This is a genomic window from Niveispirillum sp. FG148 (genome assembly GCF_057809655.1).
Genome location: NZ_JBMDKJ010000004.1, coordinates 1 through 111,942 on the forward strand (window position 1 = coordinate 1; position 111,942 = coordinate 111,942).

Sequence of the window (111,942 nt, forward strand, 5' to 3'; positions counted from 1 at the left end):
CACACACAACGCAACCAGATTCTTCACAGCATCGTCACTTTCTTGAAATCAGACGCCGAACCTACCAACCCTGGGGGCGGCCCCCTCTATATATAGATGTCGCGCGCGCCCTCGTCAGTTGGCTGCGCTTGTTGTATAAGGGACGTCCGGTCGGCAGTTCACCCAGGCGTCGCCAGCCCCTGACAGGGCCGCTAAACCTGCCATGCGAGGATCAGGCTCCTCGCTAATCGACCCGTGACACCCTTTCCGGCGTGCCCAGTGTCGGCAAGATGGCGACCCCCGGCAATCCAACCCAGCACGGCGCGCGGAATGGTGATCCCATGTCGAAGCAGTTCCTTTCCTTCCAGGTCGCTGATATCGGCGCCCTGGCCAAATCGCTGAAATCCCAGATCGCCACCCATGACGGACCGGTCGGGCATGTGCAGCTGTTGAACATGCTGGCCCGCGGTGCCGGCTTCCGCAATTTCCAGCATTACCGGGCCCAGGCCACGGCGCTGGAGCGGCTGGAGCAGAATCCGGTGCCGGTGCCCGAGGTCGATCTGGCCCGTATCCGGCGGCTGCTGCGCCATTTCGATGAGCAGGGGCGGCTGATCCGCTGGCCCAACAAGTTCAACGAACAGGCCACCTGCCTGTGGGTGATCTGGTCACGCCTGCCGGCCCGCCAGCATTTTGACGAGCGGGGCATCAGTCAGGCGATCCAGGCCGAGCATCTGTTTGGTGATTTCGCCCTGCTGCGGCGCGAGCTGGTGGAGCAGAAGCTGGTCAGCCGTACATCCGACTGCCGCGATTACCGGCGCATCGAGCGGGAACCACCGCCCGACGCCCGCACCCTGATCCGCTACCTGACCCCGCGACTGACGGCCCGCATCCGCACCACCTGATCCAGCGACCCGTCATCGCCGCCGGCGATGACGGGAAGTTCGGCAGAAGCTGCGCTGACGGTCCCCGCCTTTGGTGCGTCCAGCCGTCACGTCTTTCCTATGCTGACCCATTCAGCCCCAGCCCCTAAGGAAAGGCACCATGGCGAGCGAACATGTGCACAGCTTCATCGACCTTCTGGCCTTTGCCGGGCCGGCCCCGCTGGCGGCGGATTTCATTGGTGGCCGGACCTGGCTGGATACGGACGACGACATCGTCGCGATCGCATCCCTGCGCCTGGTCGCGGGCACAGGCGCAGGGGACGCGCTGCCGGGGGACGAGTTCATCCTGCTGCTGAGTGGTGATCTGACCCTGACCGCCGGGACGGGGGCTGTATCCCTTGCTGGCGGCGACAGTGCCGTTCTGCCCCGAGGGCTCGACTACACCTGGAGAAGCGCCGCCGGGGCCCATCTGATCATCCTGCGCAGCAGCGAGGTGGGTGCAGCCGGGGCCGACCGACCGGTAGCTATTGATCGGCAAGCCGCACTGGAACCGTCGGGCGCTCCGCTGGCCGATTTGCTGATCGGGCCGACCCCGTCCTGCCGCAACCATACCGACTACCGGTCGGGCAGCACGGAATTCGTCTGCGGCACCTGGGATTCCACCCCCTATCACCGCCGCACCATGCCCTATCGCCATGTCGAGCTGATGCAGCTTCTGGCCGGGTCCGTCCATTTTGTCGATGGGGCCGGCCGCGAGGCCACCTTCCGCCAGGGCGACGTGTTCGTGGTCGAGCGTGGAGCCGAATGTTCCTGGGAGAGCCGGGAACATGTGGCCAAGGTCTACGCCATCCATCGGCCGGCGTGAGGATCATCCCCCAACATGCCGACGGCCCCGGCGGACTGCGCCGGGGCCGTCGATAGCGACGGATTACTGGGCCTTGGCTTCGGCCGGCTTGGTGTCGGCCTTCACCTCCGCCTTGGCGTCGGCCTTCACTTCCGGTTTGACCTCAGCCTTGTGATGGGCGGGCTTGTGGGCCTTGGCCTGCTCCTTGACCTCGGCCGTCTTTTCAGCCACCGCCTTTTCCGGGATGGCCGCCTTGGCTTCGACGGCCTTCGCGGCCTCTGTCACCGGCTTGGCGGCGGCAGAAGCGGCGGGCGTGGCCACCGGGGTGGCGGGGGCACCACTGACGGGCGTCGTGGCGGCGGTCGTCGAAGCGGCGACGGCGGGCTTGGCACCGCCATCATTCGCACTTTCGACGGTCCGCGCCTGGGCCCCACCGGCCAGCAGGGCCACGGTCAGACCAGCCATCAGCATCGCCTTGGTACGCATGGAGAAACTCCTTCAGCATCCTTGGTCGTGGTCCGGTCCGGCGACCCATTGTCGCCTCCCGCCGGCCACGTCCTTATGAAGCCTTCGGATGATGGTGGCCGTGGGGCCGATCCCGGGCGGCTTGCGGGAAAATCGGGGACATTTCGGCGTCAATGTCGACGCCATCCCGCCATAATCGCTGGAAGCCAGCGGCAGCAACAACCGCCGGCCTGGTTACGCCGCATGGGCGGCGGGGCCCGTCATTCACCGCGCAGCAATTGGCGGATGGCCTGGGCCAACATCTCGTACGGGTCCTGGCCGCGGGCACGGGCCGCCCCCTTGATCTGATCCTGGAAGCCGCGATCGGCGGCCTGACGGCGCATGCGCTCCACATCCCCCTGCCGGATGCGGCCGTCCAGTTCCCCTTCCGCCGGTGCAACGGAGGGGGGACGGGCGGGCGGCTTTGGCGGGGGCCTGCGGGCGATCACAACATCGCCTCATTCCCCCACATAGGTGGTGCCAACGCCGGTATTGCGGACCTGGGCATTGCCCTCATGGTGGGCGATATGGACATTGCCCGAGCCAGACGCCACGACGCGCGGATCATGGGCCGTCCCGTTGAATTCAAAGGTGCCGGCGCCGGTGACCGTGGCCTGCAACGGTTCGGCTTCACCTTCCCCGATGCTGACACGACCGGCGCCGGGGAAGTCCAGCTTCACCGGACCGTTGACGCGGCCCACATCCACCTCGCCATGGCCCAGGATGGCCATGGTCAGTCCATCATTGACCCGGCCCAGCGAGACATTGGCATGGCCCTTGACCTCGATCGTCGCCCGCTCCGCCCGTTCGACGCTGAGATCACCGGAGCCGGAGACAGAGAATTGCACCGGCCCTTCCACCCGTTCCACCGAGACGCTGCCGGATTCCAGGATATCGACGGACAGTGCTCCCACCCGTTCGGCAGAGACGTCGCCCGTCAGCAGCTGCACCGACAGCTTGCCATCCGAGCGCCCGTCGATCGACAGGTTGCCGGCCAGTCCGGCGATGGTCAGGTCGCCATCGGTGGGCATGGTCAGGTTGATGGATCCGTGGCCCGTATGGGGGTCGCCGCTGCCGCGCAGGGTCAGGACGCCGTCCTTCACCTCTGCCGTCATGGCGTTGCCGCCGCCTTCGACTTCCACCTTCACCTTTTCGGCGCGGCTGGAGCGCTGGATCGTGACGTCGCCGCCGATATTGACCAGCTGCACGCCCCTGCCCGCCTCATAGGTCTGGGTGAAGCTGCCATCGGCGCCATTGCTGATCATGGCGCCCTGGGTGGCACCCGACGCGGCGGCCACCCCCATCTCCGCCATTTTCAAGGCACCTTCGGCGATGGCCGGCACCTCCTTGCCCTCCGCCCGCAGCCGTTCACGGGCCTCTGCCAGTTCCCGCCGCGCCTCCGCCAGACCTTCGCGGGCTTCGCGCAGACCTTGCATGCGGGTGCTGTCGAGATCGACGTCCCGCATGGCGTCGCGAACAGCGCGTTCAATCTCGTCCGGGTCGACATCGACATTGACATGCATGTCGGCGGCGGCCCGCGGCGCCACGGGCGCTTCCGGCGGACGCGGCGGCTTGGGCGGTTTCGGAGGCTTCGGCACATGATCATCGCCGAATTCGACGTGGAAGCCGTGGCCCTTGCCACTGTCTGCGTCATCGCCGGACAAAAGACCCCAGCCCATGACGCCCAGGGCCACAACAATGGCGGCGATACCGCCGGCCGGGATGCCGGGCGTCAGGCGCGGGCGGGAGGAAAGGCTGGTCGGCGGATTGGTGGACAGCGTGCCATCCATGGGTCGGTTCCTGCTTCGCATCGGGTCTTTGGCTCGCCTTCGACTATGCGGCTGTCACCGCCCCCTGTCCGCCGCATTTGCAGGAGGGTTACAAAAATCCAGAACAGGTAACCGATGATAGCGCGGCTGTTACGATTGCTTAACTCTTCATGTGCCAGCCGACGGCATAAAGCCGGGCTGCCAGCGCATAGAGCGCCACGATGAAGGCCAGCAGGAATAAGGCGGACAGGCCCGGCGACTGTGCCGACGTGCCCAGCATCCCGTGCCGGAACCCCTCCATCGCGTGATAAAGCGGGTTCAGCCGCACGATGGCGGCCAGGGGCTCCGGCATGCTGCCCACAGGCGCGAACAGGCCCGACAGAAAGGAAAGCGGGGTGAACAGGAAAGTAAAATAGGCCGAAATATGGTCCCATTTCGTGCTGGCCAACCCGCAGAGCAGACCGCACAGCGACATGAACAGCGACCCGGCTAATGCGAAACCCAGCGCCGTCAGCGGGTCATGCACGGGCAGCGGCCAGAAGGCCAGCGAGGCCAGCCAGACGACCAGGCCAGCACCCATCCCCGCCGCCATGCCGGCCAGCAGATAGGCGGGCACGGTCTCTCGCGCACCGACAGGCGCCATCAGCTGATCGATCACATGGCCTTCGATCTTGCTGTAGAGCAGGGAGAAGCCCGCATTTTCAGCCGAGCGCAGCAGCACCGACAGCATGATCAGGCCCGGCACCAGATAGGTCAGCACCGCATCACCATCGGGCGTGCCGCGCTGCGGTCCCAGCCCAAACAGGAAACAGACGAAATAGATGATGGCCATCAGCGCCGGGGCGAACAGGAAGGCCACGGCCATCTTCTGCATACGCCGCATTTCACGCCGGCACAGCGTGACAAAGGCCAGCCAATGAAAGGCGGGCACCATGCGGCGGATGGCGGGGTTGAAGGCACCGGCCGGCTGCCTGACCTGCTGCATCGACATCGGCATTCCCCTCTCTGGCGGCCGGTCAGGCCTTCAACTTGTATCCGCGGTCGATCATGCGCCAGGCGACAAAGCCCAGCGTCAGGTTGATGCCCAGCATTACCAGGATACCGGTGCCCAGCGTACCGTCCGTCTGCCCGATGAAGCCGTAGCGGAACCCGTCGATGAAATAGAAGAACGGGTTCAGGTGCGCGATGAAGCGGAAGGCCGGCGGCACGCTTTCGATCGAATAGAAGGTGCCCGACAGGAACGACAATGGCGTGACGATGAAGTTCGTCACCACGGCCATATGGTCGAACTTGTCGGCCCAGATGCCGCCGATCAGGCCCAGCAGGGCCAGCAGCGAGGCCGCCATCACCCCGTGGAACAGGATATAGAAGGGATGGGCCACGGTCAGCGGGATGAACAGATGGATGGCCAGCGCCGTGATGACCCCGACCATGGCCCCGCGCACCACCCCGCCCACGATATAGGCCGTGGTCAGTTCCAGGGCCGACAAAGGCGGCATCAGCACATCGACGATATTGCCCTGCACCTTTGCCACCAGCACGGAGGAGGAGGAATTGGCGAAGGCGTTCTGGGCGATGGCCATCATGATCAGGCCGGGCGCCAGGAACAGGAGGAAGGGCACATCGCCCACCATGCGCACCACCCCGCCCAGCGCCAGCGCAAAGACGGCATAGAACAACAGGGTGGTGACCACCGGGGCGGCGACGGTCTGAACCCAGACCTTCAGGAAACGGTGGATTTCCTTGCGGATCAGGGTGGCAAGACCGATCCAGTTGACGGCGCCGACGGGGCGGGGCATGGGGATGCTGGGTTGCGGCATGGGAACGGGGTCACCTTGACATGCGGATCGCGCCCGACGGCGGCGCGGATGATGGCGCCGACACTATACGCAAGCGGCCGACGGCGGCAATCTTGCGCGACACGGAAGAGGGTGCAGTGACGGAGAACACGGGCGCATATGGACAGCGGAAGATAAAGCGGGTGACGCCGGCCTATCTGGACCGGGCGGCGCTGCATTATCTGGAACGTTTCGCCAGTTCATCGGCCCATCTGCGCCGGCTGCTGCTGCGCCGCGTCGACGCGTCGGCCCAGGCTCATGGCACCGACCCGGCAGAGGGGCGGGAATGGGTTGACGCCCTGATCGAACGCTATCTGCGCCAAGGCCTGCTGAATGACACGCTGTATGCGGAGATGAAGGCGACGGGCCTGCAACGGCGTGGCGGGTCGATGCGCACCATCCGGCAGAAGCTTCGGGCCAAGGGGCTGGATGAGGATCAGGTCGACCAGGCTGTGTCCAGTCTGGACGGGGCGGAGGACGGGGTCGCCGATCTGGCCGCCGCCATCCGCTATGCCAAGCGCCGCCGGCTGGGCGGCTTCCGCCCAGACCGCGACGGCACCGGCGCCGAAAGGCTGACCAGGCGCGACAAGGACATCGCCGCCCTGGCCCGGGCCGGCTTCGACCTGGACACGGCACGCCGCGTCATCGAGGCCGAGGATGCGGAAAGCCTGCTGGATCAGGGGTGATTTGAGCCCCGGAACAGGGCCAGCAGGCGGCGGGCGGCCGCACCGGGGGTGACGGAAGATGCAGCCGCCGCGTCCTCCAGTGCGGCCAGTTCGGCGCGCACGGCCGGGTCGGCCTGGAACGCCGTCAGCAGGTTTTCCCGGATCTCGTTCCACATCCAGGCCTTGGCCTGGTCGGCGCGGCGATGGGCGATGGCGCCGTCATCGCCCAGGATGCGGCGGTAATCACCGATGCCGTTCCACACGGCATCGATGCCGATATTGTTCAGCGCCGAGCAGGACAGAACGGGCACCCGCCAATTGGCATTGGCCGGGCGCAGCAGGGCCAGGGCATGGCGATATTCAGCCACGGCCTGCCGCGCCGCGTTCGACAGTTCGCCATCGGCCTTGTTGACGACGATCATGTCGGCCAGTTCGACGATGCCCTTCTTGATGCCCTGCAATTCGTCCCCACCGGCCGGTGGCAGCAGCAGCAGGAACAGGTCGACCATGTCGGCCACGGCGGTTTCCGACTGGCCCACGCCCACGGTTTCGATGATGACCACGTCGAAGCCGGCCGCTTCCACCAGCAGCATGGCCTCGCGCGTGCGCCGCGCCACGCCGCCCAGCGTCGAGCCCGCCGGCGACGGGCGGATGAAGGCGCGGATGTCGCGCGACAGCATCTCCATCCGGGTCTTGTCGCCCAGGATGGAACCGCCCGTGCGCTGGCTGGTCGGGTCGATGGCCAGCACGGCCACCTTGTGCCCCTGCCCGATCACATGCAGGCCGAAGGCTTCAATGAAGGTGGATTTGCCCACGCCGGGCACGCCGGAAATGCCGACGCGCACGCCCTTTCCCGTATGCGGCAGGATGGTGGCCAGCAACTGTTCGGCCCGTTCGCGGTGGTCGGTCCGCGTGCTTTCCACCAGGGTGATGGCCTGAGCCAGCGCACGACGGTCGCCGCCCAGCACGCGGTCGGCCAGATCGGGGATGGACAGGGCGTCGGGCATGGATGGGCCTCCGGACGGCGGGATCGCGGCCAAGATGGCCTCAGGCAAAGGCATAGTCAAATCGCAAGGGGTCGCACACCTGTCCATACACCTTCGGGCATGGCCGATGGCAGAGCTTTCCAGCGGCGGGAACCCGTGCGATTCTGCCAATGTCGCCAGTGGGTTCGCCGCTGGCATCGCTGATAGCCATCCCATGACAGAGATCGCCCAGACCCGCACCGTCCACCATCCGGCCCCTGCTCCTGCGGCGGGACTGTGGCGTTGGCTGCTGCGTCGGTTCCGCCGGCAGACGCGGTTGCTGCCGCTGACCGGGGTTGCGGCCTCCATCAACGGGCAGGTACTGGGCGTGTCATCGGTGAATGCCGCTGGCTTCTGCGCCCTGGGCTATCGCGGACCGCTGCACCCGCAGGACCGGTTCGGTTTCGCCCTGACCCTGGACGGGGTGGATATTGCCGGCGACGCCGTGGTGGCCTGGCGCCGCGACGGCGGCATGGGCATTGCCTTCTACGACCTGTCCGACGCCGAACGCGGACGGCTTTCCGTCTGGCTGGGCACCCACGGGGGGTAAGCGTCACCCCACCGCCTGCCGGCGGTCCCGCGCAATGTCCAGGAACACTTCCTCCAGATTGGCGCGACCATAGCGGGACAGCAGGTCGGCCGGCGTGCCCCGGTCGACAATGCGCCCGCCTTTCATCATCAACACCGCGTCACACAGCCGCTCCACCTCTGCCATATTATGGCTGGCCAGCAGGATGGTGGCGCCGGTGCGGGCCCGGTAGGATTCCAGGAATCCCCGCACCCAGTCGGCTGTGTCCGGATCCAGACTGGCCGTCGGTTCATCCAGCAGCAGCAGCTCCGGGTCGTTCAGCAGCGCCTTGGCCAGGGCCACGCGCGTCTTCTGCCCGGCCGACAGATTGCCGGACGGGCGCGACAGGATGGCGGTCAGGTCCAGTTCCTGAGCCAGCTTTTCGATCCGTTCACGCAACTGGGTCAGGCCGTAGAGATGCCCATAGACCGTCAGGTTCTCCCGCACGGTCAGGCGATGGGGCAGATCGACATAGGGGCTGGAGAAATTCATGCGCGGCAGCACGCGATAGCGTTCCGTCAGCATGTCATGCCCCAGCACCCGCACCTCCCCGTCGGTGGGCAGCAGCAGGCCCAGCAGGATGGAGATGGTGGTGGTCTTGCCCGCCCCGTTACCACCCAGAAGCGCTACCGTGCTGCCTGTCGGCACGTCAAAGCTGATGGCGTCCAGGGCTTTGTGCCCGTCGAACTTCTTCGTCAGCTTGTCGACATGGATGGCAGGGTCCGGGGTACTGGCATCAAGCGGCATGGAAGGTCTGGTGGTCTTCTGGCGGGAGGGAACGTAGATTTGCGTCGGCACCCGTCGCGGTGATGAAAAATTGATCATGGGATAAAGGCATGAGTGAGGCAACCACCAACAATGTCCCCGTCAGCCCCCGGCCCGGCCCGCCGCTGTCCAGCAGCGAGGGCCGGGTCAGTGCCCGCACCCTGATCACCATCCGCTGGATCGCCGTGGTGGGACAGTTCGCGACCCTGACCACGGTCATGGCGCTGTTCGATTTCGACCTGCAGCTGTTACAGGCGCTGGCGGGCGTGGCCGTGTCGGTCATCGTCAATATCCATGCCGCCCGCCGCGTGGCCGCCCACCCTTTCCTGGGGGATCGGGAGGCGGTGCTGTATCTGGCCTATGACATGGTGCAGCTGACGGTGCTGCTTTATATGACGGGCGGCCTGGACAATCCGTTCGCCGTGCTGATGCTGGCGCCGCTGACGGTGGCGGCCAGCACCCTGGGGCGGATAGCCGTCACCCTGCTGACGGTGCTGGCCGTGTCCTGCTTCACGGGGCTGGCACTGGTGGCCCTTCCCCTGCCCTGGCCGGGGGCAGAGCCGGCGGGACTGCCGCCACTCTACCGGTTCGGCATCTGGGCGGCGCTGACCTTGTCCGCTGGCTTCATCGCCGGATATCTCTATCAGGTGGCGGACGGGGCGCGGCGGCTGTCGGCGGCGCTGAATGCCAGCCAGGACGCCCTGGCCCGGGCCCAGCGCGCCTCGGCCGTGGGCGCCCTGGCCGCCGCCGCCGCGCATGAGCTGGGCAGTCCGCTCGGCACCATCGCCGTCGTGGCCAAGGAACTGGCCCGCGATATCGGGCCGGGCAGCCCGCTGGCCGAGGATGTGGCCCTGCTGCAAAGCCAGGTGGGGCGCTGCCGCGATATCCTGGCCGAACTGTCACGCCGGCCCGGCGACCGGGGCGGGGCGGAACCGATCGTGCCCTTGGCCGCCCTGATCGAGACGACGGCATCGCCCTATGTCAGACCCGGTATCGATCTGATCATCGAAACGGTGGGAGAGCCGGAGGACGGCGCCCCGCAGGTGCAGTCCGTGCCGGAGGTGGTGCATGGCCTGGCCAATATCCTTCAGAACGCCATGCAGTTCGCCACCAGCAGCGTCACCGTCACGGCCGACTGGGCGGGTCCCGGCCTGACCCTGACGGTTCACGATGACGGGCCCGGCTATCCAGCCACGGTGGTCCACCGGCTGGGTGAACCCTATGTCAGCGGCCGTACCCCGCTGGCGCGTGAGGCGGCGGGCAATATGGGGCTGGGCCTGTTCATCGCCCAGACCCTGCTGGAACGCTCGGGCGCCCATGTCCGCTACGCGAATGGCAGGGCCGGCGGCGCTGTGGTAGCCATCCACTGGAAACATCCTACATTCACTGTGTAGAAACCTTTGTCGTTCTAAGAAGAACGCCAAATTGCAATACAGGGGTCTCCACCAATGACCGACCAGGCACTGGAAGCGGGCGAACAGACCAAGCTGACCTTCACGGGCGATGCCTCGCGCAGCCTGCTGATCGTCGATGACGACGCCCCGTTCCGAACCCGGCTGGCCCGCGCCATGGAACGACGCGGCTTCGACGTGGTAGCCGTGGACAGCGTCAATCTGGGGATAGAGGTGGCGCACGAAAGCGCGCCGCGCTTCGCCGTCGTCGATCTGCGCCTGGGCGACGGGTCGGGCCTGGATGTGGTCAAGGCCCTGCGCGATGCCCGCACCGATGCCCGCGTCGTCATGCTGACCGGATATGGCAATATCGCCACGGCCGTGGCCGCCGTGAAGTTCGGCGCCGTCGATTACCTGCCCAAGCCCGCCGATGCCGACGCCGTGGAAGCAGCATTGCTGACCGACGGCCCCCTGCCCCCGCCGCCGGAAAGCCCGATGTCGGCCGACCGCGTCCGCTGGGAACACATCCAGCGCGTGTTCGAACAGTGCGACCGCAATGTGTCGGAGACGGCGCGCCGCCTGAAAATGCATCGCCGCACCCTGCAGCGCATCCTGAACAAGCACGCGCCCAAGGCATGATGCCTAGTTGCGGGGGGTGGAACCCATCGCAACTTGATTGGCACGTTGGGCACCCGCGCGCATAAGGTCGACAACGACAGGCATTGATAAAAGCCGGAAAGGACAGCGCGATCCAGGTCGCGGCCGTCCCTTCCGGCTTTTTGTTACTGCAGGCTGAGCGGTTCCATGTCGTGCTGGCGGACCGTGGCAAAGGCCACGTCCTGCCGTTCGACAAAGGTCAGCATGACGCCATCGGCGGCGTGGATGGCATAACCCGGCTTGCCCTCCTGCTCGGCAGGCTTGACATAGGCCAGGTCATTGACGCCAAAAGCCGCGAAATCCTTTGGGCTCAGGCGCCGCAGATACTGGATTGTCGGGTTCATGTCAGCCGGTACTCCAGGAATTGGGGTCCGCGTTCAAAGCGGAACGCAGAAACGATTTCCGTCCCCGCGATTAGGGGACAGAAGCGTTGAAATATGGTTTACGGGCCCGAAAATCCGTCAGACGGTCATTCGCGCTTCTGGGCCAGCATCGGATCGGGTGACACATCGATGGTGCGCGGCCGCGGATCGCCGCCATTGTCGGTGCCGGTGCCGATCTTGATCGTGCGCACCTTTGGCTCCGGGATCGGCCGGCGCAGATCGACATGCAGCAACCCGTTGTCCAGGTTGCAGCCCACGACCTCGATCCCCTCCGCCAGCACAAAGCTGCGCTGGAACTGCCGGGCCGCGATGCCGCGATGCAGGTACAGCCGGTTCTTGTCGTCCGTCTGCTTGCCGCGGATGACCAGCTGGTTGTCTTCCATCTGCACGGCCAGATCGTCGGCCGTAAAGCCGGCCACGGCCAGCGTGATGCGCAACCCGTCTTCCGATGTCTGTTCGATATTATAGGGCGGATAGCCCTCGTTGGCGTTCTTCGCGATGCGGTCGAGCGTGCGTTCGAACTGGTCGAAGCCCAGCAGGAACGGGCTGTTGAACAGCGACAGGCGGGTCGTCACGGCAAGGATCCCCTCTGGATAGAGCGAGTCCGGGGCAAAAGCCCCGTCGGCCCGTGGCGGCCCGTACCGGCACCGCCCCCGTGGCCATGGTTGACCATAGATGGGTATTGCGCGCGGCCGGTCAAGACAAGGGCCAATTGGCGGCCACCCGGCGGCACAGGACCGGCGCACCCCGGAAAACGACATCCCCAGAATCTGTGGATAAGTCTGTGGGTGCAGGTGAGTCGCCCCTTATCCTGGGCGTCTGACTCCGGATTGCCCAAAAAATAGGCTGGTTTTCGACAAGGCTGAAATTGGCTGGACTGGGCATCAGCACCGGGGACAACCCATCCTTTTGAACAGGGTATTAGGCCGCCATTAACCTTTCGTCCCGCTTTAATCTATGTGCCTGGAAAGCCACAATCGTGCTGATTTGGTCATAGTCAGGCACGCAGCCCGTCGGGCGACAAGGGGGACAACAGGCGTGGAAGCCATCAACGAGATGATCTTCCTGGCGGGGCTGCTGCTGTTGCTGTCCATCCTGGCCGGCCGCATTTCCTCACGCCTGGGCGCGCCCTTGCTGCTGGTCTTCTTAGGCCTGGGCATGCTGGCGGGGGAGGACGGGCCCGGACGCATCCATTTCGGTGATTTCAGTCTGGCCTATCTGCTGGGCTCCACCGCGCTTGCCGTCATCCTGTTCGACGGCGGGTTGCGCACCCATGCCGACACCTTCCGCCTGGGCCGGATGCCGGCCCTGAGTCTGGCCACTGTCGGCGTGCTGGTCACGGCCCTGGTCACGGGTGCGCTGGTCTGCCTGGTGCTGGGCGTTGGCTGGATGGAGGGGCTGCTGGTCGGGTCCATCATCGCGTCGACCGACGCGGCGGCCGTGTTCTTCCTGCTCAATCTGCGCGGGCTGGCGCTGCGCGGCCGCGTGTCAGCGACGCTGGAGGTGGAATCCGGCCTGAACGACCCGATGGCCGTGCTGCTGACCTTGCTGGCCGTCACGGCCCTGACCGTGCCCGGCGGGGCGGACCCGCTGCATCTGGTGCTGGAACTGGTTCAGGAACTGATGGGCGGCGTCGCGCTGGGCGTGGCTGCGGGCTATCTGCTGGTCTGGCTGGTCAACCGGCTGGATCTGGCCGATGGGCTGTATCCGATCCTGGCGCTGTCCTTCTCGCTGTTCGTCTTTGGCGGGGCGCAGGCGGCCGGCGCGTCGGGTTTCCTGGCCGTCTATCTGGCCGGCTATATCCTGGGTACAAGGCCGCACAAGGCAGATCGTCTGATCCGCCGCTTCCATGACGGGTTGGCCTGGCTGGCGCAGATCGGGCTGTTCGTCATGCTGGGTCTGCTGGTGACGCCGTCGAAGCTGGAACCCTATGCCCTGTCGGGCATTGTCGTGGCCCTGGGCCTGATGCTGGTGGCGCGGCCGCTGGCGGTTTTCCTCTGTCTGGTGCCTTTCCGTTTCACGCTGGCGGAACTGACCTATATTTCCTGGGTGGGGCTGCGCGGGGCCGTGCCCATCGTGCTGGCCACCATCCCCGTCCTGGCCGGCGTGCCCAATGCCGATGCCTATTTCGCCGTGGCCTTTGTCGTGGTGCTGCTGTCCCTGGCGATCCAGGGTTGGACCGTGGGACCGGCGGCCCGGCTGCTGGGCCTGCTGGCCCCACCGCAGCCGGAAGCACCCAGCCGTGCCGATGTGGACCTGCCCGACGGCGCGGGGCAACTGGCCGTCTTCACCGTTTCCCGCGACAGCGAGGCGGCCCGCCGCGGCCAGGGAAAGCTGATCATCCCCGAGTCGGTGCAGCTTCTGGCCTTGATCCAGAACGGCCGGCCCGTACGGCCGGAGGATGCGCACCGCCTGCAGCCGGGCGACACGGTGCTGGCCATGGGCGACGGTTCCGCCCTGGCCGTCATGGACCGGCTGTTCGGCCGCAAGCTGGAAGCCGACGCCGATGACCGACCCGCCGGCGATTTTCAGATCCAGGGCGACATGCCGGCCCTGGCGGTCGGTGGCATGTATGGATTTGATGCCGGCGACGACCCGGCCTTGACCCTGGCCGGGATGGTCCGCCGCCGTCTGGGCCGCGACCCTGCCCTGGGTGACCGTGTACGCGTGGGGGAAATGGACCTGATCGTAGCCAGCCTGGACGGCACGGAGGCCGGGCTGATCGGGATCGACCTGACCCCGCCCGCCACGGGCTGGGCCGGCATGCGCGAACAGGCCCGCGCCTTTGCCGTTCGTCTGCGCCGCCGCCTGTCACGGCCGCTGCGGCGCTCGCCGGTGGGGGCCGGCGACTGACTGGCCCCTGCCGAGGCGGGTCCAATCGCACCAAGGGCTTGACCTTCGCTCCGATCCAGGCACCCTGCTTTTCATCGGACACGCATAATATATACGGGTAGGTTCCATGCTTTCTCGCCGTCACCTGCTGGCCCTTGGCGGCAGCACCGCCGCCCTGGCCCTGCTGCCCGCGACCGCCTTCGCCGACATTGCCGAAGGCCCCGCCGACAAGGCGCTTTACGCCTTCTTTGATGAGGTTTTCGAACGCGATGTGGCGGCCAGCCCGCTGCGCGCCATGCAGCTGGGCCGCAAGACCCGCTATGACGAGCTGGACGATGTCAGCGAGGCCCGCTACCAGGCCGACCTGGAACAGACCAAGGCCGATCTTGCCCGGCTGAAGCGCGATTTCCCGGCCGACAAACTGTCACCCAATGCCGCCTTCTATGCCAGTCTGTTCCGGGAGCGGGCGGAAGATCGGATCGACGATTTCCGCTGGCGCCGGCATCAATATATCCTGACCCTGGTCAGCGGCCCCCATACCGACCTGCCGGTGCAGCTGATCAATCAGCACAAGGTGGAGAGCAAGGAGGACGCCCTTGCCTATATCGCCCGCCTGAAGCAGTTCAGCCGCTATTTCGCGCAAATGGAGGAGCGGCTGGGTCTGGCGGACAAGGCCGGCATCCTGCCGCCGCGCTATTTCTTCCCCGACCTGATCAATGTCTGCCGCAACCAGATCAAGGGCCGGCCGTTCGATGATGGCACCGACGCCGACGCCCCCCTGTTCGGCGATGTGAAGGCCAAGATCGAAAAGCTGGACCTGCCGGCAGCCGACAAGGCCGCCCTGGTGGAACAGGCCAGGGCCGCCCTGCTGGACGGTGTGGGGCCTGCCTACAAGTCGCTGATCAAGTGGCTGCAGGGTGTGGCCCCCCGCGCCAATCCCGACCATGGCGCTTGGCGCCTGCCCGATGGTCAGGCCTTCTATGCCTCCTGCCTGAAGCGCTGGACGTCGCTGCCGCTGACGGCCGACTATGTCCACAAGACCGGTCTGGCCGAGGTGAAGCGCATCCATGGCGAGATCAAGGAAGTCATGAAGAAGGTCGATTTCCAGGGCAGCCTGACCGACTTCTTCAATTTCACCCGCGACGATGACCGCTTCTATTTCCCCGACAGCGATGAAGGGCGGGAAGCCTATCTGGCCCAGGCCCGCCAGTTTGTTGACGCCATGAAGGCCAAGCTGGATCTGGTCTTCCACCTGAAGCCGAAGGCGCCGATGGAAGTGCGGGCCGTGGAGAAGTTCCGCGAGAAATCCACCTCCAGCGCCTTCTATAACGGTCCCTCGCCCGACGGGAAGCGGCCCGGCATCTATTATGTCAACCTGTCCAACATGCGCGCCCGCCCGCGCTTCGGGCTGGAAACCCTGTCCTATCACGAGGGCATTCCCGGCCATCACATGCAGGTGGCCATCGCCCAGGAACTGGAGGGCGTGCCCAGCTTCCAGAAATTCGGCGGCGGCTATTCCGCCTATGGCGAAGGCTGGGCGCTTTATACGGAGCGGCTGGGCAAGGAGATGGGCTTCTTCCAGGACCCTTACAGCGATTATGGCCGGCTGGTCGCGGAACTGTGGCGGGCTGTGCGGCTGGTCGTGGATAGCGGCATGCATGCCAAGCGCTGGGACCGGCAGCAGGCCATCGACTATTTCGTCAATAACACGCCCATGGACCGTGACGGGGCCGCGCGCGAGATCGACCGCTATATCGGCTGGCCGGGCCAGGCCACCAGCTACAAGATCGGCATGCTGAAGATCCTGGAGCTGCGGGAAGCGGCCAAGAAGCGCATGGGGGCCAAGTTCGACATCCGCCAGTTCCACGATGTCGTGCTGCAGAACGGCCGCCTGCCGCTGACCGTTTTGCAGGAACGGGTTGAGGCTTGGTCCAAGGTTTAAGTCTATGACAGGGGGCTGGATGGCGATATCTGGCCCCGGTGCGTGGATTTAATTGAGTATTGTCTCAATTAGCGTTTATCAGGTTTAGACGAAAACGACCTTTCCCGTCATCCCGGCGTAAGCCGGGACCCAGGGGCCAAAAGCCCGACCTTTCAGCTCCCGTGATCGACGGCGCGCCCGAGGTTTGGTCCAGTGGCTCCTGGGTCCCGGCTTTCGCCGGGATGACGGGAGATGGTGCTTCAAGGTAGGTCTGACGGACTGTCTCCAGCTTGACCCTGTCCGATAACCGCCGGAAGCAGGGGGGCCGGCATGGTAGAAGGGCGGCTGGTTCGTTCAGCCGGAGACGGCACGCCATGCACCTGACCCTTTCCACCCTGTCCACGCCCATCGGCACGGCCCTGATCGTTACGGACGGGGCTGGCACCCTGCGTGCGCTGGATTTCGACGATTACCGGCCGCGCATGGACCGGCTGCTGGCCCGGCACTACGGGGCGGTGACGCTGACCGACGGTCCCCTGCCCGCCCCCATCGCCAAGGCCCTGTCCGCCTATTTCGCCGGCGACCTGACATCCATCGACGCCCTGCCCACCGCCACCAGCGGCACCGATTTCCAGCGGCGCGTCTGGGCGGAACTGCGCCGGCTGCGGCCGGGGCAGACCGTGAGTTATGGCACAATGTCCGCCCGCATCGGCCAGCCCAAGGCCGTGCGCGCCATGGGTCTGGCCAATGGCGCCAACCCCATCGCCATCGTCGTGCCCTGTCACCGCGTCATCGGTGCCGACGGGTCGCTGACCGGCTATGGCGGCGGGCTGCATCGCAAGGAATGGCTGCTGCGCCATGAAGGGGCGCGATAGCAGGATCAAGGCCGGCTGCCCTTGACAGGCGGGGCCCGCTTGGCGCCCATAGGCCGATCATGCCGCGCGATCCGTCCCCCCGTCCCCAAACCCTTCGCCATGTCCGCGATCTGGCCGATCACGGGCTGGTGGATCAGGATACCCTGCCCGATCTGGAACAGGTGGCCGCCCAGTTCGCCGTGGCCGTGACCCCGGCCATGGCCGATCTGATCGACCCGACGGACCCGCACGACCCCGTGGCGCGGCAGTTCATCCCCGACGCACGGGAACTGGACATCAGGGATGAGGAACTGGCCGACCCGATCGGGGATGAGGCCTTTACCCCGGTGAAGGGCATCGTGCATCGCTACAAGGACCGGGTGCTGCTGAAGCCCGTCCATGCCTGCCCCGTCTATTGCCGATTCTGCTTCCGCCGCGAAATGGTGGGGCCGGGATCGGACGCGCTGAATGCCGACGAGCTGGATGCCGCCATCGCCTATATCGCGGGTAATCCGGAGATCTGGGAGGTCATCCTGACCGGCGGCGACCCCATGATCCTGTCGCCCCGGCGCATGGCGGAGATCATCGGCCGGCTGAACGCCATCCCGCATCTGGGTCTGGTGCGCATCCATACCCGCGTGCCCCTGGTCGACCCGGCGCGCGTGGATGCGGCGATGCTGGCCGCCCTGAAGGGCCCGCGCATCGCCACCTGGGTGGTGCTGCATTCCAACCATTGGCGGGAATTCGGGGAAGAAGGCCGGGCCGCCGTGGCGCGTCTGGTCGATGCCGGCATCCCCATGCTGGGCCAGAGCGTGCTGATGCGCGGGGTGAATGACGATGTGGAGACGCTGACGCGGACCTTCCGCACCATGGTCGCCAACCGCATCAAGCCCTATCACCTGAACCATGGCGATCTGGCCAAGGGCACCAGCCATTTCCGCACCAGCGTGGCGGAAGGCCGTGCGCTGATGAAGGCCCTGCGCGGCGACGTGTCGGGCCTGTGCCAGCCCACCTATATCCTGGACATCCCCGGCGGCCACGGCAAGGTACCGCTGACCGACAGCTACCTGACCCCGGTGGCCGAGGGCGAATGGGTGGTGGAAGACCCGCGCGGGGGCAAGCGGCCCTATAAAGGGTAAGGGGTGGCAGGGCGGTGGTCCCGTTGACGGGCACATTCTCGCCACGGTCGATATTTTCAAAACCTGCCTTCCCCGCGTAAGCGGGGATCCAGGGGCCACAAGAACCACACGCAGTGCCTGGTCCCCCTGGACCCCCGCTTTCGCGGGGGAGGCAATGACGTGGCAGAATTGAAGTCGATGCCGACCGTTTGCGCTGACCTCAAAAGCAGGGCCGACCTGGGCTCACCAGCGCCCCTTACCCCACCACGAAATCCAGGCCGATATCGAAATTCTTCACCGAATGGGTCAGCCAGCCCAGGCTGATCAGGGTGACACCCGTCTCGGCGATGGCGCGGATGGTCTCCGGGGTCACGCCGCCGGATGCTTCGGTGACCATGCGGCCGCCGACCATCTCCACGGCGCGGCGCAGGGTGGCCGGGTCCATATTGTCCAGCAGCACGGCATCGACCTTCAGCTCGATCAGTTCGGCCAACTGGTCCAGATTGTCGACCTCCACCTCGATCTTCACCATATGGCCGGCCCGCGCCCGGGCGCGTTCCACGGCGGCGCGCAGGCCGCCGGCGGCGACCAGATGATTGTCCTTGATCAGGACGGCATCATCGAGCGCGAAACGGTGATTTCCACCGCCGCCTACACGCACGGCATATTTCTCCAGCGCGCGCAGGCCGGGTGTGGTCTTGCGGGTGCAGACGATCTGCGCGCCCGTGCCCTCGATCCGGTCGACCAGACGCCGCGTCTCGCTGGCGATGCCGCACAACCGGCCCAGCAGGTTCAGCGCTGTGCGTTCGCCCGACAGGATGGGCCGCGCGGCCCCTTCGACCGTGGCGAGCGTGGTGCCCTTGGCGATACGGTCGCCATCGCGCACATGGCGGGTGATGGTCAGGCCGGGGTCCAGCAGGGTGAAGGCGTGCAGGGCCGCGTCCAGCCCGGCACACACCCCGTCATGGCGGGCGTTGAACAGGGCCTTGGCCGTGGCATCGGCCGGCACGCAGGCATCGGTGGTCAGGTCCCCCGCCATGCCCAGATCCTCGGCCAGGGCCGTGCGGATCAGGGCTTCATACTGGATGGGGTAAAGCGGCAGGGTCATCACATCACCGGCAGGGGGGAACGGGGTGGGGCTACGCGGATGCGCGGAGCCGGACCGGTCAGGGTCACGCGCTGGCGGTGGCGCCAGTCGGGTCGGCTCTCGGGCCAGTCGGACCGTTGATGCGCGCCACGGCTTTCCTGCCGGGCCAGGGCCGCCCGCGCGATCAGCAGCGAGACCAGCAGACGGTTGCGCAATTCCCCTGACAGGCGGATGCCGACGGGGCTGTCGATATCGTCGGCCTGGGCCGTGCCGACGCCCAGCGCCTCCAGCTCGGCAATCGCACAGGACAGGCCGATGCCGTCGCGCAGCAGCCCCACGCTTTCGGCCATGATGTCGGCCGCCTGCAGGGCGACCAGGGCGGCCTGGGCCGTGGGCGTGAACTGGCGGGGAATGTCGGGCAGGGCGATGGGGCCAGCGGGCACGGGCGGTCCGGCCAGGATGGCATCGGCCGCCCGTTCGGCAAAGACCAGCGCTTCCAGCAGGGAATTGCTGGCCAGACGATTGGCGCCATGCACCCCGGTGCAGGCCACCTCACCCGCCGCGTACAGGCCCGGCACGCTGGTGCGGCCATCGGCGTCGGTGACGATGCCGCCCATATGGTAATGCGCGGCCGGGGCCACGGGGATGGGCGTGGTGGCCGGGTCCAGCCGGGCCGTGGCGCAGATGCCGGCCACGGTGGGGAATTTTTCCGCCCCGCCCTGCGCCCAGATCGCGCGCAGGTCCAGATAGACCGGCAGGCCTGCGGCGATACGGGCGCCGATGGCCTTGGCCACCACGTCGCGCGGCGCCAGTTCGGCCAGCGGATGTGCCTTCACCATGAAGCGCCCGCCATGTTCATCCAGCAGATGGGCACCGGCACCGCGCAGCGCCTCCGTCAGCAGCGGCACCTGTCCCGTGCGCCCGACGGCCAAGGCCGTGGGGTGGAACTGCACGAATTCCAGATCGGCCAGATCGGCCCCGGCACGGGCGGCAAGCGCCAGACCATCGCCCGTCGCTTCCGCCGGGTTGGTGGTGTGGCGGTAAAGCTGTCCTACCCCGCCGCAGGCCAGCAGCACGGCCCCGGCCCGGTGGAACACCCAGCCATCGCCGGCATGATGGGCCAGCACGCCCGCAACACCGTGCCGACCCGTGACCAGATCCCAGGCAAAGGCGCCGGTTTCCACCGTCACATGCGCCGCCGCCCGCACCCGCGCCGACAGGTCGGCCATCAGGGTGCGGCCCGTGGCATCACCGCCGGCATGCAGTACGCGGGCGGCCCCATGGGCGGCTTCCCGGCCCAGCGACAGGCGGCCATTGGCTTCGCGGTCAAAGGGCAGGCCGCGATGGATCCAGCGGGTCAGGCGCCGCGCACCTTCCTCCGCTAGCAAGGCGGCCATGGCCGGGTCGGTCAGGCCGGCGCCGGCCGCTACCGTATCGGCGGCATGGTCGGCCGGATCGTCGGCCGGATCGATGGCGGCGGCGACACCGCCCTGGGCCCAGTTGCTGGACCCGCCCGGCAGATCATCGGTCTTGGTCAGCACGGTCACGCGCAGCGGCGCCAGCGACAAAGCCGCCACCAGCCCGGCCATCCCGGACCCGACCACGACCACATCGCTGTGCCGGATTTGCATTTGCTTGCTCCCACAGACGCCGCCCGCCGCCATCCGGCGGCGTGGCAGTTACTTCTTCCCCACGGCCAGCATGCGCTCCACGGCCTGACGGGCGCGGTCGGCGATGGCCGGGTCGACCTGCACCTGCGGCTGCATGCTGCGCAGGCTGTCCAGGATGTTGGACAGGGTGATGCGGCGCATATGCGGGCACAGGTTGCAGGGGCGGACAAATTCCACGGCCGGGTTGGTCGCGGCCAGATTGTCCGCCATGGAACATTCAGTAATCAGCAGCACGCGCTTGGGCTGCTGGCCTTCGACATAATCCTGCATCTTGGCGGTGGAGCCGACGAAATCCGCCTCCGCCAGCACATCGGGCGGGCATTCGGGATGGGCGATGATGGTCAGGTCGCCCTTGAACTGGGTGCGGTAGGCGCGCAACTGTTCGCCGGTAAAGCGTTCATGCACCTCGCAATGGCCCTTCCAGGCGATGACCTTCTTGGTCGTCTGGGTGGCCACCCACTGCGCCAGATATTCATCGGGAATGCACAGCACGCTGTCGCCCGGCAGGGAATTGATGACCTCCACCGCGTTGCCGGACGTGATGCAGATATCGCTTTCCGCCTTCACGGCCGCCGAGGTGTTGACATAGGTCGCAATCGGCACGCCCGGATAGCGTTCGCGCAGCAGGCGCACATCGGCGGCCGTGATGCTGTCAGCCAAGGAGCAGCCGGCGCCCATGTCGGGCATCAGCACCACCTTTTCCGGCGACAGGATCTTGGCCGTTTCCGCCATGAAATGCACGCCGGCCAGGACGATGACGTCGGCATCCGTCTCCGCTGCCTTGCGCGCCAGCAGCAGACTGTCGCCCACAATGTCGGCCACCGTGTGGAAAATCTCCGGCGCCTGATAATTGTGCGCCAGGATGACGGCGTTGCGTTCTTTCTTCAGCCGGTTGATTTCATGCACCAGCGGGGCGTGGAAGGGCCATTCCACGTCCGGGATCACGCCCTTGACCTTGTCATAGATGGGCTTCGTGGCCTCGGCCACTTCGGGGCTGTAGGACAGGTCAAGCGGGGCGGACATCGCATCAACTCCGGCAACCCGCGGGAGCGGGCGGGCAAAGGGGACTTATGCTCGATTTGAGCATTAGTGGTGCTTATGCTCGCGCAGAGTATAAGGGGTGTCAAGTCCCCGTCGCTGGGCCGTCACGCATCCGTCACAGTCCGGATAGAACGGCGACGCATGTGTGCGGCGCAATATCGTTTCGCCGCGGAGAGGCCGAAAACCTGCAACTGTATGAATTATAAGCGTAAAATTTTAACAAATTGCAGAATCGAAAGAAGGTGATGCCAATGACATCGCCGAAAAACATACCAATTTGGTAGTCTATTGACATTGAAACTGAAACATGGAATGACCGGAACCTGTCTTTACTGCAATTGATGCTAAACGGAGATTTCGGTGCGTGATTTTCCTTTCAGCACTGAGAATGATTTCAAGATGGTTCAGTCGCATAGATGCGACGAATTCATACTAGCAATCTCCTTAATAGATGGGAAATTAACCATTGTTGGTGGTAATGGTATCGATATCTATGGAGAATTCGATACTGCGGTTAATTCATTTATTAACGCTCACCAAGATTCTGATTACTATGTATTGGCCACGGCTGATCGCGGTAGCATGATGTTCAGGAATGTGAGAGTTATCTCGAGCAAAACGATATAAACATTTTCCTCATACTCCAAATAAATCTTCACAGTAATGAAGCGAATAGCGAAAATTTTAACTTGATTTGTTTCACATGAAATCTTCAGCTGATACGGCTTACCGCCCCCCCAAGGAACGACTGGTATCTGCAGGGTTCGTGGAACCGCGGCAGCCCGCAGGCAGGTCATGAAGTCCAGGACGTCTCTGTGACCGCCGCTGCCATCCTGTATCGCTCACGCGACTATTGACTGGCTGCCATCAGGCCCCGGAACAGCCCGGTAGCGTTGGTGCCATTCAGGGTGACGGTGCCGTCGGGCGCTATGGTCAGGCGGTATTGATGGGTGGTTCCTTCCGGCCCCGCCTGCACCCTGCCCACCCCCTGCAGAGCATAAAGCCCGATGCCGATGCCGGCGCCGCGCGCGCCCATGGTCTGGTTGACGCCCGTGATCAGGCGGTCGACGCCCCGCAGCGACAGGTCGGCATCGCCGGCCACGCCCTGGTGCGACTGCCGGCTGAAGCGGAAATCACCATTGCCCAGAATGGTGGAGCCGGGATTCCACAGGGACAGGCGCGACAGCTTGACGGCACTGCCGGCCGCCGCCAGCACGGGCGTCCAGCCGTCTGCAGGGCGTGGGGCCGACAGGAGGGACCGGGGCAGCGCCTGGGCCGACAGGGTGATGTCGGCGCGGTTGGGCAGCAGGTCGGGGCTGATCCCTGGACCGGTACGTTCCAGCCCCTGATGCTTCCAGTCCAAGGCCAGTGCCGCCTTTGGCGCCGACAGGCCGGTCAGGATCAGCTTGCCCTTGCCATTGGCAAGCGCCAGCCGGCCGCCATCATCACCGACGTAACGCAACCCGGCAATATCGGCCGCCAGATCGGCCGTGCGCGCAATCCGGTCCAGGGCGGCGCGGTCACCCGTGGCCAGCAATGCGCCCATGCGCCGCATGTCCAGCCCATCGGCCGCGCCATCCAGGCGCAGGCGTTTCAGGGCGATGCGTTCCACCCCCGCCGGGTCCTTCAGCATCAACCCGTCCACGGACAGCGACACCCGCCCCGACCAGACATCGCCAACCTGGGACTTCGGCGCCAGGATCAGTCGTAGGGCCGACAGGACACCCGTCCCGGCCCCCATCACGGGCACGAAGCGGGCATCGCCCAGGTCGATATCGGCCGCCAGCAGGCTGCGCCCGTCGCCGCTGATGCGCAGGGCCAGGGATTGCCGGCCCAGGCTGATATCACCCAGGCGGAAGCCGTTGCCGCCATAAAGCGTCAGCGGCTGCGGCAGCCGCGCCCGCAATTGCCAGGACCCGTCGGGCTGCGGGCTGGCGTCCCCTTCGATCAGCGGCACCTCCACCAGCCAGCCATCGCCGGACGCCAGCCGCAGCTTGGGAATGCGCAGATGATATTGCCCGCCGGCATCCAGCGTGACGGCCACATCGGGCACGCGTTCCACATGCAGGCTGTCGCGGCTGACCGCGGATTCCGCCAGACGCCGGGTCAGCGCCTCCCTCAGCCCGGCGGCCAGATCCGGACTGGCGCCCGCCGGCACGGCCAGGGTCAGCAGCAGGGCGAGAAGGGGGAGAAGCAGGCGTTTCATCATGGCGTCAATCTGGTACGCGCCCATGGCGTTTCTGTGGCCGGCCTTGCAATATCGCGGAGTACCGCCCATGGATAGGGGCATCATGAGCGCGCATCCCCCCCACCCGGCGGGGCTGGCGACGGCCGGTGCCGGCCGGGTGCTGGCTGTCCTGGGCCCGACCAATACCGGCAAGACCTATCTGGCCATGGAACGCATGGCCGCCCATTCCACGGGCATGATCGGTTTTCCCCTGCGCCTGCTGGCGCGGGAGAATTACGACAAGCTGGTGAAGATGAAGGGGGCTGGCGCCGTCGCCCTGGTGACGGGGGAGGAAAAGATCATCCCCCCCGGGGCGCGTTACTGGGTGTGCACCGTGGAAAGCATGCCGCTGGAACGGCAGGTGGGCTTCCTGTGCGTGGACGAGATCCAGCTTTGCGCCGATGACGAGCGCGGGCACATTTTCACCGACCGGCTGCTGCATGCGCGGGGGGCTGAGGAGACGATGTTCCTCGGCTCCGACATGATCCGGCCGCTGATCCTGAAGCTGATCCCCAAGGTGGAGGTGATCAGCCGCCCGCGCTTTTCCAAACTGTCCTATGGCGGGCACAAGAAGCTGACCAAGCTGCCGCCGCGCAGCGCCATCACCGCCTTTTCGGTGACGGAGGTTTATCAGCTGGCCGAAATGGTGCGGCGGAGCCGTGGCGGCACGGCCGTGGTCATGGGCGCCCTGTCGCCACGCACCCGCAACGCCCAGGTCGCCATGTACCAGGCCGGCGATGTGGATTATCTGGTGGCCACGGACGCCATCGGCATGGGCCTGAACATGGATGTGGACCATGTCTGGTTCGCGCGGATGACCAAGTTCGACGGCCAGCGCCCCCGCCGCCTGACAGCCGCAGAGGTGGCCCAGATCGGTGGCCGCGCCGGCCGGCACCAGTCCGACGGTACCTTCGGCACCACCTGGGACTGTTCACCGCTGGACGAAGATATTGTGCGGGCCGTGGAGAACCATGAGTTCCCGCCCCTGCAGCAACTTGTCTGGCGCAACAGCGACCTGGACACCCGCTCTGTCGAGGGGTTGCTGCGCACGCTGGAGGCGCGGCCGCCGTCGCCCCTGCTGATCCGCGCCCGGCCCGCCGATGATGTGGAGGCGCTGAAGGCCCTGTCGGGAGACGCAGAGGTCATGTCCCTGACCCGCCGCCCGCGCGGGGTGAAGATGCTGTGGGAGGTCTGCCAGGTGCCGGACTTCCGCAAGACCCTGACCGATGCCCATACCAAGCTGCTGGGCCAGTTGTACCGGCAATTGATGGCGCCGGGCGGGCGGCTGACCAATGATTTCGTGGCCGCGCAGGTGCAACGGCTGGACAATCTGAACGGCGATATCGACACGCTGGTGTCGCGCATCGCCCATATCCGCACCTGGACCTATATCAGCCACCGCGCCGACTGGGTGACCGATCCCAAGCATTGGCAGGGGCTGACACGCGGGATCGAGGATCGGCTGTCAGACGCCCTGCATGAAAGGCTGACCCAGCGTTTCGTCGATAAACGCTCCGCCGGGCTGGTGAAATCCCTGCGCACAGGCCGCGACCTGATCGGCATGGTGACGGCGGACGGCACCGTCTATGTCGAGGGACACGAGGTCGGGGCCCTGACGGGTCTGGCCTTCGACATGCGCGCCGATGTGGGGGAGGATGATCACCCGACCCTGATGACCGCCGCCCGTCGCGCCCTGAAGGACGAAATCGCCCGCCGCGTGGCGCAGGTGGAAGCGGATGCGGACGGTGCCTTCACCCTGACGCCCGCCGGCTTGATCCAGTGGCAGGGCGTGGATCTGGCCCGGCTGATGCCCGGCGACCGCCTGCTGGCGCCGGGTGTGCGCCTGCTGCGCGATGATCTGCTGGAAGGCGCCCAGCGCGACCGCGTGCGCAACCGCCTGCTGGCCGTCATCCAGGCGCGCATCCGCGCCGATCTGGCCCCATTGGCCCGGCTGGCAGCATCCGACCTGTCCGGCCCGGCGCGTGGCATCACCTTTCAATTGACCGAAGCGGCCGGCATCCTGGCCCGTGCGCCGGTCGATGGCCTGATCGCCGCCCTGGATCGGCCGGCGCAGGCCGCCCTGTCCCGGCTGGGCGTGCGCATCGGGGCGGCGCAGATCTATCTTCCTACGCTGGTGAAGCCGCGGGCAGCCGCCATGCTGGGCCTGCTCTGGTCCGTCCGCCATGGCCTGACCCTGCCCGCCCCGCTGCCCCCGCCGGGCCGTATCTCTATTCCCCTGGCGGCGGACGGACCGGAGGAGGGGCTGTTGCGGGCGGCAGGTTACCTGCCCCTGGGCCCCCGTGCCGTCCGGGTGGACATGGCCGACCGGTTGATGCAGGCCATCGCGGAACGATCAAAGGACGGGCGCCTGACCGACCTGTCGGGCCTGGCCTCCCTGGCCGCGGCGTCGAACGAGGAGATGCCGGGCATCCTGGCCGCCCTCGGCTGGCGCCTGCGCCGCAAGCCGCCCGTGGCGGAAGGCCAGCCCCCCGCCCCCGACATCTGGGTCCGCCGCCGGCCCGACCCGCCACCGGCCCAACCCGCCAGCGCCCCCGTCGTGGTGGATGCCGACAATCCTTTCGCGGCCCTGGCCGGGCTGGCGGAAAGGATGGCCGCCGCGGCCGCCCCCCAAGTGCCGCATCGTCGCCGACGGAGGAAACCGTGACCGACCTGGTTCCCCTGCCCCCGCTGCTGCGCGCAGCAGAAAAAAGGCTGCAGGCTGCCGGGGTGGAAGAAGCGCGGCTGGACCTGCTCTATCTGGCCGAACGCGCCTTTTCCATCCCCGTCGGGCGGTTGCGCCGGCCGGACGGGTTGAACGTTCCCGCCAGCGCCCTGCCGGGTTTCCAGACGCTGGTCGAGCGGCGGATGACGCGCGAACCCGTGCAGCGCATCCTGGGGGACTGGGAATTCTGGGGCCTGACCCTGGCACTGGGTCCGGAAACGCTGATCCCGCGCCCGGACACCGAAACCCTGGTGGAAACCGTGCTGCGCGCCCGGCCCGACCGGACCCGGCCCTGGCGCATTCTTGACCTGGGCACGGGCACAGGCGCCATCCTGCTGGCCCTGCTGTCGGAATATCCCCACGCCTTCGGCATCGGCGTGGACCTGTCGCCCGATGCCGCGGCCGTGGCCCGGGCCAATTCAATCAGCCTGGGGCTGGCCGGCCGGGCGTCGTTCCTGGCCGGTTCCTGGGCAGACGCCCTGTCGGGCGGCTTCGACATCATCGTGTCGAACCCACCCTATATCCCAGACGCCGATATTGCCGGTCTGGCGCCGGAGGTGGCACGGTTCGAACCCTGGCGCGCCCTGGCCGGTGGGACGGACGGGCTGGACCCCTATCGCCATCTGGTGCGGGTGCTGCCGCCGCTGCTGGCACCGGGCGGGCTGATCGGGTTCGAACACGGGGCCGATCAGGGGCCGGCTGTGGCCGACCTGCTGCGCGGGGCTGGTTTCGCCGGGGTCGCAACCGTCCGCGACCTGGGCGGGCGCGACCGGGTGGCATTGGGTCAGAAGCCGGCGGAACCGAAGGTCGATTGACGCGACAATCGGCCTGTCCCTATCCTCCCCGCCTTCCAGAAGGCCGCCCGACCGGGGCGGCACAGGTGAAAGCGAGGGGAAATGTTCAGCCATATCGTTCTTGGTGCCAATGATATCGAGGCATCCAAGGCCTTCTACGATGCGACCCTGGCTGCCCTGGGCATCGCGCCCGGCAATTTCGATCCCAAGGGTCGCATCTTTTATCGCTCCCAGACCGGGATGCTGGGTATCACCAAGCCGATCAATGGTGAACCGGCCACGGGTGCCAATGGCGGCACTGTCGGTTTCGCCGCGGCCTCGCCCGAAATGGTCGACGCCTGGCATGCAGCCGGTATCGCCGCCGGCGGTACGAGCTGCGAAGACCCGCCTGGCGTGCGCAGCATGGGGGAATTGAAGCTCTATCTCGCCTATCTGCGCGATCCCGCCGGCAACAAGCTGTGCGCAATGCACCGCCTGCCGGCCTGATCTGACCGTCTGTTGCCGCAGGTCGCAAGAAAATTGCCGAAGGCAGGCAGGAATTCGGTCGCCGCCTTCGGCAGGCTTGCAAAAAACCCTTGGAATGCAAGGCGACTATCGCTAGGGTCCCCAGCGGACGGCAGCAGCGCGTGGGGCGCCTGCCGGGCAAAGCCCCCGGATCGGGGCGTTTGCGTCCCAGGGCGGGGCGAATTTCGCCGCCCATTGGTCGATGCCGACTGAAAGTCAAATCAGACTGAAAACGGATAGGACGGGACGACAAAGATGTCCGGGGGCTCGGGAAAACCAGGGGCCGAGCATATAGCGAATGAGACAGGGACCCAATCAGCGGCGTGGTCGTGGTCGCGGCGGTAATGGTGGCGGTGGCGGCAACGGTGGCAATGGTGGCGGCAATCGCCGCCAGAATGTGCCTCTGCGTCACCAGAACTATGACAGCAGCGGCCCGGACGTGCGTATCCGCGGCAATGCCTTTCAGGTCTATGAGAAGTATCAGGCGCTGGCGCGTGATGCTCATACGTCCGGTGACCGGGTGGCTGCGGAGAACTACCTGCAGCATGCCGAGCATTATTACCGCATCATCTGTCAGATCAACGAGCAGGAAGGCCGCGCCCGTCAGCCTGTGCCCCGCCACGATGGCGGCGGCTTCGACGGTGACGAGGGTGACGGTGGCGACGACGGTTCGGCCGATATGGCCGAAGCCGAAGGCGACCAGCCCGCGGCCTGACCTTCCGGCGTGATGTCGCCGATGCCGCCCCCGTCTGCGGACAGGGGCGGCTTTTTCTGTTGATTGCAACCAGTTCTGCACACCCGTCCCTGCTTGCCTGTGCGTTGACCATCGCGTCCCATGGCCCTAGTTTTGCGGCCTTGTTTTTCTCCATCAGGTGATGACGCGATGAGCACCGAACAGGATCTGGCGTTTGCAGCGAAGGCTTGGCCGTTTGAGGAGGCGCGCAAACTGGTCGCGCGCCTTGGCGGCAAAGCCCCGCCCAAGGGCTATGTCCTGTTCGAGACGGGTTACGGCCCGTCGGGCCTGCCCCATATCGGCACCTTCGGCGAGGTGGCGCGCACCACCATGGTGCGGCGCGCCTTTGAAAAGCTGATGCCGGGCGTGCCCACGCGCCTGTTCGCCTTTTCCGACGATATGGATGGGCTGCGCAAGGTGCCGGACAATGTGCCGAACCGCGACCTGCTGACCGCCAACCTACAAAAGCCCCTGACCCAGGTGCCCGATCCGTTCGGCAAGTTCGAAAGCTTCGGCCACCATAACAACGCCATGCTGCGCGACTTCCTGGACCGGTTCGGCTTCCAGTATGAATTCCAGTCGGCCACCGACTGGTACAAGTCGGGCCGGTTTGACGCAGCATTGCTGGCCGTGCTGCGCCACTATGACGAGGTCATGGCGGTGATGCTGCCCACGCTGGGGGCCGAACGCCAGGCAACCTACAGCCCGTTCCTGCCCATCAGCCCGACGACCGGTCGCGTACTGCAGGTGCCGATCCTGGAACGCAATGTCGATGCCGGCACCATCGTCTATGAGGACGAGGACGGCAAAAAGGTCGAAACCCCCGTCACCGGCGGTGCGGTCAAGCTGCAATGGAAGCCCGACTGGGCCATGCGCTGGTTCGCCCTGGGTGTCGATTATGAAATGGCCGGCAAGGACCTGATCCCGTCGGTGGAACTGGCCGGCAAGATCGTCAATATCCTGGGCGGCACCCCGCCCGACGGCTTCAATTACGAGCTGTTCCTGGACGAGAAGGGCCAGAAGATCTCCAAGTCGAAGGGCAATGGCCTGACGATGGAGGAATGGCTGCGCTATGCCCCGCCGGAAAGCCTGGCGCTCTATATGTTCAACAAGCCGCGGGCGGCCAAGAAGCTTTATTTCGACGTCATCCCGCGCGCCGTGGACGAGTATCTGACCTTCGTCGAGAAGTTCGACGCCCTGGAACCGGCCCAGAAGCTGGAGAACCCCGTCCACCATATCCACAACGGTGTGGTCCCGAACGAGGTCAAGGGGACGGACGGCCTGTCCTTCGGCCTGCTGCTTAACCTGGCCGGGGCCGCGAATGCGGAGAGTGCCGACGTGATGTGGGGCTTCATCCGCCGCTATGCGCCGGGTGCTTCGCCCGAAACGGCGCCGTTCCTGGACAAGCTGGTGGGCTATGCCGTCACCTACTACCAGGATTTCGTGAAGCCGACGAAACAGTATCGCAGCCCCAGCGAGCAGGAACGCGCCGCCATCACGGAGCTGCGGGCCGAGCTGGACGCGATGGCCACCGACACGCCGGCCGACCAGTTGCAGCATCAGGTGTTCGAGGTGGGCAAGAAGCACGGCTTCACCGAGCTGCGCACCTGGTTCCAGGCATTGTACGAGGTGCTGCTGGGCCAGACCACGGGCCCGCGCATGGGCAGCTTCATCGCCCTTTACGGCGTGAAGGAAACGGTTTCCATGATCGACGCGGCCCTGTCGCGCTGATCATCACCCCAACCTACGGCTGAGGCATGGGATAGAACACGCCGGGCGCGCCCGAAGGTCGTACCGCCTTTGCCGCCAAATGGCCCCAATCCCGTCCAAACCGCGCCCATTGCGGGTGGTGTTTTGTCCCTGTCGCCAGCCGGCCCCCCGCCCCAGGGTCGGCGCGCGATCTTCCTGAAGAGGACGACACCATGACCCGCAGCCGCACCCTGGATACCAACCTTTCCCGCATCGACCGTCAGAAGCTGTCGGCCGCGGGCCTGGTCCTGACCACGGCGCTGCTGCTGGTCATGGCGGGCGTCGCCGCCGGTACAGCCAAGCAGGAACGCCGCCAGACCATCGCCAGCGTGGATATCGGCACGGTGAAGGCCGAGATGCTGGAACGGACGCTGGCCGAAGCCGGACGCTGAGGGATTACCTCCCGCGGGGTGAATCCAGCCGGCAACAGCCGTGGAAAAACAGTCTGCCATCGCAGGTGCGCATTTGACTTCGCACCCGCAAAAGCGTGATTGATCCCAACCCTGGCTGATGCTGGCCTGCTGCACCATGTCTCGCAAATATTGGATCCTTCCCCTGTTGGCGGTGCCGTTTGCGGCGCTGATGGTGTTTGGCCGCGCCCCGGCAGGAACGGAGCCGCCGACGCGGTACCTGCGCATCGCCACCGACGTGTCGGGAGAGACGGGGTTCGATGTAGGCACCGCCCTGGCCGCCATGCTGTCACGGCCGACCGGCATGCCGGCCTGCGCCGACGACCGCGCCTGTGGTGTGCCGGGTCTGGTCGCCCTGGCGCAAAGTGCTCCCGACCGGGCCGACATCGTGCGGAATGTGGCGGGGGGGCGTATCGAAACCGGACTGGTCCCTGCCGACCTGATCTATGCCGCCCGCTGCCAGCCGGTGCCGGGGTCGAAGCCGGCCGACATCACCATCCTGGGTGAAATTTACAACGAGGCGCTGCATGTGCTGGTCCGGCCCGAAACGGACCTGACCAGTATCGGGCAGCTGAAGGGCCGGCGGGTGGCCATCGGCAGCGCCGGCACAGCCGACCGTCAACTGGCCGACCGCATCCTGTCCGCCCACGGCCTGCGTCGGCGCGATGTACGCGCCGCGGAATTGGGGGGCATCGGGGCCATCGCCGCCCTGATGGACGGGCGCATCGATGCGCTGTTCCTGATCACCGCGTCGCCCGACCCGATCATTGCCGAAGCGGTCACGGCAGGTGCCCGGCTGATCCCCGTCACCGGCGATGCCGCGGGGCGGCTGTCGGGTCTGCATCCGTTTGGAACGCCCGGCCATATTGCCGCCGGCACCTATGGCCCGAACCAGGCCGAGGTGGCGACCATGATGCAGCCCGTGGCCTGGATCGCCGGCCCGGCGCTGGACCCGGTCCTGGCCGGCCGGCTGGTCGAGGCCCTGGCCCGCGGCACCAACCGGACCGCCCTGGTCAAGGGCAATCCGGACATGGCGTTGCTGCGCCCTGCATCCTTCCGCATGTCGGCCCCCCTGCACCCGGCCGCCGGTTCGCGCTATGGTATCGATCCTGTCGCCATGGCCTGTCCGGGCCAGAAACCCCGTTGAGGGCCCAAGCCGCATGTTCCTGCCGCAGGAGATCATCCGCCGCAAACGCGACGGCCACCCGCTGTCCCCGCTCGACATCGAACAGTTCATTGCCGGCCTGACCGACGGGTCCGTGTCGGAGGGACAGGCCGCCGCCTTTGCCATGGCCGTGTTCTTCCGTGGCATGGGTACCGGCGAGCGCGTGGCCCTGCTGCGATCGATGACGGGGTCCGGCATTGTCCTGGACTGGTCGCTGGAAATGCTGGGCGGACCCGTGCTGGACAAGCATTCCACGGGCGGCGTGGGCGACAAGGTCAGCCTGCTGCTGGCCCCGATCATTGCCGCCTGCGGCGGGTATGTTCCCATGATCTCCGGACGGGGGCTGGGTCACACCGGCGGTACGCTGGACAAGCTGGCCGCCATCCCGGGCTATGAGACACAGCCCGACCTGCATCGGCTGCGCCACGCCGTGCGCCGTGTCGGCTGTGCCATCGTCGGCGCCACCGACGCCATCGCGCCTGCCGACCGGCGGCTTTATGCCATCCGCGACGTGACGGCGACGGTCGAAAGCGTTGATCTGATCACCGCCTCCATCCTGTCGAAGAAGCTGGCCGCGGGGCTGGACGCGCTGGTCCTGGACGTGAAGTTCGGCTCCGGTGCCTTCATGCCGGAACGCAACCGGGCGCGGCAGCTGGCCCATGTGCTGGTGGACACAGCGCGCGGGGCCGGGCTGCCGGCCCGTGCGCTGCTGACCGACATGGAACAGGTGCTGGGATGCAGCGCCGGCAATGCGCTGGAAATGCGTGAATGCCTGTCCATCCTGTCCGGGGGAAGTCCCGATGGCCGGTTGTGGCAGGTGACAAAGGCATTGGGGGTCGAACTGCTGGTCCTGTCCGGGCTTGCCGGCGACAGCGAAGCGGCTGAGAAACTGATCAACCAGGCCATGGCCACCGGAGCGGCCGCCGACCGGTTCGCCCGCATGGTCGCCGTGCTGGGCGGCCCGCCCGACCTGCTGGAGCGGCCGGACCGGCATCTGGCTCCGGCACCGGTGGCGCTGCCCGTGTATCCGGACCGGACCGGCGTGGTGGCGGCCCAGGACGCGCGCGCCTTGGGTATGGCCGTCGTGGCCCTGGGCGGCGGTCGCACCCGCCCCCAGGACGGGATCGATCCGCGCGTCGGCCTGGATCGGATCGCCGCCATCGGCGCCCCTGTCGGTCCGGATGCGCCGATCTGCCTTGTGCATGCGGCGGACAGGGCTGCGGCGGAAGCGGTGGCGTCCCTGGTCCGGAATGCTTATGTGATTGCCGACAATGCCGCCCCGGCCCCCGACCCGGTGGCCGAGATCATCGGCGGCTGACCAAAAAGCGTTTCGGGGGAGGGTCGTTTGATCAAGATCGTGCGCGCCAAGTTCCACGGCATCCGCGTCACCGGGGCCGACCTGGATTATCACGGGTCCATCACGCTGGACCCGGAGCAATGCGCGCTGGCCGGCATCTATCCGCTGGAATTCGTGGAGATCTGGAACAAGAGCAGCGGTGCGCGCATCTCCACCTACGTCATCTTCGGGGAGCCGGGATCGAAGGCCTGCGTGTTGAACGGTGCGGCCGCCCGTACCTGCCAGAAGGGCGATGAGGTGATCATCGCTGCATCCGCCAGCATCACCCCCGATCAGCTTTACGCCATCAAGCCCAAGGTCCTGACCTTCCACCCCGACAATTCGGTGGACCGGGTCCTGGAATATGACGTGTTCAAGGGACCGGAGCGCGACTTCGATTTCCGCACCCTGGACATCACCGACGGCCGCGACAGCGCCGTTGAGCTGTCAGTGCCCATCCGCACGTAATACGTATTTGCATGGATCAGAACCTACGGCCCTGATCCATGCAGCCCTCACGCGCCGGGCGCCGCCATCCGGCGGCGTGGCTCACGCGCGCATGGGCGCGCGGGCGCTCGTACCGCGCCAACCAGGTTGCGATGAGTTCCACTCACCGCAACCTGGTATAAGAAGCTGGCCCGCGACCTACGGGGCCTGCCTTCACCCCACCGGGGGCGTCACGCCCTTGGGCAGCAGCAGCCAGTAACGGCCGGGGCTTTTCATCAGGCCGGCGCGCTTTTCCGCGTCCGGCCCATGGCCCCAGAACACATCGCCGCGCACCGGCCCGCGGATGGCCCCGCCCGTATCCTGGGCCACCAGCAGGCGGCGGATGCGGGTGCTGGCCTGCAGCGGGTCCTGCGCATCCAGCCACAGGGGTACGCCATAGGCGATGAAGCTGCGATCCACGGCCAGCGACCGGCCCGGCGTCAGGGCCACGCCCTGCCCGCCCAGCGGCCCCTCCCCCTCCAGCTTGCGGAAGAAGACAAAGGACGGGTTCACCTCCATCAGCCCCTTGGCCTGCCCCGGATGGGCGGACAGCCAGGCGCGGATGGACTGCATGGACACTTCTTCCTTGGTCAATTCCCCGCGCGCCACCAGCTCGCGGCCGATGGCGACATAAGGGTGCCCGTTCTGCCCGTCATAGCCGACGCGGAATTCCGATCCGTCGGGCAGGGTGACACGGCCCGACCCCTGGATATGCAGGAAGAAGGCGTCGACCGGATCATCAACATAAAGCAGTTCCAGATTGCGGCCGGCCAGCGCCCCCGCCTCGATGGCCTTGCGGTCGGCATAGGGCTTCAACTGCCCGTCGACGACGCGGCCGGCGATACGCTCGCCCTTCAGGTTCAGGCGGAATTCCCCCAGATCGACCATGACCAGATCGCCCGGCTTGCGGTAGAGCGGGGTCTGGTACTTGCCCTGCCGCTTCAGCGACCCGCGCAGGGCGCTTTCGTAATAACCGGTGAACAACCCCTCCTCAGCGCCATTATCGCCAGCGGCCCAAGGCTGAAACAGGCTTTCCAGGGTGCGGCGTGCGGCGGCATGATCCCCGGCGGGCAGGCGCTGCAGGGCCGCACAGGCCTCTGCCCAGTCACCGATCCGGCCCATCTGGCCATTGGGTCCCAGCGTCCGGTCAGCCGGTTGTTTGACCAGCCTGTCGCAGGATTTCAGCAGGGCCGGCAGGGCGTCCGCCTGCCGGTCTGCCGTCCAGCCGGGCAGATCCTTGAAGGCGACGGGGCGGAGCGTCAGGCGGGCAGCGGGCTTTTCCGCTTCCGGTGCCGCCGGTGGGGCCACGGGCGGCTTGCCCGGCTGCTGGGCGCAGGCGGCCAGCAAGGAAAGGGCGAAGACGGCGGCAATTCGGGCAACGGTGCGGCGCATCGGCAAAACCTGGATCAGGACGTCAATCTGCATCGGGCATGAAAAAGGGCGCCCGGCGGGGGGCGCCCTGGGCACAGGGGCGGCCGCGGGACATCAGCCGCTGCGCGTCTCGCTCAGTTGCCAGTTCGGGTTGCTGGCGCGGGTATTGCGGCTGAAGGTCCAGATATCGGTCACGTCCTCCGGCCGGTGTTCGTCGCCATCCAGGATATTGCCCTGGGCATCGCGCGTCACATGCGTCTGGCGGGTGGTGAAGGTCACCGTGCAATGGGCCGTGCGTCCATCCAGGCGGGCCCCCGTCAGATCGACGCCTTCAAAGCTGTGGATGCGGCTTTCCAGCGTCTCGCCGGCCTGCTGGCGCTCGCGGATGGCAGTGGCAAAACGGTCATAGACATCGTCGGCCAGCAGGGGGCGCAGGGTCGGTGTATCGCCCTCGGCATAGGCCTTCACGATCATCTCGAACGCAGACTTGGCGCCCTGCAGGAAGGTGCGTTCGTTGAAATTGGGATCGGCAGCACGGATCTGGCGCAGGCCATCGACCAGCGACACGGGCGCGTCAGGATCCAGCGGTTCCACATCGACCGGGGCCGGCCCGCGTGGCGGCAGCTGGATGACATTGTCCCCATCCTGTCCGCCATTGCCGGCGGCGGCATTGTCGCGCGGGGCAAACGGGTTGGGGCGCTCGCGCTCCTCCCCATGCCGGCGGCCCAGGACGTTGCGCAGGCGGTAAATGAAAAAGGCTGCGACCATCCCGAAAATCAGGATTTCCAGCCAGACGGAGCCGCCACCCATCGCATCACCCATATCTGCCCTTGCGCCCGGCATGGTGCCGACACCATGTCAGTATCGGTACTCTTAACCGGGAAGGCGATCCTCGCCATCCCGCTGCCGGAGCGCTACATTCATGAAAAGCCTGTCTGTTAGATAGGCTGACAAGACGTAAAGAGCAAGGACGGCCATGCGTTTCCTGGTGCCACTGCTGCTGTTGCCGCTGATCGAGATCGCAGGGTTCGCCTGGGTCGGCTCCCAATTGGGGGCGCTCTACACGGTGCTGCTGGTCGTGCTGTCGTCGGTGATCGGCGTGCTGATCATCCAGCGCGTGGGCCTGGAAAGCGTACGCCGGGCCCAGACCGGGCTGCGCACGGGCGAAACCCAGGCCATGCGGGAGGTCTTCGACGGGCTGTGCCTGGCCTTTGCCGGGGTGCTGTTTCTGGTGCCGGGCTTTTTCAGCGACCTGCTGGCGCTGCTGCTGTTCCTGCCGCCTGTGCGCCGGGCCCTGCTGGCACGGATGACCATCTTCATGTCCGTGGATGGCCATGCCGCCCGGTCCCGGCCCGCACCGGGCGGGACGACCACCATCGTCGACGTGGATTATCAGGATGTCTCGGCACCGGGTGACGCGGATCAGGCGGGCGACCTGCCCCCGCCCGACAGCAAGTGGCGCCCGCCCAACACCTGACCCTCCGTCAGACAGCCCAGCCCGGCCAGCGTGTCGGCCACGGCCCGGTCCAGCGGCGTATGTGGTTCATGGCCCAGAAAGGCGATCAGCCGGTCATTGGGCATGCGCAAGGGTTGTTCCCACAGATAGCGCATGCCCGCCAGTTCGCGCAGCAGCGGCACGAACGGGCTGGCCAGACGCAGCAGCGTCCAGTTCAGGTGCCGGACAGGCAGGTCGGCCCGGCCCAGCGCCCGCCGGATGGCATAGGGCATGGCCGTGCCGTCGGGGTCCCAATGCCCCCCGAAATGGAACCGCGCGAAGGCCGGCAGGTCCGCCTCGCGCTCCAGCAGGGCCAGGATGGTGGCCGCCACATCAGGCAGATAGGCCCATTGGTGGCCCACCCCCGGCCGGCCCGGCTGGGTGATGCCAGTAACCGGCCGGCCAGCCTTGACCAGCCCTTGCGCGAACCAGCTGTTGCCCGCCCCCGGCCCGAAGAAATCCCCCGCCCGCAGGATCAGCACGCGGCCACCATCCTGTTCGGCCAGACGCTGCAGCCTTTGTTCCAGCGCCACCCGGATGCGGCCCTTCTGCGTCACCGGGTTCTGCGGCGCATCTTCGGTCAGGACCGGCCAGACACCGGGCCCGAAATTATAGATGGTGCCGGGCAGGATCAGGCGCGCGCCACTGGCCCGGGCGGCCGCCACCGAACTGTCGATCATGGGCAGCACCAGTTCCGCCCAGCGGCGATAACCCGGCGGATTGACCCCGTGCAGGAGAATATCCGCACCATGGGCCGCCGCCACGACGTCGCCGGCCACCATGGCGTCGCCCGCAATCCAGTCGGCCGCGGGCAGCATTGCCGACGCCTGTGACGGCCGACGATGCAGGGCGCGCACCCGCCAGCCAGCGGCCAGCAGCGCCCGCGCCACCTGTCCCCCAATCCCGCCCGTGGCGCCCAGCACCAGCGCCGTCTTTTGCTGTGACATCGTCTTCTCCGTCGCAAACCTGCGTCAGGAACGACAATGGACGGGACCTGTGATAAACGGAATTGGGGTAATTTCTTTACTATCCATACGGAAATAGATGAACAGGCCGCTTGACCCGGAATGGGATCTCTATCGCAGCTTCCGCGCCGTGATGCAGGCGGGATCGCTGTCGGCGGCGGCGCGCAGCCTGGGCCTGACACAGCCGACGCTGACCCGGCATATCGACACGCTGGAAGCCGGGTTGGGCCTGACCCTGTTCACGCGGTCACAGCGGGGTCTGATCCCGACAGAGGCGGCGCGCGAACTGGCGCCCTATGCCGACAATCTGGCAGCCACGGTGGCGGCGCTGCGCCGCGCCGTGGGGGGCCAAGGCGGGGCCGTGCGAGGTGCCGTGCGCGTGACGGCCAGTGAGGTTGTGGGGGCAGAAATCCTGCCCCCCATTCTGGCAGACCTTCAGGATCGGTTTCCCGACCTGGTCGTGGAACTGGTCCTGTCCAACCGGGTGGACAACCTGTTGCAGCGGGATGCAGACATCGCCGTGCGCATGGTCGAACCGCAGCAGGATTCCTTGCTTGTTCGCCGCATCGGCACCATCGGGCTGGGCCTGTATGCCCATCGCCGCTATGCCGACCGGTACGGGCTGCCCGGCACACAAGAACAGCTGAACGATCACCGGCTGATCGGCTTTGACCAGGAAACGCCATTGGTGCGCGCCGGACGGCAGGCTCTGCCCTTGGTGAACAACTGGCGCTTCCGGCTGAAGACCGACAGCGATCTGGCGACCCTGGCCGCCATCCGCTGCGGCTATGGTATCGGCATCTGTCAGCAGGGCATCGCCGCGCGCGACCCGGACCTGCTGCCCGTGCTGCCGGGCCTTTTGGACGCGCTGCCCTTGCCGACCTGGGTGGTGATGCATGAGGATCAGCGCACCATCCCCCGCTGCCGCGTCGTGTTTGACGCGCTGGTCACCGGTCTTGGGCCCTGGATGATGGCATAGGCCCACCGGGGCTTGGTTTACGGGGGCCTTCCCCGCTATCCTGGCGCCACAACACCCTTTGCCAGGAAGCGGCCATGAGCAGCGAATTCCCCAATCTGCACGTCCTTTCCCATCCGCTGATCCAGCACAAGCTGTCCCTGATGCGGGACAAGACGCGGTCAACCATGGGATTCCGGCAGTTGCTGCGCGAGATCGCGCTGCTGATGGGGTATGAGATCACCCGTGACCTGCCGCTGACGACGGAGCCGATCGAAACGCCGCTCTGCCCCATGGACGCCCCCGTGATCGAGGGCAAGAAGCTGGCCGTGGTGCCCATCCTGCGCGCGGGCCTGGTCATGGCCGAAGGGCTGCTGGAACTGGTGCCGGCAGCCCGCGAAGGCCATATCGGGCTTTACCGCGACCATGACACCAAGCGTCCCGTCGAATATCTGGTGAAATTGCCGGACCCGGCGGGCCGCGTCTTCATCCTGGTCGATCCCATGCTGGCCACGGGCCATTCGGCCGTGCATGCCGTGGATGTGCTGAACCGCCATGGCGTGCCCGACGCACAGATCCGCTTCATGGCCCTGGTCTCCGCCCCGGAAGGGGTGCGCACCTTCCATGCCGCCCATCCCAGCGTGCCCGTCTTCACGGCGGCCCTGGACAGCCATCTGAACGAAAATGCCTATATCGTCCCCGGATTGGGCGATGCTGGCGACCGGCTGTTCGGGACGAAATAAAGGCGGTCCGCCTTCACTGATGTTCGCCTATTGTTCTTGGTGGTGAAGTCCGGCATGCTGCCGCGCATCCTTATCATTGCGAATGCGGGCACCATGCCGACCATTCCCCTGCCCCAGGCCCTGGCCTTCCGTCTGGACCGGCAGCATCTGACCCGCCCCGCCGACCATGCGCTGGTCGCGGTGCGCAGCCTGATCGGCGCGCAGGCACAGGTGCATTCGGCCGCCCTGCTGCAATTGCGGGCGCGGGCGGAGGAAGGGGGGGAGGATGCGGCCATTGACCGGGCGCTTTATGCGGACCGGTCAATGGTGAAGCTGTGGGGCCATCGCGGCACCCTGCATCTGATGGCAGCGGGCGACCTGCCCATGCTGCTGGGCGCACGCCGACAGCGGGTTGATGCCTATCACAGCTGGTACAGCAACGAAGGGCTGAACGCCCTGCAGATCGAAACCCTGGTCCAGGCCGTCATCGCCGCCCTGCAGGACGGGCCGCACAGCCGCATGGACCTGTCGCGCCGGCTGGTGCCGCAACTGGGTGAATGGGCGCGACCCATGCTGGAACATAGCTGGGGCGGCATCATCAAGCTGGCCTGTGCCTTGGGCCATGTCTGCCACGGTCCGGCGGAAAAGGCCGATGGCGAGGGATCGCGGGAGGCGCTGTTTGTCGGGCTGAACCGCTGGCTGGGCCGGGTCGTGACGCCGGAGACGGAGCGGGCGGCCATGGCCGGTCTGCTGCGCCGCTACCTGTCCGTGTTCGGCCCGGCCACCAAGGCGGATTTCCGCAAATTCGTCGGTGGCTATGCCGAACCCATCCATGCCGCCTTCGCCGATCTGGCCCCGGAACTGGTGGAGGTGGATCTGCAGGGCAAGCCCGCCTTCCTGCTGGCCGCCGACCTGCCGGTGCTGCTGGGGACGGAGCCGGTGGCCGGTCAGATCAGCGTGCTGGGCCTGTTCGACCCCTATCTGCTGGCCCATAACGACACGCGCCAATATCTGGACGAGCGGTTCCGCCCCGCCGTCTATCGCACGGCCGGCTGGATCAGCCCCGTCATCCTGCGCCAGGGCCGCGTCGTCGCCACCTGGACACACAAGCGCGTGGCCGGCCCCAAGGGCAAGGGCGCCTGGGATGTGACGGTAACGCCGCTGGAACGCGTCTATAAAAAGGAACTGCCCGCCATCACCCGCGGGTTGCGTCGCCTGTCGGGCGGGCTGCCCGTGACGGTCACAGGGGTTTGAGCACAACAAAAACGCCGCCCGGCGGAACCGGGCGGCGTTGATGTCGGCAGCGATGCCCAGGGACCGTTACAGGCCCTTGGCGATGCTGTTCAGGCGCAGGCGCAGGGCGTTCAGCTTGATGAAGCCTTCCGCGTCCTTCTGGTTATAGACGCTGTCGGCCTCGAACGTCACATAGTCCAGGCGGTACAGGCTGTTGGGGCTCTTGCGGCCGACGACGCGGGCAGCACCCTTGAACAGCTTCAGCCGGACCACGCCATTCACGCGTTCCTGCGTCTTGTCGATCAGGGCCTGCAGCGCCTCGCGCTCCGGGCTGAACCAGAAGCCGTTATAGATCAGCTTGGCATAGCGGGGCATCACCTCGTCCTTGAGGTGCAGCGCCTCGCGGTCCAGCGTGATGCTCTCGATGCCGCGATGGGCGACGGACAGCAGCGTGCCGCCCGGCGTCTCATACACGCCGCGGGACTTCATGCCGACGAAGCGGTTTTCCACCAGATCCAGGCGGCCGATGCCATGCTTGCCTGCCAGACGGTTCAGTTCCGTCAGCAAGGCGGCCGGCGTCAGCTTGACCCCGTTCACGGCGACGGCGTCGCCCTTCTCATACTCGATCTCGACATATTCGGCCTCGTCCGGGGCCTTTTCGGGCGCCACGGAACGGGTGAACATGTCCTCGTCGGGCTCCACCCACGGATCTTCCAGGGCCTTGCCCTCGTAGGAGATGTGCAGCAGGTTGGCATCCGTGCTGTACGGCGCCTCGCCGCGCTTGTCCTTGGCGATGGGGATCTGGTGCTTTTCGGCGAATTCCAGCAGCTGGGTGCGGCTGTTCAGGTCCCATTCGCGCCAGGGCGCAATGACCGTCACGTCCGGCTTCAGCGCGTAATAGCCCAGTTCGAAGCGGACCTGATCATTGCCCTTGCCGGTGGCGCCATGGGCCACGGCGTCGGCGCCAACCTGGTTGGCAATCTCGATCTGGCGCTTGGCGATCAGCGGGCGGGCGATGGAGGTGCCCAGCAGATAGGTGCCTTCATACAGCGTGTTGGCGCGGAACATCGGGAAGACGAAGTCGCGCACGAATTCTTCACGCAGATCGTCGATGAAGATGTTTTCCGGCTTCACGCCCAGCAGTTCGGCCTTCTTGCGGGCGGGTTCCAGCTCCTCGCCCTGGCCCAGGTCGGCGGTGAAGGTCACGACCTCACAGGCATAGGTTTCCTGCAGCCATTTCAGGATCACAGAGGTGTCGAGGCCGCCGGAATAGGCGAGCACGACTTTCTTCACGCCGCTCTTCATGGGAAATATCCGTTGCGGTTACAGGTTGAACCGGGCACGGAAGTTATCGGGGGCGGCACGCGCTGTCCAGACCATGGCGCCCGCTTTTGCCGGGGGGCTGGGCGGCGATGCGGGCAGACCCCATATGACCAGGGATTAACCAAGGGAGTTCAAGGGGATGAGCCGTGGTGGCCGCGTGATGCTGATCTGCCTTCTTCTGCTGCTTCTGGGCGCGGCGGCGGGCGGAATCTGGGCCTGGAACGTCGTCGCCGACGGCGCCCAGGGTTCCGACATCAGCCCCCATGGCTTCATCGCGCTGGGACTGGGCATCCTGGGCTCGCTGCTGGTGGGTGGCGGGCTGATGACCCTGGTATTCATCTCCAGCCGCAGCGGCCATGACCAGGCTGTGCATGAAGAGACGACCCGCCAGATGCCGCCCGACAACGGGCAGTACTGACCATCCGGATAAGCGACAAAAGATCACAAGCCCGTTTATACAGGGGTGAGGCTCCGCCGCGAAGGGAAGGGTTCATGTCGCTGTTGCAGGCTGTCGAAAACCGCAGGCAATCACCCATTTTCGCCTATGGTTTCGCGCTGATCGCCTTTGGTTTTGGCCTGGCCACGCGGCTGCTGGCCGAGATGGCCCTGCCCGCGGGCTTCCCGTTCCTGACCTTTTTTCCGGCCGTCATCCTGTCCACCTTCTTCGGTGGATTGTGGCCGGGCGTCCTGGTGGCCGCCCTGTCCACCGTTTCAGCCTGGTACTTCTTCATTCCACCGGCGGGATTTGCCCTGAACGGGCCAGGTGCGCTGGCGCTTGGCCTGTTTATCATGATCGTCACCATCGATATCGCGCTGATCCATGTGATGAACAGCGCGCTGACCAAGCTGCGGCTGGAACGCGCCCGCGCCGTACGGGCCGAGCAGGCGGCAAGCACCCTGGCAGCCCACCGGGCCGTCCTGTTCACGGAGCTGCAGCACCGGGTGTCGAACAATATCCAGATCGTCTCCGCCCTGCTGGCATTGCAGCGGGCCGAGGTCACGGATGAAAGGGCCCGTTGCGCCCTGGCCGATGCGGCCACCCGTCTGGCCATGATCGGCCGCATCCAACGCCGGCTGTACGATCCCGACAAGGAAGGGGCCGATATTGCCGGCTTTCTGACGGAACTGGTGCAGGATGTGGTGCAGGCCGGTGCGCCAGTCGGCGTCACGGCCGAGGTCATCGCCGATCCCCTGACCCTGCCGCCGGAAAAAATCATCCCGGCCGCCCTGATCCTGGCCGAACTGGTCGCCAACTGCCTGGAACACGCCTTTGCCGGCCGGCCGGCGGGACGGATCCGGGTGCAGGTGCAACGAACATCCGATGGACGGGCGGCACTTACGGTCGAAGATGATGGCGCCGGCCTGCCGCCCGGGTTCGATGCGGCAACGGTTTCCAGCCTGGGGCTGAAACTTGTCCGCCTGCTTTCTCAGCAGTTGGGCGGCAGCTTCATCATGGTGGACACAGGTGCGGGCACCCGGGCGGACCTGATTTTCCCGACCGCTTAACAGTCATGGGGCGCCATACCACTGCCCCCGGGCCTGCAGCACCCCGCGCAGCACGGTGGGCCGGTCGGTGATCAGACCGTCCACACCCATGTCCAGCAGCGCTTCCATCGTCGCGGCGTCGTCCACGGTCCAGACATGCACGGCCAACCCGCGGGCATGCGCCGCGCCGACGAATGCAGGCGTGACCACCCGCAGCCCATGCCAGGTGCAGGGTACCTGCAGGCAGAACGGGGCCGCCGGGGCCGGCATCGGCAAGCCGCGCGCCCCCAGCCAGACCCGCGCCACCTCCGCCGGGCCGGCGGACGAACAAAGGTCGGAGCCGATGTCGCGGCGCAGGCGGGCCAGACGCGATCCGGAAAAGGACCCGACACAGACACGGTCCAAGGCATCGTGCCGACGCAGCGCATCGACCAGCGCCCGTGCCGCCGCGTCCGATTTGGGATCAATGTTGAAGCGCAGATCCGGCCAGCGCTCCAGCACCTCGTCCAGCAGGGGAATGGGTTCACGCCCGCCGACGCGCACCTGGGACAGGGCCGGCCAGGACAGTTCATCCACCCGCCCCGCCCCGTCCGTCAGCCGGTCCAGCAGCGGATCATGGAAGACGATCAGGCGGCCGTCGGCCGTCAGCTGCACATCGGTTTCGATATAGCGATAGCCCAGCCTGACCGCATGGTCGAAGGCGGCGATGCTGTTTTCCGGCGCTTCCAGCCCGCCACCGCGATGGGCAAAGGCGATGGGGCCGGGATGGTCGAGATAGGGATGGGCCCGCCGCCTCATGCCTGGGGCGACTTCCCGTCCAGCCGCGGCCAGCGCGTCAGCGCCACAATCCACAGGCCGACCGTCAGCAGCGGGAAGAACAGGAACACCGCCAGCGGCCAGAGCGGGTTGCGCCCCGTCTTGCCCACGGCGATGCCGGCCATGCAGATGGTCCAGGTGATGGTCAGCACCACCACCAGCATGGACGCCCAGGGCGGCAGGAAGGGCAGCATATCCACCAGATCGCCATAGCGTGGCATGGGTTCAGCCTTCCTTCTTCGTGGTGGCCCGGGCCTTTTCCCGCTTCAGTTTTTCACGCGGATGCAGTTTTTCCGGCTTGGGCGGCAGGGTGGGCCAGGTCTTGAAGGCCAGCAGCGTGGCGAATATGGCCCAGCCGAACAGCGGCAGGATCAGCCACGCAACCCAGGCCACCGGCAGTCCCGCCCGCAGCAGCAGCCGGCGCGCCGGCCACAGGGCCAGAAGGCTGATCAGTGCATGCACCAGAAGGGCGCCCTGCCAACCGCCGATACTGCCGTCACCCAGACCCATGTCGCGACCCGCTTCCAAAACGTTCATGGGGACATAGCATGAAACACGGCCCCGTCAACATCGCTGGTCATGTAACAAAAAGGCCCGGCTTCCGCTCGCCTTTGCGGAAACCGGGCCGAAGCCGCGACCGACCGGACGCGGCCGAGATCAGGAGACAGGGATCAGAAGCGGACGCGGGCACCCGTCATGATGGCCAGCGAATCGTGGTAATTCACCGTGCTGGTCTTGTACTGGTGGTTACGCACGCCGGCATAAAGGTCGGTCGCCATCGCGTCGACGACCTGCACGATCCAGGCGCCATAGGCATCGCCTTCGGCACCCTTCACGTTCATGTCATCCTGCGTGAAGTAATCAATGGAAAAGGCCGTGGTGCCCAGGCTGTTCAGCTTGGTGATGTAGCCCAGCTTGCCATAATAAAAGGTCGTGTCGACATTGTTCTTCTGGTCGCGCGTACCGGCAGCCAGCGTCACGTTGAAGCCATTCTCCATGCGCACCGACACAGAGCCGTTGACCTGGTCATTGAAATCGAAGCCGGCCACATCGCGGCTGTCGGAATTGGCGTAGGCGACAGCACCGGCCACCGTGGTGGTGCCGATCTTGGCGTTGTAGCGCAGCACGGCATCGGTCGCACCGCCCTCGGTCACGCTGGCGGACGCCACGAAGCCACCGCCAAAGCTCGGGCTGTCATAGCGCACGCGGTCTTCGCGATGCAGACCGTCCAGGTTGGAGAACAGGGAATTGATGGTACCGCCCGCGGCTCCCGCCTTGGTGCGCATGACGATACCGCCGAACGTGGCGCCGATGTCGGAGTAGCCGCCCAGGTTGGCGGTCCCAGACAGGTCGACCTCAGAGGTGACATTGGAGGCCGTGTCACCCTGGCCGACGGTCAGGCGACCCAAGCGCTTGCTTTCGATATAGAATTCCAGCTTGCGCTCGTTGAACGCGAAGGAACCGCCATCGGTATAGAGGCCGGAGGAACGGGAATTGGCCGAGATGGCTTCCAGTTCGATGTCGGTACCGGCCGACCATTCGTCGTCCAGCTTGGCCGCACCCGTCAGACGGAATCGGGTGGAGGCGCCGTTATTGTCATTGAACATGAAATCGTTGGAGACGCCGTCATCGGCGTAGACGACCATGCGGTTGACCCAGCCGGTCAGGGTCAGCTTGTACTTGTCATTGCCGGACTGCACGATCTGCGGCGCCTTGAAGGCGCTGGCGGCGACCAGCGGGGCATCCTTGGATGCCGGCGGACCGGCCGGCGTGCTGGGGGCCTTTTCCAGCTTCTCGATGCGGGCCATCAGGGCCTGCACCTGGGCACGCAGGGCCTCGACCTCGCTGGCCGGGGCTTGCTGCGCCAGCGCGGGTGCTGCACCAACGGCCAGCAGGGCGGCACCTGCCAGCAAGGCAGACGTGATCCGGGGCGAAACTCTCATCGGCAAATCCTCCCTAGGGCGGCCCCGTGGCGGGGCACTCATTTGTTACATTAAGATGTCACTGATGTGACGAACCACATGTTTGGCGTGCAGAGGCGTCGGGTTCCCACCCGCCTGTGGTCCAATCGCAACAGTTCTACCAATGATGTGCCGCGGGAACGATTTGGTTCGATGATGGGATCGACCCGTCCATTACTGTCCGACACATCAGAACGATATGATTGTGACAATGGGTGTCATTAATCTGTAACCCCGACCTTTGGCGTGGGCCGGGGTACGGTTAATATCCGTGGCATCCATGCCACAGGTGTCATAGCCTGTCCCGGTGATCGCAACCGATCACCGGGCTTCAAGGCCAGCGCCGCCATCCGGCGGCCCGGCGACGCCGCATGTGCGGCGCGGCTGCCGTCGCCACCGTACCAATTCCCGTTGAGGCCGCCTCACCGGGAACTGGTATCAGACATGGCACCCTGTCCGGGGCGGCACTGGTCAGCGATCCCAACTGCCCTTATGGTCCGCCCCGCCTTTTCCGCCACACTTCCAGCGCCAGGGCCGACTGCCATGATCCCCCGCTACTCCCGCCCCGAAATGACCCGCATCTGGGACCCGGAGAACCGGTTCCGCATCTGGTTCGAGATTGAGGCCCATGCCTGCGACGCCCAGGCCAAGCTGGGCGTCATCCCGGCCGAGGCCGCCAAGGCCGTGTGGGAGCGCGGCGCCTGGGAAATCGACCGTATCGATGAGATCGAGCGCGAGACCAAGCATGACGTCATCGCGTTCCTGACCAATCTGGCCGAGCATGTCGGGCCGGAGGCCCGCTTCGTCCATCAGGGCATGACCAGCTCCGATGTGCTGGACACCTGCCTGGCGGTCCAGATGACCCAGGCCGCCGACCTGCTGCTGGCCGATCTGGACAAGCTGCTGGAGGCGCTGAAGCGCCGTGCGCTGGAACATAAATATACGACCACCATCGGCCGCAGCCACGGCATCCATGCCGAACCCACCACCTTCGGCGTGAAGCTGGCCGGCCATTACGCCGCCTTTGCCCGCAACCGCAAGCGTCTGGAAGCGGCCCGGGCCGAGATCGCCACCTGCGCCATCTCCGGTGCGGTCGGCACCTTCGCCAATATCGACCCGTTCGTGGAAGAATATGTGGCGGAGAAGCTGGGCCTGTCGGTGGAGCCGCATTCCACCCAGGTGATCCCGCGCGACCGCCATGCCATGTTCTTCGCCACGCTGGGCGTCATCGCCGCGTCGCTGGACAATCTGGCCACGGAAGTCCGCCACCTGCAGCGCAGCGAAGTGCGCGAGGCGGAGGAATATTTCTCGCCCGGCCAGAAGGGCAGCAGTGCCATGCCGCACAAGCGTAACCCGGTGCTGTCGGAGAACCTGTCGGGCCTGAGCCGCATCGTCCGCGGCTATGTCACCCCGGCGCTGGAGAATGTGACCCTGTGGCACGAGCGGGACATCTCCCACTCTTCTGTCGAACGCATGATCGGCCCCGACGCCACTGTCACGCTGGATTTTGCCCTGGCCCGCGCCACGGGTCTGGTCGACAAGCTGGTGGTCTATCCGGATAATCTGCAGAAGAACCTGGATATGCTGGGCGGCCTGCACAATTCGCAGCGCGTGCTGCTGGCCCTGACCCAGGCGGGGATGAGCCGCGAGGACGCCTATCGCGCCGTGCAGCGCAACGCCATGCCCGTCTGGCTGGAAGGCAAGGATTTCCGCACCATGCTGAAATCCGATGCCGAGGTGATGAAGCATCTGGGCGAAGCCCAGATCGACGATGTGTTCGATCTGGGCTACCACACCAAGCATGTGGACACGATTTTCCGCCGCGTCTTTGGCGAGTGATCGGGTAGACATGAAAAGGCCCGGACGGCAACCCCGTCCGGGCCTTTTCATGTCCGGCACCAACGGTGCAACAGGTTCAGTGCAGCGCTGCCCGGCTGACCCAGGACCCGACAATGGCGGCGGCTGCGACTGCTTCCGCCTCCGGATGGTGCCATTGATAAACGGCGACGGCTGCATCCAGGCAATGCGGGTCGGGCACGCCACAGGCCCGCATTTCCCGATAGGCACGGGTGACGGCGGTACGGCAGCAATCGCCCGTGCCCGCCGCCGGGTGATCCGCGCAGGGACGGCCCAGATATTTCTCGGGGATACGGCCCATGTCGATCAGACCTTGGAACCGTGACCGCCGGGGACGTAGGGCCGTTCCACTACGGGCCGGTCCTTGCGCACGCCGTAAAGCTCCAGCCGGTGCCCGATCAGGCGATAGCCCAGCTCATCCGCGATCTTGTTCTTGATGGTCTCCAGCTCGTCACTGGAGAATTCCACCACCTCACCCGTCTGTACGTCGATCAGGTGGTGGTGATGCTCTTCCTTCGCCTCTTCATACCGGGCGCGGCCATCGCCGAAATCCAGCCGTTCGATGACGTTGGCTTCCTCGAACAGCCGCATGGTGCGGTAGACGGTAGCGATGGAGATATGGGGATCGATCTCGACCGCCCGCCGATAGACCTGCTCCACGTCCGGATGATCCTGGCTGTCGGACAGGACCCGGCTGATGACGCGGCGCTGCTCGGTCATCTTCAGGCCCTTCTGGACGCAAAGCTGTTCAAGACGGGAAGGCATGTCGGTCGGCTCCGATCAGTAGGCGACAAGGATGTTTGCCGCACATATGGACCATCCCGCCCGCCGGGGCGAGGGGTTTGGGCCCTATTCGGCGGCATTTTCCTCCATTGTGGCTCGATTGTCGACAGGTGGATGCCCCAGCAGCGTCAACAGGGCGGCCAGCTGGACCGTCCCCATGCGGGGCAGTTGCCGGGCCAGCAGGTTGGCCGCCAGCGTGTGATCGGGGGACAGCCCGGCCGTCTCCACCGCCACCCGCGGGTCGCTGAGCGCGGCCAGCCGCTCCATCTCCTCCGCCTCGTCCCAGATCAGGCCGAAATAGGTGCAGATCTGGCGCAGCAGCATCGGTGACGGCAGCCCCTTGTGGCCATGTTCCAAGGCCGACAGATAGGCAGAGCTGATTTCCAGCTCGTCGGCCATCTGTTTCAGGCTGACGCCCTTGCGGGCACGCAGAAGACGGACACGGTGGCCAAAGGGGGTCATGGAAGGTCGGATCGTCCACAGTTGCAAAAGCCAGCATAGCCGGGAATGCAGCCGCGGTGAAAGCCCATGGACAGGGTCATTCCCACCGGCAGCCCTTGACGGCGCGACGGCTGGGCCTTAGAAACCCTGCCTTTTTGCCTGAATGGAGAATGGTGTCATGCTGGCCTGCGGTCTTGATTTCGGCACCTCCAACTCCACCCTGGGCGTCGCGGATGGCGCCGGCGCCCACATGCTGCCCCTGGAAGGCGGACAGGAGACTCTGCCCAGCGCGATTTTCTTCGATTTCGAGGCACACCGCCCCAGCTTCGGCCGCGCCGCCATCGCTGCCTATGTGGCCGGCGGCGATGGACGCCTGATGCGGTCGATCAAGTCGGTGCTGGGCACCAGCTTGATTGACGAGGAGACCTTGCTGGGCCGCCGCCGTGTCGGCTTCCGCGAGGTGATCGGGCTGGTCATCCGCCATATCAAGGAAGAGGGCGAGCGGCAGTGCGGCCGGGAGCTGACCCATGTCGTCCACGGAAGGCCCGTGCATTTCGTTGATGGCGACGATGCCGCCGACCGCCGGGCAGAGGATGCGCTGGCCGACATTGCACGGGCCAGCGGCTTCCAGGATGTCAGCTTCCAGTATGAGCCCATCGCCGCCGCACTTGCCTATGAGGCGCAGATCAATGCCGAGCAGATCGCCCTGATCGCCGATATCGGCGGCGGTACGTCGGACTTTTCCATCGTGCGCATCGGTCCGGACCATGCGCGCCGCGCCGACCGGGTGCAGGATATCCTGGCCAATGACGGCGTGCGCATCGGCGGCACCGATTTCGACCGGCTGTTGAGCCTGGAGGCGGTGATGCCGCATCTGGGCTATCGTTCCCCCCTGCTGCGCCAGGGCCTGCTGACGCCCAACCATCTGTTCGTTGACCTGGCGACCTGGGCGAAGATCAACTTTCTGTACAGTCCCGCCGTCCTGACCGATGTCGAACGGCTGGTGAAGGAAGCGCAGCATCCCCAGTTGATCCGCCGTCTGGTCACCGTGCTGGAGCAGCATCTGGGCCACGCCCTGGCCATGAAGGTGGAAGAGGCCAAGATCGGCCTGTCGGGGGCCGCCACCGTCGATGTCGATCTGTCCATCGTGGAAAAGGGCCTGGACGTACCGGCCACGCGCGGGCAACTGACCCGGGCCGTCGCCGACCCGGTGGAACGGCTGGCCGCCATGACCACGGATTGCCTGCGTCAGGCCGGCCTGCGCGGGGATCAGGTGGATGCGATCTTCCTGACGGGTGGTTCAACCCTGCTGCCGGCCGTGCGCGGCGCCATTACCGGGGCCCTGCCCGAAGCCCGCGTCGTCGAAGGCGACAAGTTCGGAGCCGTGGGTCTGGGCCTGACCATCGAGGCCGGGCGGCGTTACAGCTGACCCGGCCCCCCGGCCGTCTCCTCCCGCGCGACATCCCCCTTGCCCGGCAGGCCCGCCGGCCGTTCGCCCATGCCATGCACCGAATAGCGGGCGACGGCGTCGAAGGCGGCGGAGCGGAACTGGCGGCGCCAGAGGATATAGGTGACGAATGTCACCAGACCCATGAAGATGAAGGGATGGATCATCCAGCCCAGGCTGGCGAAAGCGTAGTAATAGCCGCGCAGGCCCCGGTTGAAGCTGGTGATGGCCAGCGTCATCATCTTGGCCGCCGCCTTGGCCGTGGTCAGCGCCTCTTCCCCCGGATCCAGGGGGGCGCCGCCGATCAGCGCGATCGTGTAGTTGAACTGGCGCACGGCCCAGGTGAAGGAGAAGAAGCTGTAGACAAAAATGCCCAGCAGCAGCAGCAGCTTCACCTCGAATACCGACCGGTTCGTCGTCTGGGTGAAGCCCAGTTCCATGACCACCCGATAGGCATTGTCGGACGCTGCCAGCACGCCCAGCAGGCCCGCCAGGACCAGCACCGTGGTAGAGGCGAAAAAGGACACGCTGTGGATCAGATGACCCATCAGCATGCTGTCCATCACCCGGTTGTCCCGGTACAGCATGTTGGTCATCCAGCGGATACGGATGCGCAGCATATGCTGGTTCAGGCTGGTGGGCGCGCCCTGGCGCCGGTCGGTCAGCCAGCCATAGCCCCACCAGGCCGCAACGAACCAGACCAGGGCCAGCACATCCGCCCAGGTCAGTGTCAGCGTCGTCAACAGCGCGGGCATCGCCCCCTCACCCCAAGCGGTATCGCGGCGCCACCAGCCCGTTCAGATAGGTCTTCAGTTCGGGCGTCAGCGGCTCGAACTTCAGTGACACGGAACGGGCCTTTCCGTCCAGGCCCATGACCTTGGCCTGCACAGGAACCGGTTCCCCACCGCCCGGTGCGGCCACCAGCAGCGTGACCAGTTCGCCTTCCTTGTACAGGGAGGGGTCGGCATCCAGGGCCATGCCGCCGAAGGACCAGTTGCGCGACCGGGCCATGCCCTTGCGACTGCCCACGGCCAGGGCGGGATGGACAAAGCGGCGCAGACGGCGGCGCTGCTTGGCCTCCGGATCGGTGGCGCGGGTGGCACCGGCCAGATCGGCCCCGCGCATATTGACGCCGGTGACGATGGCCCCCGCCAGATCAGCCTTGCGCAGGATGGCGCCTGACAGCACGGCATTGGTCAGGTCCGCGCCCCGCAGGTTGGCCCCATCCAGGTTGGCGGGCCAGGTACGGCCGCCCGACATGGGCTGGGCCGTCAGGTCCACGCCGGCCAGATGCGCCCCGGCCAGATTGGCCCGGCGCAGTGTGGCGCCCGACAGGACCGACCCGTCCAGAACCGACGTCGACAGGTCGCTGTAGGAAAAATCAGCCATTTCCAGGCGGTTATCCGACCAGTCGGCAGCAATCACCCGGCATCGGCGCAGCCGCGCGCCGGCCAGATTGCGCCCATGCAGGACCACCGGGTCCAGTTCGGCCATGTCCAGGTCCAGCCGCGCGCCCTGGGCCCCGCCGCTGTCGATCCAGCGTTCATGGGCGTCGATCAGGGCCGCCAGTTCGGCCGGCGGGATGCGCCGGCGCGGTGGCTCGGCGATCATGGCCGCCACGCCGTCGGGCAGATGCCGGCCACGCGACAGCATATCGGCTGCCACCACCGTGCCGGCCAGTTGCGCACCCGACAGATTGGCGCCCGATAGATCGACGCCCAGCATGACGCATTTGGACAGGTCCGCCCCCGACAGGTCGGCATCCATCAGGTCAGCCCCCGTCAGGTCGCAGCCCGTCAGCTTGGCCGAACAGAGGATGGCGCGTTCCAATCGCGCCTCCGTCAGCACAGCGGCACCGTCGCGACGCGTGGCGCCGGAACTGTCCGACAGGGTGCCCGACCGAAAATCCGCCCCGCGCAGGATGACGTCGTTCAGCGTGGCCCGGTGCAGATTGGCCCCGCGCAGGTCCGCCCCCATCAGGTTGGCACCCGTCAGTTCCGCCCCTTCCAGATCGGCCCCGAACAGGTCGGCGCGGGCCAGATCCGCCCCCTCCAGGTTGCAGCCGGCCAGATTGGCGCCGGCAAGCTTCGCTTCCGCCAGACGCGCACCCTTCAGCGCCAGACCCGACAAATCCTGGAACTGCAACTCGGCGCGCCGCCCACCCTTGCCATCAAGCCATTGACGGTGAAGCTGGAATTCCTTGCGCAGAAATTCCAGGTCGCGGTTTGCCGGCGTTTGCGTGGTCATGTTCGGTTGCCCTGGTCGGACCAGTTTATGATTCTGTGGTCACACCCTACGCTAGAGAATGGTCAGGAACAATCGGCGCAACGATCCGGCATGCGAATGGTTGACCCGACGGAAGGCATGAGTTAGAACGACCGTTCGTTCTTTTATCAAGGAAACCCGTGATGACGCGCCGGACACGCCAGTATGAATGGGATGCCACGCCGCTGGACCGGTCGCTGCTGACCACATTATCCGGGCTGGAGATCGTGCGCCGCATCGCCCGGGGCGAGCTGCCGCCGCCCAGCATGGCCGTAACCCTGGGCATGGACCTGCTGATCGGCGAGGTGGAGGAAGGCCGCGCCGTGTTCGAAGGCATGCCGGGCGACCATGTCCTGAACCCCCTGGGCAGCGTGCATGGCGGTTTCGCCGCCACCTTGCTGGACAGTGCCATGGGCTGTGCGGTCCACACCACCCTGCCCCCGGCCACGGGCTTCGGCACGGTGGAACTGAAGGTGAATTTCCTGCGGCCGATCATGGCCGATGCGGGCGTGGTGCGGGTGGAGGGCAAGGTGATCAATGTCGGCCGCACCCTGGTGCTGGCCGAAGGACGCGTCATCGGCCGTGACGACGGCCGGCTTTACGCCCACGGAACCTCCACCTGTTTCGTGCAGCCGGCCCGATAGGGTCCGGCGTGGCGCTCTGAAGACACTATTATTTATTCTCCCTACAGTAGTAGTCATCCGGCTCCCGGCTGCGGGGCCGACTGCAGGTTCAGAGCGGCTGTAATGATGTCCGGATTGCCCGTGCCGTGTCCGGCGCGCTGGTGCCCCTCCTCCGTTGAGGCCAGCCGGTAGTAATTCACCAGAAATACCCGGATCGCGGCAGTCAGCGAGGCGGCAGCGGGCTTGCGCTCGACAATCCGTGTGCAGATATCATGGACATTGTGGTTTTCCCGCATGGCCACATCGGCAAGGGCATCCCACATTTCAGGTTCCATCCGCAGGCTGGTGCGTTTGCCCAGCACGACAACATTGCGGATGACCAGAGTACTGCTGCCATCGGGCACGTCTTCATTGCTGAAGCGCTTGGAACGCGGCGGCAAGGCAACCTCCATGATGTCACAGGTCCGACCCGGCGGCGCGCAGCCGCTCGGGTCCAGTTGCATAAACCAATATGCCAAGGCATATGACCTGTTCAATCAAAATTGTGATGAAGTCAGATCGATCACGGTGTGCACCGGCATTCCCGCACCTTGGATGGTGCGGGCGGGGCATCGCGCATGAGGGCGAATGCGTCAGTCAGCCTGGGCTTCCAGCGCTTCCATGTCGTCGTCGCTGAGCCCGAAATGGTGGCCGATCTCATGGATCAGCACATGGCGGACCAGATGCTCCAGGTCCTCCCCCGTCTCGCACCAGTAATCCAGGATGGGGCGGCGGTAGAGGAAGATCAGGTCGGGTTCCAGGCGCGGCTCGGTGATGTGCTGATGCGTCAGGGCCACGCCGCGATAAAGCCCCAGCAGGTCGAAGGGGCTTTCCAGCTCCATCTCCCGCTCCGTCTCCTCGTCGGGGAAATCCTCCACCCGGATCAGGACATTGCGCACATGGTCGCGCAGTTCCTGCGGGATGGACTGCGCCGCACGGGCGGCGATGGTCTCCATTTCGGCCAGGGTCGGGGCGGTGGTGAAGCGGCGCAGCGAGGTCATCGGGGTAATCCGGAAAACGGGCAGGCCCCCCTCCGCGCGGCTTGACGCCGACCGGCGCACGGGTCCACCAACAGGCAAACAAATCCTGATCAGGAGGAAGAGATGACGCAAGCCCAAACCGGCCGGCCCGCCAAACTGGCAACAAATGCGGTGGAAGAAGCGCTGAAATCCCTGCCCGGCTGGACGCTGCGCGCCGATCAGGCCGCCATCGTCAAGACGTTCCGATTTACGGATTTCAACGAGGCGTTCGGCTTCATGACGCGGGTCGCCATCCTGGCCGACAAGATCGACCACCATCCCGAATGGTTCAACGTCTATAACCGCGTCGATGTCACCCTGAACACCCACGATGTGGGTGGTGTCTCCCGCCTGGATCTGGAGATGGCGGGGTTCATGGAACGCGCGGCGGGCTGACGCCGGGGCCAGGCAGCGCCGTCAGGAACGCCGTCAGCACCTTGGCGGCATTGCTGGCGGCCAGCGCCATGAAAGTATGCATGCGGTTTTCGTCCGGATCGGCCCCGGCCAGATCGGACACGCTGCGGAAGATGATGAAGGGCACGCCGTTCTGTTCGGCCACCAGGGCCACGGCTGCACTTTCCATGTCAACAACGCGGGCGCCGACCGTGCCGTTCAGATAGGTGCGCCAGCCTTCATTGTCGACAAAGGCCGGACCCGATACGCCGTCACCACCCAGCACGGCCTTGGGCTCCGTCGCCAGACAGGTCTTGTTGGCCGCACATTTATCCATTTTCACGCCCGGCACCACCTTCTGCGCCAGGGCATAGAGGTCGCCCGTCGCCTCGAACCAGAATTTGCGCACAGGCTCGCTTTTGCCCTGCTGGCGGATATAGGCGTTGGACGGCTGGATGACGCCATAGGCCGGGTATGGCAGGCTGGCCCAACCGGCCGGCAACAGCCGGCCATCGGTCCCTTCCCGTACGAAATGGCTTTCCAGGAACTGGCCCCAGCGGCGGGGCACGGCCACGTCGCCGATATGCAGCGCCGGGTCCAGGCCGCCGGCAATGCCCGTAAACAGCAGCGCATCGACCTTGAACCGGTCGAACAGCATCTGGGTGGTCATGGCGGCGTTCACCATGCTGACGCCAGACAGGACAAGCACGACGGGCCGGCCGGCCAGGGTGCCCGTGGTGAAATCCACCCCATGCACATTGACCGTGTGCTTGTCCTTGGTCGCGGCCAGCAGGGGCACCAGTTCCGGCGGAAAGGCCGACATCACGGCCGTACGCGGGGTCTGATCCAGCACCTCCGCCCGCGCCGGCGCCAGAACGAGGAACAGGCTGAACAGGGCGACGGTCAGGCGGATCATGGCAGGTCCATGTTGCAGTGCGGGATAAGGAGAGTGGCGTGGGTTGCAACCACCGTCAACCCACGCCGGCCGCCCCCAATCACACCTTCTTCATCTTGATCCAGGCGTCCACCTGTTCGCCCAGCACATCCAGCGGCACCGCCCCCGTCCGCAGGACCAGATCATGGAAGCTGCGCAGGTCGAACTTCGCCCCCAGTTCCTTCTTCGCCTTGTCACGCAGGTCCAGGATCTTCAGCATGCCGACATAATAGCTGGTGGCCTGGCCGGGACTGACGATATAGCGGTCCACCTCCCGGATTACCTGATCGCGGTTCAGCGGCGTGTTGGCGACGAAATAATCGATGGCCTGGGTCCGGGTCCAACGCTTGGCATGAATGCCGCTATCCACGACCAGACGCACGGCACGCCAGATCTGCGTCGTCAGACGGCCGAAATCGGCATAGGGGTCCTGATAGAAGCCGACCTCCTTGGGCAGTCGCTCGGCATAAAGGCCCCAGCCCTCAATATAGGCGCCATAGAAGGCGTAGCGGCGGAATTCCGGCACGTCGCCCAGTTCCTGGGAAATGGCGATCTGCATGTGATGGCCGGGGATGGCCTCGTGATAGACGATGGCATCGGCCTGCCATTTCGCCATTTCCCGCATATCGGCCAGATTGGCGTAGAAGATGCCGGGCCGCGACCCGTCGGGAGCGGGCTGGTTATAGAAGGCGGGCGGCGAGGATTTCTCGCGATAGGCCTCCACCCGCTTCACGATGACCGGCGCCTTCGGCTTGGTGATGAACAGATCATCCAGGCGGGCGGAGAAATCGGCGATCACCTTCTCGCAATGGGCCAGATAGGCGGCGCGGCCGGCATCGTCATTGGCGAAGTAGAATTGCGGATCGCTGCGCAGATGCTCAAAGAACTGCGCCAGCGTGCCCGTGAAGCCGACCTTGGCCATGATGCCGGCCATGTCCTTCTGCAAAAGGTCGACATGCTTCAGGCCAAGCGCATGCACCTCGTCGGGTGTCATGCTGGTGGTGGTCGAACGCTGTACGCAGAATCGATAATAATCACCCCCGTCCGGCAGCTTCCACACACCGTCATCATCGGTGGCGACGGCTTCCAGCTTGGCGGCGGCGGCGTCCAGCGCCTCGTAGGCGGGCTTCACCTTGGCCACAAGGATGGATGAGGCCTCAGCCACCAGCTTGGCCTTTTCCGCGTCGGGAATGGTCAGGGCCGCCACCTTCTTCTTGAAGTCGGCGAAGATGGCGTTGTCCGGCCCCTGGTCGAAGGGGGCACCGGTGATGACGGCGCGGATGTCCGGCCGCATCTTCACCAGGGAGAATTTGGGCGGCACGATGCCCTTGGCCGCACTGTCCTGGGCCCGGTCAATCACCTGCTGCAGCACACGCGGGATGCCGGACAGACGCGCCAGATAGGCCTCTGCGTCCGATAGGTCGGCAATCTTGTGCTGATTGGCCAGGAAGCTGGGGATGCCGGTATGCCGGCCATAGAGATGGTTGATGGGATACCCATGGGCGCGCCAGCGGCGGGCCGCAATGTCATCCTCGCAACCCTTTTCGAACAGCCGGTAATTGATGGCGTCGGCCGGGGGCAGCGCCTTCACGTCCCAGCCCTGGCGCAGCAGGGACAAAGCCTGCCTGGTCCGCTCCAGGGCGGCATCAGCGAAACCGTCCGACAGATCGTCCCAGCGGTCATAATTGGTCTTGCGCCCGCGCGATGTCTGCGTCTCCGGCGACAGCGCCAGCTCCGCCTCGTACATCTCCGCGAAGAAGGCGTTCAGCGCCGCTACGTCACCCTTGTTCTTCGGCTTGGTCGCGTCCGACAGCGATAAGGGGCCGGGCACGGCCTGGGCCCAGGCGGCCTTTGACGCCGTGGCAAAGGCGATGGCGGCGGCACCGGCCAGAAGCTGCCGGCGGTTGGGAATATGGGTCATGGATTGCCTGCTGTTCCGTTGTGCTTGTTGTTGAATGGGGGTCTTCAGACCCCCTTGATCCAGCCATCGACCACATTTTCCAGCACCGACAGCGGCACGGAACCGTTGCCCAGGATGGTGTCGTGGAAGCGCTTGATGTCGAATTTGGCGCCCAGAATCTTCTGGGCCTTTTCCCGCAATTCCAGGATCTTGCGCATGCCGATGTAATAGGCGCAGGCCTGACCGGGATAGACGATGTAACGGTCGACCTCGCGTTCGGCCACTTCACGGGTGAAGGCGGAATTGGCGACGAAATAGTCGATGGCCTGGGTCCGGGTCCAGCGCTTGGCATGGATGCCCGTATCCATGACCAGCCGCAGCGCCCGCCACAGGCCGAAGGTCAGCCGGCCGAAATCCGAATAGGGATCGGCATAGAAGCCCAGTTCCTTGGGCAGCCGTTCGGAATAAAGCGCCCAGCCCTCCCCATAGGCCGTATGGAAATCATTGCGGCGGAAGGCCGGCAGGCTGGTCGCCTCCTGCGCCAGGGCGATCTGCAGATGGTGGCCGGGAATGCCTTCATGGAAGGCCAGCACCTCCATCTGCCAGATCGGCATCTCCTTCATGTTCGACAGGTTGACATAATAGATGCCGGGGCGCGACCCGTCGGCCGCCGGCTGGCCATAGCGTGCGATGGTCTCGCTGGCCTCGCGGTAGCGTTCGAACCGCTGCACGATCAGGTCGGCCTTGGGCTTCAGGTTGAACTGCCCCTCCAGCACAGCCTTCACCCGGTCCAGGATCAGATTGGCGCCTTTCAGATAGGCATCGTGCCCGGCATCATCATCGGCAAAATAGAACCGCTTGTCGGTGCGCAGGAACTGGTTGAAGGCGGCCATGTCGCCCTTGAACCCGACCTTGTCCTTGATGGAACCCATCTCCGCCTGGATGCGCTTCATCTCTGCCAGACCCAGCGCATGCACATCCTCTGGGTCCAGTTTCAGGGTCGTGTGCCGCGACAGGCACCATTGGTAATAGGCGGCGCCGTCCGGCAGCTTCCACACCCCGTCCCGGTCATCCGTCTGGGCCAGAAGCTTTTCCACACACGCGGCCAGCCGCTTCCAGGCCGCCGCGAAGGGGCCCGCCAGCAACGTTCCGGCCTCGGCCACCAGCGACGCCTTGTCGGTCGACGGCAGGTCCAGGGCCTCCACCTTGCGCCGGAACCCGGCCAGCAAAGCCGTCTCCTCCGGCGCGTCAGGCTGGAACGGGCGGCCGGTCAACACGTTGCGCACGGCGTCCAGTGTCTTCTGCAGGGAAAAGCGGGGCGGGTTCACCCCCTTGGCCGCGCGGGTCTCCAGACCCTGAATCAACTGGTCGACGGGTCGATCGATCGACTTCACCCGCGCCAGCCAGGCCAGCGCCCCCACCTTGTCCCGCACGGGATGATAGGTGGTCAGGGTGTCGATGATTTCCCCATGCCGGCCATTGAAATGGTCGGCCAGATAGAAATTCCCGCGCCAGCGGGCGACGGACAGGCGTTCCTCGGCCTGATATTCCCACAGCTTCTTGTTCAGCAGGCTTTCCGGCGACAGTTTCGCATCGGGAAAGTCGCGCCGCAGCCTTTCCAGGTCGCGGGCCGTTTCAGCATCATCGGCGGCCAGGGACGCGTCGGACAGGTCATCCCAGGCCCCCTGGTCCCCCGGCAGACCCAGGGAGGTGCGCAGTTCAGGGGACTTGGCAGCCTGCCGGGCAAAGGCATCGGCGAAGAAGGCGTCCAGGTCGGCATCGATGCCGGTGGCCGGGGCGCCTGCCCGCACCGTCAACACCCCGCCCGTCAGGCTCCAGGCGGCCAACCCGCAGCAGGAGCAGAGAAAGGCCCGGCGGCCCATGGTCGACGTGGCATCAAGCGGACCCATCACATCCCCTTCCCTTATCCATGGCGGACAAGAGAGTAGGTCGAGTCGTATACGATCGGCAAGGGGATGGACCAGGGCCGGATATGGGAATTGGACCCTTCCCGACCCTGGTGCCAGCGTCGTCAGCGTGTGGCGGCGTAGCGCGCTTCCATCGCGTCCCACAGCGTTGATTCCAGGGCCGATCCGTTCAGGCGGTTGATCTCCTGGATGCCGGTCGGGCTGGTGACGTTGATCTCCGTCAGGTAGTCGCCGATGACGTCGATACCGACGAACAGCAGGCCCTGTTTGCGCAGCGTCGGGCCGATGGCCTCGCAGATCTCCTGCTCCCGCGCTGTCAGCACGGTCTTGCCCGCACTGCCGCCGGCATGGAAATTGGCCCGCGCCTCCCCATCCTGCGGGATGCGCGACACGGCACCCGCGGGCTTGCCATCGATCAGGATGATGCGCTTGTCGCCCTTGCGGATCTCCGGCAGGTATTTCTGCACGATCACCGGTTCGCGATAGAGCTGGGTGAAGGTCTCCAAGAGCGCGCCCAGGTTCTCGTCATCTGGTTTCACGTGAAACACACCGGAGCCGCCATTGCCGTAAAGCGGCTTGACGATGATGTCCTTCCATTCCGCCCGCGCCGCCAGCACCTCCTCGCGCGAGGAGGTGATGACCGTCGGCGGCATCAGGTCGGGGAAATGGGTGACAAACAGCTTTTCCGGCGCGTTGCGTACCGACACCGGATCGTTCACGACCAGCGTCTTGGGATGGATATGTTCCAGAAGATGCGTGGCCGTGATGTAGGCCATGTCGAACGGCGGGTCCTGGCGCATCAGCACCATGTCCATGGTCGACAGGTCGATCACCTCCGCGGTACCCATGCTGTGATGGTTGCCGCGTTCGCGCCGCACCTGCATGGGGCGCACGCGGGCATAAAGCTTGTTGCCGCGCAGCGCCAGATCGCGCGGATGATAATGCCACAGGGCATGGCCGCGGCGCTGGGCTTCCAGCGCCATCATGAAGCTGCTGTCGGTATCGATATTGATGGACTCGATCGGGTCCATCTGGATGGCGACCTTCAGGGTCATGGATCAATCTCCGGCACAGGGGCGGAAAGGAGGATGCGGATAGGAATACCGCATTCGGACGACAGCACCATGCGCGCCGTCACAGGAACTCAGTTCAGCCGGCCGCGCAATTGCCGCAGCAGATGCTCGGTATTCTCCAGCAGCTGGGCCGATGCCCCGCGCGCACGGCCCAGCCGCAGGAAATGTTCGAACGCCGCGATGCCGGCCGACAGGTTGCCCAGATGCGCGTTCAGCAATCCCGATTCCCGCCACAGGCCGATATGGTCGGGCGCGAACAGCAGCATTTCCTCCACCACGGCCAGCGCCTTGGCGGGCTGGTCCGTCGACAGATGGCGGAGCTTCAGGTTGTTCTGCAGGCGCAGCAGCACTTCGCGGTTCGACACCGGGGCATAATGGTCGGGCGTCAGTTCGGCTTCCATGCCCATGGTCAGCTTCAGCAGGTCACGCAGGTCGCGCGGATCACGCGGATTGGCGCCATCGAACGGGTCGAGGATCTGGCGCCCGCCGGCATGGTCCAGCCGGATCAGGAAATGGCCGGGGAAGTTCAGCCCCATGATCGTCCAGCCATTGGCCCGGGCCGCCACCATGATCAGGATGCCCAGGCTGACAGGCAGGCCGCGCTTGCGGTCAATGACCCGGAACAGGTTGGCATTCTGCAAGTCGCTGTAGGTCTCGCTGTCACCCTGATAGCCATGGCGGACCGCCATCAGCTGGTTCAGCGCCGCGACCCGATCGGCCAGCGTCGGCGCGCCACCCATCTCCGCCACGATGTCAGCCAGATCCGTGGCCAGGTCGGCCAGATGCCGCCGGTAGGGGACAAGGTCTGTCCCCGGATACTCCAAAAGCGCCAGCGCCAGGGCAGCCTCGCCCAGGTCGATATCATCATCTGCCACTTGGCCGATGTGGCGCAGGATGTCCAAGGCCTGTTGGCGCGGCGTCACGGGCGGTGCTTGCTCGTCAGGAATGAACCGCGTCTCCCATAGCGCAGCCCCCATCCCCTGTCGAGCCGTAATGGCATGCCCCTTGACCGTTCGTCTGGCTTGTCCCGGGGGAATGTCAGATCAGACCGGCGGAGAGGTGGCTTGCGAGGTAACGGCATTATCCTTACATAGTCCCTCGCTTCGATATATGGTTACCCAATTGTTAACTGCGCGCGGGCAAGGGAACCAAGCACCGCGAAACACAGATCCAGCCAACGGAAACCTCCATGGCCAGCAAAGCCGGTAGCGAAACAAGCAATTCTCGCATCCGCCAGACGCCGAAGAGCATCGCGACCCATCAACGGATCATAGAGGCAACCATCCGTTGCTTTCTGGACCTGGGCTATCATCGGACGACCACGTCGGAGATCGCCAAGCAGGCAAAGGTCACCCGTGGTGCGGTGCAATATTACTTCCCGACCACGCCGGAAGTGCTGCGCGCGACAGTGGACCACATCATCCAGCGCTTTCTGGAAGATTTCGTGCAGGCGGCTTCGACCGCCCCGCATGATGGTGCAGCTGGTCTGGACAACGGTATCGACGCCCTGTGGAAGGCTGCCCACCACCCGCTCTGGACTGTCTGGAAGGAACTGGACGCTGCTGCCCGTACCGATCCGGAACTGGCAGCCATCGTCTATCCGGCCAAAGAGCATTTCGGTCAGCGTTGGGAAGAAACAGCCACGGAAATCTATGGCACCTATCTGGCCGCCGATCCCGTCAAGTTCGAGATGGGGCGCCATCTGACTTGGCAATTCCTGCAGGCCATCGCCGGCACCCGCTTCGGCGATGCGGAGAAGGACCGGGAGGTCAAGGACCGGCTGCTGACCGAATTCAAGCATCTGATCCGCCAATATTGGGGCATGGATGCCTGACCCGTGGTTATTTTTGCAGGAAAAGCGTTGTGACAGAAAGACTTACCCTTGCACAGCCGGCCCGTGTTGGGCAATCTGGCAGGGTTTAACAAGGCGGCCGCGGGCATTGACCTTCCGCCCGGCCGGTCAATGGTCGGTGAAGGTCTGGTCCCGTTAATCGACGCCACCGTCCCAGGGGGGATTTAAAGGCATGACCAAGTCGGAACTGATCCAGCGACTGGCCGAACGCAACCCGCATCTTTACCAGCGGGACGTGGAAAAGATCGTCACCACCATCTTCGACGAAATCACCGAGGCATTGGCCCGGGGAGACAGGGTGGAGTTACGTGGCTTCGGCGCCTTCTCCGTCAAGCGTCGCGATGCACGCACCGGCCGCAATCCGCGCACGGGCGAAAGCGTGGATGTCGATGAGAAGGTGATCCCCTTCTTCAAGACGGGCAAGCAGCTGCGCGAGCGGCTGAACACCGACGAATAATTTCACCGCAATCCCGACCGCGCCCCGGCAGGGTAGCCAGGGGCGCGGTCGGCGGCAGCAACGATCACAAGATGCTGCAGGCTTCGTCGAATTCCAGGCGCGGGCCGCGCGGATGCAGGCCAGCTGCATCGCCATAACCCAGATTGCAGATGAAGTTGGCCTTATATCGGCCGTCGGGGAAGAATTCGGCGTTCAGCATGGCCTGATCAAAACCCGACATCGGTCCGCAATCCAGACCGACAGCCCGGGCCGCCAGGATGAAATAACCGGCCTGCAGGGAACTGTTGCGGAACGCCGTTTCAAAGGCGACGGCCGGGTCGGCGAACCAGGGCCGTGCGTCCACATGCGGGTACAGCTTGGGCAGGTTCTCGGCAAAGCGCGTGTCGTAAGCCAGAATGGCCGTGACCGGTGCCGCCATGGTCTTGTCCAGATTGCCCGCCGACAGGCAGGGCTTCAGCCGTGCCTTGCCCTCCGGGCTGGTCACGAAGACGATACGCAGCGGACAGCAATTGGCGCTGGTCGGCCCCCAGCGCAGCAGATCATGGATCTGCCGCAGCAAGGTCGGATCGACAGGCCGGTCTGTGAAACGGTTATGGGTGCGGGCGGCCTGGAACAGCTGATCCAGCGCCGCAACATTCAGCGTCTGCGACATGATGCTTCCTTTTGCGAACAACATTGTTCCCGTCTTATACCAGGGTCAGAAAGTTCTGGCTTCTGGCCCTGGTATCGGCCGCGACGGCGGCCGCGCGGGGCTGGTGCCCGTGAAGCCAAGGCCCGCAGATGCGGGCCGCCCGGCGTTTGAGGGGCCGGAAAGTTCCGACCCTTGGTCGGCACTTTCCAGTATTGGTATTACGCGGCGGGAATGGCAAAGGACAAGCATGACCGCAGGAACGGGCCGATGTCACCGCCGCATGGAGGCGGGAACAATACCCTCGGTCCGCGCCGGCATTGTCGCATTGGCCGCCACCGGGACGACCTTCGCCTTGGGTTGCGGCCCCAGCACCTCTTCCATCTGATCGTCGGTCAGCACGGCCCTGTCGAAGTCCGACAGGTTGTTGACCCGGATCAGGGAGCGGATGGTGCGAATATAATCATCCCCGCGTTCCGAATAGCTGACCAGGGCATTGGCCAGGGTCAGGCCCTCGATGGGCTTGTCCTTGGCGCGCAGGCTGGCCCGCATCTGCCGGAACTGCGCATAGGCGCGGTGGGTGTTCAGGTTACGGATATAGCTTTCGACACTGCCCTTGGGATCGTCAAAGGCGCGGAACCGATAGGTGTCGCCCTGTCGCCGGTTGCGCGGTGCAATGCCCGCATCTTCCGGCTTCCAGGTCTGCTCGCCAAACAATGCATTGCCCTTCTGCGCGATGCGGGACGTACCCCAGCCGCTTTCCTCCGCGGCCTGGGCCAGTGCCAGGGAAGCAGGAACGACATCCACCCGTTGCAGCAGAGACCTGGTATTGACCTCACCCTCCACGGCCATGCCGTACTGGACAGCCAGCTCGGCCAGCCAGAGCCGGTCCTGGGGTGCCAGGCTCTCACCCGACTGCTTCAGCGCATGCAGGCGCAACAGCCGGTCGCGGTCCTTCTCGATACGCTCATTCGTCATCAAGATCAGCGGCAGCAGCGTTTTCACGAACAAAGCCTTGCGGTCATCCGGGCTTTCCAGCGCCGTCATCCCCGTGGGCAGGTCGGTCAACACGACACGCGGAACCGTCTTTTCCCCGCTGCGCACACCCTCGATGCGGTAATCGCGGGCATGGAACAGGTCCAGCGTGGCCTTCGCTTCCAGCTTGAAATCCGGATCGTGTCGGGTGGTGACCATGGCCAGTTGAACGGGTGCCGCCATTTCGGGGCGCGCCACCGGCAGCAGGAATTCCCGCGCCGTGCGATCCAGGGTCCAGCTGGAGGCATTCACAAAAATGGTCGCCGGCAGGACGGCGATGAGCATCACAAAAAGGGCCGACACGCCCCAGATGCGGGCAGCCGTACCGCGGGGGCTTTCGCAGCCCTCGTTCGCGTCTGTCAGCATATTTTTTTCAATCCCTTACAGTCCAAGCCGAAAAGGACACGACGCACCGCCCTCATGGCGCGCATCCGTCCATTTTGCCGGAGCAAACTCCGCACTCTGGCCACTGGCCCGAAATGGGGCCGGCCGGTCAGGTTCAGAAGGCAATACCCGCGCACGGGCCCCTTCCTGGGGCCTCTCCGTCCGGGTCATGCCGACGGGGTCCAATTCCCCCGCAACAGGGGTCCCCCGACCCCCCGGGCATGGCATCTGCCAGTCCATTGCGTCCAAATTTAGGCGCCAGAGATAGGCGCAAATTTAGACATCTTTTATGAACCAGAAGGACACTCTACCGAATCTGCTGCACTTCGACAACCTCGGGAATATAGTAGCGCAGCATATTTTCAATTCCGGCCTTCAGGGTGGCGGTGCTGCTGGGGCAGCCGGCGCATGCGCCCTTCATGGCCAGATAGACCACGCCCTTATCAAAACCGTGGAAAGTGATGTCGCCGCCGTCCTGGGCCACGGCCGGCCGCACCTTGGCGTCCAGCAGTTCCTTGATCTGCGCGACGATCTCGTCATCATCCTCGTTGATGGTGTTGTCATCGGCCTGGGCCGACAGCAGCACGGGCTTGCCCGTGGCGAAATGTTCCATGATGGCGCCCAGGATGCCGGGCTTCATCACGTACCAGTCGCGGCTTTCATCCTTGGTGACCGTGATAAAGTCGCCCGCCAGGAAAATGCGGGTCACGCCTTCCACCGCAAACAGGCGATCGGCCAACGGCGACCGGGCAGCCGCATCGGCGGCATCGGTGAAGTCCGCCGTTCCGGTGCCCAGCACATCCCGACCCGGAAGGAACTTCAGGGTGGCGGGGTTCGGGGTCTCTTCGGTCTGGATGAACATGGGTCGCGATCCTGATCATGCCGTCATCGGCTCCGGTCCCGAAGGTGGGGCCGATCGCCGGCATAATCAAGCACCGGCAGCGCCATGCATGGCAGCCACCGCCATGCGCCGATGGGGACAGCTGGCCAGATCACCGGGGCAGAGACGTCGGCCAAAGCCGGCGCAAACCCCCGGCAGCGCCGCCAGGGCCTGTCGGACCAGCGGGGCGAGGGACGCGCCGTCCGTCGGTTGCATATCGGCCAATTCCAACGACAGGATACCCGATCCCTGCGCCGCCATACGCCAATGCGGCAGGAATTCCGCCCAGGTGGACCGCAGCAGCGACCAGGGCAGCAATGGCAGGATGGTCACCGTGGAGGATCGCAGTCGCCGCAGCGTCGTGTCCACCGAAGGCAGTCCGCTGTCAGCAAAGCCGGGGATGGGCAGCAGTGCGGAAACCACCCGTTGCGGCCGGATATCCAGAAGCCTGGCCAGTTCGGCGGCAAGCCTGCCCATCTGCCAGGCCAGGGGGTCACCCGCGCCCGTTCCCGTGCCCGGTGCCAGCAGCAGCAGCGTGCCATCGGCAGTGGGGGCGGCGGTCGCCCCCATGGCATCCACCGCCCGTTGTGCCAGCCGGCGCAGGAATGGCGGGTCGGTCGGATGACAGCACAGGCTGCTAGCAGGTGCCGTCAGGCCGGCACTGGCCATCGCCCGTCGCCATTGCGTCAGGGCCAGCCCGTTCAGTCCACTGCTGAACAAGGGCGACGGCGGAACCATGACGATCCGATCCGGCTGGAACCGGGCCACCTCATGTGCAGCCGCCAGCAAGGATGGGGCCGTGAACAGGCAGGCGGTGAAGACCTGCACTGTCCCGAACTCCCAGAGTGCGTTTTCCAGCTCATAGCCGATGGGATCGACGGCACCGGCCGTCATCTCATCCACCTGGAATTCCCGGGCAAGTCGCCGGGTGCGCAAGGCCAGCAAGGCCCGCGCAGCCAGCGCCGGTGCCCCCACCGTTCCTGCGGTGAGCAGCGCCCTGAAATAGTCCGGAACCAGACTGTCGTCCGCCGGCTGTCCAGGCTGAACCAGGACGATCGCGATGCGGGCGCGTGGGGGTGAACTGTCCATCGACACGCAAGATGTGGAGGGGTTTGATCAACCCCTTGTGTCACCCCGCCAGTCGCGGATCAACCCGGCCAAACGAGATACGTTTTCCGGCGGTGTTTCCTTGATAATCCCATGCCCAAGGTTGAAAATGAATGGGCCATTTCCCAAAGTTTCCAGCAATTTGCGCACGGCGCTGTCCATCGCCTCCCCGCCGGCGATCAGCAGCACCGGGTCCAGATTGCCCTGTACGACCACCTTGCCTTGAAGCTGCCTGGCTGCCCAGCCGGCAGGCACGCCCGGATCCAGCGATACGCCGTCAACGCCGGCCTTTTCGACGAAGGATTCCAGGTTCAGCCCGGCCATGCGGGGAAAGCCGATGATGGGGATGCCGGGGTGCCGCCGCTTCAGGGCGGTGGTGATGCGCTGGGTAGGTTCCACGACAAAGCGCTGGAAATCGTCGGCGGACAGGGCGCCGGCCCAGCTGTCGAACAGCTGCACCAGTTCCGCCCCGGCCTGGATCTGCATCGACAGATATTCAATCGTCGCTTCGACCAGGATGTCGATCAGCTGGTTGAAGCCGGTGGGGTCGGTGTAGGCGAAGCGCTTCACATGCGCATATTCCTTCGACCCTGCCCCTTCCACCATGTAGCAGGCGACCGTCCATGGCGAGCCGGCGAACCCGATCAGGGCCGTCCGGTCATCCAGGGCCGCCCGAATGCGTGACACGGTTTCATAAACGGGTGCGGCCCGACGGTGAAGACCATCGATATCCAGCCGCGTCAGCCCGGCCTGGTCGCGGATGGCATCCAGCTGCGGCCCCTCGCCTTCGGCAAAGCGCAGCCCCTGTCCCAGGGCCCAGGGAACGATGAGAATGTCGGAGAACAGGATGGCGGCATCCATGCCATAGCGGCGCAGGGGCTGCAGCGTCACTTCGCAGGCCAGCTCGGGATTAAGGCACAGATCCAGGAAACCACCGGCCTGGGCCCGCACCTGCCGATATTCAGGCAGATACCGCCCCGCTTGGCGCATTAGCCAGAAGGGCGGCGGTGTCTGGGGCTGGCCGGCAAAGGCTGCCAGCATCTTCTTGGGCGACGGATTTTGGGTCTGGCTCATGGCACGGAAACCTGGGTCACGGAGGGTATCGAAACGGGCCGGACTTTATCCCATCCCCCTCTTCTTAATACTCACTTTTTTAAAAGAAGGATTGATGGTGTAGAGGGGCCTGTGGATAACGGGAATTCAGTTTTGTCCCGATGGTTTTCCACATTTGACGGGGTTTCGGCAGATTGTGGAAAAGTTCTGTGGAAAAAGCAGCGGAGAACACGGCAGGAACCGCCGAATTCCTGGAAATTCCGACCGGCGGAGAGATGGGGACAAAAAGCCCGCGCTGCCCGATTCGTCCTTGATTCACAGGTAAACCCGCAGAGATCATCCCAAGGCGGTGAACCGACCTGATAAACTGCGGGCTTGCCAGGGATGGAATGGGGCCGTACCCATTTCCGGCGGCTTCACGCACATTCGTCCCCGAGATATCCCCAGGAGCGGTTCACACACGATGTATCCCGGCTCTTCCATCGGCGGTGAAAAGGTCCCGTCCACCGGCCCCAAGACTTTCCATCTGCATCTGGTGTCTGATGCCACGGGGGAGACCATCAATTCCGTCGCCCGCGCCTGCGTCAGCCAGTTCGACCAGGTGCAGCCGATCGAACATTTCTGGAACCTGGTCCGCACCGAACGGCAGCTGGACATGGTGCTGGAAGGCATCCGGGAGAATCCCGGCCTGGTCATGTACACATTGGTGAATGAGAAGCTGCGCCACCGCTTGCAGGATACTTGCCGGGAGCTGGCGGTGCCTTCCATCTCCGTGCTGGATCCGCTGATCGACGCGCTGGCGGCGTTTCTGGGCCTGCAGAGCCAGAGCAAGCCGGGCCGTCAGCACGCGCTGACGGCCGAGTATTTCAGCCGCATCGACGCCATGGATTTCGCCTTGAACCATGATGACGGGCAAAGCGCCTGGGGTCTGCACGATGCCGACGTCATCCTGGTCGGGGTCAGCCGCACCTCGAAGACACCGACCTGCATCTATCTGGCCAATCGCGGGATCAAGGCAGCCAATATTCCCTATGTCCCCGGCTGTCCGCTGCCGCCGGAGCTGGACCAGTTGACGCGGCCCCTGATCGTCGGTCTGACCAAGGACCCGGAGCGGCTGGTGCAGATCCGCCGCAACCGGTTGAAGCTGCTGAACCAGGGCGACGACACTTCCTACACCAATATCGACAAGGTGAAGGACGAGTTGCTGGAGGCCCGTCGCCTGTTCACGCGCAAGGGGTGGGCCGTCATTGACGTGTCGCGCCGGTCGATCGAGGAGACGGCGGCCGAGGTGATGATGATCCTGGCCCGCCGCCGGCCGAATTTGGCGCAAGCTGTGGCCCAGGCCGTGGCCAATGTCCCGGCCACGGGCCGGGAGGAGACGCCGTAATGTCTTCCTTCCTGTCGTCGGAACCGATCATCCTGGCATCGGGGAGCGCCTCGCGCCGTCGCATGCTGGAAGCCGCGGGCGTGGAGGTGCATGCCGAACCGCCGCGCGTGGATGAGGAGGAGATGAAGCATTCCGGCAAGGCCGCCGGCATGAAGCCGCCGGAGGTGGCGGAGGCGCTGGCTGATCTGAAGGCATCCAGGATCGCCCGCAAATATACGGTCGGATACGTGCTGGGCGCGGACCAGATGCTGGAATGCGATGGGCATTGGTTCGACAAGCCGATCGATCGCGCCGATGCCGTCAACCATCTGCGCCGTCTGTCGGCACGCACCCATACGCTCTATTCCGCGGCTGTGCTGTTCCATAATGGCGTGCGCGTCTGGCACCATATCGACCACGCTACATTGACGATGCGGCCCCTGTCGGATGCCTTCATCGAGCGCTATCTGGATGCGGCCGGCGACGCTGTCCTGTCCTGTGCCGGCGCCTATCAGGTCGAAGGTCTGGGGGCGCAGCTGTTCACCAAGGTGAAGGGTGACCATTTCACCATCCAGGGCCTGCCCCTGCTGCAGGTGCTGGATTTCCTGCGCACGCGGCGGGTGATACCGGTCTGATCGGGGAGTTTGGGACATGCTGACCGGCAAGGGTCTGGTGGCGGGCGTCATGGGCTGGCCCGTCAGCCATTCACGCAGCCCGCTGCTGCACGGGTTCTGGCTGCGCCAATATGGGATTGATGGCGCCTATGTTCCGCTGGCGGTGCCGCCGGACCGGGCCGAACAGGCTCTCCGCGCCCTGCCCGCCCTGGGCCTGCGCGGGTGCAATGTCACGATCCCTTACAAGGAACTGGCCTTCCGCCTGGTCGACCGGCTGGATGCGTCGGCCCGGCGCATCGGTGCGGTCAACACCATCATCGTGGCACCCGACGGCACCCTGGAAGGTCGCAACACGGATGGCTACGGGTTCTGGGAAAATCTTGCGGCCTGCGCGCCGGCAACCTGGTCGGTAACGGCCGGTCCGTCGGTGGTGCTGGGCGCCGGCGGCGCGGCCCGGGGGGTCGTTGTGGCATTGCTGGATGCCGGAGCCCCCGAAATCCGTCTGTTGAACAGAACCCAGGCCCGTGCGGCGGAAATCGCCGCGGATCTGGGCGACCCGCGCATCAAGGTCGGCGACTGGGACAGCCGGTCCCGTGCCCTGGACGGGGCTGTGCTGCTGGTCAACAGCACCAGCCAGGGCATGACCGGCTATCCGGCGCTGGAGATCGATTTGTCCTCCCTGCCAACCGATGCTGTGGTGACGGACATCGTCTATGTTCCCCTGGTCACCCCCCTGCTGCTGGCGGCGCAGGCGCGGGGCAATCCGACTGTGGATGGTCTGGGAATGCTGTTGCATCAGGCCCGGCCCGGCTTTCACGCCTGGTTCGGCACCGATCCGCAGGTAACGGACGACCTGCGCCGCTTTGTTTTGGACCCGCGATGATCATTCTTGGACTGACCGGGTCCATCGGCATGGGCAAATCGACGGCGGCGGCGATGCTGCGCCGGCTGGGCTGTCCCGTGCATGATGCCGATGCCGCCGTCCACCGGCTTTATGCCAGGGGTGGTGCCGCCGTTCCCCGCATCGCTGTCCTGTTCCCTCAGGCGGTGAGGGATGGTGCCGTTGACCGCGTGGCCTTGGCGGCCGCCGTCCTGGGCAGGCCTGAGGCATTGAGACGGCTGGAGCAGGCGGTTCATCCGCTCACCCGCGCCGATTCCGACGCCTTTCTGAAGCGCTGTGCGCGACACCGGGTGCCGCTGGTCGTGATGGATATCCCCTTGCTGTATGAAACGGGCGGGGAGAAGCGCGTGGATGCCGTCATCGTGGTCACCGCTCCACCCTTCATCCAGCGCACCCGCGTTCTGGCCCGTCCGGGCATGAGCCCGGCCAAACTGGCCAATATCCTGTCCCGGCAGACCCCGGACCGGATCAAGCGCCAGCGCGCCGATTTCGTGGTGCCGACCGGCTTGGGGCGACGCTTGACGCTGACCCGGCTGGCCCGCATCGTGGCGCTGCTGAAGCGGCGCAAGGGCCGTGTCTGGCCCCCGCGCAAGGGACCACGATTTGCCAAGTGAAAGATAAGCCATGCGTGAAATCGTTCTGGATACCGAAACCACGGGCATCGACGCCCTGAACGGCGACCGCATTGTGGAAATCGGCTGCGTGGAACTGTTCAACCATGTCGCTACCGGCAAGCACTACCACACCTATCTGAACCCTGAACGCGACATGCCGGCGGAGGCGGAGGCGGTGCATGGGCTGTCGGCAGCCTTTCTGTCGGACAAGCCCTTGTTTCCCGCCGTGGTCGGAGATTTCCTGGATTTCGTCGGCGATGCGCAGCTGGTCATCCATAATGCGACCTTCGACATCGGCTTCCTGAATGCCGAACTGGCGCGCATCGGCATGGGCAAGCTGACGAACCCGGTTGTCGATACGGTGAAGATCGCGCGTAAGCGCTTCCCCGGCGCGCCGGCCAGCCTGGATGCGCTGTGCCGCCGCTTTGATATCGACAATTCCAACCGCACCCTGCACGGGGCTTTGCTGGATAGCCAGTTGCTGGCGGAAGTCTATCTGGAGCTGATGGGTGGCCGGCAACCCGATCTGGTTCTGGCCGGTGGACCGGTCGTGCAGACGAATGTGGAGGTTGTCGCAGCACCCGTGGTCCGTGTGTCCCGCCCCCCTCGCCCGCATGCCCCCAGTGCGGACGAGCTGGCCGCGCACGAGGCCTTTGTGAAGGGGTTGAAGAACGCGGCCTGGCTGGCCTCCTGAGGATCCGACGCCCCGGTGTTTCACGTGAAACACCGGGGCGACAGTGTCAGGGGATCAGCAGGGTGGCCCCTGTCGTGGTCCGTGATTCCAGGGCACGGTGGGCCGCGGCAGCGTCCTGCAGGGCGAAACGCTGGTGGATTTTGATCTTCACCGCACCATCGCGAACCACATTGAACAGATCGTCCGCCATGGCCAGCAGTTCGGCCCGGGTGCCGGCATAATGTCCGACGGATGGGCGGGTCAAGAACAGCCCACCCTTGCGGTTCAGCAGGCCGATATCGAAGGGTGGCACCGCGCCGCTGGCATTGCCGTAGCTGACCATCAGGCCGCGCCGGCGCAGGCAGTCCAGGGACAGGTTGAACGTATCCTTGCCCACACCGTCATAGACCACATCGACACCGCGTCCGCCCGTAATCGCGCGCACCCGGGCGGGCACGTCCTCCGTCCGGTACAGGATGACATGGTGACAGCCATGGGCGGCGGCCAGGGCAGCCTTTTCCTCTGACCCGACGGTACCGATGACGGTAGCACCCAGGGCGTTCGCCCATTGGCTGGCCAGCAACCCCACCCCGCCGGCAGCCGCATGGATCAGCACGACATCACCCGGCTGTACGACATGGGTCTGACGTAGCAGATATTGCGCCGTCAGCCCCTGCAGCAGCATGGCGGCCGCAACCTCGTCAGTGATCCAGTCCGGCAGGCGGATCAGGTTGGTCGCCGGCATGACGCGGCGCTGCGCATAGGCGCCAAGGGGAGATTGGCCATATCCAACACGGTCACCGGGCGCGACGTCAGTCACCCCCTCGCCCACGGCCTCGACAATGCCGGCACCCTCCATCCCGGGCGTGAAGGGCAACGCCGCGGGATAGAGGCCCGTTCGGTAATAGACATCGATGAAGTTCAGGCCGATGGCCGTATGTCGAACCAGGGTCTGGCCGGGTCCGGGTTGACCAGGATCTGTTGCCTCCCAGCGCAACACCTCCGGTCCGCCGGTTTCACGCACGATGATGGCGTGGTTCATGATCGGTTTCCCTGAAATGGAACGGGGCCCGCCATCCGGCGGACCCCGTGCAGGTGGATACAGGTCGGACGAGTGGCCCGTCCGCTGGATCAGCCCAGATGCTTCTTGAAGAAATCGAAGGAATAGGAGTGGGCCACCTTCGCATCCCCGTCATGGTAGTGCTTGCCGCCGATGCGCGTGAAGGCATGGTCGCGTTCCGGGTAGACATGCGTCTCGACCAGGAAATTGCCGGCCACGGCATCCAGGATCGTCTTCTGCGCGTCGGGCGGCACGAACCCATCCTTGCCGGCGATATGCAGCATCAGCGGTTTGGTGATGGCCGAAACCTCTCCGATATCCTTGTCGATGCCCACACCGTAATAGCTGACAGAGGCATCGATATCGGTGCGGGTGGCGGTCAGGTAGGCCAGCTTGCCGCCCAGGCAGAAACCCACCGCCCCGACCTTGCCCGTCACGCCCGGCTGTTGCCGGATATAGTCGATGGTGGTTTGCAGATCCTCCACACCCTTTACCTCATTGAAGCCCTGGTAAAGCTGGAAGGCTTTCTGCCATTCGGCATCGGTCTGGTCGGTGATCTGGATGCCCGGTTCCTGACGCCAGAACAGGTCGGGGGCGATGGCGAAATAGCCAGCGGCGGCATAGGTGTCGGCCACAGCGCGCAGGTTGGCATTCACGCCGAAAATTTCCTGGATGACAACAATGGCGGGGCCTTGGCCGCTGGTCGGGGCGGCCAGATAGGCGCTGAAGTTGCCGTCGGGGCACTGGATCATAACGTCAGGCATGGGGATATCCTTCTTTGAATGGGCTGGATTGAAATGCGATGCATTATCCGCCCAGCAGGGCGGAAAGGTCTGTGGCCGTCGTCACCGGGGCCGAACAATGCTGTTCCTGGCAAAGATAAGCCGTAACGCTTCCCTTAACCATGGTCTTGCCTGCGGCGGGATGATGCGGGGGCAACGGGGTTGCATCCGGAGAACGCTGGATCAGCAGCAAATTGGGCCGGGATTTGCGCAACGCGCATTGTATCATGCGCGCGGCTTCGGGGTCGTCGGGTGTGCCGACGATCACCAGCACCTGCCCATGCAGCCGCAGGTCGATACCGTTCAGGAACCCGGCCAAGGGGAAGAAATTCCGCGCCACCTCCCCCGCAAAGGCGGTGATCAGGTCGTCGGCGCGCTGCCGCCAGGCATCACCGCCGGTCAACAGCCACAGGCGGCTGAACAGTCCGACCAGCGTGCCGTTGCCGGCGGGCACCGCATTGTCATGGGCATGGCGCGGGCGGCGGATCAGGTCGTCGGCATCATCCGGGGTGATGAAATAGCCGCCATCGCTCTCATCATGAAAATGGGTTTCGATCCGGTCGACCCAGGCGATGGCCTGGTCCAGATAGGGCTCCTGCCCCGTCATTTCATAAAGGGTGATGGCGGCACGGGCTATGTTGGCATGGTCTTCCAGTGTGCCGCGATGCCGTGCCTGCCCGTCGCGATAGCTGTGCAGAAGACGGCCGTCGGGCGTGGACATATGTTCTGCGATGAAGGCAAAGGCCCTTCGCGCGGCATCCAGCCAGTCCACCCGTTCGAACGCGGCACCGGCCCGGGCCAGGGCCGCGATCATCAACCCGTTCCAGTCGGCCAGCACCTTGTCATCCCAGCCCGGCCGCACGCGCCCGGCGCGGACCTGCAGCAACAGGCCCCGGCAACGGGCCAGCACCGCCTCCGTCGCGTCGTCGGCCAGGCCGTCCGTGTGCATCCGGTTCAAGATGGTGTGACCTTCGAAATTGCCCTCCGGCGTCACGCCATAATGTGCGCAGAACAGGTCGGCATCATCGGCGGGCAGCAGGCGGCGGATCTCGCTGTCGCGCCAGACATAGAACTTGCCCTCCTCCCCCTCGCTGTCGGCATCCAAGGAGGCGGCGAAGCCTCCGTCCTCGGCGACCATCTCCCGCAGCACCCAGTCGGCCGTCTCGGTGATGCGGGCGGCCAGCAGCGGGTCGCGCGTCTCCTGCCAGACCGTTAGCATCAGGTCGATCAGCTGGGCATTGTCGTAGAGCATCTTTTCGAAATGTGGGACCAGCCACTCCGCATCCACGGAATAGCGGGCGAAGCCGCCGCCCAGATGATCATAGATGCCGCCTTGCGCCATGCGTGTCAGGGTCTGGATCACGGCCGTGGCGAACGGGGGTCGACCTGTATGGCGGAAGGCGCGCCACAGCAGCTCGAAGATGCCGGGCTGCGGGAATTTCGGCGCACTGCCGATGCCGCCCCATTCCGGGTCCACTTCCCGCACCAGCCTTTCGGCCACCTGGATCAGCGTGTCGGGACCGATGGCGCCCCCCGGCTGACTGGCAGCCAGATTGTCCATGGCGTTGGTCAGGGCCTGGACATTGCGGGCCACCTTCTCCGGTTCCTCCGCATAGGTCTGGGCCACCGTGCGCAGCACGTCGGGAAAACCAGGCCGGCCCCAGCGGCGTTCCGGCGGGAAATAGGTGCCGCCCCAGAACGGATGTCCGTCGGGGGTCAGGAACATGGTCAGCGGCCAGCCGCCCTGCTGGCCCAGCAGGCTCAGCGCCTGCTGATAGATATGGTCCAAGTCGGGGCGCTCCTCCCGGTCGACCTTGATATTAACGAACAGGTCGTTCATCAGGTCGGCGATGGCGGGATTCTCGAAACTCTCATGCGCCATGACGTGGCACCAGTGGCAGGCGGCATAGCCGACCGACAGCAGGATGGGCTTGCCCTCCGCCTTTGCCTTGGCCAGCGCGGCCGGCCCCCACCCCATCCAGTCCACAGGGTTGTCCATGTGCTGGCGCAGATAGGGGCTGGTCTCAAGATGCAGCCGGTTGCCGGACCCGCGCGTAACCGCGGTGGGGGAGCGTGCCATGGGGATATCCTGAAATCTGGGGCCCATCATGCGTGATGGCTGTGACGGGCTGATGAAGAACAGATAGTTTATCCTTGTGTCGAACCCAGGGTGCGGGAAAAATCCCGCCTGGTACGGGACGCATCGCAAAGGAGCGCCGGCATGAAGGTCACCATCAATATCGACTGCACGCCGGAGGAGGCGCGAACCTTCCTGGGCCTGCCCGATGTCCAACCGATGCAGGAGGCGCTGATGCGCCAGATGCAGGATCAGATGTCGGCCAATCTGAAGGCCATGGATCCCGAAACCATGATGAAGACCTGGCTGCCCATGGGGCTGCAGGGCATCGAGCAATTCCAGAAACTGATGTGGTCGCAGATGTCCAACGCCATGGGCACGCCCAGCAAGGATGGCAAGAAGTGAGCGATATCGTGACGGGTGATCCCGCCCCCTACTACCACGCACATGTGTTCGTCTGCACGAACGAGCGGGAACCGGGCCACCCCCGCGGCTGTTGCCGGGAAAAGGGCGGCGATGAGCTGCGCGACTATATGAAGAAGAAGGCCACCGGCCTGGGCCTGGGCAAGAATGTCCGCATCAACAATGCCGGCTGCCTGGACCGGTGCGAGCTGGGCCCCGTGCTGGTCGTCTATCCGGAGGGCGTCTGGTACGCCGTGAAGACCAAGGCGGATGTGGATGAGGTGCTGCAGACCCATCTGGTGGAGGGCAAGCGCGTGGAGCGGCTGATGCTGCAGCCCACCGACAAGCTGCCGGCGGATGTGGTGGCGCGGCAGTCCGCCGCCGCCGAGTGATGATGTTTCACGTGAAACACGCCTGATGCACGCAGACACCATTTTCGCCCTGGCATCCGCCCCCGGCCGCGCCGGGGTGCAGGTGATCCGCATCTCTGGTCCCGATGCCGGCCGGACACTGCAGGCGCTGACCGGCCGGCCCCTGCCCGCGCCACGGATGGCCGCCTTGGCGGGGTTGATCGATCCGGCGACGGGCGACCTGTTCGATCGGGCGCTGGTGCTGTATTTCGCCGCCCCCGCCAGCTTCACGGGTGAGGATGTGGTCGAGCTGCACCTGCACGGGGGCCGGGCTGTGCTGTCGGCGGCGACCCAGGCCCTGACCGGATTGGGCCTGCGCGTGGCGGAGCCGGGGGAATTCAGCCGCCGCGCCTTTGAGCATGGCAAGCTGGACCTGACGGAGGCGGAGGCGATTGCCGATCTGGTGGACGCGGAAACGGCCGCACAGCGCCGCCAGGCCCTGCGCCAGATGGAAGGGGCGCTGGGGCAGCTCTATGATGGCTGGCGCCATCGCCTGACCCGCGCGCTGGCCCATCTGGAAGCCGATATCGACTTTCCGGAGGAGGATTTGCCCGGTGGCCTGTCCGACGCCGTGCGGCCAGTGGTGGAAGGGCTGGTGGCGGAACTGTCGACGCACCTGGCCGATCAGGGGCGCGGCGAAAGGCTGCGCGACGGCATTTCCATCGCCATCCTGGGGGCACCCAATGCCGGCAAATCCAGCCTGCTGAACGCCATCGCCCGCCGCGATGTCGCCATTGTCTCCAACCAGGCCGGTACCACCCGCGATGTGATCGAGGTACAGTTGGACCTGGGCGGTTATCCGGTGCTGCTGGCCGACACGGCCGGCCTGCGCGACGCCGCCGACCAGGTGGAAAGCGAGGGCATCCGCCGGGCCCTTGACCGGGCGGCCAAGGCCGATCTGAAGCTGCTGGTGTTTGACGGGGCCGAAATGCCGGACGCGGCCACCCTGGCACTGGTCGATGATGACGCAATGCTGGTCATGAACAAGGCCGATCTGGCGGGTGCGGCCCCACCCCTGCTGGGCCGCCCGGTCCTGCCGATCTCGGCCCGGACCGGTGAGGGGGTGCCGGCCCTGCTGTCTGCCCTGGAACAGGCCGTGGCCGCCCGTTACGCCCCGTCCGGCGCGCCGGCCCTGACCCGGGCCCGCCATCGTACAGCGCTGGAGGAGTGCCGGGACAATCTGCACCGGGCTCTGTCGGCTCCCCTGCCCGAACTGGCGGCTGAAGATGTGCGCCTGGCCGTCCGCGCCCTGGGCCGGATCACGGGCCGCGTGGATGTGGAGGATCTCCTGGACGTCATCTTCCGGGATTTCTGTATCGGGAAGTGAGCGTCCATCCATCCTCCCATGCAGCCCTTGCCCTTTGACTCAAAACGCCGCTCGCCTTATGGTCCGCGCCCATGCAGAACTATGATGTGATCGTGGTTGGCGGCGGCCATGCGGGATGCGAGGCGGCGGCCGCGGCGGCGCGTGCGGGGGCCCGTACGGCGCTGGTGACCCACAGACAAGAAACCATTGGCGAGATGTCGTGCAACCCGGCCATCGGTGGTCTGGGCAAGGGGCATCTTGTGCGCGAGATCGATGCGCTGGACGGGGTCATGGGCCGGGTGACGGACCAGGGCGGTATTCAGTTCCGCATCCTGAACCGGTCCAAGGGCCCGGCCGTGCGCGGACCCCGCGCCCAGGCCGACCGCAAGCTCTATCGCCAGGCCATGCAGAAGGCCCTGGCCGAACAGCCCAACCTGGACATTATCGCCGCCGCAGCCGAAGACCTGATCATCGACGGTTCCGGCGCCTGTGCGGGCATCGTCACGGGCGATGGGCGGTCGATCCATGCCGGGGCCGTGGTGTTGACGACGGGCACCTTCCTGCGCGGCCTGATCCATATCGGGGAGGAGAAGATCCCCGCCGGCCGCGTGGGCGAGGAACCGGCCATCGGCCTGTCCCTGACCCTGGAGAAGCTGGGCTTTAATCTGGGGCGGTTGAAGACAGGTACTCCGCCCCGCCTGGATGGCAAGAGTATCGACTGGGCGGGGCTGGAGGCACAGCCCGGCGACATGCCGCCGCCGCCCTTTTCCACCCTGACCGACCGGATCACGACGCCGCAGATCGACTGCGCCATCACCTACACGACTGAGGCGGTCCATCAGATCATCCGCGCCAATATCCACCGCGCGCCCATGTATTCCGGTCAGATTGAGGGCGTGGGCCCACGCTACTGCCCCAGCGTGGAAGATAAGATCGTCCGCTTTGCCGACAAGGATCGGCACCAGATCTTCCTGGAACCGGAGGGGCTGGACGATGACACGGTCTATCCCAATGGCATCTCCACCTCCCTGCCCCGCGATGTGCAGTTGGAAATCCTGAAGCATATTCCGGGTCTGGAACAGGTGCGCATGATCCGGCCGGGCTATGCCATCGAATATGATTATGTTGATCCGCGCGAGCTGACCCGCACGCTGGAGACGCGCCGGCTGCCCCGCCTGTTCCTGGCCGGGCAGATCAATGGGACCACAGGCTATGAAGAGGCGGCGGCCCAGGGGCTGATTGCCGGCATCAATGCCGCCCTTGCCGTGTCCGGATCGGCCCCCTTCGTGCTGGACCGGGCGGAAGCCTATATCGGCGTGCTGATCGATGACCTGATCACGCGCGGCACGTCCGAGCCCTACCGCATGTTCACCAGCCGCGCCGAATACCGGTTGCTGCTGCGTGCCGACAATGCCGACCAGCGGCTGACCGATCGTGGTCTGGCCGTGGGTGTCGTTGGTTCTGTGCGGCAGGCGCATTGGACGGCCAAGAAGGCGGCCTTGTCGGCTGCGCGCGATCTGGTCACCGGCCTGTCGGCGACGCCGAACGAGTTGGAAAAGCACGGGCTGCATATCAACAAGGATGGTGTGCGCCGCACGGCGCTGGACCTGCTGCGCTATCCGGAGATTGATTTTCCCCGCCTGTGCCAGGTCTGGCCCGATCTGGCCGGACTTTCCCCCGACATTGCCGAACAGGTGGAGATCGACGGGAAATATGCGGGATATCTGGACCGGCAGGAGGCGGATATCCGCGCCTTCCGCAAGGACGAGGCGCTGGAGCTGCCACCCGATCTGGACCCTGACACGATTGCGTCGCTCTCGGCGGAAATCCGCCAGAAATTGAAAAACACGCGGCCCGCCACGCTGGGGGCAGCTGCGCGTATTCCGGGTATGACGCCGGCCGCACTCACCGCTTTGTTGCGACATGTGAAGAAGCGGGGGGATCGTGGCGCCGCGTAAACCATCCAAGCCACTGAAGCTGCCGCCCCTGCCGCGCCCGCCCGGTCCCCCGCCCATGACCCCGGCACAGTTCCAGGCCAAGTTCGGTGTTTCACGTGAAACACTGGAAAAGCTGGAGACCTATGCGGCGCATCTGCGTAAGTGGAACCCGGCCATCAATCTGGTGTCCAACACCACCCTGGACGATCTGTGGTCGCGCCATCTAGCCGACAGCGCGCAGGTGTTCAGTCTGGTGCCGGCGGGCACGCAGCGTCTGGTCGATCTGGGCTCCGGTGCCGGCTTCCCCGGTCTGGTCCTGGCCATCCTGGGCGTACCGGAGGTGCATCTGGTCGAGTCGGATGTGCGCAAGGCCGCATTTCTGCGCGAAGTGGCGCGCGTAACGGGGGCGCCGGCCACGGTTCATCCCGTGCGCATCGAGAATGTCGACCTGCCCAAGGCCGATATTGTGTCGGCGCGGGCCCTGGCAGAGCTGACGATGCTGCTGCCCTGGGCCCACGCCCTGCTGAAACCGGGGGGCACCTGCCTATTCCCGAAGGGCAGGACGGCCGAGGATGAATTGACCGCGGTCGCCAATTCCTGGAATATGCGGGTCGAGCGGTTTCCCAGCCAGACTGATCCGGCCGGAACCATTCTCAGGATCAGTGACCTTTCGCCGAAATGAATCCGTCTCGCCACCAGCCGAACGACAGAGGTTGAACGACAGTGTCGAGCGCCGCCATGCCCCTTCCCGTCCATCGTGCCCGCGTCATCGCGCTTGCCAACCAGAAGGGCGGCGTGGGCAAGACCACGACCACCATCAATCTGGCCACGGCCCTGGCTGCCTGCGGCAAGCGCGTGCTGATCATCGACAATGATCCGCAGGGCAATGCCTCCACCGGCCTGGGTATCCCGCAGAGCAACCGCGAATTCGGCATCTATGATCTGCTGTTCGCCGACCTGACGGTGGAGGAAGTGGCCGTGGCCACCGCCGTCCCCGGCCTGTGGGTGGTCACCGCCAATGTCGATCTGTCGGGCGCCGAGGTGGAACTGGTCAATGTCGACCGCCGCGAATACCGGCTGAAGGACAGCCTGGAGAAATCGTCCGGCGGGTTTGACTATATCCTGATCGATTGCCCACCGGCCCTGGGCCTGCTGACCTTGAACGCGCTGGCCGCGGCCGATGCCGTGCTGGTGCCTTTGCAGTGCGAATTCTATGCCCTGGAGGGGCTGTCGCACCTGATCCGGACCATTGAGCGCGTGAAGCGCGCCTTCAACCCCACGCTGGATATCAACGGCGTGGTCCTGACGATGTTCGACCGTCGCAACAACCTGTCCGACATGGTGGCCGCCGATGTGCGCGGCTTCTTCGGTGAAAAGGTCTATGAGACGGTGATCCCCCGCAATGTGCGGGTGTCCGAGGCGCCCAGCCATGGGAAGCCGGTGCTGCTCTATGACCACAAGTCGGCGGGGGCGCAGGCCTATATCCATCTGGCGGGCGAGATGTTGAAGCGCGAGCGGAAGCGGCAGTTGGCTTATGGATGAACCGAGGAAGAACAATTCGCGCACCGGCCTGGGTCGCGGTCTGTCGGCCCTGTTCGGGGAAGCGGCGGGAAATGAGGAGGAGCAGCAGGTTGACCGGGTCCGCCTGACCCGGCTGCTGCCCATTGATCAGGTTCATCCCGGCAAGTTCCAGCCGCGCCGCCGCTTTGACGAGGAGGCGCTGACGGCGCTCGTCGAAAGCGTGCGCGAGCGCGGTATCCTGCAGCCGCTGCTGGTCCGCAAGGACCCCAGCGCCACGCCCGGCCATACCAGTTACGAGATCATCGCCGGTGAACGCCGCTGGCGCGCCGCACAGTTGGCCGGCCTGCATGAGGTGCCGGTGCTGGTCCGTACGCTGACGGACCGGGAAGCGCTGGAAATCGCGCTGATCGAGAATATCCAGCGCGCCGATCTGACTCCCCTGGAAGAGGCTGAAGGGTACAAGCGGCTGATGGATGAGTTCAGCCATACCCAGGAAGATTTGGCCCGATCGGTGGGCAAGAGCCGGTCCCATGTCGCCAACATGCTGCGCCTGCTGGCCCTGCCGGACGAGGTGAAGCAGATGGTGCAGGATGGGGCCCTGTCCATGGGCCATGCCCGCGCCCTGCTGTCGGCCCCCGATCCCGTCGCCTGCGCGCAGGAAGTGATCAAGCGGGAGCTGAACGTGCGCCAGACGGAAGCGTTGGTGAAGCAGCTGACCGCCGAACCGCTGGTCCTGACGAAGCCTGTCAAGGAGAAGGCGCCCGACACTGTAGCCCTGGAACGGGAAGTGTCCCTGGCCTTGGGACTGAAGGTTTCGCTGAACGGCGATGGCAAGAAGGGCACGTTGCAGATCCATTACCGCACGCTGGATCAGTTGGACGGCGTGCTGAACCGCATCCTGCGGCGATAAGATTTCCAGGGGCCGGGCGGGTGTAAACCTGCCCGGCCCTTCCATGTCCGCTGGCAAAGGGCGGATCAATAAACACAACAGCAATCTCAGGGGAAACCAATGACCGACAGCAGCCAGATCGGAGCCGCCGCCGCCGCCTATTTCAACGGCTATAGCGCTGCCTTCGCTGCCTATGACGCTGAGCGCATCGCGACCCTGTTCGACCAGCCGCTGACGGTGCTGACGGCGGCCGGTCCCATCGTCCATGCCGATGCGGCGGCTGTGCGCGCCTATGTCGACGGGATGCTGGACACCTACCGTCATGTCGGTCTGGCCTGGCCTGTACCGGCGGCCGTCTGGGCCTGGCCCTGCGGCGATGATCTGGCGCGGGCGGAGGTGCTGTGGCTGCTGCGCTCCGCCGACCGGGCGGAGATCATGCGCTTTTCCACCTCCTACGTCCTGCGCCGCGACGGCGATGCCGGCTGGCGGGTGTCGGTGGTGATTTCCTATGAGGAGCCGGGCAAGCTGCCGGCTGGTGGTACCGGCGCCTGATGCCGCCTGCCCTATCGCTGATCCTGCTGCAGGACAGGCTGTGCATATGCCGGTTGGCAGCGGACAGCCCCCTGCCCGCTTGGATCGCCGGCCCCGGCTTTGTCAGCATCACCCGGACAAGTGACGAACTGTCGATCGTGGTCCCTGGAGATCGCGTTCCGGCCGATATTCCGGCCGTGGGTGCATGGCGGGCGTTGAAGGTGCAAGGACCGCTGGATTTCGCCCTGACCGGCATCCTGGCCGCCCTGACGGCCCCGCTGGCCGATGCCGGCATCAGCCTGTTCGCCATCGCCACCTATGACACGGATTATGTGCTGGTGAAGGAAGACACGCTGGCGGCCGCGATCAGGGCCCTGGCGGCGGCGGGTCATCGGGTGGCGGTGTAGCGGCTTCCCTGGCCCCCTGGCCCCCAAAATCGTGTTCAGCCTCACGAGAACTTGTCTATCTGGGTCTGGCGGCAAAAATTTTGATCGCCTGTTCCGAAATTTTGTCCAAATGGCCCCAGCCTCACGAATTTTGATCGGACGGGGTCTGCAGGCCCAGGCGTGCGGCGGCGGCGCGGGCGATATCCCAGCGTTTGGCCTGGAAGGCGGCGGCGTTGGTCTGCAGCAGGTCGACCAGTGTGGGGTCGGCATGGCGCGGATGGCCTGCTGTAAAGGGGGGCGCCGGGTCATATTCCATGGAAAGCTGGGTGCGCTCCGCCCGCTCTTGCCCGAACAGCAGGCCGGCCAGATGCAGGGCGAAATCAATGCCGGAGGTGACGCCGGCCCCCGTCACGCGATTGCCATCCACCACCACCCGCTCGGCCACGGGGATGCAGCCGAACAGGGAAAGCTGGTCCAGCGACATCCAGTGGCAGGTGGCGCGGCACCCCGTCAGCAGGCCGGCCGCCGCCAGGACCAGGGAGCCCGTGCAGACCGAGGTGACATAGCGGGCGCCGGCGGCTTGTGTCTTCAGGAAATCCAGCGCTTCTGCATCCTCCATCAGCGCCAATTGCCCCGGCCCGCCGGGAACAAACAGGATGTCGGCCTGCGGGGCATCACCCAGGCGATGCGTGGGCAACAGGCGCAGGCCGCCGCTGTCCGTGACTGGCTCCAGATCCTTGGCGGCCAGGATGATCTTCACATCCGGAAGACGGGTGAACACTTCAAACGGGCCGGTCAGGTCCAACTGGGTCAGGCGGGGATAGAGCAGCATGACGATGTTCATGGTTCCCTCCAGCCCCGCCGGGGCCGTTCAGTTGCCCCGCCTGGCCAGTTGCGCCAGTTGGAAGAAGGCGCGGGCGCAGATTGTTTCGTCGGGCATGTGGGTGCGCTTGCAGTCGGCTTCCGCCTCCACCAGCCGGTCCAGGGCCGCCTGCAGCTTGGGCAGGGTCCACAGGCGGATCTGGGCCGTCAGGACGGGTTCCAGCTTGAAGAACACAGGCGGGCGCAGGGCCTTCACGGCGGCCTGCGGCGTCTGGCCCTTGGCGACATGGGCGACGGCCATGTGCAGGCGCTGGAAATAGCGCTGGGCGGCCCGCAATACCGCCACGGTGGCCGTGCCGTCGGCGAAAAGGCGGCGCAAGGACCGGTCCACCTCCACCATATCACCGCCGGCCGCGGCCTGGGCCGGTTCGTCCAGATCCAGGGCGGCGCTGTCGCCGATGACGGCACGCACATCGGCCAGGGTCACCTGCTTATGCCCCAGCATGTACAGCGCCAGCTTGTCGATCTCGCCTCGCGCCATGGATCGGTCGCCGACCAGATTGCCAGCCAGCCAGTCCCGCGCTTCCACATCGATCTGCAGCCCATGCTCGGCCATCATGCGGCCGATGGTGCCGGCCAGTTCGTCTTCGCCTTCCACATAGCAGGCGATGGCGCCAGCGATATCGCCGGCATCCTCCACCAGTTTGCGCAGCTTGGAGCGGGCGTCCAACTCCCCCGCCTCGATCACCAGCAACGTGTCGCCGCCGGGTAAGCCCTTCAACAGGGTCGTAACGGCGGGGGCCAGTTTGTCATCGGCGTCGCGGATGCGCACGACGCGCCGTCCACCCGTCAGGGCGATGGCCGCGATTTCATCGCCCAGGCGGGCCGGATCGGCCGTCACCTGATCGGCCTTCATCTCCGTCACGCGGAACGGGTCGGACAGGTCCGGACAGGCCGATTGCGCCGCCGCCTTGCCGCGTTCACGTACCAGACCCAGGTCGGGACCATAGAGCAGCACCAGCCGCGTGGCCGGCGGCGGGCGCTTGGCAAAGGCGTCGGCGTTTCTGGGCTGGACCTTCATCGCCTTCCCCGCCGCCTATTTCGCGTCGCGGGCGAAGAACAGGGACAGGCGCGTGCGGATATCGTCGGCCAGTTCCGTCAGGCCGCGATCATAGGCATCCTGGCGTGTGGCCAGTACGGCGAACTGACTGTCCACCAGATTGAAGCTGACGACGGCGCGGGAGAAGGTGCGATAGACCACCTGCCCGCTGGCAATATCCACCAGTTCGTAACTGGCCTGCAGGCGCAGGCGGGCGCGGGTGGCCGTGGCATCCTTCTGGATGCCCAGTGCTTCCTCCGCGGCGGCCAGCGACAGGGCCAGGCGGTATTTCGGGCTGCCTGGCCGGCCTTCGCTATAGAACCGGTCGATCAGGTTGTTGCGCAGGACCTGGCCGTTGCGTTCGGCGATCGGGTCGATCTGCACATTGGCCAGGGCGGCGCCGACATCCTGGCTATGCCCGGCATTGCCATAGACCGGCTTGAACCCGCAGGCGCCCAGGGCCACCGGCGACAGGGCCAGCAGCAGCAAGGCGGCAAGGCGGGAGGGACGGTGGGACATGGCGCGCCTGCGACTGTTTGGGGCTTGGCTCAAGAATTTTTGAGAAATCAGACCTGGATTTCCCGGACATAGCCCCGGATGGTTGAAGCAAGCCTCAACCATCCGGGGCTGATACTCACACAACAATATTCACAATGCGGTTCGGCACCACGATGACCTTGCGCGGTTCCTTGCCATCCATGGCCCGCTGGACATTGACATCGGACAGCGCCGCCGCCTTGGCATCGGCCTCTGCACAATCGTGGGGCAGCGTCAGGGTGGCGCGCAGCTTGCCATTGACCTGCACGGCCACGGTGACGCTGTCATCCACCACCAGCGACGGGTCGGAGACGGGCCAGGTCCGGTCGACCAGCAGGTCATCATGGCCCAGTTCCGCCCACATCTGCTGGGCCAGATGCGGCATCACCGGCTGTACGATCTGCGCCATGGTTTCCAGCGCCTCACGCGCGGCCCAGGCCTCGTCGGCCGGAACGTCACCCTTGGCGGCGATCTTGGCCAGGCCGTCGCCCAAGGCATTGGTGAAGGTGCGCAGCTTGGCCACGGCGCTGTTGAAGCGGTAGCCCTCGATATCATCGCCCACGGCGGCTGCGGCCTTGTGTGCGGCACGGCGCAGGGCTGTGGCATCGGCGCCGAAGCTGGCCGGTGCGGCCGTGCCGGCGGCCGGCAGGGCAAAACCCGGCTCTGTCACCAGACGCCACAGGCGGTTGATATAGCGCCAGGCGCCGTCAATGCCGGCCTCGGTCCATTCCAGATCACGGTCGGGCGGGCTGTCGGACATCATGAACAGGCGGGCGGCATCGGCGCCATAGCTGTTGATGATGCCTTCCGGGTCCACGACATTCTTCTTGGACTTCGACATCTTGATGACGGCGCCGACCGTGACGGGCGAGCCGTCGCTGGTCTTTGTGGCCTTGGCCCCCTGGATGTCCACATCGGTCGGGAACAGCCACTTGCCGTCCGCGTCCTGGAACGTGGCATGGGTCACCATGCCCTGGGTGAACAGGCCGCCGAACGGTTCCGGCAGATCCAGATAGCCGCAGTGCGACAGGGCACGGGTCCAGAAACGTGAATAGAGCAGGTGCAGGACGGCATGCTCGATGCCGCCGATATAGTTATCGACGGGCAGCCAGTACTTCACCAGTTCCTTGTCAAAGGCCACCGTCTCGTTGCGCGGATCGGCGAAGCGCAGGAAATACCAGCTCGACTCGATGAAAGTGTCAAACGTGTCCGTCTCCCGTTCCGCATCCTTGCCGCAGCAGGGGCACTTCACCTGCTTCCAGGTGGCGTGGCGGGCCAGCGGGTTGCCCGGCGCGTCAAAGGTGACGTCGGGCGGCAGGGTGACGGGCAACTGGTCTTCCGGCACGGGCACGACGCCGCAATCCGGGCAATGGATGATGGGGATGGGGCAGCCCCAGTAACGCTGGCGCGACACGCCCCAGTCGCGCAGGCGGAACATGGTCGTCCCCTGCCCGCGGCCCAGTTCCTCGATCTTCGCGACGGCGGCCTTCTTGCCCTCTTCCACGCCCAGGCCGTCCAGGAAGTCGGAATTGCGCAGCAGGCCGGGGCCGGCATAGGCATCCTTGCCCACGGCGAAGGTCGCCGGGTCCTCGCCTTCCGGCACGACCACGGGCTTCACGGGCAGGTCATATTTGCGGGCAAAATCCAGGTCGCGCTGGTCATGCGCCGGGCAGCCGAAGATGGCGCCCGTGCCATATTCCATCAGCACGAAATTGGCGACATAGACCGGCAGGTTCCAACCCTTCACGAAGGGATGCTCCGCCGTCACCGGCGTGCGCCAGCCCTTCTTTTCCGCCTGTTCCAGCGTGGCTTCGCTGGTGCCCATGCGGTTGCATTCGGCGACGAACTCGGCCAGGCCTGCATCATTCTCGGCCAGCTTGGCGGCCAGCGGATGGTTGGGGCTGATGGCGACGAAGGAGGCACCGAACAGCGTGTCGGGGCGGGTGGTGAAGACCTCCAGATCCTCATGCCCACCCGAAAGCTGGAAGAAGAAGCGGCAGCCCGTGGACTTGCCGATCCAGTTCTCCTGCATGATGCGGACTTTTTCGGGCCAGCGGTCCAGCGTGGCGATGGCCGACAGCAGCTCGTCGGCGAAATGCGTGATCTTCAGGAACCACTGGCTGAGCTTGCGCTTTTCCACCAGCGCGCCCGTGCGCCAGCCACGGCCGTCGATGACCTGTTCGTTGGCCAGCACCGTGTTGTCCACGGGGTCCCAGTTGACCCAGCTTTCCTTGCGATAGGCCAGGCCCGCCTTCAGGAAATCCAGGAACATTTTCTGTTCGAACCGGTAATATTCCGGCCGGCAGGTGGCGATCTCGCGTTCCCAGTCGATGGCCAGACCCATCGTCTTCAGCTGGGCCCGCATGGCCTTGATGTTTTCATAGGTCCAGGTGCCGGGATGGGTATTGCGTTCCAGTGCCGCGTTTTCCGCCGGCAGGCCGAACGCGTCCCAGCCCATCGGATGCAGGACGTTGAACCCCTTGGACCGCTTGTAGCGGGCGATCACGTCGCCGATCGTGTAATTGCGCACATGGCCCATATGGATGCGCCCCGACGGATAGGGGAACATCTCCAGCACATAGGTCTTGGGCTTGGATGGATCGGCGGTGACGGCAAAGCTGCGGCGTTCGTCCCAGACGGACTGCCACTTGGCTTCGGTTTCGCGGACATTATAGCGGGACATGGGTCAAGGCCTGTCGAACGGGTGTCGCTTCGCCGGGCGTCACCCGTGACAGGGGCCGATGCCCGGCGGTTGGGAAAATCAGTTGCCGGCGCTGGCTGCCGACTGCTGGCGTAGCTGGCGGGCGCGGGTCAGGATGCTGTCTTCCATCTGCGTGCCGGTTTCGGCCGTCACCGGCGCGTCAACCCACAGACCACCCTTCAGTTCCTGACGGAACACGGTGGCGCGCACACCATCGGCGCGGAGCGCCGCGTCGACGATATACAGGTTCACCTTGAACCGCTCGTTCGGGGTGGCCGGCGGGCTGTACCAGTCGGTCAGGATGACGCCGCCATAGGGGTCGGCCTGGACCACCGGCATGAAGGTGACGGTATCCAGGGCCGCACGCCACAGGAAGGCGTTGACCGACACGGTGCCTGCCGGGCGGGCGGCGGCATTCATGCCGGCCTGACCGCTGGCGTTCTGGCGCAGCGTCTGGGTCGGGTTCTCCGGCTCATTGGAGCCGAGACCCAGCCAGGAACAGCCGGCAAGCCCCAGCACCAGGCTGCCCATCAGGGCGGAACGACCAATCACGGACAGGGCACGCAAGGACATGGGAGAACCACCTGGGTAACGCCAGCGGAGAAATCGAGCCATCCTTAGAGCAAAAAAGCCGGCGCTAGGCAAGGCCGGGCGCTTTGCATCGGAGGCGGTTGCGTTGCTTACACGTCAATCAAGGCGGGATTCAGGCGGTGAAAAGTGATGGAAGGGTGATCAGGCCATAGCCGGCTTGCGTGGACGGCCGCCTTTGCGCCCATTGGTACGGGCGGCTTCCGCCTTCACTGTGCTGCGGACCTCTCCCCCTTTGCGCCCCATTTGCGCCGCCATCCAGGCAGGGCTGCCAAACAGCCCCTGCAGAAGGGACGGCACATGCAGATCGGCATCCAGGGCTGGCCAATGCAGGCCCAGGCCGCTGGGGCTGATCTCGATCCGGGAAAGGTCGGCCGCACTGGCCCCGGCCAGACCTTCAGCCAGGGCCGGCGGGAATACCAGATCCATGCCCGTATCCAGACTGATGACCACCCGGCCGCTACTGGCGTCATAGCGCGCGGACACCACATGCCCTGCTTGGCGCGACGCCGCCATTCGCGCCTCGGCCGTCACGACATCCTGTTCAGTCATGGCCATGGATCGCCTCCCAATCAGCACACAGCGCCCGCAGCATTTCGTCCAGGGACCGTTCGATGCGTACCAACTGGCTGCGCCCGAAGCCCAGACTTTCCCTCACCCCCGGCGGCCCGAAAGGACAGTTCAACACGAAAACGGCTTCACACCCCTGCCCGATCACATGGATATGGGCGGGGCGGTGGTCGTTTGGGTAGATGACGACCCGCAGGCCGTCGATACGGGCGACGGTTGGCACAGGTGCCATCCTATCAAAACCGAAGCGGTTGGGATAGTGCCCTACAGCAGCTCCGCATACACCGCCAGCGTCGCCGCGCACATGCCGGCCTTGGTGAAGTTGCTGCGGACATGGCGCATGCCGTCCAGGCCCACGGCCTGGCGTTGCAGCGGGTCCAGGTCCAGCGCGGCGCGGATGGCGCCGGCCAGGGCCTCTGGATCATTTGGCGGCACCACCAGACCGGTTTCCCCGTTGATCACCGTTTCCTGCACTGCGCCCAGGTTGGACACGATGACGGGCCGGCCCATGGCCTGGGCTTCGGCAATGACGCGGCCGAACGCTTCGGGTTCGACCGAGGCGTTGACCACGATGTCGGACAGCATATAGGCGGCGGCCATGTCGTTGCAGTGGCCGGCGATGGTGACCTGCGTGCCCAGGTTCAGGCGGCGGATATGGTCTTCCAGTTCCTGCCGGTAATTGTCGCGGCCCTGGTCATCGCCCACCAGCACGGCGCGCACGTCACTGCGGCCCACCCGGGCGATGGCATCGATCAGCACCCCCTGCCCCTTCCAGCGGGTCAGGCGGCCGGGCAACAGCACGATGCGCTGATCCTCCGGCAGGCGCCATTGCTGGATCAACTGGGCCATGCGGGCCTGGGTCACCCGCTCGGGTGTCAGGATATCCACGTCCACGCCACGATGGATCAGGCGCAGCCGGTCGGCGCCCACGCCATACTGGCTTGCGACATGGTCATAGACGAAGCGGGAAACGGCGATGACCCGGTCGCCCTTGGCCATCACCGAATTGTACCATTTCTTCACGCGGCCCTTGAAATTGTAAGGCGCGTGGAAGGTGGTGACGAAGGGGATGCCGGCAGCCTTGGCCGCCCAATAGGCACTCCAGGCCGGGGCGCGGGAACGGGCATGGATCAGGTCCACACCATATTGCGCGATCAGCTTACCCAGACGCCTGGCATTGCGCCGCATGGTCAGCGGGTTCTTTGACTGCACCGGCATCTGGATGTGCTTGGCGCCATAACGGTCAAGCTCCCGCGCCATGGGGCCACCGGCGGAAACGACGATGGCCGTACCCCCTGCCCGCTGGATGGCGGCCGCCATGTCGATGCAGCCCCGTTCCGCCCCGCCCGTCACCAGGGTCGGGATCACCTGCAGGATCACGGGCTTGCCGCCGCCGAACAGGGTGGTGGCATCCGGACCGGGATTTACCGGGGCGGCATCGCCGGCTAGGGTGCGGGCGTCGTCAAGGGAAGACATGGGCGGATTTCGGTATGGAGACCGCAATGGTCGGGAAAAATGAACCGGCGATACATAGCCTGGAATGGGCTGGTACGACCATAGCCTATCGAAGCAGCCCAGGGGTGGGGCCGGGTCTGGTCTTCCTGACCGGCTTCCGGTCCGACATGGGCGGCATCAAGGCCGTGGCGCTGGAGCGCTGGGCGCGTGAACAGGGCCGCGCCTTCATCCGTTTCGATTACCACGCCCATGGGCAGAGCAGCGGTGACTGGGCCGACGGCTCCATCGGCCGCTGGCGCGATGATGCCTTGGCCGTGCTTGATCAACTGACGGAGGGACGGCAGATCCTGGTGGGATCGTCCATGGGCGGCTGGATCGCGCTGCTGCTGGCGCGGGCGCGGCCGGAAAGGGTGGCGGGGCTGATGGGCATCGCCCCGGCACCCGATTTCACCGAACGCATGATCCGTCCCCGCCTGACGGCGGCACAGCGCGACGCCCTGGAAAGCCAGGGGCGGTTCATCGCGCCGTCTTCCTATGATCCGGAAGGCTATCCCATCACCCGCCATCTGCTGGAGGAGGCGAAGGCGCATCTGCTGCTGCCCGGCCCCATCCCCATCCGCTGCCCCGTGCGCCTGCTGCACGGGCAGCGCGACCCGGATATTCCCTGGCGCACCAGTCTGGACCTGGCCGATGCGCTGGAAAGCCCGGACGTGCAGGTGACCCTGGTCAAGGATGGCGACCACCGCCTGTCGCGCGATGCCGATATCGCGCTGATGCTGCGGCTGGCGGAGGGGCTGGTCGCGGATATTGAACGGGATTAGCGCTGGTTCCGGTTGACCGGAAACAGCGCCGGCGGTGACTGCCGCCGCGCGGCACATGCCGCGTGAAGCCAAGCCGCCGGATGGCGGCGTCCGGCGATTGAGGAGAACGAAAAGCTAGATATCCAGATCGACCAGCACGGGGACATGGTCGCTGGGCTTGGGCTCCCAGCCGCGCGCCTCGCGCAGGATGGTCTGACCCTTCAGGGCGGGGGCCAGCGGCGGGGTCACCCAGACATGGTCCAGGCGCCGGCCCTTGTTGGACAGGTTCCAGTCGGCGGCGCGGTAGGACCACCAGCTATAAAGCTTCTGGTCAGCCGGTACGAAATGGCGCACGGCGTCGACCCAGTTCAGGCTGTTCTGCAGGGCCGTCAGCTTCTCCACCTCAATGGGGGTGTGGGAGACGACGTCCAGCAACTGCTTGTGTGACCAGACATCATGTTCCAGCGGTGCGATGTTCAGATCACCCACCAGGATCATCGGCTGATCGGCCGACCGCTTTTCCTGGAACCAGGCCTGCATTTCCTCCAGGAACTGCAGCTTGTGGGCAAACTTGTCATTCACGGCCGGGTCGGGGATGTCGCCACCGGCGGGGATGTAGAGATTGTGGATCTCCACCCCATTCTCCAGCGTCGCCAGGACGTGGCGGCAATCCTCCTTGCCGCAGGAATGGCGGATATCGCGGGAAGTGAAGGGCAGGCGCGACAGGATGGCGACGCCATTATAGCTTTTCATCCCGTGGATATGGATATGCTCATACCCGCGGGCCTTGAACTCGCCCCGGGGAAAGGCGTCGTCCACCACCTTGGTTTCCTGCAGGCACAGCACGTCGGGCCGATGTTCGTCCAGCAGCTTCATCACCAGATCGATGCGCAGGCGGACGGAATTGATGTTCCAGGTGGCGATACGCACGGGCGGGGCCTCAGGATCTGGGGATGGGCTGGCGACAGCTTTAGGCGGGCCGGGCGCGCCTGTCCAGACCGGTAATGGGCGTTGACCAGACCGGACACCGTTGTCAGTCCTGCCATACCCGTACCCGTCTTGTTCACACAACGCAGCCCGTGATATCGACAGTCGAGCGGCCCCGCCCCATCTGCCGAGATCATGATCCTTTCCCGCCCCCAAAGCCGTTTGCCGGCCACGCTGATCGGCATGGCGTTCCTGGCCTTTGTCAGCCTGGGCCTGCCCGATGGCTTGCCCGGCGTGACCTGGCCCTTCATCCGGGAGGCGTTCGACCGGCCGCTGGGCAATCTGGGCATCCTGCTGGGCTGTTCCACGGGCGGTTACCTGTTTGCCGGCCTTGCCGGCGGGTCGATCGTGCGCCGTACGTCGTTGGGCACCGTGCTGACGGTCAGCACGGTCGGCATGGTCATCACCCTGTCCATCTACGCGCTGGCCCCGTCCTTCTATCTTTTGATCCCGGCGGCCATCCTGGGCGGGTTCGCGTCAGGCGGGATCGACACGGGCATCAATCTTTATGGCGCACGGCGCTTTTCCGCCCGTGTCATGAACTGGCTGCACGGGTCCTGGGGCCTGGGTGCCACGGCCGGGCCGCTGCTGATGACGGGGTTCATCACGGTTGGGGCTGGCTGGCGCTGGGGGTATGGCTTCATTGCGCTGATCCTGGCTGCCATGGCGCTGCTGTTCTTCCTGACGCGCCGCCGCTGGGACGAGGCAAAGGTGGAAGGCGGCGGCGGACCGGTGGCAGCTGCCGCTGTCGCCCCCTTTGCCCAGGCGTTGCGCCACCCTGTGATCTGGATGAATTTCGGGCTGTTCATGATCTATTGCGGGGTGGAGATGGCGGCCGGCCAATGGCTGTTCACCCTGCTGACGCGGGCCCATGGGGTGGATGTCGGCTTGGCGGGCACCATCGCCGGGCTTTATTGGGGGGCGCTGACCTTCGGGCGGCTGGTCTTCGGGCAGGTGACGGCGCGGGTGCGGCCGCTGACGGCACTGCGCGCCGGTCTGGCCATCGCCCTGACGGCGGCCGGGCTGTTCCTGTGGTTTCCCACACCGGCCGTCGGCATGGGGGCGGCGCTGGCGCTGGGCTTCGGTCTGGCCCCCACCTTCCCCACCCTGGTGTCGCTGACCCCGCTGCGCGTGGGGGATGCCGTCGCCCCCCATGCTGTCGGTTTCCAGATGGCCGGGGCCGGCATCGGGTCCACGGTTGTGCCGGGCGTGCTGGGCTGGCTGGCCCAGCATCTGGGCATGGGCGTGCTGCCCGTCTGGCTGCTGCTGGGCATGGTGTTGCTGATCACGCTGCAGGAAGTGGCGGAGCGCACGGTGCGGCGGCGCGCGCGGACGGCGCGGACACAGCCGGCCACCAATCCCGCGGTGGCTTGAACCCATCCTATTCCAGGGCATATACGGGTTGCAGGAATGTTGGGTGCGCCGGAACGGCGGCATTCATATTATTCTGTCCGTCAGTGATGCGTTTTTGAAATCTTCGTACCCGACCCCCGAACCGGTTGAAGGAATATCCAAGTGCCGCAGCTTCGTTCCCGCAAAAGCACCCATGGCCGCAACATGGCCGGCGCCCGTGGCCTGTGGCGGGCCACCGGCATGAAGGACGAGGATTTCGGCAAGCCCATCGTGGCCATCGCCAATTCCTTCACCCAGTTCGTGCCCGGCCATGTGCATCTGAAGGATCTGGGCCAGCTGGTCGCGCGCGAAGTGGAAGCGGTGGGCGGTGTGGCCAAGGAGTTCAACACCATCGCGGTCGATGACGGCATCGCCATGGGCCATGACGGCATGCTGTATTCCCTGCCCTCGCGCGAGGTGATCGCCGATGCCGTGGAATATATGGTCAACGCCCATTGCGCCGACGCGCTGGTCTGCATTTCCAACTGCGACAAGATCACGCCGGGCATGCTGATGGCGGCGCTGCGCCTGAACATCCCCACCATCTTCGTGTCGGGCGGCCCGATGGAAGCCGGCAAGGCCAATGTCAAGGGCAAGGACATCGCCATCGACCTGATCGACGCCATGGTCGCTGCCGCCGATGACAAGTACAGCGACGAGGAAGTGACGGTCATCGAACGGTCGGCCTGCCCCACCTGCGGTTCCTGCTCCGGCATGTTCACGGCCAATTCCATGAACTGCCTGACGGAGGCGCTGGGCCTGTCGCTGCCCGGCAACGGCACCGTCGTCGCCACCCATGCCGACCGCCGCCGCCTGTTCGAAGAGGCCGGCCGCCGCATCGTCGGTCTGGCCAAGCGCTATTATGAACAGGATGATGACGGCGTGCTGCCGCGTTCCATCGCCACCTTCAAGGCGTTCGAAAACGCCATCGCCCTGGACATCGCCATGGGCGGGTCGACCAACACAGTGCTGCATCTGCTGGCTGCTGCGAATGAGGGCGAGGTGAATTTCACCATGGCCGACATCGACCGGCTGTCGCGCCGCGTGCCCAATATCTGCAAGGTGGCCCCGGCCGTCGCCGATGTGCATATCGAGGATGTGCACCGGGCCGGCGGCATCATGTCCATTCTGGGTGAATTGGCCCGCGGCGGGTTGCTGCACACCGATGTGAAACGCATCGATGCCGACAGTCTGGCAGATGCCCTGGCCCGCTGGGATGTGGCCCAGACCAATAATCCCGATGTGCAGCAATTCTTCAAGGCCGCCCCCGGCGGGGTGCGCACCACCATCGCCTTCAGCCAGTCCAGCCGGTATCACGAACTGGACCTGGACCGGACCAAGGGCGTCATCCGCTCCACGGAAAACGCCTTCAGCAAGGATGGCGGTCTGGCCGTGCTGTTCGGCAATCTGGCGGTCGATGGCTGCATCGTGAAGACGGCGGGCGTGGACCCGTCGGCCCTGGTCTTTGCCGGCCCCGCCCGCGTGTTCGAAAGCCAGGATGCTGCCGTGTCCGCCATCCTGGGCAACCGCGTCCAGGCCGGTGACGTGGTCCTGATCCGCTATGAAGGGCCGAAGGGCGGGCCGGGCATGCAGGAGATGCTGTATCCGACCAGCTATCTGAAGTCGAAGGGCCTGGGCAAGGTCTGCGCCCTGATCACCGATGGCCGCTTCTCCGGCGGCACGTCGGGCCTGTCCATCGGTCATGCCAGCCCGGAAGCCGCCGAAGGCGGCACCATCGGCCTGGTGGAGGAAGGCGACCGGATCGAGATCGACATCCCCAACCGCCGCATCCACCTGGCCGTGTCGGATGAGGAACTGGCCCGCCGCCGCGACGCGATGGAAGCCAAGGGCCTGGACGCCTGGCAGCCGGCTGCCCCGCGTGAGCGGGTTGTGTCGCAGGCGCTGAAGGCCTATGCGGCCCTGACCACCTCGGCCGCCAGGGGGGCTGTCCGCGATGTCAGCCAGCTGACCCGCCGCCGCTGATCCATGGCGTATTGACGATGGAAAGGCCGCGGGTGCAGCAGCGCCCGCGGCTTTTCTTTTTGCTCACGCCTGCTTGGCGTCGATGATCGACCGGCGGATGGCGCGGGTGCGGGTGAACAGCTTTTCCAGCGTCTCCCCCTCCCCCCAGCGGATGGCGCGCTGCAGGGCCGTCAGGTCTTCCGTGAAGCGCTGGATCACTTCCAGCACGGCCTCGCGGTTGTTCAGGAAGATGTCGCGCCACATCACCGGATCGCTGGCGGCGATGCGGGTGAAATCGCGGAAACCCGTGGCGCTGAACCGGATCACCTCGGATTGCAGATGTTCTTCCAGGTCGGTGGCCGTGCCCACGATCGTATAGGCGATCAGGTGCGGCAGGTGGCTGGTGATGGCCAGCACGCGGTCATGGTGGCCCGGTTCCATGAACTCGATCATCGACCCGCAGCCCGACCAGAAGGAAGCCAGCTTGTCCACCGCCGCCTGGTCGCTGCCCGGCACCGGCGTCAGGATGCACCAGCGGCCCTTGAACAGGGCGGCGAAGCCGGCATCGGGGCCGGAATGTTCGGTGCCGGCCAGCGGGTGGCCGGGGATGAAATGCACCCCCTCGGGCACATAGGGGGCGATGTCGCGCACCACCGATTGTTTCACCGACCCGACATCGGTCAGGATGGTGCCCGGCGTCAGGTGCGGGCCGATCAGGGCGCCCAGATCGGCAAAGGCCCCGATGGGGGTGGCCAGCACGACCAGATCGCATTGGGAGACCAGTGCCGGATCGGTGCCCGCCTGCTGTGCCAGCCCCAGTTCCAGGACGCGGTCGCAGACGGTCTGCGACCGGTCCACGCATACGACCCCGCCGGCCAAGCCCGGATATTCCGCCACGCACCGCGCGATCGAGGAACCGATCAGGCCGAAGCCGACGATGGCGACTTTCTGGAACAGCGGGGCGGTCATGGGATGAAACCTTCAGATCTGGGTCTTCGGAAAAAAAGAAAGACCGGGGTTCACTATCATGTGAACCCCGGTCCATCCAAGCAGCAGCATGTCGCTGTCCCGGCCGGGGTGACCCGACCGGAGTAGATTTCGCGTTCCCTCACGCGCCGGGCCGCCGGTCGGCGGCCACCCTTCAGCCGAAGCCCGAGCCTTCGGCTGAAGGGCCTTACATTCACATCTTGTAGGTCAGGCGCGCATAGCCGAACTGGCCGGGCGCGTCATAGGTGGTCGGATCGTAATTGTTCAAGCCGCAGCTATAGCAAGCCGGCGGATCCTTATCGAACAGGTTGTTGACGCCCAGGGTCAGGCCGACCTTGCCGTCCAGATATGTCGGGAACCAGCTGACCTGCAGGTCCGTGTACAGGCGGTTGTTCAGCTTGTTGGTGGCCTGTGTCTCCTCCACGCTCTTGATGAAGCGGTTGGTCAGCGAGCCGGAGAAATCGCCATTGGACCAGTCGATGATGGCCGTCGCCTTGTACTTGGGGAAGGCCTGGTCGGGGCTGCCCTTTTCCGTGCCTTCACGTTCGATTTCCGTGCTGCCATCCGTCGCCGGGACGGTTTCGGTATAGTTCAGCAGGAAAGTCTGGTTCAGGCTGAAGCGGAAGGTGCCCAGGCCGGTTTCCGGGCTCTGCCAGTTGAAGGTGACATCGATGCCGTCGGTGTCGATGGCGCCGATATTCTGCAACAGGCCGCTGATCTGGTTGATGGCACCCGATGCCGTGCGGGTGATGGAGGCGCAAGAGAAGGCGTCGTTCTTTTCCTCACACCGCCCCAGGATGGTCTCCGCCCCGATCGGCTGGATCGCGTCCTTCAGCTTGATCGTATAGTAATTGACCTCGATATCCAGACGATCGGCCCAGTCGGTATCCGACGCCCAGCCCGGGCTGTAGACGCCGCCGACCACCCAGCTTTTCGAGGTTTCGGGCTGCAGGGTCTTGTTGCCGCCGGTGATGACGGAAAGCTGCGGGTTGGCCTGGACATAGGACCCGCTGGCCGGTACGCCGTGGGCGATGCAGTTGGCGCGGACGGCGGCCGCCGCGGCCGTGCCGCCCGACAGACCCAGCATGTCGGAGCAGGGATCGACCAGTTCCTGGTCAAAGCGCGACGGGGTGCCGAACAGCTCGCCGATGCCCGGCGCCCGGAAGCCCTGGCCATGCGAACCGCGCAGCAGCACATCGTCGGTCACGCGCCAGTTCAGGCGCTGGCTGAAGGTCGTCTCGCTGCCGAAGGTGGAATAGTCGGAATAGCGGACGGCAGCAGAGACATCCACCAGCTTGGCTACCGGCAGGTCGGCCAGCAGCGGTACGCGCAATTCGCCATAGGCTTCGTTCACATCAAACCCGCCCGACGACGGCTGGGCCGGAATGTCGGAGCCCAGACCGGCGGCCACGACGGCGTCGGGCTGGAACTTGCCGCTCTGGTCACGATATTCGTAGCCCAGGGCCACGCCCACCGGGCCGGCCGGCAGGTCGATCAGGCTGCCCGACAGGTTGATGGAGGTATCGGCCAGGCGCTGGCTGCTGCTGTCCTGCTGGGTGAACAGGACATAATCCATCTGCGCCTTGCTGATGGAGCCCACACCGCCGAAGATGTTGAAGGGCACGCAAGAGCCGGTGCAGTTCGCCACCGGACCCAGGGCCTGGGCCAGACGCTGGGCGTTGACATTGCCCGTGAATTTCTGCGTCGCGCTGTTGCGGGAGAAGATGGTGTTGACGTCCCAGTACCACTTCTTGTCGCCCAGCATGACCGAGCCGTCCAGCGTGCCCGACACGTACCAGGTGTTCACTTCCTGCTCATAATGGCGGGGACCCGCTTCGATGAAGCGGCGGCCGATGAAGGCATAATTGGCCGGGCCATTGGCGCCGCCCGACGACAGGGTCACGCCGAACGGGTTGTAGGGATTGGTCTTGTCGATGCTGATCTGGTCCAGCAGGTTGCCGTTGCCGGCATCCGGACCCACGAACAGCGGGATGGGGGCGGCCTGGTTGGCGGACTTGCGGTTGTTATAGACACCCTTCAGGCGGAAATTGATGTCGGGCGTGATCTCCTGTGTCACCGTGAAGAAGGTGCCGATCCGCTCCGACGGGGCCTGGATATAGTTGTAGGGCTGGAAATTGAACCGGTCGGCCGTGGTGAAGTTCTTGAAGCTGCCGGCCGTGGGGTTGGCCGGATCGAAGATCGGCTTGCCGGTCAGGACCGGCGCCTTCAGCGTCAGGTTCATCCCGTCGCCCGTGACCGGGTTGTTGATGATGAAGCGGCCCAGCGGCGTGCCGGACGAGCAGGAGCTGTCGCAGGCCGTGACGCCCGGCGTGGGGAACATGGAGATGTCGCGGTCGCCCGACATCACGCTTTCCTGCTTCACATAGGTCAGGTCGGCCACGATGGTGGTGCCACCGGACGACGCACCCCAGGACAAGTCATATTCCTGCGTGACGCCGTCGCCTTCATCGAACGATCCGACCTGGGCCGAACCGGAGAAGCCGTCCTGCTTCTTCTTGGTGATGATGTTGACCACGCCGGAAATGGCGTCCGAACCATAGATGGGAGAGGCGCCTTCCTGCAGCACCTCGATCCGCTCGATGATGCCCTTGGGGATGGAATTCAGGTCGGTGGAGGACGGGATGCCCGAGGCCGACGCGCCATTGACCCAGCGCAGGCCGTCGACCAGCACCAGCGTGCGGCGCGAGCCCAGATAGCGCAGATCCACTTCGGCCGAACCGGCACCGACACCGCCGCCATCCGGCGGGTTGCCGAAATTACCGCTATTGTTGAACTTGCTGTTCAGGCCACCACCGGAGATGGGCAGGCGCTGCAGGATTTCGGCCGTGTTCGACAGACCCGTGCGCGCCATCGCCTCTTCATCCAGCTGGACGATGGGCTGGTTCTGGTTCAGCGGGCTTTGCCGGATACGCGAACCCGTGACCACAATTTCTTCAATCGCGTCTTGCGCGATGGCCGGCAGCGCGGGGGCCAAGCCGGCTGCCAGCAGGGCCAGTGCGGCCGTTCCGAACTTCAGATTGTATTTGGATTGCATGGGGTTACCCCTGTTCAGAGTCGCATGTTTTTATGGCGGACCGGGTCCGCACTATCAGCGTTAACAGAAGGTTAAGGGTCGCAGAAGTCATTTGATTGCAACAAATTCGCTTCATATGTGACTGTTTCTTTTCTGCATCTAAACGCTTTGTACCGGCCGTTGCGGCCTTGTCCCGATGGTGCCCATACTGCGACCATCCAACAAGGATGGGGGGGAACATGTACAGCGATGACGATCTGGACGCGGCCGTATCGGCCGGCGTCCTGTCCCGGGACAATGTGGAGGGCCTGCGCCATTTCGTGGCTGGACGGCGCAGCGATCAGACGGGTGGGGAACATGAACGGTTCCGTCTGCTGACCGGCTTCAACGATATTTTCGTTTCCATCGGCGCGGTCCTGATCCTGCTGGCGTCGGCCTTCCTGGGCGGGCAGGTGCATCCGGCACTGGCCGGGGCAGCCGTTGCCGTCGCCAGCTGGGGCCTGGCTGAATATTTCACCCGCCGCCTGCGTCTGTCGCTGACCAGCATCGTGCTGCTGCTGGGCTTTGCCGGCGGTACGCTCGCGACCGTGCTGATCGCCCTGCTGGCATTCCAGGGGCTGCTGCACGGATTGAACGATCCGATGGAGGCCACGGGTTCCGTTGCCACCGCGGCCCTGGTGGCCGGGTTGGCTGCCTATGCCCATTGGCGCCGCTTCATGGTGCCGATCACGGTGGCGGCCGGCACGGCCATCGGCCTGGCCGCCTTCCTGGCCCTGTTGCTGACCCTGGCGCCGGGCCTGAAATCGGCGATCCTGGTGCTGATCCTGGCTGGGGGGCTGACCATGTTCGCCGTGGCCATGCGCTGGGATGCCGCCGACCGGGAGCGCAGCACGCGCCGGTCCGACGTGGCCTTCTGGCTGCATCTGGCCGCCTCTCCCATGATCATCCATCCCGTGTTCAGCTGGGTGGGCGTCGGTGGCGCCGTGCAGGATGTCAGCCCGGCCCTGGCCCTGTTCACCTGCATCGGCACCTATCTGGCGCTGGCGCTGGTGTCGCTGGCCATCGACCGCCGGGCCATGCTGGTCTCGGCCCTGGCCTATGTTCTTTATGCCATGAGCAACCTGTTCTCCATGGCCGGCACCGCCAAGGAGATCAATTTCGCCCTGGCCGCCCTGGTCATCGGGTCGGGCCTGCTGCTGCTGTCGGCCCGCTGGGACGCTGCCCGCCGTCTGCTGGTGCCGCATCTGCCGGGCGGGCTGTCGGGGATGCTGCCGGTCGCCCGCTGATCACGGACCAGGATGGTTTCAAGGGTGGCGGGGTGGACAACACCCCGCCACCCTCATTTGTGAAACTTCCCTGACTCGGGCTGTGACGCCTGTGCTAGCACGGATGCCTGGACATTTTGTGCAATGGCCCGGTCTTCGGGGTCCGATCCCCCGCCAGGGCAGAGGAAGATGTGATGAACAAGCGACGTGACGGCGGCAACAATGCCGCCAAGGGCCCCAGCCAGCGCCAGCTGCGCGTGGGTGAGGAAATCCGCCACACCCTGGCCGACATTTTCCGCCGCGGGGAATTCCGCGATCCGGAACTGATGGATCTGAACGTGACCGTGTCGGAAGTGCGCATCAGCCCCGACCTGAAGAACGCCACTGCCTTCGTCATGCCCCTGGGCGGGTCGAAGCCGGAACTGGTGGCGGCGCTGAACCGCGCGTCGGCCTTTCTGCGCACCCAGGTCGCGCATGAAATCCGCCTGCCCTACGCCCCGCGCCTGTCCTTCCAGCTGGATACCAGCTTCGATTACGCCGAGAAGATCGACCGGCTTCTGCATGACCCGCATGTCGCCCGCGACATGGGGCCGGCCGTGGCCAAGCCCGGCGCGGTTGACGAAGAAGAAGAGGAAGGCGCCGGGGACGATCATGGCGCGTAAGCGCAAGGGCGTTCCGCGTCACGGCTGGCTGGTGCTGGACAAGCCCGGCACCATGACCAGCACGCAGGCGATGGCCAAGGTGCGCTGGCTGATGAAAGCGGAAAAGGCGGGCCATGGCGGCACGCTGGACCCCATCGCCACCGGCATCCTGCCCATTGCCTTTGGTGAGGCGACGAAGACCGTCCAATATGCCATGGACGGGCACAAGACCTACCGCTTCACCCTGAAATTCGGGGAGGCGACGGATACCGACGACCGTGCCGGACAGGTCATCGCCAGCAGCGATGCGCGCCCCACGGATGCGGATATCGAAAAGGCCCTGGAGGCGTTCCAGGGCCTGATCAGCCAGGTGCCGCCGCAATATTCCGCCATCAAGGTGGATGGTGAACGCGCCTATGATCTGGCCCGCGAAGGCGAGGCGGTGGAACTGGCCGCGCGCATCGTGCGTATCGACGGTTTCCGCCTTATCGGCCGCCCCGATATCGACCTGGCCGAATTCGAAGTGGAATGCGGCAAGGGCACCTATATGCGCTCGCTGGCCCGCGATCTGGCGGCCGCTGTCGGGACTGTCGGCCATATCACGGTGCTGCGCCGTCTGTCGGTCGGCCCCTTCAACCTGTCTCAGGCGGTGACGCTGGAACAGCTGGAAGCCATGGTGGCCAAGGGTGATCCGGACACGCTGCTGCAGCCCGTGGCCGCGCCGCTGGACCGGTTGCCGCAGATCGACCTGACCCCGGTGGAGGCCGACCGGCTGCGCCATGGCCAGGGCGTGTCGCTGCTGCGCCGCGGCGATCTGGACCGGCTGGAAGGGCTGCGCACCGGGATGGAGGGGGACGGGACCGCGCTGGCCCTGTGCGCCGGCCATCCCGTGGCCCTGGTCCGTCTGGACGGGGCGGAGATCAAGCCGGCGCGTGTGCTTAATCTTTGATCGTTTTCGGGGGTGAGGCTTATACCAAAACCGGATAGTTCCGACCTGTGGTCGGCACTTTCCGGCCCTGGTATTACAGCGCTTCGCCCTTCACCAGCCGCGGCAACTCGCCCACGATGCCCATGGCGTGGCGCATGAAGAATTTCTTGGCGGGATTCAGCGGGGGCAGGTTGTTGATGGCGGCCATGCCCAGGCGGCGGGCATGTTTCAGTGGCGCGATATCGTTGCTGAACAGCCGGACCAGCGCGTCGGTCGTGGCCAGCAGGGTCACCGTATCGGTGCGGCGCCAGCGCTGATAGCGCTCCAGCACATCGGGCGCGCCGGGGTCCAGGCCCACACGCATGGCATCCACCACCACTTCGGCCAGAGCCGCCAGATCGCGGATGCCGACATTCAGGCCCTGGCCGGCAATGGGATGCATGCCATGGGCGCTTTCGCTGACCAGGGCCAGGCGCGTGTCGATATAGCGTTCGGCATGGGCCAGGCCCAGCGGCCAGGCCCAGCGGCCGCCCACCGGTTCGACATTGCCCAGCCAGTCACCCACCCGCAGCTGCAATTCCTGCCGGAACCGGTCGGCGGGCAGGTTCATGTAGAAATCGACGCGATCCGACCGTTCGGTCCAGACAATGCTGGTATGGTGCCCACCGGCCAGCGGCAGCATGGCAAACGGACCGGCCGGCAGGAACTGTTCCACGGCCACGCCGCCATGTGGCCCGTCATGGCGGATGGTGCAGACGATGGCGTGCTGCTTGTAGGACCAGGAAATCTGGCGGATGCCGGCATGGTCGCGGCAGAAGCTTTTCTTGCCATCGGCGCCCACGGCCAGCCGGCCCGCCACTGTCCGCCCGTCGGACAGGGTGACGGACACGCCCGAGGCATTGCGCACCATGGACGTCACCGTGGCCGGGGCCAGATGCGTGACGCTGGGCAATTCCTTCAGGCGGCGATAGAGCGCGAAACGCATCACCCGGTTTTCCAGGATCCAGCCGAAGGGCCTGTCCCCCACCTCCCGGTGGTCATAATGCAGGAACAGCGGCGACGACTGATCGGTGACGCGGATATCCAGCATCGGCCCGACATTGCCATCCAGATGGTCCCAGACGCCGGCCCCCATCAGCACCGTGGCCGCGCCATAGGCGATGGCCGTGGTGCGACCGTCAAATTCCGCCTGCAACGTGTCTTCAACCGGTTCGCGGTCGATGACGATGGTCGACACGCCGGCCGTCCCCAGCGCGCAGGCCAGCGTCAGGCCGGAAAGACCCCCGCCGATGATGATGATATCGGCCTGATGGTGGACGCCGTGCACGGACATGATGCGATTTTCCCGAATTGTGCGGTTCATTTGGGCGGATTGCAGAGTGCGGCAAGGGGCAACGCCTGTCCAGACGGCGCGGCGTCGCAGCAATGCCTAATATTTAATCACGACCTGCCCATGTGCGCGCCGGAATCTGGGCAGCTTCCTATTTTTTCGCGCCAAACCGTGTGAAAATCCCGTCGGCACGGTTCTTGTAAGTTAAAATCCCGATGCGCCGCCATCCCCATCGGATCGGCGCGGGATTCTGAAGTCTGATCTGTTCCATGCACAGGAAGGGAGAGCGCAATGAAGCTCGTCGTGGCCATCATCAAGCCGTTCAAGCTGGACGAGGTGCGCGAGGCCCTGACGGGACTTGGCATCCAGGGCCTGACCGTCTCGGAAGTGAAGGGGTTCGGTCGTCAGAAGGGCCAGACCGAGATTTATCGCGGGGCTGAATATTCCGTCAGCTTCCTGCCCAAGGTGAAGGTTGAAGTGGCCGTCACCGACGAACTGGCCGACAGCGTCGTCGACGCCATCCAGAAGGCCGCCAATACCGGCCGCATCGGCGATGGCAAGATCTTCGTCCTGGATGTCGTGCAGACCGTGCGTATCCGTACCGGTGAACAAAACAGCGACGCGCTGTAAGGATTTACCGGTCGCGGCACGCCTGCGGCTGCCGCCTCTGCCTGTGGAAAACCCGTCCGCGGCCTGTCCGCGTGCGGGTTTTCCTGATTCGTTCACGGAAAATTTCCGATTCGCATCAAGTACTTACAAGAGTTTTCAACGCTTTTCTCAGCCTTTATCCACAAGTCCTTGTAACAAGGGGATTCTCCGGAGTTCCGTGGACATGACGGCCGGCTTGTGCCCCGTCGGGGCCGCCGCTACACTTCCGGCGCGCCGGACGGCCTTGCCGCCGCGACGACGCGCCTTGTTTCGCCAGCCGCTGGTCCGCCATGTCCGACGCCGTTTCTTCCGCGATTGCGCCTGCCTGCCGTAACGACCGGCTGTCGCGGCTGCCCGACTATCCGTTTCCGCGACTGGCGGCCCTGCTGGCCGATGTGTCGCCGTTGGCCAATGTCGCGCCCACCATCCTGACCATCGGTGAGCCGCAGAACGAGCCACCGGCGCTGCTGACCGGCACGCTGGCCGCGGCCAGGCCTGCGGCCTGGGCCAAATATCCGCCCACGGCCGGCACGCCCGAATTCCGCACCGCGGTCGCCGGCTGGCTGTCGCGCCGTTATGGCCTGCCGGCGGGTTTCATCGATGCCGACCGCTCGATCCTGCCCGTCTGCGGCACGCGTGAGGCGCTGTATCAGCTGGCCGAACTGGTGGTGCCGTCGGCCAAGGGCGGCGGCCGGCCCGTCGTGCTGATCCCCAACCCGTTCTATGCCGTCTATCAGGGGGCGGCCATCATGGCGGGGGCACAGCCCGTGCTGCTGGATGGCACGCCGGAAACGGGCTATCTGCCCGATCTGGACAGTGTCAGCGAAGAGGTGTGGGAGCGCACGGCCCTGTTCTATCTCTGCACGCCGGCCAATCCGCAGGGCGCCGTCGCCAGCCTGGATTATATGAAGCGTGCCCTGGAACGGGCCCGCCGCCATGGCTTCGTCCTGGCCGTCGATGAATGCTACAGCGAGCTGTGGCATCGTGCGCAGCCGGCGGGCGGCATGTCGGCCGCGCTGGCGCTGGGCGGCGACCGGCCGCTGGCCAACCTGCTGGTCTTCAATTCCCTGTCCAAGCGGTCCAGCGCTGCGGGGCTGCGCTCCGGCTTCATGGCCGGCGATCCCGACCTGATCGCCTCCTTCACCCGACTGCGTGCCTATTCGCTGGCGGGCATGCCGCTGCCCGTGCTGGCGGCGTCGGCGGCGCTGTGGTCGGATGATGCGCATGTCGCCGTCAACCGGACCTATTACACCGCCAATGTCGATGCGGCGCAGGCCGTGCTGGAAGGGCGGCTGGGCTTCTACCGGCCCGATGCCGGTTTCTTCCTGTGGCTGGATGTGGCCGGTGTCGCACCCAGCGGCGAAGAGGCGACGAAGCGCCTGTGGCGGGAGGGGGCGATCAAGGTTCTTCCCGGCGCCTATCTGACCCAGCCGCATGAAGATGGCTTTAATCCCGGTGACCGATATATCCGTGTCGCCCTGGTGCAGGACGCCGATACCATCGCCCGGTCGATGGAACGGCTGGCCCGCATCCTGTCCTGATCCTGTCCCGTTTGCCTTCCGTCCGGCGAGAACAGCCCATGCCCAGCCGCCTCTCCCCCCAGACCCCGCCCACCGGCCGTCCCGCGCCGCGCGGGCCCGTGCCGTCCGGCATGGGGGCCGGCACGGGCGAACGCCGCAAATCGCGGCTGCTGCCCGACGGGGCGCTGACATTCCTGCTGCGCCGGCTGGTGGAAGGTGCCGGGCTGGGGGTCGTGGCTCTGGGGCTGGCCCTGCTGCTGGCCTTCCTCACCTATGACAGCCGCGACCCGTCATGGAGCACGGCCGTGCCCGGCGCCGCCGTGCATGTTCAGAACGCGCTGGGCCGCACCGGGGCCTATACATCCGACCTGCTGCTGCAGACGCTGGGCTATGCCGCCTATCTGCTGCCTTTGTTCCTGCTGGGCTGGGGCGGTCGGCTGTTCCGCCACAACCCGGCCCGCAATTTCACCCTGCGCATTCCGCTGGCACTGGCTGCCGTGCTGATCACGGCCATGGCGCTGGTCTGCCTGTCGGCGGGCAATCTGGCCTGGGGCGGGCCGGCGGGTGCGCTGCTGGTGGGGCCGCTGCTGCGCATGGTCATGGCGCTGACGGGCAGCGTGTCCGGCCCCATCGTCGGTCTGGTGCTGCTGGTCCCGGCCATCCTTCTGGGTCTGTGGGCGCTGGATGTGCGGCTGTGGCAGGTGGCGGAAGGTGTCGCCTGGGCCCGGCGCAAGGCCAAGGGGCTGAAGGCCCCGGCCGGCACCGCCCTGCCCGACGAAGCGGCACCCGCCGCCCCGGCCGGTCGCTGGGGCGCGCCGGCCCGTGATGCCGCCACCGTTGAACCGACCGCTGACAAGGGCGACTGGAAACAGAAGGCAGCCGGACTGCTGTCGCGGCTGCGCAAGCCCAAGGCCGCCCCGGCGGGTACGACGCCACCGGCTGCCGGCAGCCGGTTCGAGCCCAGCCTGCCCGGTGCCGCCCCGGCCCCGACCGGCACGGGCGATCTGCCCTTTGACCCGCCGTCGACCCCGACCCAGGGAGAGGAGCGCCGGCGCCCCGGTCCCGTCGTCGCCCCGCCGCCCAAGCCGCTGCCCGAAGTGGCGCGCAAGGTGGAAAAGGCCCGGCAGGCCGCCTTGACCCTGGAACCGGAAGCGCGCGGCGATTATGAGCTGCCGCCCGTCGATATCATGCAGTTGCCGCCGCACGGCATGGGCCCGGCCATGGACGAGGCGGCGCTGCAAAGCAATGCCCAGATGCTGGAAAGCGTGCTGGCGGATTTCGGCGTGCGCGGGGAGATCGTCAAGGTCAGCCCCGGCCCCGTCGTCACCCTCTATGAACTGGAACCGGCGCCGGGCGTGAAATCCTCGCGCGTCATCGGTCTGGCCGATGATATTGCCCGGTCCATGTCGGCCGTGTCGGTGCGCGTGGCCGTGGTACCGGGCCGCAATGTCATCGGCATCGAAATGCCCAACCAGAAGCGCGAGACGGTGTATCTGCGCGAACTGCTGATGGCCGACGCCTATGAGAAAAGCCAGCAGAAGCTGGCCCTGGTGCTGGGCAAGGATATTGGCGGCGGCCCCGTCATCGCCGATCTGGCCCGCATGCCCCATTTGCTGGTGGCCGGCACCACCGGTTCGGGCAAGTCGGTGGCCATCAACACCATGATCCTGTCCATCCTGTACCGGATGCCGCCGGATAAATGCCGCTTCATCATGGTCGACCCCAAGATGCTGGAACTGTCGATCTATGAAGGCATCCCGCACCTGCTGGCCCCCGTCGTCACCGACCCCAAGAAGGCGGTCGTGGCGCTGAAATGGGCCGTGCGGGAGATGGAGGACCGCTATCGCAACATGTCCAAGCTGGGCGTGCGCAATATCGACGGCTACAACGCCCGCCTGAAGGAGGCGCGGCAGAATGCCGAGGTGCTGATGCGCCGCGTCCAGACCGGCTTCGACCCCGATACGGGCAAGCCGATCTATGAGGAACAGCCCATCGACCTGACGGAACTGCCCTATATCGTCGTCATCGTCGACGAGATGGCGGACCTGATGCTGGTCGCGGGCAAGGATATTGAAGCCGCCATCCAGCGTCTGGCCCAGATGGCGCGCGCCGCCGGCATCCATCTGATCATGGCCACGCAGCGCCCGTCGGTGGATGTCATCACCGGCACCATCAAGGCCAATTTCCCCACCCGCATCAGCTTCCAGGTCACCAGCAAGATCGACAGCCGCACCATCCTGGGCGAACAGGGGGCCGAACAGCTTCTGGGCCAGGGCGACATGCTGTACATGGCCGGCGGCGGCCGCATCACCCGTGTCCATGGCCCCTTCGTCCGCGACGAGGAGGTGGAGCAGGTGGTGAAATTCCTGAAGGCCCAGGGCGAGCCCGCCTATCTGGACGCCGTGACCGAGGAAGAGGAGGAATTCGATCCTTCCACGGCCGAGGGCGGTTCGGGCGGCGGCGGCAAGGGCGGCGGGGCCGTGGAAGCGTCGGGCGACGATCTGTACGATCAGGCCGTGGCCGTGGTCACGCGCGAGGGTAAGGCGTCCACCAGCTTCATCCAGCGCCATCTGCGCATCGGTTATAATTCCGCCGCCCGCCTGATCGAGCGCATGGAAAAGGAAGGCGTGGTCAGCAAGGCCAACCATGCCGGCAAGCGCGAGGTGCTGGCCCGCGATTCCGAGGACCGGGAAAGCTATAATTGACGGGCGGGTCCCCTGCCCTGCCCCTGTCGGGTTCGGACGGCAGCTCGGTGACGGATATCCGCTTTACGCCCGCGGCTTCGGGCGATTTCGAACGCCTGCTGGCCCTGCGCATCCTGGTGATGCGGGAGCATCTGGAACGGATCGGCCGGTTCGATCCCGACCGAGCCCGAGCCCGCTTTGCGGCGGGGTTCGCCCCCACCGACATGAAGCTGATCCAGATACAGGACCGTTTCGCCGGCTGCGTCAGCCTGGGAGCCGGCACGGGCGGGCTGGAACTGGCGCATTTCTACCTGCATCCCGATTTCCAGGGCCGGGGCCTGGGCAGTGCCGTGCTGGAGATGCTGCTGACCGGAACCGACGCGGCTTGTGTCACCATCCGGCTGTCCGTCCTGAAGCAGAGCCCGGCGCGGCGTTTCTATGAACGCCACGGCTTCGTGCTGGAACGCGAGGGTGAATGGGACGACTTCCTGGTGCGCCGTCCCGTCCAGCGCACGCTCACCCCGTAACCATCATCACCAGCCATTCGGCGGCCAGCGCCGGCTTGTCCGACCCTTCGACCTCGACACTGACGGCGTAGCGCATCAACTGCTGCCCGGGCCCTTTCGGCTCGATCGCCACCAGGGACAGGCGGCCGCGGATGCGGCGGCCGCTGCGCACGGGCGTCAGGAAGCGCAGCTTGTCGAAGCCGTAATTGATGATCATGGCTGCACCCGCCAGGGGCGGGATGATCTCCTGTCCCAGCGTGCCCAGCAGCGACAGGGTCAGAAAGCCATGCGCGACCGTGCCGCCCAGGGGCGTGGCGGCAGCGCGGTCAGGATCGACATGGATGAACTGATGATCGCCGGTCAGATCGGCAAAGCGCTGGATCATGTCCTGTTCGACCACCAGCCAGGAGGACACGCCCAGTTCCGTGCCAATCCGCGCCTGATAGGCGGCCAGATCCAGGGCCGTCTGCTTCATCTCATTATCCATGGCATTCCCTTCCCGATTCAAACGCTTGTTTCAGGCATTGTGGGGCCAGGGGGGGCCGATGGCAACAGGGAACGCGGCCCCGGGATCAATGCGGCGTCGTGGGCGGGATGGAACCAGGGCCGCGGGCGGCGTCCAACTCCTTTTGCAGCCGGTCGGCGCGGGCCTGGTGCTGGCGGCTGGACTTGCGGTGCCGGTGCTGACCGACCCAGACGGTGACGCCGCCGGCCAGGAAGCCGACGACCAATGTCACCAGGACCAGCGTGAAGGCGGGCACTTCCACGCTGCCGACCAGCGGCCACAGCGCCAATTGCACCGGCGTCAGGTTGGACACGGCGAAGGAGATGGCCAGCGCCGTCAGCGGCAGGGTGACGATCCAGGACAGATATCGCACGGTTGGGTTCCCGTCTGGTGGTGCGCGCAAAAGAAACGGCCCCCAGAAAATGTCTGGGGGCCGTGACAGGTTAGCAGAATTTTCACGGAACAGGGCAATCCAGGCCGGGGCGGCACGGAGAAACCGCCCCAACCCTCACATCATCGCCGCCCCTACCAACAGGGCCAGCGACAATCCCATCAGGGCCGTGGACACATATTCCAGCCGTTCCAGGCGTTCGCGTGCTTGACGCAGATTGCCGGCCATTTCGCTGTAGGCGCGTTGGGGTTGGATCATGTCGGCGGCCTCCCATCCAAAACACGCATCCATCAAGGGATGCGGGGGGTTAAAGGGGCCGGTCCGGCGATGAAGGGGCGGGGAATGCGCTGGGGGGCTGTACTGTCACCCATTCGCCGCCGAACCGTCATCAAAGACTGCACCCTTTCCGGGAGGGCGGCAAGCGAGAAAGTTCGTTTATAACCTTCTGTATGGTCTATACGAAATTTCCTTAGCTGCGATGCAGCAAAAAGACGCCCTGCACACCCAGCCAGTTGGCCCGGAAACTGTCGGCCGACGCCAGCACGGGACGATCGGCCGCCCCCAGGATCAGGCTGCGTTCAATGGTGATGCCCATGTCGCGGCACAGCATCGCCAGGTCGGCGATGGTGCAGAAATGGATATTGGGCGTCTCGTACCATTCATGTCCAAGCCGGTCGGTCACCGGCATGCGCCCGCGCAGCAGCAGGTCGACACGCACGCGCCAATAGCCAAAGTTGGGGACCGAAACGATGACGTGCCGCCCGATGCGGACCATATGT

112 protein-coding genes (1 of these 112 only partly in view) are annotated in these 111,942 nt (G+C 65.6%); 55 read left to right on the forward strand and 57 right to left on the reverse strand.

Going from position 1 to position 111,942, the window contains the following annotated elements:
• Positions 1–320 precede the first annotated feature (320 nt).
• Positions 321–881, forward strand: a complete 561-nt coding sequence (locus tag ACODTW_RS05275) for a DUF2087 domain-containing protein (RefSeq protein WP_488944897.1) — start codon at positions 321–323, stop codon at positions 879–881.
• Between the two features lie 139 nt (positions 882–1,020).
• On the forward strand, positions 1,021–1,725 hold the full coding sequence (locus ACODTW_RS05280; RefSeq protein ID WP_488944899.1) for a cupin domain-containing protein: 705 nt from the start codon (positions 1,021–1,023) through the stop codon (positions 1,723–1,725).
• Positions 1,726–1,788: 63 nt separating this feature from the next.
• Here the strand turns inward: ACODTW_RS05280 and ACODTW_RS05285 are convergent, their stop codons facing one another.
• The 5 genes from ACODTW_RS05285 to ACODTW_RS05305 all read right to left on the reverse strand — a co-directional run bounded on the left by ACODTW_RS05285 (position 1,789) and on the right by ACODTW_RS05305 (position 5,797).
• On the reverse strand, positions 1,789–2,190 hold the full coding sequence (locus tag ACODTW_RS05285) for a hypothetical protein (RefSeq protein WP_488944900.1): 402 nt from the start codon (positions 2,188–2,190) through the stop codon (positions 1,789–1,791).
• Between the two features lie 239 nt (positions 2,191–2,429).
• Positions 2,430–2,657, reverse strand: a complete 228-nt coding sequence (locus ACODTW_RS05290; protein WP_488944901.1) for a hypothetical protein — start codon at positions 2,655–2,657, stop codon at positions 2,430–2,432.
• A gap of 9 nt (positions 2,658–2,666) precedes the next feature.
• Positions 2,667–3,998 (reverse strand): DUF4097 family beta strand repeat-containing protein, encoded by a 1,332-nt coding sequence (locus ACODTW_RS05295; RefSeq protein ID WP_488944902.1) that lies wholly within the window; start codon positions 3,996–3,998, stop codon positions 2,667–2,669.
• Between the two features lie 139 nt (positions 3,999–4,137).
• On the reverse strand, positions 4,138–4,968 hold the full coding sequence (locus ACODTW_RS05300) for an ABC transporter permease (RefSeq protein WP_488944904.1): 831 nt from the start codon (positions 4,966–4,968) through the stop codon (positions 4,138–4,140).
• 25 nt (positions 4,969–4,993) lie between these two features.
• Complete coding sequence (locus tag ACODTW_RS05305; protein WP_488944905.1) at positions 4,994–5,797, reverse strand: ABC transporter permease; 804 nt, start codon at positions 5,795–5,797, stop codon at positions 4,994–4,996.
• 20 nt (positions 5,798–5,817) lie between these two features.
• On the opposite strand from ACODTW_RS05305, the gene ACODTW_RS05310 reads away from it, so the two are divergent.
• Positions 5,818–6,501, forward strand: a complete 684-nt coding sequence (locus ACODTW_RS05310; RefSeq protein WP_488944906.1) for a regulatory protein RecX — start codon at positions 5,818–5,820, stop codon at positions 6,499–6,501.
• On the opposite strand, the gene meaB is transcribed toward ACODTW_RS05310, so the two are convergent.
• Positions 6,492–7,487: a methylmalonyl Co-A mutase-associated GTPase MeaB gene (gene meaB / locus ACODTW_RS05315; RefSeq protein ID WP_488944907.1), complete on the reverse strand. Its 996-nt coding sequence runs from the start codon at positions 7,485–7,487 to the stop codon at positions 6,492–6,494. The genes ACODTW_RS05310 and meaB overlap by 10 nt on opposite strands.
• A gap of 106 nt (positions 7,488–7,593) precedes the next feature.
• On the opposite strand from meaB, the gene ACODTW_RS05320 reads away from it, so the two are divergent.
• Complete coding sequence (locus ACODTW_RS05320) at positions 7,594–8,055, forward strand: hypothetical protein (protein ID WP_488944909.1); 462 nt, start codon at positions 7,594–7,596, stop codon at positions 8,053–8,055.
• A gap of 3 nt (positions 8,056–8,058) precedes the next feature.
• Here the strand turns inward: ACODTW_RS05320 and ACODTW_RS05325 are convergent, their stop codons facing one another.
• A complete protein-coding gene (locus ACODTW_RS05325; protein WP_488944911.1) occupies positions 8,059–8,820 on the reverse strand; it encodes an ABC transporter ATP-binding protein in 762 nt (253 codons plus the stop codon).
• Positions 8,821–8,909: 89 nt separating this feature from the next.
• Between ACODTW_RS05325 and ACODTW_RS05330 the strand changes: the two genes are divergently transcribed.
• Positions 8,910–10,232: an ActS/PrrB/RegB family redox-sensitive histidine kinase gene (locus ACODTW_RS05330; protein ID WP_488944912.1), complete on the forward strand. Its 1,323-nt coding sequence runs from the start codon at positions 8,910–8,912 to the stop codon at positions 10,230–10,232.
• 54 nt (positions 10,233–10,286) lie between these two features.
• On the forward strand, positions 10,287–10,868 hold the full coding sequence (locus ACODTW_RS05335; protein ID WP_488944913.1) for an ActR/PrrA/RegA family redox response regulator transcription factor: 582 nt from the start codon (positions 10,287–10,289) through the stop codon (positions 10,866–10,868).
• A 143-nt stretch (positions 10,869–11,011) separates the two neighbouring features.
• Here the strand turns inward: ACODTW_RS05335 and ACODTW_RS05340 are convergent, their stop codons facing one another.
• Both ACODTW_RS05340 and ACODTW_RS05345 read right to left on the reverse strand, forming a co-directional pair.
• Positions 11,012–11,230, reverse strand: a complete 219-nt coding sequence (locus ACODTW_RS05340; protein ID WP_488944914.1) for a DUF1150 family protein — start codon at positions 11,228–11,230, stop codon at positions 11,012–11,014.
• Positions 11,231–11,355: 125 nt separating this feature from the next.
• The gene (locus ACODTW_RS05345; protein ID WP_488944915.1) at positions 11,356–11,844 is read right to left on the reverse strand and encodes an Hsp20 family protein; all 489 of its coding nucleotides are present in this window, start codon (positions 11,842–11,844) and stop codon (positions 11,356–11,358) included.
• A 463-nt stretch (positions 11,845–12,307) separates the two neighbouring features.
• Here ACODTW_RS05345 and ACODTW_RS05350 point away from each other — a divergent pair, with 463 nt between their 5' ends.
• The 4 genes from ACODTW_RS05350 to ACODTW_RS05365 all read left to right on the forward strand — a co-directional run bounded on the left by ACODTW_RS05350 (position 12,308) and on the right by ACODTW_RS05365 (position 18,015).
• On the forward strand, positions 12,308–14,122 hold the full coding sequence (locus ACODTW_RS05350; protein ID WP_488944916.1) for a potassium/proton antiporter: 1,815 nt from the start codon (positions 12,308–12,310) through the stop codon (positions 14,120–14,122).
• 106 nt (positions 14,123–14,228) lie between these two features.
• Entirely contained in the window at positions 14,229–16,043 is a 1,815-nt protein-coding gene (locus ACODTW_RS05355) for a DUF885 domain-containing protein (RefSeq protein WP_488944917.1), read from the forward strand.
• Positions 16,044–16,396: 353 nt separating this feature from the next.
• On the forward strand, positions 16,397–16,897 hold the full coding sequence (locus tag ACODTW_RS05360) for a methylated-DNA--[protein]-cysteine S-methyltransferase (protein WP_488944918.1): 501 nt from the start codon (positions 16,397–16,399) through the stop codon (positions 16,895–16,897).
• Positions 16,898–16,956: 59 nt separating this feature from the next.
• Complete coding sequence (locus ACODTW_RS05365) at positions 16,957–18,015, forward strand: lysine-2,3-aminomutase-like protein (protein ID WP_488944919.1); 1,059 nt, start codon at positions 16,957–16,959, stop codon at positions 18,013–18,015.
• Positions 18,016–18,250: 235 nt separating this feature from the next.
• Here the strand turns inward: ACODTW_RS05365 and nadC are convergent, their stop codons facing one another.
• The 4 genes from nadC to ACODTW_RS05385 all read right to left on the reverse strand — a co-directional run bounded on the left by nadC (position 18,251) and on the right by ACODTW_RS05385 (position 24,001).
• Complete coding sequence (gene nadC / locus ACODTW_RS05370) at positions 18,251–19,102, reverse strand: carboxylating nicotinate-nucleotide diphosphorylase (RefSeq protein ID WP_488944920.1); 852 nt, start codon at positions 19,100–19,102, stop codon at positions 18,251–18,253.
• The gene (locus tag ACODTW_RS05375) at positions 19,102–20,712 is read right to left on the reverse strand and encodes an L-aspartate oxidase (protein WP_488944921.1); all 1,611 of its coding nucleotides are present in this window, start codon (positions 20,710–20,712) and stop codon (positions 19,102–19,104) included. The genes nadC and ACODTW_RS05375 overlap by 1 nt, the downstream gene beginning before the upstream one ends.
• Positions 20,713–20,760: 48 nt before the next feature.
• Positions 20,761–21,774, reverse strand: coding sequence for a quinolinate synthase NadA (gene nadA / locus ACODTW_RS05380; RefSeq protein WP_488944922.1), 1,014 nt, complete (start codon positions 21,772–21,774; stop codon positions 20,761–20,763).
• Positions 21,775–22,642: 868 nt separating this feature from the next.
• Positions 22,643–24,001 carry a hypothetical protein gene (locus ACODTW_RS05385; RefSeq protein ID WP_488944923.1) on the reverse strand — a complete coding sequence of 453 codons (1,359 nt, stop codon included), beginning with the start codon at positions 23,999–24,001 and terminating at the stop codon, positions 22,643–22,645.
• 82 nt (positions 24,002–24,083) lie between these two features.
• On the opposite strand from ACODTW_RS05385, the gene ACODTW_RS05390 reads away from it, so the two are divergent.
• The 9 genes from ACODTW_RS05390 to ACODTW_RS05430 all read left to right on the forward strand — a co-directional run bounded on the left by ACODTW_RS05390 (position 24,084) and on the right by ACODTW_RS05430 (position 33,900).
• Positions 24,084–26,684 (forward strand): helicase-related protein, encoded by a 2,601-nt coding sequence (locus ACODTW_RS05390; RefSeq protein WP_488944924.1) that lies wholly within the window; start codon positions 24,084–24,086, stop codon positions 26,682–26,684.
• Entirely contained in the window at positions 26,681–27,556 is an 876-nt protein-coding gene (prmC, locus tag ACODTW_RS05395; protein WP_488944925.1) for a peptide chain release factor N(5)-glutamine methyltransferase, read from the forward strand. The genes ACODTW_RS05390 and prmC overlap by 4 nt, the downstream gene beginning before the upstream one ends.
• Positions 27,557–27,637: 81 nt before the next feature.
• Positions 27,638–28,021: a VOC family protein gene (locus tag ACODTW_RS05400; protein ID WP_488944926.1), complete on the forward strand. Its 384-nt coding sequence runs from the start codon at positions 27,638–27,640 to the stop codon at positions 28,019–28,021.
• Positions 28,022–28,337: 316 nt separating this feature from the next.
• The gene (locus ACODTW_RS05405; RefSeq protein ID WP_488944927.1) at positions 28,338–28,754 is read left to right on the forward strand and encodes a DUF4167 domain-containing protein; all 417 of its coding nucleotides are present in this window, start codon (positions 28,338–28,340) and stop codon (positions 28,752–28,754) included.
• 168 nt (positions 28,755–28,922) lie between these two features.
• Entirely contained in the window at positions 28,923–30,503 is a 1,581-nt protein-coding gene (locus ACODTW_RS05410; RefSeq protein WP_488944928.1) for a lysine--tRNA ligase, read from the forward strand.
• A 191-nt stretch (positions 30,504–30,694) separates the two neighbouring features.
• Complete coding sequence (locus tag ACODTW_RS05415) at positions 30,695–30,913, forward strand: hypothetical protein (RefSeq protein ID WP_488944929.1); 219 nt, start codon at positions 30,695–30,697, stop codon at positions 30,911–30,913.
• A gap of 136 nt (positions 30,914–31,049) precedes the next feature.
• Complete coding sequence (locus ACODTW_RS05420; protein ID WP_488944931.1) at positions 31,050–32,078, forward strand: TAXI family TRAP transporter solute-binding subunit; 1,029 nt, start codon at positions 31,050–31,052, stop codon at positions 32,076–32,078.
• 13 nt (positions 32,079–32,091) lie between these two features.
• Positions 32,092–33,414, forward strand: a complete 1,323-nt coding sequence (gene deoA, locus ACODTW_RS05425; RefSeq protein WP_488944932.1) for a thymidine phosphorylase — start codon at positions 32,092–32,094, stop codon at positions 33,412–33,414.
• Positions 33,415–33,441: 27 nt separating this feature from the next.
• Positions 33,442–33,900 (forward strand): aspartate 1-decarboxylase, encoded by a 459-nt coding sequence (locus ACODTW_RS05430; protein ID WP_488944933.1) that lies wholly within the window; start codon positions 33,442–33,444, stop codon positions 33,898–33,900.
• Positions 33,901–34,092: 192 nt separating this feature from the next.
• Here the strand turns inward: ACODTW_RS05430 and mltA are convergent, their stop codons facing one another.
• Positions 34,093–35,310: a murein transglycosylase A gene (mltA, locus tag ACODTW_RS05435; protein ID WP_488944934.1), complete on the reverse strand. Its 1,218-nt coding sequence runs from the start codon at positions 35,308–35,310 to the stop codon at positions 34,093–34,095.
• 93 nt (positions 35,311–35,403) lie between these two features.
• Positions 35,404–36,111, reverse strand: a complete 708-nt coding sequence (locus tag ACODTW_RS05440) for a Tim44/TimA family putative adaptor protein (RefSeq protein WP_488944935.1) — start codon at positions 36,109–36,111, stop codon at positions 35,404–35,406.
• A 154-nt stretch (positions 36,112–36,265) separates the two neighbouring features.
• Here ACODTW_RS05440 and ACODTW_RS05445 point away from each other — a divergent pair, with 154 nt between their 5' ends.
• Positions 36,266–36,766 (forward strand): FxsA family protein, encoded by a 501-nt coding sequence (locus ACODTW_RS05445; RefSeq protein WP_488944936.1) that lies wholly within the window; start codon positions 36,266–36,268, stop codon positions 36,764–36,766.
• On the opposite strand, the gene ACODTW_RS05450 is transcribed toward ACODTW_RS05445, so the two are convergent.
• Positions 36,712–37,731, reverse strand: coding sequence for an NAD-dependent epimerase/dehydratase family protein (locus ACODTW_RS05450; protein ID WP_488944937.1), 1,020 nt, complete (start codon positions 37,729–37,731; stop codon positions 36,712–36,714). The two genes, ACODTW_RS05445 and ACODTW_RS05450, sit on opposite strands and share 55 nt — an antisense overlap.
• A gap of 97 nt (positions 37,732–37,828) precedes the next feature.
• Here ACODTW_RS05450 and ACODTW_RS05455 point away from each other — a divergent pair, with 97 nt between their 5' ends.
• From ACODTW_RS05455 to ACODTW_RS05465, 3 genes are all read left to right on the forward strand, one after another.
• Positions 37,829–38,728: a LysR family transcriptional regulator gene (locus ACODTW_RS05455; RefSeq protein WP_488944938.1), complete on the forward strand. Its 900-nt coding sequence runs from the start codon at positions 37,829–37,831 to the stop codon at positions 38,726–38,728.
• A gap of 74 nt (positions 38,729–38,802) precedes the next feature.
• Positions 38,803–39,447 (forward strand): uracil phosphoribosyltransferase, encoded by a 645-nt coding sequence (gene upp / locus ACODTW_RS05460; protein WP_488944939.1) that lies wholly within the window; start codon positions 38,803–38,805, stop codon positions 39,445–39,447.
• A 54-nt stretch (positions 39,448–39,501) separates the two neighbouring features.
• Complete coding sequence (locus tag ACODTW_RS05465; protein ID WP_488944940.1) at positions 39,502–40,680, forward strand: winged helix DNA-binding domain-containing protein; 1,179 nt, start codon at positions 39,502–39,504, stop codon at positions 40,678–40,680.
• A 66-nt stretch (positions 40,681–40,746) separates the two neighbouring features.
• Here ACODTW_RS05465 and ACODTW_RS05470 read toward each other — a convergent pair whose 3' ends face one another.
• A complete protein-coding gene (locus ACODTW_RS05470) occupies positions 40,747–41,964 on the reverse strand; it encodes an argininosuccinate synthase (protein WP_488944941.1) in 1,218 nt (405 codons plus the stop codon).
• 157 nt (positions 41,965–42,121) lie between these two features.
• Between ACODTW_RS05470 and ACODTW_RS05475 the strand changes: the two genes are divergently transcribed.
• Together ACODTW_RS05475 and ACODTW_RS05480 are read left to right on the forward strand one after the other, a co-directional pair.
• Positions 42,122–42,400, forward strand: a complete 279-nt coding sequence (locus tag ACODTW_RS05475; protein WP_488944942.1) for a hypothetical protein — start codon at positions 42,122–42,124, stop codon at positions 42,398–42,400.
• Between the two features lie 74 nt (positions 42,401–42,474).
• The gene (locus tag ACODTW_RS05480) at positions 42,475–43,488 is read left to right on the forward strand and encodes a sensor histidine kinase (RefSeq protein ID WP_488944943.1); all 1,014 of its coding nucleotides are present in this window, start codon (positions 42,475–42,477) and stop codon (positions 43,486–43,488) included.
• 3 nt (positions 43,489–43,491) lie between these two features.
• Here ACODTW_RS05480 and ACODTW_RS05485 read toward each other — a convergent pair whose 3' ends face one another.
• The 4 genes from ACODTW_RS05485 to ACODTW_RS05500 all read right to left on the reverse strand — a co-directional run bounded on the left by ACODTW_RS05485 (position 43,492) and on the right by ACODTW_RS05500 (position 46,226).
• Positions 43,492–44,265, reverse strand: a complete 774-nt coding sequence (locus tag ACODTW_RS05485) for a glycerophosphodiester phosphodiesterase family protein (protein WP_488944944.1) — start codon at positions 44,263–44,265, stop codon at positions 43,492–43,494.
• The gene (locus tag ACODTW_RS05490; protein ID WP_488944945.1) at positions 44,262–44,504 is read right to left on the reverse strand and encodes a hypothetical protein; all 243 of its coding nucleotides are present in this window, start codon (positions 44,502–44,504) and stop codon (positions 44,262–44,264) included. The genes ACODTW_RS05485 and ACODTW_RS05490 overlap by 4 nt, the downstream gene beginning before the upstream one ends.
• Before the next feature lie 4 nt (positions 44,505–44,508).
• The gene (locus tag ACODTW_RS05495; protein ID WP_488944946.1) at positions 44,509–44,820 is read right to left on the reverse strand and encodes a hypothetical protein; all 312 of its coding nucleotides are present in this window, start codon (positions 44,818–44,820) and stop codon (positions 44,509–44,511) included.
• 134 nt (positions 44,821–44,954) lie between these two features.
• The gene (locus ACODTW_RS05500) at positions 44,955–46,226 is read right to left on the reverse strand and encodes a hypothetical protein (protein WP_488944947.1); all 1,272 of its coding nucleotides are present in this window, start codon (positions 46,224–46,226) and stop codon (positions 44,955–44,957) included.
• Between the two features lie 561 nt (positions 46,227–46,787).
• On the opposite strand from ACODTW_RS05500, the gene purB reads away from it, so the two are divergent.
• The gene (gene purB, locus ACODTW_RS05505; protein WP_488944948.1) at positions 46,788–48,083 is read left to right on the forward strand and encodes an adenylosuccinate lyase; all 1,296 of its coding nucleotides are present in this window, start codon (positions 46,788–46,790) and stop codon (positions 48,081–48,083) included.
• A gap of 76 nt (positions 48,084–48,159) precedes the next feature.
• Here purB and ACODTW_RS05510 read toward each other — a convergent pair whose 3' ends face one another.
• From ACODTW_RS05510 to ACODTW_RS05520, 3 genes are all read right to left on the reverse strand, one after another.
• Positions 48,160–48,402 (reverse strand): hypothetical protein, encoded by a 243-nt coding sequence (locus ACODTW_RS05510; protein WP_488944949.1) that lies wholly within the window; start codon positions 48,400–48,402, stop codon positions 48,160–48,162.
• Positions 48,403–48,407: 5 nt separating this feature from the next.
• Positions 48,408–48,866, reverse strand: a complete 459-nt coding sequence (locus ACODTW_RS05515) for a Fur family transcriptional regulator (protein ID WP_488944950.1) — start codon at positions 48,864–48,866, stop codon at positions 48,408–48,410.
• An 84-nt stretch (positions 48,867–48,950) separates the two neighbouring features.
• Positions 48,951–49,346, reverse strand: coding sequence for a helix-turn-helix domain-containing protein (locus ACODTW_RS05520; RefSeq protein ID WP_488944951.1), 396 nt, complete (start codon positions 49,344–49,346; stop codon positions 48,951–48,953).
• A gap of 157 nt (positions 49,347–49,503) precedes the next feature.
• Here ACODTW_RS05520 and ACODTW_RS05525 point away from each other — a divergent pair, with 157 nt between their 5' ends.
• Complete coding sequence (locus ACODTW_RS05525; protein WP_488944952.1) at positions 49,504–50,754, forward strand: Hsp70 family protein; 1,251 nt, start codon at positions 49,504–49,506, stop codon at positions 50,752–50,754.
• Here ACODTW_RS05525 and ACODTW_RS05530 read toward each other — a convergent pair.
• Positions 50,745–51,527 (reverse strand): DUF599 domain-containing protein, encoded by a 783-nt coding sequence (locus ACODTW_RS05530; protein ID WP_488944953.1) that lies wholly within the window; start codon positions 51,525–51,527, stop codon positions 50,745–50,747. The two genes, ACODTW_RS05525 and ACODTW_RS05530, sit on opposite strands and share 10 nt — an antisense overlap.
• Positions 51,528–51,534: 7 nt before the next feature.
• Entirely contained in the window at positions 51,535–53,019 is a 1,485-nt protein-coding gene (locus tag ACODTW_RS05535) for a pentapeptide repeat-containing protein (protein ID WP_488944954.1), read from the reverse strand.
• Between the two features lie 161 nt (positions 53,020–53,180).
• Between ACODTW_RS05535 and ACODTW_RS05540 the strand changes: the two genes are divergently transcribed.
• On the forward strand, positions 53,181–53,681 hold the full coding sequence (locus ACODTW_RS05540) for a PaaI family thioesterase (protein WP_488944955.1): 501 nt from the start codon (positions 53,181–53,183) through the stop codon (positions 53,679–53,681).
• Positions 53,682–53,734: 53 nt separating this feature from the next.
• Here the strand turns inward: ACODTW_RS05540 and ACODTW_RS05545 are convergent, their stop codons facing one another.
• The gene (locus ACODTW_RS05545) at positions 53,735–54,100 is read right to left on the reverse strand and encodes a ribbon-helix-helix domain-containing protein (protein WP_488944956.1); all 366 of its coding nucleotides are present in this window, start codon (positions 54,098–54,100) and stop codon (positions 53,735–53,737) included.
• Between the two features lie 192 nt (positions 54,101–54,292).
• Positions 54,293–54,700 (reverse strand): metallopeptidase family protein, encoded by a 408-nt coding sequence (locus ACODTW_RS05550; RefSeq protein WP_488944957.1) that lies wholly within the window; start codon positions 54,698–54,700, stop codon positions 54,293–54,295.
• A gap of 102 nt (positions 54,701–54,802) precedes the next feature.
• Between ACODTW_RS05550 and ACODTW_RS05555 the strand changes: the two genes are divergently transcribed.
• On the forward strand, positions 54,803–55,114 hold the full coding sequence (locus tag ACODTW_RS05555; protein ID WP_488944958.1) for a 4a-hydroxytetrahydrobiopterin dehydratase: 312 nt from the start codon (positions 54,803–54,805) through the stop codon (positions 55,112–55,114).
• On the opposite strand, the gene ACODTW_RS05560 is transcribed toward ACODTW_RS05555, so the two are convergent.
• The 5 genes from ACODTW_RS05560 to ACODTW_RS05580 all read right to left on the reverse strand — a co-directional run bounded on the left by ACODTW_RS05560 (position 55,092) and on the right by ACODTW_RS05580 (position 61,869).
• A complete protein-coding gene (locus ACODTW_RS05560; RefSeq protein ID WP_488944959.1) occupies positions 55,092–56,027 on the reverse strand; it encodes a 5'-methylthioadenosine/S-adenosylhomocysteine nucleosidase in 936 nt (311 codons plus the stop codon). The two genes, ACODTW_RS05555 and ACODTW_RS05560, sit on opposite strands and share 23 nt — an antisense overlap.
• A 79-nt stretch (positions 56,028–56,106) precedes the next feature.
• Positions 56,107–57,966: a DUF885 domain-containing protein gene (locus tag ACODTW_RS05565; protein ID WP_488944960.1), complete on the reverse strand. Its 1,860-nt coding sequence runs from the start codon at positions 57,964–57,966 to the stop codon at positions 56,107–56,109.
• 44 nt (positions 57,967–58,010) lie between these two features.
• Positions 58,011–59,855, reverse strand: a complete 1,845-nt coding sequence (locus ACODTW_RS05570; RefSeq protein WP_488944961.1) for a DUF885 domain-containing protein — start codon at positions 59,853–59,855, stop codon at positions 58,011–58,013.
• A gap of 122 nt (positions 59,856–59,977) precedes the next feature.
• On the reverse strand, positions 59,978–60,928 hold the full coding sequence (gene gshB, locus ACODTW_RS05575) for a glutathione synthase (RefSeq protein ID WP_488944962.1): 951 nt from the start codon (positions 60,926–60,928) through the stop codon (positions 59,978–59,980).
• An 89-nt stretch (positions 60,929–61,017) separates the two neighbouring features.
• A complete protein-coding gene (locus ACODTW_RS05580; RefSeq protein WP_488944963.1) occupies positions 61,018–61,869 on the reverse strand; it encodes a SirB1 family protein in 852 nt (283 codons plus the stop codon).
• 266 nt (positions 61,870–62,135) lie between these two features.
• On the opposite strand from ACODTW_RS05580, the gene ACODTW_RS05585 reads away from it, so the two are divergent.
• Positions 62,136–62,780, forward strand: a complete 645-nt coding sequence (locus tag ACODTW_RS05585) for a TetR/AcrR family transcriptional regulator (protein WP_488944964.1) — start codon at positions 62,136–62,138, stop codon at positions 62,778–62,780.
• A 190-nt stretch (positions 62,781–62,970) separates the two neighbouring features.
• The gene (gene ihfB / locus ACODTW_RS05590; protein WP_054168028.1) at positions 62,971–63,255 is read left to right on the forward strand and encodes an integration host factor subunit beta; all 285 of its coding nucleotides are present in this window, start codon (positions 62,971–62,973) and stop codon (positions 63,253–63,255) included.
• 64 nt (positions 63,256–63,319) lie between these two features.
• Here ihfB and ACODTW_RS05595 read toward each other — a convergent pair whose 3' ends face one another.
• The 5 genes from ACODTW_RS05595 to hemE form a co-directional block, all read right to left on the reverse strand.
• Entirely contained in the window at positions 63,320–63,907 is a 588-nt protein-coding gene (locus ACODTW_RS05595; protein WP_488944965.1) for a malonic semialdehyde reductase, read from the reverse strand.
• Positions 63,908–64,156: 249 nt separating this feature from the next.
• The gene (locus ACODTW_RS05600; protein WP_488944966.1) at positions 64,157–65,284 is read right to left on the reverse strand and encodes a glucosaminidase domain-containing protein; all 1,128 of its coding nucleotides are present in this window, start codon (positions 65,282–65,284) and stop codon (positions 64,157–64,159) included.
• Positions 65,285–65,609: 325 nt separating this feature from the next.
• A complete protein-coding gene (locus tag ACODTW_RS05605; RefSeq protein WP_488944967.1) occupies positions 65,610–66,164 on the reverse strand; it encodes a NifU family protein in 555 nt (184 codons plus the stop codon).
• A gap of 66 nt (positions 66,165–66,230) precedes the next feature.
• Positions 66,231–67,271 (reverse strand): ferrochelatase, encoded by a 1,041-nt coding sequence (locus tag ACODTW_RS05610; protein WP_488944968.1) that lies wholly within the window; start codon positions 67,269–67,271, stop codon positions 66,231–66,233.
• Positions 67,272–67,298: 27 nt separating this feature from the next.
• Positions 67,299–68,363 carry a uroporphyrinogen decarboxylase gene (gene hemE, locus ACODTW_RS05615; RefSeq protein WP_488944969.1) on the reverse strand — a complete coding sequence of 355 codons (1,065 nt, stop codon included), beginning with the start codon at positions 68,361–68,363 and terminating at the stop codon, positions 67,299–67,301.
• A gap of 442 nt (positions 68,364–68,805) precedes the next feature.
• On the opposite strand from hemE, the gene ACODTW_RS05620 reads away from it, so the two are divergent.
• The 5 genes from ACODTW_RS05620 to dnaQ are packed head-to-tail and all read left to right on the forward strand — an operon-like array spanning position 68,806 to position 72,531.
• Positions 68,806–69,729, forward strand: coding sequence for a pyruvate, water dikinase regulatory protein (locus ACODTW_RS05620; protein WP_488944970.1), 924 nt, complete (start codon positions 68,806–68,808; stop codon positions 69,727–69,729).
• Positions 69,729–70,343, forward strand: a complete 615-nt coding sequence (locus ACODTW_RS05625) for a Maf family protein (RefSeq protein WP_488944972.1) — start codon at positions 69,729–69,731, stop codon at positions 70,341–70,343. The genes ACODTW_RS05620 and ACODTW_RS05625 overlap by 1 nt, the downstream gene beginning before the upstream one ends.
• 16 nt (positions 70,344–70,359) lie before the next feature.
• Complete coding sequence (locus ACODTW_RS05630; RefSeq protein WP_488944973.1) at positions 70,360–71,205, forward strand: shikimate dehydrogenase; 846 nt, start codon at positions 70,360–70,362, stop codon at positions 71,203–71,205.
• The gene (gene coaE / locus ACODTW_RS05635; RefSeq protein WP_488944974.1) at positions 71,202–71,837 is read left to right on the forward strand and encodes a dephospho-CoA kinase; all 636 of its coding nucleotides are present in this window, start codon (positions 71,202–71,204) and stop codon (positions 71,835–71,837) included. Before ACODTW_RS05630 ends, coaE begins: the two co-directional genes overlap by 4 nt.
• A gap of 10 nt (positions 71,838–71,847) precedes the next feature.
• A complete protein-coding gene (gene dnaQ, locus ACODTW_RS05640) occupies positions 71,848–72,531 on the forward strand; it encodes a DNA polymerase III subunit epsilon (RefSeq protein WP_488944975.1) in 684 nt (227 codons plus the stop codon).
• 46 nt (positions 72,532–72,577) lie between these two features.
• Here dnaQ and ACODTW_RS05645 read toward each other — a convergent pair whose 3' ends face one another.
• The 3 genes from ACODTW_RS05645 to ACODTW_RS05655 all read right to left on the reverse strand — a co-directional run bounded on the left by ACODTW_RS05645 (position 72,578) and on the right by ACODTW_RS05655 (position 76,432).
• Positions 72,578–73,552, reverse strand: a complete 975-nt coding sequence (locus ACODTW_RS05645; protein ID WP_488944976.1) for a quinone oxidoreductase family protein — start codon at positions 73,550–73,552, stop codon at positions 72,578–72,580.
• 89 nt (positions 73,553–73,641) lie between these two features.
• Positions 73,642–74,334, reverse strand: a complete 693-nt coding sequence (locus ACODTW_RS05650; protein ID WP_488944977.1) for a dienelactone hydrolase family protein — start codon at positions 74,332–74,334, stop codon at positions 73,642–73,644.
• 43 nt (positions 74,335–74,377) lie between these two features.
• The gene (locus ACODTW_RS05655; RefSeq protein WP_488944978.1) at positions 74,378–76,432 is read right to left on the reverse strand and encodes a thioredoxin domain-containing protein; all 2,055 of its coding nucleotides are present in this window, start codon (positions 76,430–76,432) and stop codon (positions 74,378–74,380) included.
• Positions 76,433–76,573: 141 nt separating this feature from the next.
• On the opposite strand from ACODTW_RS05655, the gene ACODTW_RS05660 reads away from it, so the two are divergent.
• From ACODTW_RS05660 to ACODTW_RS05700, 9 genes are all read left to right on the forward strand, one after another.
• Positions 76,574–76,834: a DUF6489 family protein gene (locus ACODTW_RS05660; RefSeq protein ID WP_488944979.1), complete on the forward strand. Its 261-nt coding sequence runs from the start codon at positions 76,574–76,576 to the stop codon at positions 76,832–76,834.
• Positions 76,831–77,223, forward strand: coding sequence for a (2Fe-2S) ferredoxin domain-containing protein (locus tag ACODTW_RS05665; RefSeq protein ID WP_488944980.1), 393 nt, complete (start codon positions 76,831–76,833; stop codon positions 77,221–77,223). Before ACODTW_RS05660 ends, ACODTW_RS05665 begins: the two co-directional genes overlap by 4 nt.
• A gap of 25 nt (positions 77,224–77,248) precedes the next feature.
• A complete protein-coding gene (gene mnmE, locus ACODTW_RS05670) occupies positions 77,249–78,568 on the forward strand; it encodes a tRNA uridine-5-carboxymethylaminomethyl(34) synthesis GTPase MnmE (RefSeq protein ID WP_488944981.1) in 1,320 nt (439 codons plus the stop codon).
• A gap of 71 nt (positions 78,569–78,639) precedes the next feature.
• Positions 78,640–80,505, forward strand: a complete 1,866-nt coding sequence (gene mnmG, locus ACODTW_RS05675) for a tRNA uridine-5-carboxymethylaminomethyl(34) synthesis enzyme MnmG (protein WP_488944982.1) — start codon at positions 78,640–78,642, stop codon at positions 80,503–80,505.
• Positions 80,506–80,560: 55 nt separating this feature from the next.
• Positions 80,561–81,166: a 16S rRNA (guanine(527)-N(7))-methyltransferase RsmG gene (gene rsmG / locus ACODTW_RS05680; protein WP_488945236.1), complete on the forward strand. Its 606-nt coding sequence runs from the start codon at positions 80,561–80,563 to the stop codon at positions 81,164–81,166.
• Positions 81,167–81,222: 56 nt separating this feature from the next.
• On the forward strand, positions 81,223–82,026 hold the full coding sequence (locus ACODTW_RS05685) for a ParA family protein (RefSeq protein ID WP_488944983.1): 804 nt from the start codon (positions 81,223–81,225) through the stop codon (positions 82,024–82,026).
• Positions 82,019–82,915 carry a ParB/RepB/Spo0J family partition protein gene (locus ACODTW_RS05690; protein ID WP_488944984.1) on the forward strand — a complete coding sequence of 299 codons (897 nt, stop codon included), beginning with the start codon at positions 82,019–82,021 and terminating at the stop codon, positions 82,913–82,915. Before ACODTW_RS05685 ends, ACODTW_RS05690 begins: the two co-directional genes overlap by 8 nt.
• A 99-nt stretch (positions 82,916–83,014) precedes the next feature.
• The gene (locus tag ACODTW_RS05695) at positions 83,015–83,446 is read left to right on the forward strand and encodes a DUF6841 family protein (protein ID WP_488944985.1); all 432 of its coding nucleotides are present in this window, start codon (positions 83,015–83,017) and stop codon (positions 83,444–83,446) included.
• A complete protein-coding gene (locus tag ACODTW_RS05700; protein WP_488944986.1) occupies positions 83,446–83,832 on the forward strand; it encodes an ACT domain-containing protein in 387 nt (128 codons plus the stop codon). Before ACODTW_RS05695 ends, ACODTW_RS05700 begins: the two co-directional genes overlap by 1 nt.
• 121 nt (positions 83,833–83,953) lie before the next feature.
• Here the strand turns inward: ACODTW_RS05700 and ACODTW_RS05705 are convergent, their stop codons facing one another.
• The 8 genes from ACODTW_RS05705 to ACODTW_RS05740 form a co-directional block, all read right to left on the reverse strand.
• Positions 83,954–84,655, reverse strand: a complete 702-nt coding sequence (locus ACODTW_RS05705; protein ID WP_488944987.1) for a DJ-1/PfpI family protein — start codon at positions 84,653–84,655, stop codon at positions 83,954–83,956.
• A gap of 27 nt (positions 84,656–84,682) precedes the next feature.
• Positions 84,683–85,714 carry a DNA polymerase III subunit delta gene (gene holA / locus ACODTW_RS05710; RefSeq protein WP_488944989.1) on the reverse strand — a complete coding sequence of 344 codons (1,032 nt, stop codon included), beginning with the start codon at positions 85,712–85,714 and terminating at the stop codon, positions 84,683–84,685.
• 15 nt (positions 85,715–85,729) lie between these two features.
• A complete protein-coding gene (gene lptE, locus ACODTW_RS05715) occupies positions 85,730–86,251 on the reverse strand; it encodes an LPS assembly lipoprotein LptE (protein ID WP_488944991.1) in 522 nt (173 codons plus the stop codon).
• A gap of 115 nt (positions 86,252–86,366) precedes the next feature.
• Positions 86,367–88,952, reverse strand: coding sequence for a leucine--tRNA ligase (gene leuS, locus ACODTW_RS05720; protein ID WP_488944993.1), 2,586 nt, complete (start codon positions 88,950–88,952; stop codon positions 86,367–86,369).
• Between the two features lie 78 nt (positions 88,953–89,030).
• A complete protein-coding gene (locus ACODTW_RS05725) occupies positions 89,031–89,543 on the reverse strand; it encodes a DUF3576 domain-containing protein (RefSeq protein ID WP_488944994.1) in 513 nt (170 codons plus the stop codon).
• Between the two features lie 159 nt (positions 89,544–89,702).
• Positions 89,703–90,116: a DUF2442 domain-containing protein gene (locus ACODTW_RS05730; protein WP_488944995.1), complete on the reverse strand. Its 414-nt coding sequence runs from the start codon at positions 90,114–90,116 to the stop codon at positions 89,703–89,705.
• Positions 90,103–90,360, reverse strand: a complete 258-nt coding sequence (locus tag ACODTW_RS05735; protein ID WP_488944996.1) for a DUF4160 domain-containing protein — start codon at positions 90,358–90,360, stop codon at positions 90,103–90,105. Before ACODTW_RS05735 ends, ACODTW_RS05730 begins: the two co-directional genes overlap by 14 nt.
• 32 nt (positions 90,361–90,392) lie before the next feature.
• Positions 90,393–91,604, reverse strand: coding sequence for a glycosyltransferase family 4 protein (locus tag ACODTW_RS05740; RefSeq protein ID WP_488944997.1), 1,212 nt, complete (start codon positions 91,602–91,604; stop codon positions 90,393–90,395).
• Positions 91,605–91,630: 26 nt separating this feature from the next.
• On the opposite strand from ACODTW_RS05740, the gene ACODTW_RS05745 reads away from it, so the two are divergent.
• Positions 91,631–92,404 (forward strand): alpha/beta fold hydrolase, encoded by a 774-nt coding sequence (locus tag ACODTW_RS05745; RefSeq protein ID WP_488944998.1) that lies wholly within the window; start codon positions 91,631–91,633, stop codon positions 92,402–92,404.
• Between the two features lie 114 nt (positions 92,405–92,518).
• On the opposite strand, the gene xth is transcribed toward ACODTW_RS05745, so the two are convergent.
• Positions 92,519–93,313: an exodeoxyribonuclease III gene (gene xth / locus ACODTW_RS05750; protein WP_488944999.1), complete on the reverse strand. Its 795-nt coding sequence runs from the start codon at positions 93,311–93,313 to the stop codon at positions 92,519–92,521.
• Positions 93,314–93,505: 192 nt separating this feature from the next.
• On the opposite strand from xth, the gene ACODTW_RS05755 reads away from it, so the two are divergent.
• Positions 93,506–94,744 (forward strand): MFS transporter, encoded by a 1,239-nt coding sequence (locus ACODTW_RS05755; protein ID WP_488945000.1) that lies wholly within the window; start codon positions 93,506–93,508, stop codon positions 94,742–94,744.
• Between the two features lie 141 nt (positions 94,745–94,885).
• Positions 94,886–96,745 (forward strand): dihydroxy-acid dehydratase, encoded by a 1,860-nt coding sequence (gene ilvD / locus ACODTW_RS05760; protein ID WP_488945001.1) that lies wholly within the window; start codon positions 94,886–94,888, stop codon positions 96,743–96,745.
• 63 nt (positions 96,746–96,808) lie between these two features.
• Here the strand turns inward: ilvD and ACODTW_RS05765 are convergent, their stop codons facing one another.
• On the reverse strand, positions 96,809–97,693 hold the full coding sequence (locus ACODTW_RS05765; protein ID WP_488945002.1) for a prephenate/arogenate dehydrogenase family protein: 885 nt from the start codon (positions 97,691–97,693) through the stop codon (positions 96,809–96,811).
• A gap of 211 nt (positions 97,694–97,904) precedes the next feature.
• Positions 97,905–100,766, reverse strand: coding sequence for a TonB-dependent receptor domain-containing protein (locus tag ACODTW_RS05770; protein WP_488945003.1), 2,862 nt, complete (start codon positions 100,764–100,766; stop codon positions 97,905–97,907).
• A gap of 218 nt (positions 100,767–100,984) precedes the next feature.
• On the opposite strand from ACODTW_RS05770, the gene ACODTW_RS05775 reads away from it, so the two are divergent.
• The 3 genes from ACODTW_RS05775 (at position 100,985) to truB (ending at position 103,600) form a co-directional block, all read left to right on the forward strand.
• Positions 100,985–102,031 (forward strand): hypothetical protein, encoded by a 1,047-nt coding sequence (locus ACODTW_RS05775; protein WP_488945004.1) that lies wholly within the window; start codon positions 100,985–100,987, stop codon positions 102,029–102,031.
• A 173-nt stretch (positions 102,032–102,204) separates the two neighbouring features.
• A complete protein-coding gene (gene rbfA, locus ACODTW_RS05780) occupies positions 102,205–102,672 on the forward strand; it encodes a 30S ribosome-binding factor RbfA (protein WP_488945005.1) in 468 nt (155 codons plus the stop codon).
• Positions 102,662–103,600, forward strand: a complete 939-nt coding sequence (gene truB / locus ACODTW_RS05785) for a tRNA pseudouridine(55) synthase TruB (RefSeq protein WP_488945006.1) — start codon at positions 102,662–102,664, stop codon at positions 103,598–103,600. The genes rbfA and truB overlap by 11 nt, the downstream gene beginning before the upstream one ends.
• Positions 103,601–103,673: 73 nt before the next feature.
• Here the strand turns inward: truB and ACODTW_RS05790 are convergent, their stop codons facing one another.
• Entirely contained in the window at positions 103,674–104,912 is a 1,239-nt protein-coding gene (locus tag ACODTW_RS05790) for a UbiH/UbiF/VisC/COQ6 family ubiquinone biosynthesis hydroxylase (protein ID WP_488945007.1), read from the reverse strand.
• A gap of 288 nt (positions 104,913–105,200) precedes the next feature.
• On the opposite strand from ACODTW_RS05790, the gene ACODTW_RS05795 reads away from it, so the two are divergent.
• The 4 genes from ACODTW_RS05795 (at position 105,201) to ACODTW_RS05810 (ending at position 110,288) form a co-directional block, all read left to right on the forward strand.
• Complete coding sequence (locus ACODTW_RS05795) at positions 105,201–105,539, forward strand: P-II family nitrogen regulator (RefSeq protein WP_488945009.1); 339 nt, start codon at positions 105,201–105,203, stop codon at positions 105,537–105,539.
• A 308-nt stretch (positions 105,540–105,847) separates the two neighbouring features.
• Positions 105,848–107,098 (forward strand): aminotransferase class I/II-fold pyridoxal phosphate-dependent enzyme, encoded by a 1,251-nt coding sequence (locus ACODTW_RS05800; RefSeq protein WP_488945010.1) that lies wholly within the window; start codon positions 105,848–105,850, stop codon positions 107,096–107,098.
• A 38-nt stretch (positions 107,099–107,136) separates the two neighbouring features.
• Positions 107,137–109,782, forward strand: coding sequence for a DNA translocase FtsK (locus ACODTW_RS05805; protein ID WP_488945011.1), 2,646 nt, complete (start codon positions 107,137–107,139; stop codon positions 109,780–109,782).
• Positions 109,779–110,288: a GNAT family N-acetyltransferase gene (locus tag ACODTW_RS05810; protein ID WP_488945012.1), complete on the forward strand. Its 510-nt coding sequence runs from the start codon at positions 109,779–109,781 to the stop codon at positions 110,286–110,288. Before ACODTW_RS05805 ends, ACODTW_RS05810 begins: the two co-directional genes overlap by 4 nt.
• Here the strand turns inward: ACODTW_RS05810 and ACODTW_RS05815 are convergent.
• From ACODTW_RS05815 to metW, 4 genes are all read right to left on the reverse strand, one after another.
• Positions 110,278–110,754 (reverse strand): MaoC family dehydratase, encoded by a 477-nt coding sequence (locus ACODTW_RS05815; RefSeq protein ID WP_488945013.1) that lies wholly within the window; start codon positions 110,752–110,754, stop codon positions 110,278–110,280. The two genes, ACODTW_RS05810 and ACODTW_RS05815, sit on opposite strands and share 11 nt — an antisense overlap.
• 85 nt (positions 110,755–110,839) lie before the next feature.
• Complete coding sequence (locus tag ACODTW_RS05820; protein ID WP_488945014.1) at positions 110,840–111,145, reverse strand: LapA family protein; 306 nt, start codon at positions 111,143–111,145, stop codon at positions 110,840–110,842.
• A gap of 135 nt (positions 111,146–111,280) precedes the next feature.
• Entirely contained in the window at positions 111,281–111,421 is a 141-nt protein-coding gene (locus tag ACODTW_RS05825) for a hypothetical protein (RefSeq protein WP_488945016.1), read from the reverse strand.
• A 211-nt stretch (positions 111,422–111,632) separates the two neighbouring features.
• Positions 111,633–111,942 carry the 3' portion of a methionine biosynthesis protein MetW gene (metW, locus tag ACODTW_RS05830; protein ID WP_488945017.1) on the reverse strand. It continues 323 nt past the right edge of the window, so 310 of the gene's 633 nt are visible here — the last part of the coding sequence; the start codon falls outside the window, past its right edge — the gene reads right to left on this strand; the stop codon is at positions 111,633–111,635.

Bases quoted from the DNA above. Each gene is read 5' to 3' on its own strand.
- ACODTW_RS05275 (WP_488944897.1), top strand. From the start codon at position 321: ATGTCGAAGCAGTTCCTTTCCTTCCAGGTCGCTGATATCGGCGCCCTG.
- ACODTW_RS05280 (WP_488944899.1), top strand. From the start codon at position 1,021: ATGGCGAGCGAACATGTGCACAGCTTCATCGACCTTCTGGCCTTTGCC.
- ACODTW_RS05285 (WP_488944900.1), bottom strand. From the start codon at position 2,190: ATGCGTACCAAGGCGATGCTGATGGCTGGTCTGACCGTGGCCCTGCTG.
- ACODTW_RS05295 (WP_488944902.1), bottom strand. From the start codon at position 3,998: ATGGATGGCACGCTGTCCACCAATCCGCCGACCAGCCTTTCCTCCCGC.
- ACODTW_RS05300 (WP_488944904.1), bottom strand. From the start codon at position 4,968: ATGTCGATGCAGCAGGTCAGGCAGCCGGCCGGTGCCTTCAACCCCGCC.
- ACODTW_RS05305 (WP_488944905.1), bottom strand. From the start codon at position 5,797: ATGCCGCAACCCAGCATCCCCATGCCCCGCCCCGTCGGCGCCGTCAAC.
- ACODTW_RS05310 (WP_488944906.1), top strand. From the start codon at position 5,818: ATGCGGATCGCGCCCGACGGCGGCGCGGATGATGGCGCCGACACTATA.
- meaB (WP_488944907.1), bottom strand. From the start codon at position 7,487: ATGCCCGACGCCCTGTCCATCCCCGATCTGGCCGACCGCGTGCTGGGC.
- ACODTW_RS05320 (WP_488944909.1), top strand. From the start codon at position 7,594: ATGGCAGAGCTTTCCAGCGGCGGGAACCCGTGCGATTCTGCCAATGTC.
- ACODTW_RS05325 (WP_488944911.1), bottom strand. From the start codon at position 8,820: ATGCCGCTTGATGCCAGTACCCCGGACCCTGCCATCCATGTCGACAAG.
- ACODTW_RS05330 (WP_488944912.1), top strand. From the start codon at position 8,910: ATGAGTGAGGCAACCACCAACAATGTCCCCGTCAGCCCCCGGCCCGGC.
- ACODTW_RS05335 (WP_488944913.1), top strand. From the start codon at position 10,287: ATGACCGACCAGGCACTGGAAGCGGGCGAACAGACCAAGCTGACCTTC.
- ACODTW_RS05340 (WP_488944914.1), bottom strand. From the start codon at position 11,230: ATGAACCCGACAATCCAGTATCTGCGGCGCCTGAGCCCAAAGGATTTC.
- ACODTW_RS05355 (WP_488944917.1), top strand. From the start codon at position 14,229: ATGCTTTCTCGCCGTCACCTGCTGGCCCTTGGCGGCAGCACCGCCGCC.
- ACODTW_RS05360 (WP_488944918.1), top strand. From the start codon at position 16,397: ATGCACCTGACCCTTTCCACCCTGTCCACGCCCATCGGCACGGCCCTG.
- ACODTW_RS05365 (WP_488944919.1), top strand. From the start codon at position 16,957: ATGCCGCGCGATCCGTCCCCCCGTCCCCAAACCCTTCGCCATGTCCGC.
- nadC (WP_488944920.1), bottom strand. From the start codon at position 19,102: ATGACCCTGCCGCTTTACCCCATCCAGTATGAAGCCCTGATCCGCACG.
- ACODTW_RS05375 (WP_488944921.1), bottom strand. From the start codon at position 20,712: ATGCAAATCCGGCACAGCGATGTGGTCGTGGTCGGGTCCGGGATGGCC.
- nadA (WP_488944922.1), bottom strand. From the start codon at position 21,774: ATGTCCGCCCCGCTTGACCTGTCCTACAGCCCCGAAGTGGCCGAGGCC.
- ACODTW_RS05385 (WP_488944923.1), bottom strand. From the start codon at position 24,001: ATGATGAAACGCCTGCTTCTCCCCCTTCTCGCCCTGCTGCTGACCCTG.
- ACODTW_RS05390 (WP_488944924.1), top strand. From the start codon at position 24,084: ATGAGCGCGCATCCCCCCCACCCGGCGGGGCTGGCGACGGCCGGTGCC.
- ACODTW_RS05400 (WP_488944926.1), top strand. From the start codon at position 27,638: ATGTTCAGCCATATCGTTCTTGGTGCCAATGATATCGAGGCATCCAAG.
- ACODTW_RS05405 (WP_488944927.1), top strand. From the start codon at position 28,338: ATGAGACAGGGACCCAATCAGCGGCGTGGTCGTGGTCGCGGCGGTAAT.
- ACODTW_RS05410 (WP_488944928.1), top strand. From the start codon at position 28,923: ATGAGCACCGAACAGGATCTGGCGTTTGCAGCGAAGGCTTGGCCGTTT.
- ACODTW_RS05415 (WP_488944929.1), top strand. From the start codon at position 30,695: ATGACCCGCAGCCGCACCCTGGATACCAACCTTTCCCGCATCGACCGT.
- ACODTW_RS05420 (WP_488944931.1), top strand. From the start codon at position 31,050: ATGTCTCGCAAATATTGGATCCTTCCCCTGTTGGCGGTGCCGTTTGCG.
- deoA (WP_488944932.1), top strand. From the start codon at position 32,092: ATGTTCCTGCCGCAGGAGATCATCCGCCGCAAACGCGACGGCCACCCG.
- mltA (WP_488944934.1), bottom strand. From the start codon at position 35,310: ATGCGCCGCACCGTTGCCCGAATTGCCGCCGTCTTCGCCCTTTCCTTG.
- ACODTW_RS05440 (WP_488944935.1), bottom strand. From the start codon at position 36,111: ATGGGTGATGCGATGGGTGGCGGCTCCGTCTGGCTGGAAATCCTGATT.
- ACODTW_RS05445 (WP_488944936.1), top strand. From the start codon at position 36,266: ATGCGTTTCCTGGTGCCACTGCTGCTGTTGCCGCTGATCGAGATCGCA.
- ACODTW_RS05450 (WP_488944937.1), bottom strand. From the start codon at position 37,731: ATGTCACAGCAAAAGACGGCGCTGGTGCTGGGCGCCACGGGCGGGATT.
- ACODTW_RS05455 (WP_488944938.1), top strand. From the start codon at position 37,829: ATGAACAGGCCGCTTGACCCGGAATGGGATCTCTATCGCAGCTTCCGC.
- upp (WP_488944939.1), top strand. From the start codon at position 38,803: ATGAGCAGCGAATTCCCCAATCTGCACGTCCTTTCCCATCCGCTGATC.
- ACODTW_RS05465 (WP_488944940.1), top strand. From the start codon at position 39,502: ATGCTGCCGCGCATCCTTATCATTGCGAATGCGGGCACCATGCCGACC.
- ACODTW_RS05470 (WP_488944941.1), bottom strand. From the start codon at position 41,964: ATGAAGAGCGGCGTGAAGAAAGTCGTGCTCGCCTATTCCGGCGGCCTC.
- ACODTW_RS05475 (WP_488944942.1), top strand. From the start codon at position 42,122: ATGAGCCGTGGTGGCCGCGTGATGCTGATCTGCCTTCTTCTGCTGCTT.
- ACODTW_RS05480 (WP_488944943.1), top strand. From the start codon at position 42,475: ATGTCGCTGTTGCAGGCTGTCGAAAACCGCAGGCAATCACCCATTTTC.
- ACODTW_RS05485 (WP_488944944.1), bottom strand. From the start codon at position 44,265: ATGAGGCGGCGGGCCCATCCCTATCTCGACCATCCCGGCCCCATCGCC.
- ACODTW_RS05490 (WP_488944945.1), bottom strand. From the start codon at position 44,504: ATGCCACGCTATGGCGATCTGGTGGATATGCTGCCCTTCCTGCCGCCC.
- ACODTW_RS05495 (WP_488944946.1), bottom strand. From the start codon at position 44,820: ATGAACGTTTTGGAAGCGGGTCGCGACATGGGTCTGGGTGACGGCAGT.
- ACODTW_RS05500 (WP_488944947.1), bottom strand. From the start codon at position 46,226: ATGAGAGTTTCGCCCCGGATCACGTCTGCCTTGCTGGCAGGTGCCGCC.
- purB (WP_488944948.1), top strand. From the start codon at position 46,788: ATGATCCCCCGCTACTCCCGCCCCGAAATGACCCGCATCTGGGACCCG.
- ACODTW_RS05510 (WP_488944949.1), bottom strand. From the start codon at position 48,402: ATGGGCCGTATCCCCGAGAAATATCTGGGCCGTCCCTGCGCGGATCAC.
- ACODTW_RS05515 (WP_488944950.1), bottom strand. From the start codon at position 48,866: ATGCCTTCCCGTCTTGAACAGCTTTGCGTCCAGAAGGGCCTGAAGATG.
- ACODTW_RS05520 (WP_488944951.1), bottom strand. From the start codon at position 49,346: ATGACCCCCTTTGGCCACCGTGTCCGTCTTCTGCGTGCCCGCAAGGGC.
- ACODTW_RS05525 (WP_488944952.1), top strand. From the start codon at position 49,504: ATGCTGGCCTGCGGTCTTGATTTCGGCACCTCCAACTCCACCCTGGGC.
- ACODTW_RS05530 (WP_488944953.1), bottom strand. From the start codon at position 51,527: ATGCCCGCGCTGTTGACGACGCTGACACTGACCTGGGCGGATGTGCTG.
- ACODTW_RS05535 (WP_488944954.1), bottom strand. From the start codon at position 53,019: ATGACCACGCAAACGCCGGCAAACCGCGACCTGGAATTTCTGCGCAAG.
- ACODTW_RS05540 (WP_488944955.1), top strand. From the start codon at position 53,181: ATGACGCGCCGGACACGCCAGTATGAATGGGATGCCACGCCGCTGGAC.
- ACODTW_RS05550 (WP_488944957.1), bottom strand. From the start codon at position 54,700: ATGACCTCGCTGCGCCGCTTCACCACCGCCCCGACCCTGGCCGAAATG.
- ACODTW_RS05555 (WP_488944958.1), top strand. From the start codon at position 54,803: ATGACGCAAGCCCAAACCGGCCGGCCCGCCAAACTGGCAACAAATGCG.
- ACODTW_RS05560 (WP_488944959.1), bottom strand. From the start codon at position 56,027: ATGATCCGCCTGACCGTCGCCCTGTTCAGCCTGTTCCTCGTTCTGGCG.
- ACODTW_RS05565 (WP_488944960.1), bottom strand. From the start codon at position 57,966: ATGACCCATATTCCCAACCGCCGGCAGCTTCTGGCCGGTGCCGCCGCC.
- ACODTW_RS05570 (WP_488944961.1), bottom strand. From the start codon at position 59,855: ATGGGTCCGCTTGATGCCACGTCGACCATGGGCCGCCGGGCCTTTCTC.
- gshB (WP_488944962.1), bottom strand. From the start codon at position 60,928: ATGACCCTGAAGGTCGCCATCCAGATGGACCCGATCGAGTCCATCAAT.
- ACODTW_RS05585 (WP_488944964.1), top strand. From the start codon at position 62,136: ATGGCCAGCAAAGCCGGTAGCGAAACAAGCAATTCTCGCATCCGCCAG.
- ihfB (WP_054168028.1), top strand. From the start codon at position 62,971: ATGACCAAGTCGGAACTGATCCAGCGACTGGCCGAACGCAACCCGCAT.
- ACODTW_RS05595 (WP_488944965.1), bottom strand. From the start codon at position 63,907: ATGTCGCAGACGCTGAATGTTGCGGCGCTGGATCAGCTGTTCCAGGCC.
- ACODTW_RS05600 (WP_488944966.1), bottom strand. From the start codon at position 65,284: ATGCTGACAGACGCGAACGAGGGCTGCGAAAGCCCCCGCGGTACGGCT.
- ACODTW_RS05605 (WP_488944967.1), bottom strand. From the start codon at position 66,164: ATGTTCATCCAGACCGAAGAGACCCCGAACCCCGCCACCCTGAAGTTC.
- ACODTW_RS05610 (WP_488944968.1), bottom strand. From the start codon at position 67,271: ATGGACAGTTCACCCCCACGCGCCCGCATCGCGATCGTCCTGGTTCAG.
- hemE (WP_488944969.1), bottom strand. From the start codon at position 68,363: ATGAGCCAGACCCAAAATCCGTCGCCCAAGAAGATGCTGGCAGCCTTT.
- ACODTW_RS05620 (WP_488944970.1), top strand. From the start codon at position 68,806: ATGTATCCCGGCTCTTCCATCGGCGGTGAAAAGGTCCCGTCCACCGGC.
- ACODTW_RS05625 (WP_488944972.1), top strand. From the start codon at position 69,729: ATGTCTTCCTTCCTGTCGTCGGAACCGATCATCCTGGCATCGGGGAGC.
- ACODTW_RS05630 (WP_488944973.1), top strand. From the start codon at position 70,360: ATGCTGACCGGCAAGGGTCTGGTGGCGGGCGTCATGGGCTGGCCCGTC.
- coaE (WP_488944974.1), top strand. From the start codon at position 71,202: ATGATCATTCTTGGACTGACCGGGTCCATCGGCATGGGCAAATCGACG.
- dnaQ (WP_488944975.1), top strand. From the start codon at position 71,848: ATGCGTGAAATCGTTCTGGATACCGAAACCACGGGCATCGACGCCCTG.
- ACODTW_RS05645 (WP_488944976.1), bottom strand. From the start codon at position 73,552: ATGAACCACGCCATCATCGTGCGTGAAACCGGCGGACCGGAGGTGTTG.
- ACODTW_RS05650 (WP_488944977.1), bottom strand. From the start codon at position 74,334: ATGCCTGACGTTATGATCCAGTGCCCCGACGGCAACTTCAGCGCCTAT.
- ACODTW_RS05655 (WP_488944978.1), bottom strand. From the start codon at position 76,432: ATGGCACGCTCCCCCACCGCGGTTACGCGCGGGTCCGGCAACCGGCTG.
- ACODTW_RS05660 (WP_488944979.1), top strand. From the start codon at position 76,574: ATGAAGGTCACCATCAATATCGACTGCACGCCGGAGGAGGCGCGAACC.
- mnmE (WP_488944981.1), top strand. From the start codon at position 77,249: ATGCACGCAGACACCATTTTCGCCCTGGCATCCGCCCCCGGCCGCGCC.
- mnmG (WP_488944982.1), top strand. From the start codon at position 78,640: ATGCAGAACTATGATGTGATCGTGGTTGGCGGCGGCCATGCGGGATGC.
- rsmG (WP_488945236.1), top strand. From the start codon at position 80,561: ATGACCCCGGCACAGTTCCAGGCCAAGTTCGGTGTTTCACGTGAAACA.
- ACODTW_RS05685 (WP_488944983.1), top strand. From the start codon at position 81,223: ATGCCCCTTCCCGTCCATCGTGCCCGCGTCATCGCGCTTGCCAACCAG.
- ACODTW_RS05690 (WP_488944984.1), top strand. From the start codon at position 82,019: ATGGATGAACCGAGGAAGAACAATTCGCGCACCGGCCTGGGTCGCGGT.
- ACODTW_RS05695 (WP_488944985.1), top strand. From the start codon at position 83,015: ATGACCGACAGCAGCCAGATCGGAGCCGCCGCCGCCGCCTATTTCAAC.
- ACODTW_RS05700 (WP_488944986.1), top strand. From the start codon at position 83,446: ATGCCGCCTGCCCTATCGCTGATCCTGCTGCAGGACAGGCTGTGCATA.
- ACODTW_RS05705 (WP_488944987.1), bottom strand. From the start codon at position 84,655: ATGAACATCGTCATGCTGCTCTATCCCCGCCTGACCCAGTTGGACCTG.
- holA (WP_488944989.1), bottom strand. From the start codon at position 85,714: ATGAAGGTCCAGCCCAGAAACGCCGACGCCTTTGCCAAGCGCCCGCCG.
- lptE (WP_488944991.1), bottom strand. From the start codon at position 86,251: ATGTCCCACCGTCCCTCCCGCCTTGCCGCCTTGCTGCTGCTGGCCCTG.
- leuS (WP_488944993.1), bottom strand. From the start codon at position 88,952: ATGTCCCGCTATAATGTCCGCGAAACCGAAGCCAAGTGGCAGTCCGTC.
- ACODTW_RS05725 (WP_488944994.1), bottom strand. From the start codon at position 89,543: ATGTCCTTGCGTGCCCTGTCCGTGATTGGTCGTTCCGCCCTGATGGGC.
- ACODTW_RS05730 (WP_488944995.1), bottom strand. From the start codon at position 90,116: ATGGCCATGACTGAACAGGATGTCGTGACGGCCGAGGCGCGAATGGCG.
- ACODTW_RS05735 (WP_488944996.1), bottom strand. From the start codon at position 90,360: ATGGCACCTGTGCCAACCGTCGCCCGTATCGACGGCCTGCGGGTCGTC.
- ACODTW_RS05740 (WP_488944997.1), bottom strand. From the start codon at position 91,604: ATGTCTTCCCTTGACGACGCCCGCACCCTAGCCGGCGATGCCGCCCCG.
- ACODTW_RS05745 (WP_488944998.1), top strand. From the start codon at position 91,631: ATGGTCGGGAAAAATGAACCGGCGATACATAGCCTGGAATGGGCTGGT.
- ACODTW_RS05755 (WP_488945000.1), top strand. From the start codon at position 93,506: ATGATCCTTTCCCGCCCCCAAAGCCGTTTGCCGGCCACGCTGATCGGC.
- ACODTW_RS05765 (WP_488945002.1), bottom strand. From the start codon at position 97,693: ATGACCGCCCCGCTGTTCCAGAAAGTCGCCATCGTCGGCTTCGGCCTG.
- ACODTW_RS05770 (WP_488945003.1), bottom strand. From the start codon at position 100,766: ATGCAATCCAAATACAATCTGAAGTTCGGAACGGCCGCACTGGCCCTG.
- ACODTW_RS05775 (WP_488945004.1), top strand. From the start codon at position 100,985: ATGTACAGCGATGACGATCTGGACGCGGCCGTATCGGCCGGCGTCCTG.
- rbfA (WP_488945005.1), top strand. From the start codon at position 102,205: ATGAACAAGCGACGTGACGGCGGCAACAATGCCGCCAAGGGCCCCAGC.
- truB (WP_488945006.1), top strand. From the start codon at position 102,662: ATGGCGCGTAAGCGCAAGGGCGTTCCGCGTCACGGCTGGCTGGTGCTG.
- ACODTW_RS05790 (WP_488945007.1), bottom strand. From the start codon at position 104,912: ATGTCCGTGCACGGCGTCCACCATCAGGCCGATATCATCATCATCGGC.
- ACODTW_RS05795 (WP_488945009.1), top strand. From the start codon at position 105,201: ATGAAGCTCGTCGTGGCCATCATCAAGCCGTTCAAGCTGGACGAGGTG.
- ACODTW_RS05800 (WP_488945010.1), top strand. From the start codon at position 105,848: ATGTCCGACGCCGTTTCTTCCGCGATTGCGCCTGCCTGCCGTAACGAC.
- ACODTW_RS05805 (WP_488945011.1), top strand. From the start codon at position 107,137: ATGCCCAGCCGCCTCTCCCCCCAGACCCCGCCCACCGGCCGTCCCGCG.
- ACODTW_RS05815 (WP_488945013.1), bottom strand. From the start codon at position 110,754: ATGGATAATGAGATGAAGCAGACGGCCCTGGATCTGGCCGCCTATCAG.
- ACODTW_RS05825 (WP_488945016.1), bottom strand. From the start codon at position 111,421: ATGATCCAACCCCAACGCGCCTACAGCGAAATGGCCGGCAATCTGCGT.